We start from the raw sequence: 93,680 nt of genomic DNA, 5'->3' as shown, positions 1-93,680 counted from the left end.
GACTATCACTTATTTAAGTGATATTGGTTGTCTGGAGATTCAGGGGGCCAGTCTAATGGATAAACACGACGGTGAGGTGAAAAACAGATGAAAATAATACTTCTGTTTTTGGCGTTTTTTGCAAGCTTCACTACTCAGGCACAATCACCCTCGCTGACTGCTGAACAGACAGTTCGCCAGATTTATCAAAACTATAAATCTGATGCCAGCGCGCCTTATTTTGGTGAGACAGGAGAGCAGGCGATAACGTCTGCACGCATACAAAAAGCACTTACCCTGAATGATAATCTCACGCTGCCGGGCAATATCGGCTGGCTGGATTATGATCCGATTTGTGATTGTCAGGATTTTGGCGATCTGGTGTTAGAAAGCGTAGCAGTTACTCAAACGGATACCGATCATGCAGATGCCGTTGTGCGCTTTCGTACCTTTGACGACGATAAAGAAAAGACCACGCAAACGCTGAAAATGGTGGCAGAAAATGGTCGTTGGGTCATTGATGATGTCATCAGCAACCATGGCAGCGTCTGGCAGGCAGTTAATAGCGAGAATGAAAAAATCCTGGCAACACTAGCTTCATTACAAAAAGAAGAGCCTGAAGCCTTTGTCGCCGAATTGTTTAAACATATTGCAGATTATAGCTGGCCCTGGACATGGGTTGTTTCCGACACCTATCGTCAGGCAGTCAATGAATTTTATAAAACCACATTCAATAAAAACGGCAATTTCGATCAAGAGATGCAAATAGAACGGCAATTTATTTACGACAACCCGATCTGTTTTGGCGAAGAGTCGCTATTTTCTCGCGTTGATGAAATTCGTATCCTGAAAAAAACCGCCGATTCTGCCCGCATTCATGTTCGTATTGCGCTGACCAATGATAACAGTGAAGAGCAGGATTTAGTTTTACAGCGGCGCGAAGGAAAGTGGGAAATTGCCGATTTTATCCGTCCTGGCAGCGGGAGTTTGCTTAAACAGATTGAAGCGAAAACATCCGCCAGATTAAAGCAATAAGCTGAATAAAATAAAAATTAATCGGAACAATAAATAAAAGGGAGCACGATATGAAAAATATTTTCACCGTGGGAGCACTCATTCTGGTAACCGGCTTATTAAGTGGTTGCGTCAATGAGCAAAAGGTCAATCAACTGGCAGGTAATGTACAAACATTAAATACCAAAATCGCCAGGCTTGAGCAGGATATAAAAGCATTACGCCCGCAAATCTACGCCGCAAAATCCGAAGCTAACAGAGCCAATACACGCCTTGATGCGCAGGACTATTTCGATTGCCTGCGCTGCTTGCGTATGTATGCGGAATGATAAAAACATCCCCGGCAGCATTCAGTTACCGGGGATGTTTTTTTAACGTCCAGTCGCCGCTTTAGGGCGTTTCTTCGCACCGGCATTCACAGGGCGAGATTGCACAGGCGACGCTTTCTTTGTCGTAGCAGGCGTCTGACGCTGAGTCGCCATTGGCGTATGTTTGGTCAACGCCGGACGGGTGTTACGGTTCTGTCGGCGGGCTTCGCGCATCTCTTCAATGGTTGGCGCAGGCACTAAGCAATCGCGACGGCTGCCAATCAGATGCTTTTTACCCATCGCTTCCAGCGCCTGGCGGATTAACGGCCAGTTTGCCGGATCGTGGTAACGCAACAACGCTTTATGCAGACGACGCTGCTTGTCGCCCTTCGGCACGAAGACGTCTTCGCTCTTATAACCAATTTTCGCCAGCGGATTTTTGCCGGTGTAATACATGGTGGTTGAGTTAGCCAGCGGCGACGGATAGAAGTTCTGCACCTGGTCGAGACGGAAGCGATGTTTCTTCAGCCACAGCGCCAGATTCACCATATCTTCATCGCGCGTACCGGGGTGCGCGGAGATGAAATACGGGATCAGATACTGCTCTTTACCTGCCTGTTTCGAGTAGGTGTCGAACAGTTCTTTAAAGCGGTCATAGCTACCCATACCCGGCTTCATCATCTTCGACAACGGCCCTTCTTCGGTATGTTCCGGGGCAATCTTCAGATAACCGCCAACGTGATGGGTTGCCAGCTCTTTGATATAGCGCGGATCTTCCACGGCGATGTCATAACGCACACCGGAGGCGATCAGGATCTTTTTAATGCCTTTCAGATCGCGCGCGCGGCGATAGAGGTTGATCGTCGGTTCGTGGTTAGTGTCCATATGCGGGCAAATATCCGGGTAAACACACGACAAACGGCGACAAGTTTGCTCGGCGCGTGGTGACTTGCAGCGCAACATATACATGTTGGCAGTTGGCCCACCGAGATCGGAAATCACGCCCGTAAAGCCCGGAACGGTGTCACGGATCGCTTCAATCTCATTGATAATCGAATCTTCCGAACGGCTCTGAATAATGCGCCCTTCATGCTCGGTAATAGAGCAGAAAGAGCAGCCGCCAAAGCAGCCACGCATAATGTTGACCGAGAAACGGATCATTTCGTAAGCCGGAATACGGGCATTACCGTAAGCCGGATGCGGCACGCGCTTGTACGGCAGCGCAAAAACGCTGTCCATCTCTTCGGTAGAAAGCGGAATAGCAGGCGGGTTGATCCACACATAGCGGTCGCCATGTTTTTGCATCAGCGCGCGGGCACAGCCAGGGTTGGTTTCGTGGTGCAAAATACGCGAAGCATGAGCGTACAGCACTTTATCTGCCTTTACTTTCTCGAAAGAAGGTAACAAAACGTAGGTTTTTTCCCACGGTTTCGGGCGCGGCGGCTGCACGGTAACGGCTTTGGCTTCTTGTTTTTTCGGAGCCACCGGTTTGTTATCCGCACACGGCAAATCTTCGCCATACGGATGCGGAATAGGGTCGATTTTCCCTGGTGTATCAAGACGAGTAGAATCCACGCCGCTCCAGCCAGGCAGAGCCTCTTTCACGATAATCGCGGTATTACGTACATCGCGGATTTCGCTAATCGGCTCGCCCATCGCCAGACGATGCGCCACTTCCACCAGCGGACGCTCACCGTTACCGAACATCAGCATGTCGGCTTTGGAATCCACCAGCACGGAACGGCGCACGGTATCAGACCAGTAATCATAATGCGCGGTACGGCGCAGGCTGGCTTCAATACCACCGAGGATCACCGGAACATCTTTCCATGCCTCTTTACAACGTTGGGTATAAACCAGCGTGGCGCGATCCGGGCGCTTACCCGCGACGTTATCCGGCGTGTAAGCATCGTCATGACGCAAACGGCGATCGGCAGTGTAACGGTTGATCATCGAGTCCATATTGCCTGCGGTCACGCCGAAAAACAGATTCGGTTTACCCAGACGCATAAAGTCGTCTTTGCTGCTCCAGTCCGGCTGGGCGATGATCCCGACGCGAAAGCCCTGCGCCTCCAGCATACGACCGCAAATCGCCATCCCGAAGCTTGGGTGATCGACATACGCGTCGCCAGTAACCAAAATGATGTCGCAGCTATCCCAGCCAAGTTGATCCATCTCTTCACGAGACATCGGCAAAAACGGTGCCGGTCCAAAACAGGCGGCCCAGTACTGCGGCCAGGAGAACAGGTCGCGATCCGGTTGGATCAGGGAGATAGAGCTCATTTTGCTTCCAGAAATGATAAAAAAATAATCAAAGGCCGGGGATTATAAGCCGGAACGAAAGAGAAATCGAAAGGTATTCCATACTCGCCCTCCTCGGGCGAGTATGGCGATTAAGGCACTGGATTAACCAGCAACTGCCCAATAGAGCCGCGATCCGCCATTTCCAGTGTCTGGCTACCAAAGTAAAACGGGAAATGCGCCCAGGAAGGCTGACCGTAATAAACAAGCAGTTCCACTTGTCCATCAACCCAGACGGTATCTTTCCAGCCTCTGTCTTCCGGGAATGGCATTGCGCCATTCACGTTACGGATCTGGAACATCACACCTTCAATATGGAATGATTGCGGCTCGTCCGCGCGTACCGTCCAGCGTTCCCACGTTCCCTGCTGGGCAGCAACATCAATGCGATTAACGTCCCATAGCTGCCCGTTGATGCCGGGATCATCGCCCAGGCTAATATCACGGCTGCGAATCGGTGAACCGGCCATGATTTCAGTCGGTAACAAGCGCATCGGCAGGCTGTCAGTGACCAGCGGCAGAAGGCCGGTCGGGCGCAACGTTAGCACCAGCGTGGAAACCAGAATGCTGGACGGCTCAAAGAAGCCACGAATACGATCAACAATGCTCGCCGCTTCGCCACAGGTGATAGACACTTCATCACCGTTGCTCATATCCACCAGAATTTCACGGCGTTCGCCCGGCGCCAGCGAAAGCTGCTTCACCGACACGGGAGCAGGCAGGAATCCCTGATCGCCAGAAATCACGTGCAACGGACGACCATCGCTCATCTGCAGTTGATAGCGACGGGAGTTCGATGCGTTCAGCAGGCGCAGGCGCACCCAACCGCGCGAAACTTCAACGTACGGGCTTTGTACACCGTTGACCAGCAGCGTATCGCCAACAAAGCCGCCACTTCCCGGTTCGTTGTATTCTGGCGTACCAAAGTTATCCAGCCGTTTATCCTGGATAATGACAGGAAAATCATCCACACCATAATGGTTAGGAATGGGCAGCGACTTGCTGACTTCATCTTCCACCAGCCACATCCCGGCAAGGCCGTTATAGACCTGCTGCGCCGTGCGGTTGGGGGTATTAGCGTGATACCACAAAGTCGCAGCATTCTGGCGAATTGGCAGCACAGGCGCCCAGTCAGCGTTTGGCGACATCATGCGTGCCGGACCGCCCATCAGTGGACCTGGCACTTGTAATCCAGCCACTGTCATTGAGACATTTTCTGTCAGTCGGTTGCTGTAAATCAGCTTAACATCGTCGCCCTTCCAGACGCGAATAGTCGGCCCCAGGTAGCGACCATTGATACCCCAAACCGACGCGCGCGTTCCTGGCGTAAATGACCAGTGCGCACGTTGTACTGTCATAAATAGCGGTTGCCCACGGCGAGATTCAAGCAGCGGCGGAACGGGCAGTGGTTGCTGTTGACCGGCTGCGCTTGCCTTCAGGGGAACAGCACCTGCACACAGTGCGATCCCCGATGCCTGAATGAACTGACGCCGACTGAGTGACATATTTGCTCCATGTAAAACTGGCTAAAGTAATACCGTGCAGGAAAACATCCCCGCAAAAAACAGATTGCCGACTTAAACTTTTCCGGCGGCTTCGCGCTCTGCGACTTCTTTATCGAGCTCGGCGATTTTTTGTTCCATTATCGAACGACAATGAGCAGCCAGCTCGCGAACCTGATCTTTACCATATTGACTGATGTCAATTGGCGGCAGCATTTCTACGATCACTAAACCATTATTCAGTCGATTAAGATTAATCTTATTCGAAGTCGTGGAAACACACACGGGAATAATCGGGACGCCTGCCGCAATTGCCGCATGGAATGCCCCAGTTTTAAACGGCAACAGACCGCGACCACGGCTGCGCGTTCCTTCCGGGAACATCCAGATGGAAATACGGCGTTTTTTGAAGTGATTCACCACTTCCGCGATAGTGCCGTGCGCCTTAGTACGGTTGTTTCTGTCGATCAATAAGTTGCCGGTTAACCAGTACAACTGCCCAAAGAAGGGGATCCACAGCAAACTCTTTTTACCCACTGTAACCGTCGGCGGCTGCACGATGTTCGATGCTGTCACCATGTCATAATTGTTCTGGTGGTTAGCAATATAGATAGCATTACCATAGCTTTCAGCATCTGCAGGTTTGCGACACTCAACTTTCAGCCCGTACAGCGGCGCAAGGCGCCCAAACATATGCCCGAAGGTGGCTACATGCTTTGGATTTCGCGGGCTGAAAAGGCAGTAAATGGAGCCGAAAACACAGACTAAGATGCTGTAAATAACGGTAATAATAAGACGAAAGATATATAGCATAACACCCTCTGAAGATCTGAGAGACTGGCATTGTACGTCACCTGAAATCAGGTTAGGGCATTGTTAAAAGCCGCTCTCTGGAAAAGCGTATTGTTAATCGCAACGCATGAATAAACAACGGTTTCAAGGGAATTTTTATCGTTTCCTGGGGCTGATTACGCTGCCGGATGACGACTTAACGTGTCATCCGGCGTTCCTTACAAACGGGAGAAAGCCCCTCCGGCATGTTACTCTTCGCTATCGCTACTGCTGGCGCGGTGAGGTGAGTCAATCTCGACACGGTCGATACGCTGTAAACCGCGCATCAAGGTGCCACGGCGACCACGCTCACCGGTCACTTTCAGCAACTCTTCCGGGCGCAGTTTGATTTTGCGTTTCCCGACATGAATAGTCAGAGTGCTCTGCGGCGGCAGTACATACAGGTGTGCCAGACCATCCTCGCCCCGCGCAGCTTCTGCCGATGGGATGTTGATGATCTTGTTGCCTTTACCCTTCGACAGTTGCGGAAGCTCACTTACCGGGAACATCAACATACGTCCCGCCAGGGTGATAGCCAGTAGCATATCAGAGGCATCTTCAATCACTACTGGCGGCATAACATGCGCATTTTCAGGTAAGGTAATCAATGCTTTACCTGCACGGTTACGGGCAACAAGATCGTTAAAGGTGCAGACGAATCCATAGCCAGCATCGGAAGCCATCAACAGTTTCTTATCGTCGCTTTCCATTAGCATGTGATCAACAGTGGCACCTGGCGGTAACGTCAGTTTCCCGGTGAGTGGTTCGCCCTGACCACGCGCCGACGGCAGCGTAATCGGGTCGATGGCGTAGCTACGACCAGTGGAATCAACAAATACCACCGGTTGGTTGCTCTTGCCTTTCACCGCCGCTTTGAAGCTATCGCCCGCTTTATAGTTCAGGCCTGGTGCGTCGATGTCATGGCCTTTGGCGCTGCGTACCCAACCCATCTGTGACAGCACAATGGTAACGGGTTCGGACGGCAGCATATCGTGCTCGCTCATCGCTTTCGCTTCTTCGCGTTCCTGCAACGGCGAACGGCGATCGTCGCCATAAGCTTGTGCGTCGGCCTGTAGCTCTTTCTTCAGCAGGTTATTCATCTTGCGCTCGGAAGCCAGAATGCTCTGCAACTGGTCGCGCTCTTTTTCCAGTTCGTTCTGCTCACCGCGAATCTTCATCTCTTCCAGTTTGGCGAGATGACGCAGTTTCAGTTCGAGGATCGCTTCCGCCTGGGTTTCCGTAATGCCAAAACGCGACATCAGTGCCGGTTTCGGTTCATCTTCATTACGAATGATCTCAATCACTTCGTCGATATTGAGAAACGCCACCAGCAAACCTTCAAGAATATGCAGGCGCTTGAGGACTTTCTCCAGACGATAATTGAGACGGCGGCGCACGGTATCGCGACGGAACACCAGCCATTCGGAGAGGATTTCCAGCAGGTTTTTCACCGCCGGACGCCCATCCAGACCAATCATATTGAGGTTGATACGATAGCTCTTTTCCAGATCGGTCGTGGCAAACAGATGATTCATCACCTGATCCATATCCACACGATTAGAACGCGGCACAATCACCAGACGGGTCGGGTTCTCGTGGTCAGATTCATCGCGCAGATCGTCAACCATCGGCAGCTTTTTGTTGCGCATTTGCGCAGCAATTTGCTCCAGTACGCGCGCACCAGAAACCTGATGCGGTAAGGCGCTGATAACTACCGCGCCATCTTCTTTCTTCCACACCGCGCGCATACGCACAGAACCACGACCGTTCTCGTAGATTTTACGGATCTCGGCGCGGGAGGTGATAATTTCCGCTTCGGTCGGGTAGTCCGGGCCCTGAACAATATCCAGCAACTGGTCAAGCGTGGTTTTCGGCTGGTCGATTAAAGCGATTGCCGCCTGGGCGACTTCACGCAGGTTGTGTGGCGGAATGTCCGTCGCCATCCCGACAGCAATACCGGTGGTGCCGTTAAGCAAAATATTCGGCAAGCGAGCAGGCAACATTTTCGGCTCCTGCAACGTGCCGTCGAAGTTTGGCACCCAGTCCGCCGTCCCTTGCCCCAGCTCACTCAATAACAGCTCAGAATATTTCGACAGGCGGGATTCGGTATAACGCATTGCCGCGAACGATTTCGGATCGTCCGGTGCCCCCCAGTTTCCCTGCCCATCAACCAGCGGATAACGGTAAGAAAACGGCTGCGCCATCAGTACCATCGCTTCATAGCAGGCGCTGTCACCGTGCGGATGGTATTTACCCAGTACGTCACCCACAGTACGGGCCGATTTTTTAAATTTGGCGGTAGCATTCAGACCCAGTTCTGACATCGCATACACAATGCGGCGCTGAACAGGTTTCAGACCATCACCAATAAACGGCAACGCACGATCCATGATGACGTACATGGAGTAGTTTAAGTAGGCGTTTTCCGTAAATTCATGTAGCGCAAGGCGCTCTGCCATATCGCTCATTAATTCTGATTCCTCAACTTATTCGCCAGCCTTCAAAGGGGCAATATTGCCGGAGATACTACATTATCTGTCGCGTCGAGTCACAGGAGATCAGTGTGAATAGTGCCGCCGGACGTACTCCGACGGCGATAAAGGCATCAATGTGCCTTGATATACAACTCTTTGCTGTAGACATAATCCTGGGGATTATGCAGCGGGAAACCGCCAACGTAAGGTTTAAGCAGTTTGATCAGCGGCTGATAGTAGATGGGAATGAGCGGTGCCTGCTGGTTGATAATGGCCTCGGCCTGTTGATACAGCGCATTACGTTTTCCCGCGTCGGTGGTTTGCGCGGCCTGGTTCAATAACGCGTCATACTTTGCATTTTTCCAGTGACCGACGTTCTCTTCACTATCGCTTTTAAGCGTGTTCAGGAAGCTGGATGCATCATTATATGTCGCATCCCACGACTGCCGCGACAACATGAAATCACCGCTACGCCGGGCATCGAGATACGTTTTCCACTCCATTGTGCGCAGCGTCACCTGTGCGCCCAGCCATTTTTTCCATTCGGAAGACAAGGCTATCGCCGTTTTTTCATGCAGATCGTACTTGTTGTAGAACAGTTCAAAGCGTAGCGGATGAGAGGCGTCGTATCCCGCCTGTTTCAGTAAGGCTTTTGCTATCGCGACACGCTCACCCATTGGCTTTTGCAGTTCCTCAAACGTTGGCGCACGAAATCCTTCTACCTCTGGCGGCGTCAATGTTGTTGCGGGCGTTCGCAACCCAAGTATCTTTTGCGCGATTAACGGCCTGTCGACCGTAAGATACAACGCCCGCCGCACACGGGCGTCATCAAACGGCGGTTTCCGGGTGTTGAAGTTGTAATATTCGCTGTTCAGACGCGGGATAATTCGCAGCTCGCCAGGAAGTGATTTTTCGATTGCAGGAATTTGCTGCGCCGGAACCCAGGTGAGATCAACCTCTCCCGCACGATAGCGGTTATAGCCGGTGACCGAATTATCCAGCGCCAGATACTCAACCTGCTGCAAGACAGTATGCTCTGCATCGCGGTATTGAGGATTTTTTCGCGCTGTAATCTTTTCGTTAACTACCCATTTATCAAGCACAAAAGCACCGTTGTAAACCATATGTTCTGGCTTACTCCAGCTATCGCCATACTTCGCAATCACATGATGCGGAACCGGAAACAGCGTCGGCCAGGCGAGCATGGTCGTGAACCAGGGAACGGGTTGCTCAAGCGTGACTTCAAGAGTGCGATCATCGGTAGCCTTCACACCCAGCGATGCAATATCCGCTTTGCCTGCCACAATAGCCGCTGCATTTTTAATATGCGCCTGTGGCAGATAGCCGGCAAAAGGGCTTGCCGTTTTGGGGTCAACCGCGCGCTGCCAGCCGAGGACAAAATCCTGTGCCGTTAAGGGCTGGCCATCAGACCACTGTAAGCCGTTACGTAAATGGAAAACATAACGTTTGCCGCCATCTGACACCTCCCATGATTCGGCCTGAGCGGGTTGCACTTTGTCTTCACTGTCTATCCATACCAGACCTTCAAACAGATCCAGCACAATCTGCGCAGCAGTATTCTCCTCAACCTTTTGCGGGTCGAGCGTACCTGGGTCGCTATGATTGTTGTAACGAAAGACTTGTTGCGGGGCGAGCGGTGTGTTGGCGGGAACGTCAGCAGCATAGAGAGGAGCCGCACTTACCAGGCTGACCAGCCATAATAAATTTCGCGTATACATGGTATTCCTTACCGGAGAAATTATAAGCCCGACAACAATACGCCGGTGAGATTGTTAGCTCAAACTTATCGCGAGTGATTTGGCTCACACTCCGTTAAAATATTTCCCGTCACGCCAACGGCACATAGACATCTGTTTCCAGCCGTTGCTCTGACATCCCTTCAGCCAGATTAGTGTAGTGAAACAGTATCGGCGCTTTACGTATTCTCTCGCCGCTTTCAGGCAGCCACTGACTAATGATGCCCCATACCGTGCGCGAAATATCGTCCAGTTCGCCAACGTGACGAGCCACGGCATAACGTCCTCCATCAAGCTCACTATTACTCACGCCATAACGATTCTCCGGAATCGCTTCGCTAACGCTGCCGCAGATATCAAAGCGAAACGCTTCCGGCGCGGTGCTGGCAGGATCATCCCAGGCGACGCCAAATGTCTGGCTTTGGTTAACAGGGGAAAGTCCCGTCTCTTTGCGCCACATGATAAATTTCGCCACGCTATAGTTGAGCAACTCAGGGCTACAACGATGCGGCAACAAAGCCACGCGGGTTGAAGGGAAATTGATGATGTTCACGGCCAGTGCCTGGTTTTTCATGTTGCCTCCCTGCGAAATTATTCCCGGGAACGCGTCCCGGGAGCGGTAACAATTACGGATTCACTTTACGAATCTGTTTAACGTCGATCTCAACTGAGTTCCAGTCTTTATCGACCTCCCCCTGAATCTCAACCGTATCTTTCGGTGTCACCGTTACACCGTTCCAGCGTTTGTGGTCGATATCGACATTGATAGTACCGCTGGCATCTTTGAACACGTAGAGATCGTCAGAGATGCGTTCAACGATATTGCCGCGCAGGGTTACCCAGGTATCATCACGCAGGGATTTTGCGTTTTCTACGTTAGTTACACTGCCGTTCGGCCCCTGAAATCCTCCGGCCTGATTTTGCGTTGCTGATGGTCCAGAAAAACCACCCTGCTCTGCTGCCATAACTGGTGCGCTACACAGAGCCATTACTGCAATTACTGCTGCTAATTTTTTCATGTTTGTTACTCCCTTTAATGTCTGTTTTCGAGCATTAAACAAGATACTCCTTAACAACTTCTTAAGAAAAAAAAAGAAAATTTAGTACTGTACAGAGCGCGTTACAACACGGTTTACTGGCAACGAATACAGCTATCGCAGGGATGAAAAGATGCGAATTTTACTGATAGAAGATGACATGCTGATTGGCGACGGCATCAAAACAGGTCTTAGTAAGATGGGCTTTAGTGTTGACTGGTTTACGGAAGGTCGTCAGGGAAAAGAGGCGCTTTATAGCGCACCTTATGACGCAGTAATTCTGGATTTAACCTTACCGGGAATGGATGGTCGCGATATTTTGCGCGAATGGCGGGATAAAGGTCAGCGTGAGCCAGTATTAATCCTGACCGCGCGCGATGCCCTGGCGGAACGCGTGGAAGGTTTGCGTCTGGGAGCCGACGATTATCTTTGTAAACCTTTTGCATTGATAGAAGTCGCAGCCAGGCTGGAAGCTCTGATGCGCCGAAGCAACGGGCAAGCCAGCAATGAGCTACATCACGGTAACGTAATGCTCGACCCAGGCAAACGTATCGCCACCCAGGCCGGCGAACTCTTAACGCTGAAGCCAAAAGAATTTGCCCTGCTGGAATTACTGATGCGTAACGCCGGTCGGGTACTGCCGCGCAAACTGATTGAAGAAAAACTGTATACCTGGGACGAAGAGGTCACCAGCAATGCCATCGAAGTGCATGTGCATCATCTGCGACGTAAGCTCGGCAGCGACTTTATTCGCACCGTTCACGGTATTGGCTACACATTAGGTGAGAAATGAAATTTACCCAACGCCTTAGTCTGCGAGTCAGGTTGACGCTGATCTTTTTGATTCTGGCCTCGGTGACCTGGCTACTCTCCAGCTTTGTCGCCTGGAAACAAACAATTGATAATGTCGATGAGTTATTCGATACCCAGTTGATGCTGTTTGCCAAACGGTTAAGTACGCTCGATCTTAACGAAATCAATGCGGCAGATCGTATGGCGCAGACACCGAATAAATTAAAACACGGTCACGTAGATGATGATGCGCTGACCTTTGCAGTCTTTACTCACGACGGCAACATGGTTCTTAACGATGGCGATAATGGAGAAGATATTCCCTACAGCTATCAACGGGAAGGTTTTGCTAATGGGCAACTGGTAGGTGAAGACGATCCCTGGCGTTTTGTCTGGATGACATCCCCCGATGGTAAGTATCGCATCGTTGTTGGCCAGGAGTGGGAATACCGTGAAGACATGGCGCTGGCGATTGTCACCGGACAGCTCATTCCCTGGCTTATCGCGCTGCCTATCATGTTGATTATCATGATGGTACTACTGGGTCGTGAACTCTCGCCACTAAACAAACTGGCGCTGGCGCTACGTATGCGCGATCCTGACTCGGAAAAACCGCTCAACGCTGACGGTGTACCCAACGAAGTGCGTCCGCTGGTCGAGTCGCTGAATCAACTGTTCGACCGTACTCATACGATGATGGTTCGTGAACGACGCTTTACCTCCGATGCTGCTCACGAACTGCGTAGCCCGTTAACGGCGCTGAAAGTACAAACCGAAGTTGCGCAGCTCTCTGACGACGATCCACAGGCACGGAAAAAAGCACTGCTTCAATTACATTCCGGGATCGATCGCGCCACCCGCCTTGTTGATCAACTGCTCACTCTGTCGCGGCTCGACTCGCTGGATAACCTTCAGGATGTCGCGGAGATCCCACTTGAAGATCTCCTGCAATCGTCGGTAATGGATATTTACCACACGGCGCAGCAGGCGAAAATTGACGTGCGGCTGACGCTCAACGCACAGGGCATCAAACGCACCGGACAACCGCTATTGCTAAGTTTGCTGGTACGAAATCTGCTGGATAACGCCGTGCGCTACAGCCCACAAGGCAGCGTGGTGGACGTCACGCTGAATGCCGATAACTTCATCGTGAGGGATAACGGCCCCGGTGTGACGCCAGAGGCACTGGCGCGAATCGGCGAACGTTTCTATCGCCCACCGGGACAAACCGCCACCGGCAGTGGGCTTGGGCTGTCGATTGTCCAGCGGATCGCCAAATTGCATGGCATGAATGTTGTGTTTGGGAATGCAAAACAAGGTGGATTTGAGGCGAAGGTGAGCTGGTAGTGGTGATATTGTTGCAAAATTCGCAAAAGACTTTGCACATTTTGCTAATTTCACCGTACCGCTCTGTGACGTACTATAGTCGACAAACTTCTCACCTTGAGGATAAAAAATGAGCAATATCCTGATTATCAACGGCGCGAAGAAATTCGCCCACTCCAATGGTCAACTGAACGACACCCTGACCGAAGTCGCGGATGGCACGCTCCGCGACCTCGGGCATGATGTCCGCATCGTTCGCGCCGACAGCGACTACGATGTCAAAGCCGAAGTACAAAACTTTCTCTGGGCTGATGTGGTTATCTGGCAGATGCCTGGCTGGTGGATGGGCGCGCCGTGGACGGTGAAAAAATACATTGATGATGTGTTCACCGAAGGTCACGGTACGCTGTATGCCAGCGATGGTCGTACCCGCAAAGATCCGTCGAAAAAATACGGCTCTGGCGGCCTGGTGCAGGGCAAAAAATATATGCTTTCCCTGACCTGGAACGCACCAATGGAAGCCTTCACCGAAAAAGATCAGTTCTTCCACGGCGTCGGCGTTGACGGCGTGTATCTGCCGTTCCATAAAGCAAACCAATTCCTTGGCATGGAACCGCTGCCGACATTTATCGCTAATGACGTGATAAAAATGCCTGATGTTCCCCGCTATACTGAAGAATATCGCAAGCATCTTGTGGAAATTTTTGGTTAACTAGAGCTCTGGCTTTAGAAGGAGTTAACCATGCTTACAGTAATCGCTGAAATCCGTACTCGTCCTGGCCAACATCACCGTCAGGCGGTATTGGATCAGTTTGCTAAAATCGTTCCAATCGTACTGAAGGAAGAAGGTTGCCACGGCTATGCGCCGATGGTGGATTGCGCTGCTGGCGTGAGTTTCCAGTCTATGGCGCCGGACTCTATCGTGATGATTGAGCAGTGGGAAAGCATTGCCCATCTTGAAGCGCATCTGCAAACCCCGCACATGAAAGCATATAGTGAAGCCGTAAAAGGCGACGTGCTGGAGATGAATATTCGTATTCTGCAGCCGGGGCTTTGACATTTCTGAAAAGAGGCCGGTGCTGTTACCGGTCTCAGGTCAGATTAGCCAGTCTTTCTTCCCGTTTTCAAACCCCGATGGAAATCGTTAATTCGCTTAATGGTTTTAACCGCACGCTGCGGCACTGCGGAAGCCACCGACCAGACAATCATTTCCAGGCACAACAATACCGTACCATGTAGCGGCGTTTTCCCCTTTTCATCGCCGCGCGGAACATGAATCACGATACTGGCGTCTTTGCTAAAACGCGAATCCAGAGCGTTTGTCAGCAAAATAACAGGGATCCCCAGCCGTCTTGCTTCACGCAGCGTTGTCAGTCCTTCCCGGTGTGCGGATTTTTGCGCCATCATGATCAATACATCACCACGCTGAAGCGCGATCAGTTGCTCGGCAAGGCCAATACCAGTACGGTTTAGCGCCGTGGCGGGTAAGCCAATACGATTGAATAACCGTGCAGTATAGTCCGCCAGAATACCCGAAGCGCCAATGCCAAAAATAACAACTTGCCGCGCCTGCACCAGCATAGCTACCGCTTGTGCAAGCGCATGGCGGTTTTCAGGCTCTGACAGGACATTACAGGTATACAAATGCCCTTCAAGAACAAAATCGATTGCGGTGTTAACATCGCTCGTCAAGTTACTCACCGTCGTAGACATCTTTTCGCTGGAACTAAGAGCAGGACCAAGCCACTGTTCCAGAGTGCGTTTCAGATCTCGTAGCCCCGCAAACCCCAGGGCCTGTATAGCCCGAATCACTGTGGCATCAGAAGTATTCAATGTGGTCGCAATTTCCATCGCCGTTTGCTCGAGTACCACTTCACGATGTTCATTAATGTAGCTGGCGACGGCTCTTAACCCAGGCGTTAACTGACTCGCGCGAGTACGAAAACGCTCACCAAAAATATCAACTCGTGTTTTGTCTTTCTGAATCATTTGGCCTCCGGTAGAGGTCGCCCTGCAATTTGTGATTGTATCTGCGCGGCTATCAGCCCCAGCGATGCAAAGGAGTTAGAAATCGCCTCTTCACGAGAAATCAGCACATAGCGCCCGGAACGACAGGCCGTCAGAAATTGACACCATCCCGGCATGACTTTTTCCATTGCTGCCAGCTCATCCTGAGGTTTACCACCGGTGTCACCACGCCAGGTTGCAAAAACAAAATCGGCATCCAGTTCAGGCAAACGCTCCGCGCTCACATCCATTCGCCCACCTTCAGGAATGCTCTCAATCAGCGGCGGAAAGCGAAAACCAGCATCGCGTAATACACGCCCCAGCGAATGATAGCTATGCATCACATTAATTTTTCCCTGATTTGCCTGAATCACCGATACCGTTATTTTTTGGCTGTCCAGCGTCGCCTTCAGCGCATTGATTTGTGCCTGATAGCGGCGTTCAAGTATCGCCAGCCGCGCCTGCGTTCCTGTAAGTTCTGCCAGCTTGCGGTAGATTTCTGGCGCGCCCCCTTTGAGATGATCAATGCTCACCGTGGGCGCAATTTTTTCCAGTTGTTCAATGGGCGTATTACGGGTCGGTTCTGTGATGATCAGATCAGGCTTTGCCGCCACAATCGCTTCAATATCAATATCAGCAGTTCCAATAAAGGCTATCGATGAATTATCGAAGTCGACGCCTGTTAGTAACGCGCCTGATCGAATGAAATGGCTACCATCAGGCCGTGTTCGCCCGTGGCTGGCGACAGGAGGTACACCTAGTTCAATCAGAGGAATAGTGATATCAAGGTCGTGTAAAGAGACAATTCTCTTTGGATGTGCAGGAACAGTGACTTTGCGCCCTAAATCATCAGTAAAGACCTGAACCGGTTCTGTTGCACGGGCAAAAAATGACAACAGTATCAGCAGAGAAAAAAATAAACGCATATAACTCCCGTTAAAAACTGTTCCTGCGCTGCCAGAGCAGTAGTAAAAAGAATGGTCCACCAATCAGTGAAATAATGATTCCGGCTGGCAGTTGCAAAGGCAAAAAAGCCAAACGACCAATGCTATCCGCCAGGATAACTAATAACGCCCCCGATACTGCGCTCCCCAGCAGTAATGTCGTCTGCCCGCCACGCAGAATAAAACGTGATATATGCGGTGCTATCAATCCGACAAAACCGATGTTACCAACACACGAAACGCAGACGGCTGTCAGGATTATTGGTGCGGCGACACGTAACAACGCCAGACGAGAACTATTCACCCCTAACCCGGTTGCAACCTGATGACCAAGCAGAGCGATATCCGCCGTCCTGGCGGTGAACAGCAATAAAAGAGCGGCTGGCAACATCCAACAGGCTGAAATACCGACTAACATCCAGTTAGCTGCATGCAGGCTTCCCGATAACCACATCAATGCAGTTTGTACATCTCGAACATCTGCAGTGGTCATAAATACACCGATACCGGCGGCGAAAAACCAGGAAACACCAATACCAATCAGAACAAATCGCGGGCGGGAAATATCGCGCGCACAAAAAATCACGATTAAAGCCACCAACAAGCCACCAGCAAGACCAGCCACTGGACGCCAGAACATTCCCAGCATTGGAAACTGGAAAATCAGCCACAGCACCGCCACGCTACATCCTTCTTTGACGCCGATTAAACCAGGATCGGCAAGGCCGTTACGCGCAATGGATTGCATCGCGGCCCCCGCCATACCTAACATGGCTCCGCATAGCAATGCCATGATGACTCTCGGCAAGCGAATATCCTGCACAATATAACGTGCGTCTGTGCTTACGTTTTCTGGAGCAAACAACGCTCGTCCTACTTCCGATGCCGGGACAGAAAAAGAACCATGCATCAGACCGAATATCAGTATTCCAACCGCAAACAGAAACAGCCCACCAAGCAACACCAGATTTTTAGGGCGTACCAGTGTCGAAAACTTACCAACACGTAGTGGACGTAGCCCGACGTTCATTATCCGACTCATTTGAACATCCTCGTCGCCATAATGACAAAAACAGGCGCACCAACTAACGCCGTCATGACACCGGTCGCTAACTCATGGGGCGTGAAAAGCGTCCGGGCAATAATATCTGCCAGTAATAACAAAAGCGCGCCGACACAAGCTGAAAGAGGGAGCAGAACGCGCAGATCCGCTGATACCAGACGCCTGACAATCTGCGGTACTAGCAGACCGACAAAACCAATGGGGCCAGCAATCGATACGGCTGCGCCACAGAGCAACGCGATCGCAAGCAGAGTGAATGTTCGCGTGCGGAGTACCGAGACGCCCAACCCCTGCGCCATGCGATCACCCAGTGCCAACATGTTAAGAGAGGGCGCAAGGTAAATGGCTAACACAACCCCCCCCAGAGAAAACCAGGCGGACGTACCCAGCGTCGCCCAATCCTGCCCCGCTAAATCACCTGCTAGCCATGTCCGCATCGCCAGCAACGTTTGCTCGTCAAGAATCAGGATTGCAGCCGTTATTGAGGAAACAAACGCCGATAGCGCCACGCCGCATAAAGTAACTTTCATTGGCGTTAACCCTGAACGCCCTGCGGAGGAAAGCAGCAATATCAACAGGAACAATAACGCGCCTCCCGCAGATGCCAGCAGTGGGCGCCCAACAGGAAAGGCCAGTCCAAGCGCGCTGGCGGCAACGACAGCCAGGGCGGCGCCGGCATTTAGGCCTAAAATATGTGGCTCCCCCAATGGGTTACGAATGACAGCCTGCAACAAAGCACCAGCAACGCCAAGAGAAGCACCAGTCAGCAATGCTGCCGCTAAACGCGGCAAACGGAGTCTTACAATTACGTTGTGATCGAAGTTTTGCGGTTCAAAATGAAGAAATGCCTGCAACACCGTTTGTGGTGCAATAAATCGGGCACCAATCCCTGGATATACCACGCATCCCACCAGCAGTAAGGCGAGGAAAATTACAGTAACCAGCCCTGTGCGCATCATACTTTTTCTACACCACGAAACGGCATGAAAAACGATTTCCCCGTCAGAGGATTTATTGATGCGTGAACATCAACGTCAAAGACAGCTTTTACCAGCTCAGGTGTGCAATGCTCCCCCTCATTCAATACACGCACCACTTTCCCCTGGCGTAAAAATATCAGCGTATCACCATAATTCACGGCAAAATTCAGATCATGCAACACCACGACGACTGTACGCCCGTGATGACGCGTTAAATCATGTAATAACTCAAGAATTTCAACCTGATAACGTAAATCAAGCCAGGTTGTGGGTTCATCCAGCAGGATATAAGGCGTCTTTTGCGCCAACACCATCGCAATCCAGCATCGCTGGCGCTGCCCACCAGAGAGTTTTTCAACCGGTAAATGTGCAAACTCCTGCGTACCGGTTAATTTCAGTGCCTCTTCTACCGCCTGTTCGTCGGCGTCGCTCCATTGACGTATGAAATTTTGCCAGGGAAAGCGCCCACGCGACACCAGTTCATAAACGGTTAAGCCCTCTGGCAATAATGGCGACTGCGGCAAGATCCCAAGTCTGCGGGATAACTCTTTCGTTGGTTGCTCGTGAATCGCTTTACCATCCAGCAATATCGAGCCGCCCATGGGTTGCAAGATACGTGCAATGGTGCTGAGCAACGTCGACTTTCCACAACCGTTTGCCCCAACCAGAACGGTCATTTTTTCTGTGGGAACGGAGAAAGAAACACCATCAACAATGATTTTCTTGTGATACCCGGCAGAAACATTGTCGAGGATCAGCCCCTGCCCTTTTGCGTTATGTGCCACGTGTACGCCAACTTAATCAAAGACAAACAAAAATAAAACTCATTCTCCTTTGAGAGTTTGACGCCACAAAATGTAGTAGTCAAGAAGTTAAAAGCCACACAAAAACAAGGTAAATAACAGGTTAAATATTTTTAACTATAAAAATAAAATTATTATATATTAATAAGTTAATCACAATTAAATTGCATTAATCTCTCATAAAAACACATGTAGCACTTTTTTGTTATTTATCATTTACTACTACATCACCACATGATTGAATGATTCTCAATTACATATCCGATGGCGAAATAACAAACGGATAGTGCTTAGTGAGCAACAAGAAACAATTTTCACTCGCGACAATCCGCGAGTTTTTGGGATAACAGACTAAATGGCTAAGTTCACACCTTCATTCTCAGGAGTCAAAGGTCGGGCGCTCTTTTCACTGCTCTTTGCGGCACCGATGATTCATGCAACCGACACTGTAACGACCAAAGATGGCGAAACAATCACTGTTACAGCGGATGCAAATACCGCAACTGAGGCTACCGATGGTTATCAACCTCTGAGCACCTCCACGGCGACATTAACCGATATGCCAATGCTGGATATTCCGCAGGTGGTCAATACGGTTAGCGATCAAGTACTGGAAAATCAGAATGCGACGACGCTGGATGAGGCGCTTTATAACGTCAGTAACGTGGTACAGACCAATACATTAGGCGGGACTCAGGATGCTTTTGTACGCCGTGGGTTTGGCGCAAACCGGGATGGCTCGATCATGACCAACGGTCTGCGAACCGTACTTCCTCGCAGCTTCAACGCCGCAACAGAACGTGTGGAAGTGCTAAAAGGCCCGGCCTCCACGCTGTATGGCATTCTCGATCCTGGCGGACTGATTAACGTCGTGACAAAGCGCCCGGAAAAAACATTCCATGGTTCTGTCTCAGCCACGTCCTCCAGTTTCGGTGGTGGCACCGGGCAACTTGATATCACAGGCCCCATTGAAGGCACTCAGCTGGCATACCGCCTGACGGGGGAAGTGCAGGATGAAGATTACTGGCGGAATTTCGGTAAAGAGCGCAGTACATTTATTGCCCCATCACTCACCTGGTTTGGTGATAATGCAACAGTAACCATGCTCTATTCCCATCGGGACTATAAAACTCCGTTCGATCGTGGAACGATTTTCGACCTTACGACGAAACAGCCCGTAAACGTTGATCGAAAAATACGTTTCGACGAACCGTTTAATATTACAGATGGTCAGTCCGATCTGGCGCAACTCAACGCAGAATATCATCTCAATAGCCAGTGGACAGCGCGCTTTGATTACAGCTACAGCCAGGATAAATACAGCGATAATCAAGCTCGCGTTACCGCGTATGATGCAACGACAGGAACACTGACACGGCGTGTTGATGCAACTCAGGGATCTACCCAGCGTATGCATTCTACTCGTGCGGATCTGCAAGGGAATGTTGATATTGCTGGATTCTATAATGAAATTTTGGGTGGGGTGTCATATGAATATTATGATCTTCTGCGCACAGATATGATTCGCTGTAAAAACGCTAAAGATTTCAATATTTATAATCCTGTTTATGGCAATACCAGCAAATGCACAACGGTCTCGGCGTCGGACAGCGATCAGACGATCAAACAGGAGAGCTACTCAGCGTACGCACAGGACGCACTCTATCTGACCGATAACTGGATTGCCGTCGCCGGGATCCGCTATCAGTATTACACGCAGTATGCGGGTAAAGGCCGCCCTTTTAATGTCAATACTGACAGTCGCGATGAACAATGGACTCCCAAACTGGGGTTAGTCTACAAACTGACGCCATCGGTATCCTTATTTGCTAATTATTCGCAAACATTTATGCCGCAATCGTCAATTGCCAGCTACATTGGCGATCTTCCACCGGAATCATCTAATGCTTACGAAGTCGGGGCAAAATTCGAGCTGTTCGATGGTATAACCGCAGATATTGCGCTGTTTGATATCCATAAACGTAACGTCTTGTATACCGAAAGTATTGGTGACGAAACCATCGCCAAAACGGCAGGCCGCGTTCGTTCAAGAGGGGTAGAGGTCGACCTTGCGGGAGCATTAACTGAAAATATTAATATAATTGCCAGCTACGGCTATACCGATGCTAAGGTTCTGGATGATCCTGATTATGCAGGAAAACCATTGCCGAATGTTCCTCGTCATACCGGTTCGCTATTCCTGACCTATGACATTCACAACATGCCAGGCAATAACACACTGACGCTTGGCGGTGGCGGACATGGCGTAAGCCGTCGTTCGGCAACCAATGGGGCTGACTATTATCTGCCAGGCTATTTCGTTGCCGATGCCTTCGCCGCATACAAAATGAAATTGCAGTATCCGGTCACTCTGCAATTAAACGTCAAAAACCTGTTTGATAAAACGTATTACACCTCTTCCATCGCCACAAATAATCTGGGCAACCAGATTGGCGATCCTCGTGAAGTGCAATTCACGGTGAAAATGGAGTTTTGATAAAAAAGCCCGGTATACGCTTGTATACCGGGCTATGTTTTATTCTCCTGACGGGAGGATTATCAGACCTCAATCTCCGCCATGTCGCCTTTCTCTTGCAACCAGTTACGGCGGTCTTCCGAGCGTTTCTTCGCCAGCAGCATATCCATCATCGCGTCAGTACGCTGATCGTCTTCATCATCAATAGTCAACTGCACCAGACGGCGAGTATTCGGATCAAGCGTGGTTTCGCGCAATTGCATCGGGTTCATTTCCCCGAGACCTTTAAAACGCTGGACGTTCGGCTTGCCTTTCTTGCGTTTTAATTGCTCAAGTACGCCCTCTTTCTCTTCTTCTGTCAGCGCGTAATAAACCTCTTTACCCAGATCAATACGGTAGAGCGGTGGCAGAGCGACGTAAACGTGACCATGTTTCACCAGCGTGCGGAAGTGTTTTACAAACAAAGCGCAGAGCAGCGTGGCAATGTGCAGGCCATCGGAGTCCGCATCCGCGAGGATACAGATCTTGCCGTAACGTAGCTGGCTAAGATCATCGCTGTCAGGATCAATACCGATCGCTACCGAAATATCGTGCACTTCCTGCGAGGCCAGTACTTCATCGGAAGAGACTTCCCAGGTATTAAGGATCTTACCTTTCAGCGGCATGATCGCCTGATATTCACGATCGCGCGCCTGCTTAGCGGATCCGCCTGCGGAGTCCCCTTCCACGAGGAACAGTTCGGTACGATTGAGATCCTGCGCAGTACAGTCAGCCAGTTTGCCTGGCAATGCCGGTCCACTGGTCAGCTTTTTACGTACCACTTTTTTGGCGGCACGCATACGACGCTGGGCGCTGGAAATTGCCATCTCAGCAAGTAGTTCCGCTGCCTGGACGTTCTGGTTCAGCCACAGGGTGAAGGCATCTTTAACCACGCCAGAAACGAATGCCGCACATTGACGCGAAGAGAGGCGCTCTTTGGTCTGCCCGGCAAACTGCGGGTCCTGCATTTTTACTGACAGCACATATGCGCAGCGATCCCAGATATCTTCCGCCGACAGCTTCACGCCGCGCGGCAAAATGTTGCGGTACTCACAAAACTCACGCATCGCATCCAGCAAGCCCTGACGCAGACCGTTAACGTGCGTACCGCCCTGCATCGTTGGGATCAGGTTGACGTAGCTTTCGGTCAGCAGTTCACCGCCTTCCGGCAGCCACAGTAGCGCCCAGTCCACAGCTTCAGTATCGCCAGCGAAATTACCGATAAACGGTTTTTCTGGCAGCGTCGGTAAACCGTTTACCGCTTCCGCCAGGTAATCATTCAGACCGTCCTGATAGCACCAGCGCTGTTCGGTGTTGTTGATCTCATCTTTAAAGGTGATCTCAACACCGGGGCACAGTACCGCTTTGGCTTTCAACACATGTGTCAGGCGTGAAACAGAAAAACGCGGGCTGTCAAAGAAGGTTTCATCCGGCCAGAAGTGCACGCTGGTACCGGTATTGCGCTTACCGCAAGTGCCGACAACCTGTAAATCCTGCACCTTTTCGCCATTTTCAAAGGCGATGTTATAAACCTGACCATCGCGGCGCACGTTAACTTCTACGCGCTTCGACAGGGCGTTAACCACCGAAATCCCCACGCCATGCAGGCCGCCAGAGAACTGGTAGTTTTTGTTAGAAAATTTACCGCCTGCGTGCAGACGGCAAAGAATCAGTTCAACCGCCGGTACACCCTCTTCAGGGTGAATATCCACCGGCATCCCGCGACCATCGTCAATCACTTCTAACGACTGGTCAGCATGTAAAATTACATCCACGCGTTTTGCGTGACCCGCCAGTGCTTCATCGACACTGTTATCAATAACTTCTTGCCCCAAATGGTTAGGGCGAGTGGTATCGGTATACATCCCCGGACGGCGGCGAACCGGCTCAAGCCCGGTGAGTACCTCAATGGCATCAGCGTTATAAGTTTGCGTCATGGTTTAAGTTAGCAATTCGAGTTGATCGTCAGAGATGGTGCAGACCAAGAAAATCGACGATCGGGTTGAAATAATCTTCGAAGCCCGTAAATGCGTGGTTGCCGCCTTCTATTACAGTCTGGCGGCAGGAAGCGTAGTACGCCACCGCCTGGCGGTAATCCAGCACTTCATCTCCCGTCTGTTGCAGCAGCCAGATCAGATCCGGCGCTTCCAGCGGGTCAATCTGCATGACTTTGAGATCGTAAATATGGCGTGACTCTAGCACATATTGCTGCCCGGTGTAGGGGTTCTCGTTCTGACCGAGATAGTCTGTTAGCAGTTCAAACGGGCGCACCGCCGGGTTTACCACCACTGCGGGCAGCATAAAACATTGCGACAACCAAGTGGCGTAGTAACCCCCCAGTGACGAACCGACGATACCCAGCGAATCGCCGCCATGTTCCAGGACAATGGATTCCAGCAGTTCTGCCGCATCGGAAGGATACGGCGGCAACTGCGGAATAATCATCTCAACGTCAGGGTGATGTTCCGCCAGCCAGTTTTTCAACAAGCTCGCTTTTGCAGAACGCGGTGAGCTGTTGAAACCGTGTAAATAAAGAAGCGTAGACATCAGTAGCCTTCTGAAGCGGTATCAGGTTGGAAACGCGTGTCCGCCAGGCGGTGCACTTCGGTAGTCAGCGTGCCATCAGCATGTAACTCCAGCGTACGCCAGCCGGGGGCAATGGTGTCCAGCGTGAAGTTGGAACAGTGCGGTTTAAATTGCACACAGGTCGACGGCGTTGCCAGCAGGCGGCGCCCATTCCAGTCGAGATCGAGTTCCTGATGAATATGACCACACAGCAGATATTTGACGTGCGGAAACTTCGCCAGCACATTATCCAGTTCACCTGCGTTACGCAGACTGTGTTGGTCGAGCCAGCTACAGCCTGCAGGCAGCGGATGATGGTGCAGTAGCAGCAACGTATGGCGCTCTGGCGCATCAGCCAGCTTACGTTCCAGCCAATCAAGCTGAAACTCGCTCAATTCGCCGTGCGGTACACCAAACACCTGGCTATCCAGCAACAGGATTTGCCATTGCTCACCGATAAACACACGCTTCGCCGGGGAGATACCCGCATCCTGTAACGCGCTGTACATCGCAGGCTGGAAATCATGGTTTCCCGGCAGCCAGACGCAGGGCGCACGAAAGCTTGCGATGCCTTCTGCAAAGTGCAGATAGGCCGCAGCAGTTTGATCCTGCGCTAAATCACCTGTCGCGACAATCAGGTCGAATTCGTGCTGGTGTGGACGAATCGCCTCCAGCACAGCCTGGTAGCTCTCCCAGGTGTTAACCCCCAACAGGGCTTCGTGCTTTTGTGCAAACAGGTGAGTGTCGGTAATTTGTAAAATCCTCACTCTGGCCTCACCAGCCAGAGGAAGGGTTAACAGGCTTTCCAAATGGTGTCCTTAGGTTTCACGACGCTAATAAACCGGAATCGCCATCGCTCCATGTGCTAAACAGTATCGCAACCAATCCGCTAAAAACTGATTAATTTGATGCTTTTCGTCGCGTTGATGCAACTTTTTATTAGGATAATCATACCGCGCTTTGAAGCGAAAAATCTGCTGGCTTGAACACACTTCAGCCACCATCGCGTCATGATACAGACGCACCGTCATTGACGGAAGGCTCCAGTAGCTGATCGCGGGCGCAGTCTGTTCTATTGTCACCAGGGTAGTGTATCGGGTCGATTCCACTATCGTTAGCCGATAATGTGCGTTTGCCACCTGATAGCTTATAGTTTCGCCGGGTGCGTCATTGCGCGGTAACAAACGGCGCAATTGTGAAAAGTTCATCTCGCACAGGCGCATCATTTCAGGAAAGTCAGGTGTGTAACGCTTCATTTATGCCCACTCATTTTTTAACGCTTGATGATGCAGTTGCAGCCATTGCAAAGCGATGACCGACGCTGCGTTGTCGATTTTCCCCTCTTCTACCCACTGGTATGCCTGTTCCCGGCTTACCACATGAACGCGAATATCTTCGTTTTCATCAGCCAGACCGTGAATACCGCTTGCGGTCGTGGCGTCCACTTCGCCCACCATAATTGACGAACGCTCACTGGTGCCGCCTGGGCTTGCGAGGAAACTTAACACCGGTTTGGTTCGTTTGACTATCAGCCCCGCTTCTTCAATCGCTTCGCGACGGGCAACATCTTCCACACTTTCCCCCTCTTCAATCATCCCGGCAACCATCTCCAGTAGCCAGGGGGTTTCGCTGGTGTCATATGCGGCAATCCGTATCTGCTCAATCAGCACGACTTCATCACGCACTGGGTCAAAGGGTAGCAAGACTGCGGCGTGACCGCGCTCAAAAATTTCCCTGCGGACTTCATGACTCATTTGCCCGTTGAATAGACGATGACGAAACCTATAAAGATCTAATGAAAAAAAGCCGCGATAAAGTGTTTCTCGTGCAATAATTTCTACATCGTTTTTGCCAAATGAAACGGGCAGGTTGTCTGGCTTAAGCATGGTTAATGTCCTGGCACTAATAGTGAATAAAATGTGAATTTCAGCGACGTTTGACTGCCGTTTGAGCAGTCATGTGTTAAATTGAGGCACATTAATGCCCTATGGCACGTAACGCCAACCTTTTGCGGTAGCGGCTTCTGCTAGAATCCGCAATAATTTTACAGTTTGATCAGCGCTAAATACTGCTTCACCACAAGGAATGCAAATGAAGAAATTGCTCCCCATTCTTATCGGCCTGAGCCTTTCTGGGTTCAGTACGTTGAGCCAGGCCGAGAACCTGATGCAAGTTTATCAGCAAGCACGCCTTAGTAACCCGGAATTGCGTAAGTCTGCCGCCGATCGTGATGCTGCCTTTGAAAAAATTAATGAAGCGCGCAGTCCATTACTGCCACAGCTAGGTTTAGGTGCAGATTACACCTATAGCAACGGCTACCGCGACGCGAACGGCATCAACTCTAACGCAACCAGTGCATCCCTGCAGTTGACTCAGTCCATTTTCGATATGTCGAAATGGCGTGCGCTGACCTTGCAGGAAAAGGCTGCCGGTATTCAGGACGTCACCTATCAGACCGATCAACAAACCTTGATCCTCAACACCGCGACCGCTTATTTCAACGTGTTGAATGCCATTGACGTTCTTTCCTATACTCAGGCGCAAAAAGAAGCGATCTACCGTCAGTTGGATCAAACCACCCAACGTTTTAACGTGGGTCTGGTGGCGATCACCGACGTGCAGAACGCCCGCGCACAGTACGATACCGTGCTGGCAAACGAAGTGACCGCTCGTAACAACCTCGACAATGCTGTAGAGCAACTGCGCCAGATCACCGGTAATTACTATCCGGAACTGGCAGCACTGAATGTCGAAAACTTCAAAACCGACAAACCACAGCCGGTTAACGCGCTGCTGAAAGAAGCAGAAAAACGCAACCTGTCGCTGTTACAGGCACGTTTGAGCCAGGATCTGGCGCGCGAGCAAATTCGCCAGGCGCAGGACGGTCACTTACCGACGCTGGATTTAACAGCTTCTACCGGGATTTCTGATACCTCTTATAGTGGTTCGAAAACCCGTGGTGCGAACAGTGCCCAGTATGACGACAGCAATATGGGCCAGAACAAAGTTGGCCTGAGCTTCTCGCTGCCGATTTATCAGGGCGGGATGGTTAACTCGCAGGTGAAACAGGCACAGTACAACTTTGTCGGTGCCAGCGAACAACTGGAAAGCGCACACCGTAGCGTCGTGCAAACCGTGCGTTCCTCTTTCAACAACATTAATGCATCTATCAGTAGCATTAACGCCTACAAACAAGCCGTGGTTTCCGCCCAAAGCTCATTAGACGCGATGGAAGCGGGCTACTCGGTCGGTACGCGTACCATTGTTGATGTGTTGGACGCTACCACTACGCTGTACAACGCCAAACAAGAACTGGCAAATGCGCGTTATAACTACCTGATTAACCAGTTGAATATTAAATCAGCTCTGGGTACGTTGAACGAGCAGGATCTGCTGGCACTGAACAATGCGCTGAGCAAACCGGTTTCCACTAACCCGGAAAACGTTGCACCGCCAACGCCAGAACAGAATGCTATTGCTGATGGCTATGCGCCTGATAGCCCGGCACCAGTTGTTCAGCAAACATCCGCACGCACTACCACCAGTAACGGTCATAACCCTTTCCGTAACTGATGACGATGACGGGGCTTCGGCCCCGTCTGAACGTAAGGCAACGTAAAGATACGGGTTATCTGCCGCATTCTTCCCTCTTCTCGCTTCAATTTCGACCAGCCATCCTCTATTCTGATGGGTATTTACCACTGGTCCCGGAAGACAAAAATGAAACGGACAAAATCCATACGCCACGCATCGTTCCGTAAAAACTGGAGCGCACGCCATCTGACACCTGTCGCTCTCGCGGTTGCCACTGTTTTTATGCTGGCTGGCTGTGAAAAGAGTGATGAGACTGTGTCTCTGTATCAAAATGCTGATGATTGTTCAGCTGCAAACCCAGGTAAAAGCGCAGAATGCGCCACTGCGTACAATAATGCGCTGAAAGAAGCGGAACGTACTGCGCCGAAATACGCCACTCGGGAAGACTGTGTTGCTGAATTTGGCGAAGGTCAATGCCAGCAGGCGCCGGCTCAGGCTGGCATGGCGCCAGAAAACCAGGCACAGGCTCAGCAATCCAGCGGTAGCTTCTGGATGCCGCTGATGGCTGGTTACATGATGGGGCGTCTGATGGGCGGCGGCGCGGGCTTTGCACAGCAGCCGCTGTTCTCCTCGAAAAACCCGGCCAGCCCGGCTTACGGCAAATATACTGATGCCACCGGTAAAAACTATGGCGCTGCCCAGCCAGGCCGCACCATGACCGTACCGAAAACAGCTATGGCGCCGAAACCGGCGACCACCACCACCGTTACCCGTGGCGGCTTTGGTGAATCTGTTGCCAAACAAAGCACCATGCAGCGTAGCGCAAGCGGCACTTCTTCTCGTTCAATGGGCGGCTGATACCGATGGAAAGAGTCAGTATTACCGAGCGCCCGGACTGGCGTGAAAAAGCTCACGAGTACGGTTTCAATTTTCATACCATGTACGGTGAGCCGTACTGGTGTGAAGATGCTTACTACAAATTGACCCTCGCACAGGTCGAAAAGCTGGAAGAAGTCACCGCCGAACTACACCAGATGTGCCTGAAAGTGGTGGAAAGAGTGATCGCCAGCGACGAGCTGATGACCAAATTCCGCATTCCAAAACACACCTGGAGTTTTGTACGTCAGTCATGGCTGACTCACCAGCCGTCGCTTTATTCGCGTCTTGATCTGGCGTGGGATGGCACTGGCGAACCTAAACTTCTGGAAAATAACGCCGATACACCAACGTCACTGTATGAAGCTGCGTTCTTTCAGTGGATCTGGCTGGAAGATCAGCTTAACGCGGGGAACCTACCGGAAGGCAGCGACCAGTTTAACAGTCTGCAAGAAAAGCTGATCGATCGCTTTGTCGAGCTGCGTGAGCAGTACGGCTTTCAGTTGCTGCATCTCACCTGCTGTCGCGACACAGTGGAAGATCGCGGCACAATTCAGTATTTGCAGGACTGCGCGACCGAAGCTGAAATCGCCACCGAGTTTCTGTACATCGACGATATCGGTTTAGGCGAAAAAGGGCAGTTCACGGATTTGCAGGATCAGGTCATCGCTAATCTGTTCAAACTGTATCCGTGGGAATTTATGCTGCGCGAAATGTTCTCCACTAAGCTGGAAGATGCTGGCGTGCGTTGGCTGGAACCAGCATGGAAGAGCATTATTTCCAACAAGGCGCTTCTGCCACTACTGTGGGAGATGTTCCCGAATCACCCGAACCTGTTGCCCGCTTATTTTGCGGAAGATGATCATCCGCAAATGGAAAAATATGTGGTTAAGCCGATCTTCTCACGTGAAGGCGCAAACGTGTCAATCATCGAGAACGGCAAAACCATTGAAGCGGCGGAAGGTCCGTATGGCGAAGAAGGCATGATTGTTCAGCAATTCCATCCACTACCGAAATTTGGCGACAGTTATATGCTGATTGGTAGTTGGCTGGTGAATGATCAGCCTGCCGGAATTGGGATTCGTGAAGACCGCGCATTAATCACCCAGGATATGTCTCGGTTTTATCCGCATATTTTTGTAGAGTAATCAATGATACCGGATGGCATTCGCCATCCGGTATCGTAGCTCAGATAAGGCGTTTACGCCGCATCTGACAGCCGTTGCCGGATGTGGCATAAGCTAGCCGACAAAGGGTGATATTTTCTCCGTTAGCCTACCTGCACCGACAACATGCTTAAACTGCCCATCTCTATGCCATCAACCGGAACAGTCACCGGCTCCTGACCATCCCACGCACCTAACACATACAACAGTGGCAGAAAGTGTTCCGGTGTTGGGTTCGATAACGCCCCACCTTCATGGTCGAGGTAATTCACTAGTGGATGCTCCTCAACCGCCCCTTGCCACGTCAGATTCGCTTTCACATACTCATTAAATGACATCGCCCACGGATACGGTGAACTATCACCATGCCACTTCACCGTGCGCAGGTTATGCACCACGTTACCACTGGCAACTAACATTATCCCTTCATCGCGCAGCGCCGCCAGTTTACGTCCCATTTCGAAATGCCAGGCGGCGGGTTTAGTGCTGTCAATACTCAACTGTACCAGCGGGATGTCAGCGTCAGGATACATCTTAATCAGCACGCCCCAGGAACCGTGGTCAAAACCCCACGCTTCTTTATCCAGGGTAACGGGTACTGGCGCCAGCAATTCGACCAGTCGCTGTGCCAACGCTGGTGAACCCGGCGCCGGATAATGGGTTTCGTATAATTCCTGAGGAAAACCGCCAAAGTCATGAATTGTCGGCGGCGTTTCCATCGCCGTTACTCCCGTGCCACGAGTAAACCAGTGCGCAGAAATAGCGACTATCGCTTTCGGACGCGGTAATGTCTCGCCTAGCTGCTGCCAGGCCTGGGTATATAAATTATCTTCCAGCACATTCATCGGACTACCGTGACCTAAAAACAATGCTGGCATACGCGTTGAAGACATGATGATATCCTTAATTGAAGGTGTCATTTTGATATCCTCACAATACGCTTGTTCGGTGGGCGAAGAACCCAGATAACCATGATGATGATCATCAGTTATTTTGAAGCTCCACCTGAAGTTGAAGAATTATAAGGAGTTGTCGATGTCAGTACCTCTCATTCTGACCATACTGGCGGGGGCAGCCACGTTTATTGGCGCGTTTCTCGGCGTTCTTGGACAAAAACCCTCAAACCGACTGCTGGCGTTTTCGCTGGGATTTGCGGCGGGGATCATGTTGCTCATCTCATTAATGGAGATGCTTCCTGCCGCATTAGCCGCCGAAGGGATGTCGCCTGTGCTGGGCTACGGTATGTTTATCGTTGGTTTGCTGGGCTATTTTGGCCTGGACCGCATGTTGCCCCATGCCCACCCGCAGGATTTAATGCAAAAATCAGTGCAGCCGCTACCAAAATCAATCAAGCGCACTGCCATTTTGCTCACTCTGGGTATCAGCCTGCATAACTTCCCGGAAGGGATTGCCACCTTTGTCACAGCGAGCAGTAACCTGGAGCTGGGCTTTGGTATCGCTCTGGCAGTGGCGTTGCACAATATTCCTGAAGGTCTGGCAGTAGCAGGGCCGGTTTATGCTGCAACAGGCTCGAAACGCACCGCAATTCTGTGGGCCGGGATTTCTGGACTGGCAGAAATTCTCGGTGGTGTTCTGGCGTGGTTAATCCTCGGTAGCATGATTTCTCCAGTGGTAATGGCAGCAATCATGGCGGCGGTTGCGGGTATTATGGTCGCACTTTCCGTTGACGAATTAATGCCATTGGCCAAAGAAATTGATCCCAATAATAACCCCAGCTATGGCGTGCTATGTGGAATGTCAGTAATGGGGTTCAGTTTAGTGCTGCTACAAACGGCAGGAATTGGTTAAAAACGACTTCAGATGTTGTCCCGCGCATGGACAACATCTGCAGACATCACAAAAGCTCTATTCCAGCTTTTCTGCTACTTCTTCTCTCGCACTGCTTAAGTATTTGTTACGCGCTTCCAGCAGTGCGTCTCTGTCCTGGCGGAACGCCCGACAATAACGTTTCAGATGCAGAAAATAACCCACCACAACCAGCGCAATCAATACAATCCAGTACCAGGCGATAAACATCCTTTTTACCCTTAATATTTAACATTATTAAACATTTGGCGAATAAATTTCACACATCCATTTTCGGATATATTCATATGGTCGCATAATAGAGAAACAATTATATGATTTCGATCATATTTAATGAACAGAAACATATCATTTGTTGTTCAAAAAACACCCTTTACATTAAAAATACTTATACTTATTTCAACATAGGGTATCTATTCATTATATATATTTCATTGTTGCCATTTTATGTAACCCATATGTTTACAATATTTCATTAGCATTCAGAATATAAATGAAAAGCTATTACCGACAAGCACAAACCGCCTAACAACGGAGGTTAATTTCACCTATTTACTCAAAACAACATTCACCACATCAATTAATTTTATTTATTTTGATTGATGTAATAGCAAATTCATTTTCTTTATTTATTGTTTAAGTTTTTCTTAAAGTCAATTTAAAAAAACATAACAAGACTTGCATTTAGCCACGTGATAACATTTTACTGAAATTAATATTTCATTCAAAAAATATATTTTCTCTCATATTTCATACTTCCTATTTATAAAGGATTATACTCATGTTAAAGAAAACCCTTCTGTCTGCATTCGCGGCTACGTTAATTTCTGGTGTCGCTTTTAACGCTCTTGCTGATGATACAAATCAGGGGTCAGGTAAAATCACTTTTAAAGGTGAAGTTATCGATGCACCATGTTCTATCGCGCCTGGTGATGAAGATCAAACCATCAACCTTGGTGAAGTTGCCAGCACTGTATTGAACAGTGGACAAAAATCTCTGCCGGTAGATGTCACCATTCATCTGCAGGACTGCATTTTGTCTGATGGCACAAATACTGTCGATAAAGTCAAAATTACCTTCAGTTCTGCCAGCGTTGATACCACTGACTCCAGCCTGCTGAAAAACACCCTTGATGGCAACATCGGTAGTGCATCGGGTGTTGGTGTTCGCCTGATAAAATCTGACAACACTAATGTGACCCTAGGTACTCCAGTCACCATCAATTTCCCTACCACCAACTCATTCCAGGAGCTGAACTTCAAAGCTCGCATGGAATCCCTGGCTAAAAATGCAACACCAGGTAACGTCCAGGCGCAGACAAACTATGTCCTCGACTACAAATAATAATACTCATAGATAACGCCAGAAAATCAAGCCGATGAAGTTTCATCGGCTGTTTGGGACATTGTAAAAATGGATTTTTATGCAAACTAAAAACACGTTTAGTCGGGATAAATTATCTCTCTCAATAAAAAATGTCCTTTCTGGTGTTGTATGCTCACTGTTATTAGTTTTTCCGACACAAGCGGTAGAATTCAACGTTGATATGATTGACGTTGAAGATCGTGCAAATATCGATCTCTCCCGATTCGAGAAAAAAGGATATATCACCCCAGGCAAATATCTTGTTCGCGTGCAGATCAATAAAAATATATTACCGCAAGCGTCGACGCTGGACTGGGTAAAAGCAGATACAGAAAGCGGTTCGTTACTGTGCCTGACGAAAGAGCATTTAACTAACTTTGGCCTGAATGAAGAATTCATTGACACCTTACAAACAATACAAAGCACTGACTGCCTTGATTTAAGCCTAAAACCAGAATTAATAACGCGCCTCGATAAGTCAACAATGGTGTTATCACTCAGTGTTCCTCAGGCATGGCTCAAATATCAGGCCAAAAACTGGACTCCCCCCGAATTCTGGGATGACGGTATCGCAGGGTTTATTCTCGACTACAACCTGTACGCCAGCCAGTATGCGCCACATCACGGCGACAGCACCCAAAATATCAGTACCTACGGCACATTAGGTTTCAACCTCGGCGCATGGCGCTTACGCAGTGATTACCAATATAATCAGAACCTTACTGAAGGTCGTTCCGTTAGCCACGACGGCGACTTTGCGCGCACCTATTTGTTCCGTCCTATCCCCACATGGTCATCAAAATTTACCATAGGGCAATACGATCTGAGTTCCAATCTTTACGATACATTCCACTTTACTGGTGCATCCTTAGAAAGTGACGAAAGTATGTTGCCACCCGATTTACAGGGTTACGCCCCGCAAATTACCGGTATCGCGCAGACTAACGCCAAAGTCACCGTTGCACAAAATGGTCGAGTCCTTTATCAAACTACCGTTTCACCAGGGCCATTTACCATTTCTGATTTGGGGCAATCGCTCCAGGGGCAACTGGATGTCACTGTAGAAGAAGAAGATGGTCGCACCAACACCTTTCAAGTCGGCGCTGCTTCTATCCCTTATTTAACCCGTAAAGGGCAAGTGCGCTATAAAATGTCACTTGGGAAACCAACCTCCGTTGGGCATAACGATATCAATAACCCATTCTTCTGGACGACGGAAGCCTCATGGGGATGGCTGAATAACGTCTCTCTCTATGGCGGCGGCATGTTTACGGCTGATGATTATCAGGCGATTACTACCGGTGTAGGTTTTAACCTTAATCAGTTCGGCTCGCTTTCATTCGATGTCACCGGCGCAGAAGCCTCTCTGCAACAACAGAATAGCGATAAATTACGCGGCTATAGTTATCGGTTTAACTACGCAAAACATTTTGAATCAACTGGGAGCCAGATTACATTCGCGGGTTATCGTTTCTCTGATAAAGATTATGTGTCGATGAGTGAGTATCTCGCCTCGCGCAACGGCGATGAAAACGTCGATAATGAAAAAGAGAGCTATGTAATTTCGCTGAACCAGTACTTTGCTGCGCTGGAGCTGAACTCTTATCTCAATATTACACGTAATACCTACTGGGACCGTGAAAGTAATACCAATTACTCCCTGTCTTTGAGCAGAAATTTTGATATTGGTGATTTCAGAGGGATCTCCGCTTCGCTGGCAATAAGCCGGATTCGTTGGGATGACGACGAAGAGAATCAGTATTATTTCTCATTCTCTCTGCCTTTACAGCAAAATCGTAATATCTCATACAGTATGCAACGTACCGGTGACAGTAATACCTCGCAAATGATCTCCTGGTATGACACATCAGATCGTAACAATACCTGGAATATTTCAGCATCGGCAACAGACGACAATATCCGCGATGGAGAGCCAACACTGCGCGGAAGTTATCAGCACTATTCTCCGTGGGGACGCCTGAATATCAACGGTAGTATGCAACCAAATCAATACAACTCAATCACTGCTGGCTGGTACGGCTCTCTGACAGCCACGCGTCACGGTGTTGCGCTTCATGATTATAGCTACGGTGATAATGCCCGCATGATGGTGGATACAGACGGCATTGCTGGCGTTGAGATTAACTCTAACCGTACCGTGACCAACGGGATGGGCGTTGCTGTTGTTCCTTCTTTATCGAACTACACCACCGCCATGCTAAGAGTGAATAACAACGAATTGCCCGAAGGTGTGGATGTTGAAAACTCAGTCATTCGCACCACGCTCACTGAGGGCGCGATCGGTTACGCGAAACTGAATGCCAGCACCGGATACCAGATCGTCGGAGTGATCCGCATGGAAAATGGCCGTTTCCCGCCACTTGGAGTGAGCGTAACGGATAAAGCATCAGGTAAAGATGTGGGCCTGGTTGCAGAAGATGGCTTCGTTTATCTCAGCGGAATTCAGGAAAATAGTACATTGCGTTTAACATGGGGGGATAACATGTGCGAAATGACTCCGCCCAATAAAAGTAATATCAGCGAAAACGCTATTATTTTACCGTGTAAAAAAGTCAATTAATTCAGGATGAATGAAATGAAAATGCCAATAATCACAACGGGAATGATTTGTTTACTGGTGATAAGTTGTTTTGCCCAGGCCACGGTTTCACCGGACAGGACGCGCATTATTTTTAATGCTTCCAGTAAAAGTGCGACAGTTCGTCTGACCAATCAAAGCAAAACTGAACCTTATCTGGCGCAGTCATGGATTGAAGATGCCAGCGGCAAAAAAACACGCGACTATATTTCAACGCTGCCGCCAATGGAACGTATCGAAGCAGATGAACAGGTGCAAATTCGTCTGATGGCACTGGCATCGCTCAATAACTTACCACAAGACAGGGAAACCTTGTTCTACTATAACGTCCGGGAAATTCCGCCTCGCGCCAAAGAACAGAATGTAATGCAGATCGCGATGCAAAGCCGCCTGAAATTATTCTGGCGTCCAAAAGCCATTGAATTAAAAGAGGGGCAAATGGTGCCTCTGCAAAAAGTCACGGTAACCCGTACTGCGACAGGACTCACGCTCAATAATCCAACGCCTTATCATATTACTGTTGGTTATATAGGCACTAACGGAAAAACATTAATGCCTGGGGCAGACAGCATTATGGTAGCACCGTTTGCAACAGCGACTCAGCACCTGAACAACCTACCAGCCACATTCCTGCTCGGTTTTGTTGGCGACTATGGTGGTCTGGAAATGTTTAAAGTTGAGTGCAACTCCGTCCAGTCTCTGTGTCAAAGCACATCAGCCAGAAAGGGAAAATTATGATTACGCTTTTTAGGCTGTTAGCTATTCTGTGTTTGTTTTTTAACGTTTCTTCTTATGCTGTCGATTGCTATCAGAATAAAAACAAAGGACCTACGCTGATCGAAAAGGAGATGCCCTCCTTCAGAATTCCTCAAAATGCCATTCTGGGTCAGAAAATTTGGGAAAGTGACGATATCGCTGTCCACGTTTTTTGCAACAATGCAGGTAACTGGTCATCTGCTGCCCCCACAGAAAATATTCATGCCTGGATCAAATTGGCAGAGTTTAATGATCCCATCGTTCTGAACAACCCGTATTTAATATTTGGTGTGACTTATAACGGTCAGGACTATGAAGGAAATGGTCAGAGCATAGATACGGGAGTGTGTCTGGATCGAAAGAATTCAACGGGGGATCAATATACAACTAAAGCTTGTAATGGCAGCACATATCAGAAAAATAACGAATTCAATGCTCGTTTTCGCTTGTATGTAAAACTCGCTCAATTTCCCCCTTCTACAGAGGGCCTCAGTTGGGACTTTGGGGATGTAAACGTGTTGCAATTTGATGGTGGACAAGGTGCAAACACTAACCCCGGAGCAAAAAACCTTCATGTGAATATTACAGGTCTAGACAATATTTCATTTCTTGATTGCGGCGTAACTATGCGCATTTATCCAGAAAGCCAGATAGTCAACTTTGGTCAAATCGCTGCAAACTCTTTCTCGACATTTCCCCCCAAAGCAGCTTTTAGTGTTTCAACAATAAAAGATGCCACTGCTGATTGCAGCGAACAATTTGACGTTGCAACAAGTTTCTATACAAGTGACACACTCTACGACGATACCCATCTGGAAATGGGAAATGGTCTGTTGATGAACATCATCGACCAAAAAACGAAGGATTCCGTAATATTTAACCAGTATAAAATATTTACCACCTATGTACCGGGGCAATCTTCCACCACGGCGACCCATGACTACCTGGCGGAATTAACACAAAAACCTGGCGAATCGCTTAGATTCGGCCCCTTCCAGAAAGACTTGATCGTAAAAATAAACTATCACTAAATAGCAAAAAAGCCGGGGTCAGTCCAGATGCCCGGCTTTTCTATATTCAAAATATACAGGCTATTAACTGGCTTTACGCTCGTGCGCCTGACGATAAGCCACCAGATCTTCGATAGTAACCAGTGCCATATTGTGTTTATTCGCAAACTCAATGCACTCTGGCGCACGCGCCATGGTGCCATCGTCATTAGTCAGCTCACACAGTACACCTGCCGGTTTAAACCCTGCCAGCGTCATCAGATCAATGGTCGCTTCAGTATGACCACCGCGAGTCAGTACACCACCCGCCTGTGCGCGCAGTGGGAAAACGTGGCCCGGACGATTCAGATCTGACGGTTTCGCGCCATCGGCAATAGCAGCACGAACGGTTGTAATACGATCAGCGGCAGAAACACCGGTAGTCACACCTTCAGCAGCCTCAATGGTCACGGTAAAACCGGTGCCATAGGCGCTGGTGTTATTTTCTACCATCATTGGCAGCTCGAGTTGTTTACGGCGATCTTCAGTGATGCACAGGCAAACAATACCGCTACCGTGGCGAATGGTCAGCGCCATCTGCTCAACGGTCATCGTTTCTGCCGGGAAGATCATATCGCCTTCGTTTTCACGGTCTTCATCATCAAGCACCATTACACCGCGTCCTTCACGCAGCGCAGCCAGTGCATTTTCAACACGTTCGAAAGGCGTACCAAAAGAGGAAAGTAGCGTCTGATTCATGGTAAAAAAACCTCACTAAAATTATGGTTACCAGAATCAGGGCAGTCTTAGGAGTGGCGGCATATAGCCAAAATAACGTGAGCGGGTCCATGCCCGACAGAATCGTTACTCTCTCCCATCCGGACTCTAACCGTCGGCCCCGGAATTACACCGGATCTGCTGTCCTTTGAGTTTGCACCCAAAGCGCTCGCGGGCTTTCAACTAAGTTGATTTACCGCCGGTGGGGAATTTCGCCCCGCCCTGAGAATAAGCGGATTCACTATAACGCTAATGATTAGCGGCGGCAACGCACAGGTTCACATAATTCTGGTTTATGACTTACCCTTATCGCACTACAATGGCACTAAACACCTATCAGTACAGGGAAACTACAATGATTGACCCGAAAAAAATTGAGCAAATTGCTCGCCAGGTTCACGAATCAATGCCTAAAGAAATCAGGGAGTTCGGGGAAGATGTGGAGAAAAAAATCCGCCAAACCCTGCAGGCGCAGTTGACGCGTCTCGATCTTGTGAGCCGTGAAGAATTCGACGTTCAGACGCAGGTTCTGTTACGGACCCGTGAGAAACTGGCGTTACTGGAACAGCGCATCAGTGAATTGGAAGCACGCAATAATCCGGTAGCAGAAGTTCAGTCTCCTCCAGTCATCCCACCCGTTGATAAAGCAGAATAAAGCAACACAAAAACGGGCCAAATGGCCCGTAATATCAATGTTCTAATTCCAGTTCTTTTGACTGTGTCATCCGCTGGCAATACCAGGCATAGCGGGCGCAAAACCAGGTCCGATGTTCTTCATCCATATTACCGGTGACGGCCAGAATATCGACCGGGCGGCCTTCAGAATGCATTCTGGCAAAACTACGCGCCAGGAAATCGAAATTATTTAAAGAATTAAGACTATGATCCATAAGCACATCCTCCGGTTATCGCATACCTTTTAAGGCTATATGCTTTTTCTGATTTCAGTATTCCCTAATCAGTGTAGTGCCTTTAAACATAACGTGCGTAAATATATTGTTTAGGATCACACTTTTTCAAAAAATAAAAAATAACATTAAATGACTTCTCCTTTTAAGAACTCACTAACATGTGTTATTATTAGCCAAGATAAATGTAAGCAAGGAAACCATACCACAATAAACAATGCGTCACTGAATGGACGATGGAGTGACTGATGATTTTATTTGCCGACTATAACGCACCTTATCTTTTCGCTATTTCCTTTGTACTATTAATCGGTCTGTTGGAAATTATTGCCATTATCTGTGGCCATATGCTATCCGGCGCTCTCGATGCACATCTTGATCATTACGATTCCATAACCACAGGTAATATTAGTCAGGCGCTTCATTATCTCAATATCGGACGGCTACCAGCCCTCGTCATCCTCTGCCTGCTAGCCGGTTTCTTTGGGCTGCTTGGTGTTTTGCTACAACACGCCTGCATCTTGCTCTGGCAAGCCCCACTCTCGAATCTGTTCGTTGTTCCTGTCAGTTTACTGCTCTCAATTATCATGGTGCATTATACCGGTAAGATAATTGCCCCCTGGGTTCCACGTGACCATAGCTCTGCTATTACCGAAGAAGAATATATTGGCTGCATGGCATTAATTACCGGTCATCAGGCGACTTCAGGTAACCCCTGTGAAGGAAAACTCACCGATCAATTCGGTCAAACACACTATTTATTACTGGAACCCGAAGAAGGGAAATTTTTTAATAAAGGTGACGAGGTATTAATTATTTGCCGACTTTCTCCAACGCGGTATTTGGCTGAAAAAAATCCCTGGCCAAATATATTATAAGTATTTAATTAAAAGGAAATTTAATAATGGATGATATTGTTAACTTAGTGCCTTCCTGGATGTTTATGGCGATTGTTGCCGTATGCGTTCTATTTATTATCGGTATTATTTTCGCGCGGCTTTATCGTCGGGCATCTGCTGAGCAGGCATTTGTCCGTACCGGATTAGGCGGACAAAAAGTGGTTATGAGTGGCGGCGCAATTGTTATGCCGATCTTCCATGAAATAATCCCTATCAATATGAATACATTGAAACTAGAAGTTAGTCGCTCGACGATTGATAGTTTGATTACAAAAGATCGTATGCGTGTCGATGTCGTGGTCGCTTTCTTCGTGCGGGTAAAACCGTCGGTAGAAGGCATCGCCACCGCCGCTCAGACGTTGGGGCAACGAACCTTGTCACCGGAAGATTTGCGGATGCTGGTCGAAGATAAATTTGTCGATGCTCTGCGTGCCACCGCAGCACAAATGACCATGCATGAGTTACAGGATACCCGCGAGAACTTCGTGCAGGGAGTACAAAATACCGTAGCTGAAGATCTGTCGAAAAACGGTCTGGAACTGGAAAGCGTGTCACTTACCAACTTTAACCAGACGTCGAAAGAGCATTTCAATCCGAACAACGCCTTTGACGCCGAAGGTTTAACCAAGCTGACGCAGGAAACAGAACGCCGTCGCCGCGAGCGTAACGAAGTTGAACAGGATGTAGAAGTTGCGGTGCGTGAGAAAAACCGTGATGCGCTGTCGCGAAAGCTCGAGATTGAACAGCAAGAAGCGTTTATGACACTTGAGCAGGAGCAGCAGGTTAAAACCCGCACCGCAGAGCAGAATGCGAAAATTGCGGCTTTTGAAGCTGAACGTCGTCGTGAGGCAGAGCAAACGCGTATTCTGGCTGAACGGCAGATTCAGGAAACAGAAATCGACCGCGAACAGGCCGTGCGCTCAAGAAAAGTTGAGGCCGAACGCGAAGTTCGCATTAAAGAGATCGAACAGCAGCAGGTCACCGAAATCGCCAACCAGACGAAATCGATCGCTATTGCGGCCAAATCGGAACAGCAGTCACAAGCGGAAGCGCGTGCCAACCTCGCACTTGCAGAAGCGGTAAGCGCCCAGCAAAACGTAGAAACAACACGTCAGACCGCCGAAGCCGATCGTGCCAAGCAGGTCGCTCTGATTGCCGCAGCCCAAGACGCGGAAACCAAAGCGGTCGAACTGACCGTCCGCGCGAAAGCTGAAGCACAACGCGCACTGAACGACGCTATCAACGTACTTTCTGACGAACAAACCAGCCTTAAGTTCAAGCTGGCGCTGTTGCTGTCTCTTCCTGCAGTAATTGAGAAATCCGTTGAGCCAATGAAGTCTATTGACGGTATTAAGATCATTCAGGTCGATGGTCTGAATCGTGGTGGTACTTCGGGTGATGCGAGCACAGGTAGCGTTGGTGGAGGAAACCTTGCAGAGCAGGCATTGTCTGCCGCCCTTTCTTACCGCACACAAGCACCGCTTATTGACTCTCTCCTCAATGAAATCGGCGTTTCAGGTGGTTCGTTGGCGGCATTGACTTTACCATTGGCTTCATCGATTCCCGTCGCAGATAAAGTAGAGTAAATTTTCTTATATTCACATCCCTGGCCCAAAAAGCCGGGGATTTTTTATATCTGCGTTCAGCTAAAAAGTGCAAATGATCAGCTTGTTGCAGCGTTTTGCGAGTCGACTCGGGGAAGGTAAAACTGCATCAGAGAAAGCATTGCGCGGGGTCTGGCGCTCATCAACAATCGGGGGGTCAGTAAGGGGCTGAAACGGGAAAGCCCCTCCCGAGGAAGGGGCCTTATAGAAGGAAAGGGTTATGATGAAGTTCGTCATCATACTGGTTGTGTTGTTACTGTTAAGTTTCCCGACTTACTAACAACTCATCAGAGGGGGGAGAAATCCTCCCTTACCCTTGTTCCTTTACTTTAGGTTGAAAAAACAACAGCGTCAATAGGTCTACCTGGCACGAAACGAGATCTGTGAACCGCTTTCCGGTTAGCCTTTTTTATCCTGTTGGATCTTCTTGATGATGTTGGTCGTCGAGCAACCGTCTTCAAAGTTGAGCACCAGCACTTCACCGCCGTTGGCCCAGACTTCTTCACTCCCGGCGATCTCTTCCGGTTTATAGTCGCCGCCTTTCACCAGCAGATCTGGCAAGATGCCGGCGATCAGGCGCTGCGGCGTGTCTTCTTCAAACGACACCACCCAGTCGACAGCTTCCAGTGCGCCCAGCACAATCATACGCTGTTCGAGCGGGTTTACCGGACGAGAATCCCCTTTCAGGCGTTTGGTGGAAGCATCGCTGTTCACTGCGACAATCAGGCGGTCACCCAGTTTGCGGGCGTTTGCCAGATAGGATACGTGCCCGGCATGTAGGATGTCGAAGACACCGTTGGTCATCACCACTTTTTCGCCGCGTTTACGCGCCGCCGCTACAGCCAGCTTCAGTTCCTCTTCGGTCATCACACCAAAGCCGGTGTCCGCACGTCCACGCACCGCGTTTTCCAGCTCAATGGGAGAAACCGTGGAGGTTCCCAGTTTGCCAACCACCACGCCTGCCGCCGCATTGGCAAAGAAGCAGGCTTCTTCCAGCGAATTACCCGCTGCCAGCGTTGCCGCCAGGACGCCAATTACCGTGTCGCCCGCACCGGTAACATCATACACTTCCTGCGCCTGGGTTGGCATATGCAGCGGCGCTTTACCCGGTTGCAACAGGGTCATGCCTTGTTCGGAGCGGGTCACCAACAGAGCCGAGAGTTCGTAATCGGCAATCAGTTTCATGCCGCGCTCAACAATCTCTTCTTCGGTCTTACATTTACCGACAACAGCTTCAAATTCTGACAGATTCGGCGTTAGCAGCGTAGCGCCACGATAACGTTCAAAATCGGTGCCTTTTGGATCAATCAGCACCGGAACGCCCGCCTTACGCGCCAGTTGGATCATCTGCTGTACGCTTGCCAGCGCACCTTTCGCGTAGTCAGAAAGCACCAGTGCGCCAATCGAACTCAGCGCCTGATTAATCCGCTCATGCAGCGGCTGCGGATCAACACCTTCAAAACCTTCTTCGAAATCCAGGCGGATCAACTGTTGGTTGCGGGAAAGCACCCGCAGTTTGGTGATGGTTGGATGCGTCGGTACAGAAACGAAGTCGCATTTTACGTTGACGTCCGCCAGTGATTTACTCAGCGCGCGCGCCGCATCATCAATACCGGTCAGCCCGACCAGGCGAGCGTTAGCACCAAGAGAAGCGATGTTCATCGCCACGTTGGCTGCTCCACCGGGACGTTCTTCAATGGTATTGACTTTAACCACGGGCACCGGCGCTTCCGGCGAGATACGGCTGGTGGGACCGTACCAGTAACGATCCAGCATCACATCACCAACCACCATCACTCCTGCACGTTCAAACTCTGGCAGCGTTACTTTCATTCCTGTCTCCTGAGAGATTCAAAATTTGCGCGCGATAATATCACACTTCATTCCTCCACCAGCCACTTCTGCCAGCTTGCCCGCACCAGTTCACGCTCTGCGGTGAAGCACTCCTCCGACACATGACCCGGTAATTCCTGTAACGCCAGATGATGAAGTTCATCGCGCAGCGTAGTATAAGCCCGGGTCAGCGCCATCGCTTCCTGCTCTTCCATAATGTCGTTTTGTGCCAGCAGTTCCAGAATGCGTACGTTGTCTGACCAGCGCGTTAACTTCGGTTTTTCATGAGCGTAGCGCAACACCAGATATTGAGTAATAAATTCGATATCGGTAATTCCGCCTTCATCAGCTTTGATATCAAAGCGATCGCGATGTTTATTGCCGAGATGAGCGCGCATTTTCTCACGCATTTCCCGTACTTCCGTTTGCAGAGTTTTACTTTCACGCGGCAGCATCATAATTTCCCGACGCACCGCGTCAAAGTGCACAGTGAGCTGTGGATCGCCATACACTACCCGCGCACGCACCAGTGCCTGATGCTCCCACGTCCAGGCCTCGTTTTTCTGATAATCGGCAAACGCTTCTGCGGATGTCACCAGCATTCCCGCAGCCCCGGACGGACGCAGCCGCGCATCCACTTCATACAAAATGCCGGAAGAAGTACGCGTACTGAACAGATGCATAATGCGTTGCGCCAGACGCAGATAAAATTGCCGCCCGTCGATTTCCCGCTCGCCGTCGGTCATCACATCCATTGGGCAATCATGGAGGAAGATAAGGTCAAGATCGGAACTGTAACCTAACTCCCAGCCGCCCAGCTTACCGTAGCCGACCACCGCAAAACCACGGCCTTCGCGTTCGTTTAAGTGATTCGGTTTACCGTAGCGGGCGACCATTTGAACCCACGCCTGCTGAACGACAGCATCTATCATTGCTTCCGCCAGCCAGGTTAAGTGATCGCTCACTTTCATCACCGGTAGCGTACCGGCGATATCCGCTGCCGCAATGCGTAACAGTTGCGCCTGTTTAAACTGGCGTAGCGCCTCAAGCTGTTGTTCTTCGTCATCTTCCGGCACGCGCAGCAAATACTGGCGCAACTCATCACGGTAAGCATCGGTCGCCGTCGGTTGGTAGAGGGTATTTGGATCGAGCAGTTCATCCAGCAATAATGGATAACGCGCCAGTTGGCTGGCAATCATCGGCGATGCGGCACACAGAGAAATCAAATGCTTAAGTGCCGCCGGAAATTCACTAAGCAACTCAAGATAAGTGGTGCGAGTAACAATCCCCACCAACAAGGCGGTAATGCGCGACAGCGTGACAGCAGCGTCTTCACGCGCACAGACATCACTTAGCAGATACGGCATCAGATGGTCGAGCACCTGACGCCCGCGAGGCCCAATGGTGCGTTTATCCAACTCTTTGCGGAAATCGGCAATCAGCGTTAGCACATGTTTGCGATCATCTTCGCTAAGATGCGCCAGCACCGGCGTAGTGTCATCTTCCTGCAACGCATCCTGCCACAACTCACGCCACTGTTCCGACAGCGACTCTTCCTGAGTTTCACTTTCGTCGTCGCCAATCAGTTCATTAAACACCCGACGCACATTTGTCATATGTCCGGTCAGTGCCCCGGTCAGTTGCGGCCAGTCAGCGAAATCCATTGCCCACGCCAGCCGCGCACGGTTAAGCTCATCGGCGGGAAGCGTCTGGGTTTGTTCGTCGTTAATGCTTTGCAGCAGGTTTTCCAGACGCCGCAGGAACAGATATGCCACTCGCAATTGTTCGGCGTCATTTTCAGAAAGCAGATGCAATGCGGCAATGGCGCTGAGTGTCGGCAGTAAAGAGCGTGATTGCAGCGACGGTTCACGTCCGCCGCGAATTAGCTGGAACACCTGGACGATAAATTCAATTTCGCGAATGCCACCCGCGCCAAGTTTGATGTTGTCAGTGAGGCCGCGACGACGCACTTCACGGGCAATCATTCCCTTCATGTTGCGCAGTGACTGGATGACGCTGAAATCGATGTAACGGCGGAAAACAAACGGACGCAGCATCGAACGCAATTCGTTAGCATAGACGCCATCGCTATCGCCCATAATCCGCGCCTTGACCATCGCGTAACGCTCCCAGTCGCGCCCCTGTTCCTGGTAATAATCTTCCAGCGCCGCAAAGCTCAGCACCAGCGGGCCACTTTCACCAAACGGACGCAGACGCATATCCACGCGATAGACAAAGCCATCTTGCGTCGGTTGATCCAGCACTTTAATCAGCCGCTGGCCCATACGAGTAAAAAACTGAGCGTTATCCAGTTCGCGGCGTCCGCCCTGCGTACAGCCATGTTCCGGCCAGGCAAAAATCAGATCGATATCCGAGGAAAAATTCAGTTCCCCGCCCCCCAGCTTGCCCATGCCTAAAATCAGCAGCGGTTGCGCTTCGCCCTGCGTATTGCACGGCGTTCCCCACTCGCAACAGCAGGCTTCATATAGCCAGTCACGCGCCGCGACAATCAGCGTCTCCGCCAGATAGCTGAGCTGCTGCAATATGCTCTCTTCAGTAACCAGTGCCAGCGTTTGCGCCCAGGCGATGCGCACCATAATGCGCCGCCGGAATAGCCGCAGCTCGCGCATTAACCCGGCTTCGTCACTCACATTACAGAGCGCCTCCTGCAACCATGCCGCGTAATGCTGCCATTCGTCGGCCTGCGGCGGTTGGCTTTCCAGTTCCGTCAGCCACTCTGAATGCGCAATTACGCTGTCCTGCACAAAATCACTAAAAGTAAGTACTGACTTCGCCTGTGCGCTAAGTGATTCCTCGGCTAAAGGCTCTGGCAGCCGCTCAACAACGGTCTGCCAGTACTGCTGTAACGGTGAAGAGAGCGGCTTCATAAGCGATTTTATCCTTGCCTGATTAACGTTTTCCGCTGTGCAACCAGAACGGTTCCTGATTGTTTGCCTCATTGCGGAAATGTTCAATTTCAATGCGTTGCCCGGTCGCAATGGCGTGACGCAGTCCCTGCCAGTTCTCCAGCCAGGCTTGCGCAACGAGAGGATCGTAGTAACCCGCCAGCAACAGTATTGAGTCAATGTCACGCGTCAGACGTGGTAACTGGTCACGGTAGCGATCGCCCAACGGTTGGCAAAAAACGCTTTTCAGTTCAGCGGCATGGCGGGAAAGATGGATATCGGCAAAGCGTTTAAAGGAATCGCTCATTTTGTCCTGCGCTTTGGCATCTAAAAACGGCTGCCAGGCTTTGCTGACCAGCCACTCAGTCAACGCCAGTTTCGCCATTGCCGTTTCGGTAGAGTAGACCGCCGTCACGGCAGAAACTGCAGAAGCAATCGTCGCTTCACATTGGGTCAACAGGTCACGTAAGTGAGTGCTCGCTTTCCTTGGCACAATGCCACCGAACAGCATCAGCGTATGACGGACCAGGCTAATGGCTGCCAGCACCTGTTCTTTCGCCGCATCGTTGCCGCGTACCCACAGTTCTTCATGATACTGCCATTGCGCTAACGCCAGCTCGAGCGCCGCTTCCAGCCCCTGTTCCACATCGGCTTTTGCCGCAGCATGCAAAATGGTGGTCGGTTTGATTTCACGCGCCGGATTGCCCTGCGCCAGATGATAGCCACGCGCCGCTTTGCTCAGGCTGCCCTGGCGTAATCCGGTTTGCGATACCAGTTGGTTCGCCAGTTTCAGCACCGCGCGCGTTTCACCGCTAAGCAGCTCCAGTTCCAGCTCACAGATAGGTTCAGCAAATTCACCCGCTTTCACCTCGCCCTGATCGAGAGCGATTTCAATCTGGCTGCCATCGACCTCCACCAGCCATTTTTCGCGATAAAAATCGGTGCTGAACAGCGGCTGCACGCGGGACGCGAGATCGGCAGGTAACTCACCGTTTGGCCAGACTTCCGTCGGTAACTGCGCCAGATCGAGCGTCAGTTCACTCAATGCCACGTTATATTCCGGGCGCTGGTGCAATCCGCCTGTTACCCGTCCGGCAACTTTCATGGTCATCTCATAGCGACCGTTTTCGCCACGAATACGCAGCCCCATGTCGTGCCCACGCAGCCAGTTATCCGGCGTTTCGTAGTAAATGTTCAGTAACTGCACGGGATCATGGTGCTCGCCGCCCAGCGTATTGAGATGGTCACGCAACGCCTCAACGGCACTGTGATTAACAATAAACTTTAATTCGATTTCCTGAGCCATGGCCTTTACTTATCGGTTATGTCACATAAGTGACGATGAACGGCGAACTAAATGCGATCTTTTTTGTCAGTAGATAGTATTTTGCGCCAAATTGCCATGCAACGAGCATTTTGACGGGCGTAAAAGTTTGAGACAGTGGCAAAACCTGACACAGAGGATTCTGATTGATACCGAATGCTTTGCGCAGCAACACTGATGCCACTACTATCGTTCCACTTTCCATGACAATAACGACAGCCTGATGCCAAAATTACGCCTGATCGCACTAACTTTACTCGCGCTTAGCGCCACTGCCGTCTCTCACGCGGAAGAAAAACGCTATGTTTCTGACGAACTGAACACCTGGGTTCGCAGTGGTCCGGGAGATCATTATCGCCTCGTGGGCACCGTGAACGCCGGTGAAGAAGTGACATTATTACAAACTGACGCCAACACCAATTATGCCCAGGTGAAAGACAGCTCCGGCCGTACCGCCTGGATCCCGTTGAAACAACTGAGCACTGAGCCAAGCCTGCGCTCCCGCGTGCCAGATCTGGAAAATCAGGTCAGAACCCTGACCGATAAGCTCACCAATATCGATAACACCTGGAATCAGCGCACCGCAGAAATGCAGCAAAAAGTGGCGCAGAGCGACAGTGTGATCAACGGGTTAAAAGAAGAAAATCAGAAGCTGAAAAACGAACTGATTGTCGCGCAGAAAAAAGTCGATGCCGCCAGCGTTCAGCTGGATGACAAACAGCGCACCATCATCATGCAGTGGTTTATGTATGGCGGCGGTGTGCTGGGACTTGGCTTGCTGCTCGGTCTGGTATTACCGCACCTGATCCCAACGCGCAAACGTAAAGATCGCTGGATGAACTAAATCGCCTTCTTCGTTGCACTGTCTTATTATTAGGAATTGTGTATTTGACGAAGGGAAGATGGCGTGAAGATTTATCTGGTCGGTGGTGCGGTTCGGGATGCATTGTTAGGGCTACCGGTCAAAGACAGAGATTGGGTGGTGGTCGGCAGTACGCCACAGGAGATGCTCGACGCGGGCTACCAGCAGGTAGGCCGCGATTTTCCCGTTTTTCTGCATCCGCAAACCCATGAAGAGTATGCGCTGGCACGTACCGAACGGAAATCCGGCTCCGGTTATACCGGTTTTACCTGTTATGCCGCGCCAGATGTCACACTGGAAGATGATCTTAAGCGTCGCGATCTGACCATCAATGCACTGGCTCAGGATGATAACGGCAAGATTATCGACCCGTACAACGGCCTGAGCGATCTGCAAAATCGTCTGTTGCGCCATGTTTCCCCCGCGTTTGGCGAAGATCCGTTACGCGTTCTGCGCGTGGCGCGTTTTGCTGCGCGTTATGCCCACCTCGGTTTTCGTATTGCCGATGAAACTCTGACGCTGATGCGCGAGATGACCCATGCGGGTGAACTGGAACACCTGACGCCTGAACGGGTATGGAAAGAGACGGAAAGCGCCCTCACCACCCGCAATCCACAGGTGTTCTTCCAGGTACTGCGCGATTGCGGCGCACTACGCGTTTTATTCCCGGAGATCGACGCGTTGTTTGGTGTCCCCGCTCCGGCGAAATGGCACCCGGAAATCGACACGGGTATTCACACCTTAATGACGCTCTCAATGGCGGCGATGCTGAGTCCGCAGGTCGATGTCCGTTTCGCAACGTTATGCCACGATCTCGGTAAAGGGCTGACTCCACCAGAACTTTGGCCGCGTCATCACGGTCACGGTCCGGCGGGCGTGAAGTTAGTGGAACAACTATGTCAGCGTCTGCGGGTGCCAAATGAAATTCGCGATTTAGCCAAACTGGTGGCTGAGTTTCACGATCTCATCCACACCTTCCCAATGCTGAACCCAAAAACCATCGTCAAATTGTTTGATTCCATCGATGCCTGGCGTAAACCGCAGCGTGTCGAGCAACTGGCGCTGACCAGCGAGGCCGACGTGCGCGGCAGAACCGGCTTTGAAGCGGCTGATTACCCGCAAGGGCGCTGGTTACGTGAAGCGTGGGAAGTGGCGCAGTCAGTACCGACAAAAGCGGTCGTTGAAGCGGGATTTAAAGGCGTGGAGATTCGCGAAGAGTTGACCCGACGCCGGATTGCGGCGGTAGCCAGCTGGAAGGAACAACGTTGCCCAAAACCTGAGTAAGTGTTGGATATATAACTAAAAGTTAGCGCGAACTGTCCCCTCGCCCCTCTGGGGAGAGGGTTAGGGTGAGGGGAACAGGCCAGTACCAGAGCGAACAATTACCCTCACCCCGGCCCTCTCCCTAAAAGGGCGAGGGAGAAAACCGGGCCTGCTCCGAATCAAAAGAACACTACGTACACCGCAGCCGCCACAATAAAGCGATAAATGGCGAACGGGATAAACGAAATGCGCTTAATCAATTGCAGGAAGGTTTTAATCGCAATCAGCGCCACTACGAAGGCGGTGATAAACCCAACGGCAAACATCGGGATATCGCCGGTTGTCAGGAAGCCCCAGCTTTTGTAGAGATCGAGCGCCGTTGCGCCCATCATCATCGGCACCGCCAGCAGGAACGAGAACTCAGAAGCGGCGTAGCGGCTCACGCCCATCAGCATCCCGCCGGAAATAGTTGCCCCAGAGCGGGAGAAACCCGGCCACAGCGCCAGACACTGGAAACAGCCAATCATAAACGCCTGACGATAGGTCATATCATCCAGACCCGGCGCACGCGGCTCTTTCGGCTTCAGGCATTCGGCGGCAATCAGCAACAGACCGCCGACGACCAGCGCATACATCACATTTATCGGGTTAAACAACGACTTAATCGTATCGTGGAATAAAAGTCCCAACACCACCGCCGGGATCATCCCCAGCAAAATGTGGATCAGCGTTAACCGACCTTTGCTTTCTCCTTCGTGCTGCAACGGACGCCCAAAGTGAATGCCAATCAGGCCAAACAGACGCCGCCAGAACATCACTACCACAGCCAGAATTGATCCTAACTGGATCACGACTTCAAAGGTTTTCGCCGTGTCGCCCTCAAACCCCAACAAATGACCGACAATAATCATATGGCCCGTGCTGGATACCGGCAGAAATTCTGTCAATCCTTCGACCACACCCAATATTGCCGCTATCAGCAGCGAGTGCATATCGCTCATCAATAAACCCCTAAATTATAAAAATGTACCGCTTGTCCGAACTACTGCAGTATGACCAGGTTATAACCGTTTGGTTTAACAGCTGTAAAATTAATTATTTTCTTTCAGATTATTGCCACGCTCAATGATGACGCCAACATTCGCCGCCCGCGCCACTGCACCTGGCTTGCTGAGTTTGATACGCACCCACGGCGAGTTGAAGCGTGCTAACAGCAGCTCCGCCACCTCTTCAGCCACGCGCTCCACCAGCGCAAAACGCGCGCCCTCGACGTGGCTGACCACCGTTTCTGCAATGTCAGCGTAACTGAGGCAATCCGCCACATCATCACTTTTCGCCGCTTTACGGTTATCCCATGCCATTTCGATATCGAACACTAACTTCTGTTCGATGGTCTGTTCCCAGTCGTAAACACCAATAGTGGTGATTACCGAAAGTTGCTCTATAAATACAATATCCATCACGTCCTGCCTGCTTTTTGGCTAACCGGATACCACTTCCGGCGAAATGTGCGTATTATCCACAGATTCATCGTTGAACACGAATTTTCAAAACGGAACAGCTTATGAGTGCAATCGCGCCTGGAATGATCCTCATCGCGTACCTCTGCGGCTCCATTTCCAGTGCCATTCTGGTTTGCCGCTTGTGTGGGCTGCCCGATCCGCGAACCAGCGGCTCCGGCAATCCCGGCGCAACCAATGTGTTACGTATCGGTGGCAAGGGAGCAGCCGTAGCAGTGCTGATTTTCGACGTTCTGAAAGGAATGTTGCCCGTCTGGGGCGCGTATGAATTAGGCGTCAGCCCCTTCTGGCTAGGCTTAATTGCCATCGCCGCCTGTCTTGGACACATCTGGCCCGTTTTCTTCGGATTTAAAGGAGGAAAAGGCGTTGCTACCGCTTTTGGTGCCATCGCACCAATTGGCTGGGATCTCACCGGAGTAATGGCGGGAACCTGGTTACTGACCGTGCTATTGAGCGGATACTCGTCGCTGGGAGCGATTGTCAGCGCACTGATTGCTCCGTTTTACGTCTGGTGGTTTAAGCCACAATTTACCTTCCCGGTTTCTATGCTCTCTTGCCTGATCCTGCTGCGTCATCATGACAACATCCAGCGTCTGTGGCGTCGCCAGGAGACAAAAATCTGGACGAAATTCAAAAGAAAGCGCGAAAAAGATCCCGAGTAATTTCTGTCAGGTTTATAAAACCTGATAGCCTTCATCGGGCTTGCCCAGTCGTTGCTGGCACCATGCCGCCAGAAACTCTACGCAGACGCGCAACTTCATACTGCGATAGAGTGGCTCCCGATAGACAGCCCAGATATTGGCGCTTTGTGCATATTCCGGCAATACTCGCACCAGTTTGCCACTCTCCAGAAACGGCAGCACATCCCATTCGGAACGCAGCATAATCCCTTTCCCTTCCAGCGCCCATTGCAGCACTATCTCACCGCTGTTGGAGGAAAGATGCCCGCTAACCTTCACCGATTTTTTCTCCTGACCGTTCCCCAACTCCCATATTCCGTGGGTCATATCGCGCTCTTTGGTCACCAGACAGTCATGACGACTTAATTCCTGTAATGATTGTGGCTGCGGATATTTTTGCAGATACTCAGGTGCTGCGCATAATATTCTTTTATTTTTTGTCAAAAGATGCGCAATATAATAATCAGGAATTTCGTCATTAATACGAATATCCAGATCAATATTATCCTGCACTAAATCAATTTGCCGATCGAACAATTCAAAATGCACCTGTAATTCAGGGTAATTGCGCATCAGTTCAGTAATTGCTGGCGCAATATGGCTGCGACCAAAACCAAAACTACAACCAATACGAATCATCCCCTCCGGGCGCGTTTTGATTTGCGTGACGTCATCGACCAGTCGCTGATATTGGGTGAGGATTTCCAGCGCATGTTCGTAACAACGTTGGCCACTTTCAGTCAGCGCCACGCCGCGAGCGGAGCGGTTAAGCAGCGTCGTTGCCAGCGTGTTTTCAAGGATTTGGATTCGTTTGGTGACAAATGCGGGCGTCTGCCCAAGCGTCGCCGCTGCGGCACTAAAACTGCCGCTATGGACGATTTCCACCAGTACCTGCAAGTCTTTGGCTAAAGGCCAGCTATTCAGCATCGTTAATTATCCGCAATTTTGACTGGCTCAGTGTATTTCGCAAAACATTGCCATTCCCTGCTCTGGCGCAATATTCATTCTTATTTTCGTGTTGATTCACGAACTGTTAATTACATATTCACGGCGGTAAGAAATATAAAACCCTATTTTTAGTGTTAGTTTGTGGCGGTGAATTTTTCCAGACAAATAGAAAAACTGGAGTTGCCATGATGAGCGAATGTAATAAACAACAGGCAGTGAATAAGTTGACGGATATTGTCGCTAACTTTACCGCCATGATTTCTACCCGGATGCCCGATGACGTGGTGGATAAACTAAAACAGCTTCGGGACGCCGAAACGTCGTCGATGGGGAAAATCATCTACCACACGATGTTCGATAACATGCAAAAAGCGATCGACCTGAATCGCCCGACCTGTCAGGACACCGGCGAAATCATGTTTTTTGTTAAGGTCGGTTCCCGTTTCCCGCTGCTTGGCGAGCTGCAAAGCATTCTTCAGCAAGCCGTGGAAGAGGCGACCGTCAAAGCGCCACTGCGCCACAACGCGGTGGAAATTTTTGACGAAGTGAACACCGGCAAAAATACCGGTAGCGGCGTACCGTGGGTTACCTGGGATATCGTCCCCGACGGTGACGACGCGGAAATCGAAGTTTACATGGCTGGCGGCGGCTGCACGCTACCTGGCCGCTCGAAAGTGTTAATGCCATCGGAAGGCTACGAAGGCGTGGTGAAATTCGTCTTCGAAAATATCTCCACCCTCGCCGTAAACGCCTGTCCACCGGTACTGGTAGGTGTAGGCATCGCCACCTCGGTGGAAACCGCCGCTGTACTCTCGCGTAAAGCCATTTTGCGCCCAATTGGCAGCCGCCATCCCAATCCCAAAGCGGCAGAACTGGAGCTACGCCTGGAGGAAGGACTCAACCGTCTGGGGATTGGTCCACAGGGGCTGACTGGCAACAGTTCAGTGATGGGCGTGCATATCGAATCTGCCGCTCGCCATCCGTCAACCATCGGCGTTGCTGTTTCTACAGGCTGCTGGGCGCATCGTCGCGGCACACTGCTGGTTCATGCCGATCTCTCCTTTGAAAATCTGTCTCACACCCGGAGCGCGTTATGAAAAAGATCCTGACAACCCCGATCAAAGCTGAAGATCTGCAAGATATTCGCGTCGGCGATGTGATCTACCTGACCGGTACGCTGGTGACTTGCCGCGACGTTTGTCACCGCCGCTTGATCGAACTGAAACGGCCGATCCCTTACGATCTCAACGGCAAAGCGATTTTCCACGCAGGCCCCATCGTGCGCAAAAACGGCGACAAATGGGAGATGGTCTCCGTCGGCCCGACAACCAGTATGCGTATGGAAAGTTTTGAACGTGAATTTATTGAACAGACCGGCGTGAAACTGGTGGTCGGCAAAGGCGGAATGGGGCCGCTGACCGAAGAAGGTTGCCAGAAATTCAAGGCGCTGCATGTAATTTTTCCGGCAGGCTGCGCGGTACTGGCGGCGACCCAGGTGGAAGAGATTGAAGAGGTGCACTGGACAGAACTCGGAATGCCGGAGTCGCTGTGGGTCTGCCGGGTCAAAGAGTTCGGTCCGCTGATTGTCTCTATTGATACCCACGGCAACAACCTGATAGCCGAAAACAAAAAGCTGTTCGCCGAACGCCGCGATCCCATCGTGGAAGAGATTTGCGAGCACGTCCACTACATCAAATAACCCTCCCGGAGAGGCTCACCCCCTCTCCTTCTTCGCAGGCATAACACGATGAAACCTTCCACTGAATGGTGGCGATATCTCGCACCGCTGGCGGTCATCGCCATTATTGCTCTACTTCCGGTTCCCGCAGGGCTGGAGAGTCATACCTGGCTCTACTTTGCGGTTTTTACCGGCGTGATCGTTGGGCTGATCCTCGAACCCGTGCCGGGTGCCGTGGTGGCGATGGTGGGTATCTCCATCATCGCCATTCTCTCGCCCTGGCTGCTGTTTAGCCCCGAGCAGCTCGCCCAGCCAGGCTTTAAATTCACCGCAAAATCCCTCTCCTGGGCGGTTTCCGGTTTTTCTAATTCGGTTATCTGGCTGATTTTCGCCGCCTTTATGTTTGGCACTGGCTATGAAAAAACCGGTCTTGGACGCCGTATCGCGCTGATTCTGGTGAAAAAGATGGGGCATCGCACACTGTTTCTCGGCTATGCGGTGATGTTCTCCGAGCTGATCCTGGCACCTGTAACACCGTCCAACTCAGCGCGCGGTGCGGGGATTATCTATCCCATCATCCGTAACCTGCCGCCGCTCTATCAATCACAGCCGAACGACAGCAGTTCGCGCAGCATTGGCTCATACATCATGTGGATGGGGATTGTTGCCGACTGCGTGACCAGCGCCATTTTCCTGACGGCGATGGCACCTAACCTGCTGTTAATTGGACTGATGAAAAGCGCATCTCACGCCACGCTGAGTTGGGGCGACTGGTTCCTCGGTATGTTGCCGCTCAGTATCTTACTGGTTCTGCTGGTTCCCTGGCTGGCTTATGTGCTGTATCCACCGGTGCTGAAGTCTGGCGATCAGGTGCCGCGCTGGGCAGAGACGGAACTACAAGAGATGGGGCCACTCTGTTCGCGTGAAAAACGGATGCTGGCGCTGATGGTGGGCGCGCTGGTGCTGTGGATTTTCGGCGGTGATTATATCGATGCTGCGATGGTCGGTTACAGCGTGGTGGCACTGATGCTACTTCTGCGCATTATCAGCTGGGACGATATTGTCAGTAATAAAGCGGCGTGGAACGTTTTCTTCTGGCTGGCCTCGCTAATAACCCTCGCCACCGGACTCAACAACACCGGTTTTATTAGCTGGTTTGGCAAACTGTTAGCAGGCAGCTTAAGTGGTTATTCGCCGACGATGGTGATGGTAGCGTTGATTGTGGTGTTTTATCTGCTGCGCTACTTCTTTGCCAGCGCCACGGCGTATACCTCCGCTCTCGCGCCGATGATGATTGCCGCCGCGCTGGCGATGCCGGAAATCCCGCTGCCGGTGTTCTGCCTGATGGTTGGCGCGGCAATTGGTCTGGGGAGCATTCTTACGCCATACGCCACCGGGCCCAGTCCGATTTACTACGGCAGTGGTTATCTGCCAACGGTGGATTACTGGCGACTGGGGGCGATTTTTGGGCTGATATTCCTCGTGTTGCTGGTGATTACCGGCTTACTGTGGATGCCCGTGGTTTTGCTTTAAGTGAGGGCGGTGCCGGAAATTGCTCTCCGGCACCTGAGAGTTTTACGCAGCCGGTAACTCTGCCAGCGGCCAGCGCGGACGCACGCTAACGCCGAGATCCGCCGTCGCGCCTGCTTTAAACCGCACCATTCCGGCATAGGCGATCATCGCACCGTTATCGGTACAAAATTCCGGGCGCGCGTAGAACACTTCGCCGCGACGCTTTTTCATCATTTCCGCCAGTTTCGCCCGCAACGTGCGGTTAGCACTCACGCCGCCAGCCATGACCAGCCGCTTGAAGCCAGTCTGATCCAGCGCACGCTTACATTTAATCATCAGCGTATCGACCACCGCATCTTCAAAAGCGCGGGCAATATCGGCACGCGTCTGGTCGTCGGTGCCGTTGTCACGAATCGTGTTCGCGGCGAAGGTTTTCAGGCCGGAGAAGCTGAAATCCAGCCCCGGACGGTCGGTCATCGGACGCGGGAAGACAAAGCGCCCGGCTGTACCCTGCGCCGCCATTTTCGACAGCAGCGGCCCGCCTGGATAATCCAGCCCCAGCAGCTTCGCGGTTTTATCAAACGCTTCACCAGCGGCATCATCAATGGACTCGCCGAGCAGCTCATACTGACCAATGCCGGTAACGCTGATTAACTGCGTATGACCGCCAGAAACCAGCAATGCAACAAACGGAAATTCCGGCGGGTTATCTTCCAGCATCGGTGCTAACAGATGCCCTTCCATATGGTGCACCGGGATCGCCGGAACGTTCCAGGCAAATGCCAGAGAACGTCCCACGGTCGCACCAACCAGCAGCGCGCCGACTAATCCTGGGCCTGCGGTATAGGCCACGGCATCAATATCTTTTGCCGTCAAACCAGACTCTTTCAGCGCCGCCTGGATCAACGGTACGGTTTTACGCACGTGATCGCGGGAGGCCAGTTCAGGCACCACGCCGCCGTAGTCAGCGTGTAATTTCACCTGACTATACAATTGGTTGGCTAACAAACCTTTTTCATCGTCGTAAATGGCGATGCCGGTTTCATCGCAGGAAGTTTCAATACCCAGTACACGCATGACTTGTTTTACCTCGCTTTATTACCGCGCAGTGTAGGACCAATGCGGGTTGATGTAAAACTTTGTTCGCCCCTGGAGAAAGCCTCGTGTATACTCCTCACCCTTATAAAAGTCCCTTTCAAAAGAGGTCGCGGTGCTTTACAAAGCAGCAGCAATTGCAGTAAAATTCCGCACCATTTTGAAATAAGCTGGCGTTGATGCCAGCGGCAAACCGAATTAATCAAAGGTGAGAGGCACATGCCGGTAATTAAAGTACGTGAAAACGAGCCGTTCGACGTAGCTCTGCGTCGCTTCAAGCGTTCCTGCGAAAAAGCAGGTGTTCTGGCGGAAGTTCGTCGTCGTGAGTTCTATGAAAAACCGACTACCGAACGTAAGCGCGCTAAAGCTTCTGCAGTGAAACGTCACGCGAAGAAACTGGCTCGCGAAAACGCACGCCGCACTCGTCTGTACTAATTCCCTGAGAGCGTTGCTCTCCGATCAGACCGAGTTGTAGTTGTAAGGCCGTGCTTCCGAAAGGAATGCGCGGCTTATTTTCGTTTATGAATTGCTAAAAATCGGGGCCTATGGCTGGACGAATCCCACGCGTATTCATTAATGATCTGCTGGCGCGCACTGACATCGTCGATCTGATCGATGCCCGTGTGAAGCTGAAAAAGCAGGGCAAGAATTTTCACGCGTGTTGTCCCTTCCACAACGAGAAAACCCCGTCATTCACCGTTAACGGTGAGAAACAGTTTTACCACTGCTTTGGATGTGGCGCGCACGGCAACGCGATCGACTTCCTGATGAACTACGACAAGCTCGAGTTCGTCGAAACGGTCGAAGAGCTGGCGGCAATGCACAATCTTGAAGTGCCATTTGAAGCAGGCAGCGGCCCCAGCCAGATAGAGCGCCATCAACGGCAAACGCTTTATCAGTTGATGGACGGTCTGAATACGTTTTACCAACAATCTTTACAACAACCTGTTGCCACATCTGCGCGCCAGTATCTGGAAAAACGCGGATTAAGCCACGAGGTCATCGCCCGCTTTGCGATTGGTTTTGCGCCCCCCGGCTGGGACAACGTCCTGAAACGGTTTGGCGGCAATCCAGAAAATCGTCAGTCATTGATTGATGCGGGCATGTTGGTCACCAACGATCAGGGTCGCAGTTACGATCGTTTCCGCGAGCGGGTGATGTTCCCTATTCGCGATAAACGCGGTCGGGTGATTGGTTTTGGCGGGCGCGTGCTGGGCAACGATACCCCCAAATACCTGAACTCGCCGGAAACCGATATTTTCCATAAAGGCCGCCAGCTTTACGGTCTTTATGAAGCGCAGCAGGATAACGCTGAACCCCAGCGTCTGTTGGTGGTCGAAGGCTATATGGACGTGGTGGCGCTGGCGCAATACGGTATTAATTACGCCGTTGCATCGCTGGGTACGTCAACCACTGCCGATCACATTCAGTTGTTGTTCCGTGCGACCAACAATGTCATTTGCTGTTATGACGGCGACCGTGCAGGTCGCGATGCCGCCTGGCGGGCGCTGGAAACTGCGCTGCCTTATATGACAGACGGCCGTCAGTTACGCTTTATGTTTTTACCGGATGGCGAAGACCCAGACACACTGGTGCGCAAAGAGGGTAAAGAGGCGTTTGAAGCGCGAATGGAGCAGGCAATGCCGCTCTCCGCGTTTCTGTTTAACAGCCTGATGCCGCAGGTTGATCTGAGTACTCCTGACGGGCGCGCACGTTTAAGTACGCTGGCGCTGCCGCTGATTTCTCAGGTGCCAGGAGAAACGCTGCGCATCTATCTTCGTCAGGAATTAGGCAACAAGTTAGGCATCCTTGATGACAGCCAGCTTGAACGATTAATGCCGAAAGCAGCAGAGAACGGCGTTTCTCGTCCTGTTCCGCAGCTAAAACGCACGACCATGCGTATACTTATAGGGTTGCTGGTGCAAAATCCAGAATTAGCGACGTTAGTCCCGCCGCTTGAGAATCTGGATGAAAATAAGCTCCCCGGACTTGGCTTATTCAGAGAACTGGTCAACACTTGTCTCTCTCAGCCAGGTCTGACCACCGGGCAACTTTTAGAGCACTATCGTGGTACAAATAATGCTGCCACCCTTGAAAAACTGTCGATGTGGGACGATATAGCAGATAGGAATATTGCTGAGCAAACCTTCACCGACTCACTCAACCATATGTTTGATTCGTTGCTTGAACTGCGCCAGGAAGAGTTAATTGCTCGCGAGCGCACGCATGGTTTAAGCAATGAAGAACGCCTGGAACTCTGGACATTAAACCAGGAACTGGCGAAAAAGTGATTTAACGGCTTAAGTGCCGAATAGCGATCGGGAAGCCCCCGACAGCCGCACTGAGAGGCAGCGGCAATGATATAAGTACGCCCTCGTAATTATCGTTGGCGGTAAACAACCGTTGGATTTCAGTATTAACGTCTGAATGATATCCGGTCAATCGCCCAACACCAACCTCATGAAATAAGTGTGGATACCGTCTTATGGAGCAAAACCCGCAGTCACAGCTGAAACTTCTTGTCACCCGTGGTAAGGAGCAAGGCTATCTGACCTATGCCGAGGTCAATGACCATCTGCCGGAAGATATCGTCGATTCCGATCAGATCGAAGACATCATCCAAATGATCAATGACATGGGCATTCAGGTGATGGAAGAAGCGCCGGATGCCGATGACCTGATGCTGGCTGAAAACACAGCAGACGAAGATGCTGCCGAAGCCGCCGCGCAGGTGCTTTCCAGCGTGGAATCTGAAATCGGGCGTACGACTGACCCGGTACGCATGTACATGCGTGAAATGGGCACCGTTGAACTGTTGACCCGCGAAGGCGAAATTGACATCGCTAAACGCATCGAAGACGGGATCAACCAGGTTCAATGCTCCGTTGCTGAATATCCGGAAGCGATCACCTATCTGCTGGAACAGTACGATCGTGTTGAAGCAGAAGAAGCGCGTCTGTCCGATCTGATCACTGGCTTTGTTGACCCGAACGCAGAAGAAGATCTGGCGCCAACCGCCACTCACGTCGGTTCAGAGCTTTCTCAAGAAGATCTGGACGATGACGAAGATGAAGACGAAGAAGATGCCGACGACGACAGTGCCGACGATGACAACAGCATCGACCCGGAACTGGCTCGTGAAAAATTTGCTGAACTGCGCGCTCAGTACGTTGTAACGCGTGACACCATCAAAGCGAAAGGCCGCAGCCACGCTGCTGCTCAGGAAGAGATCCTGAAACTGTCTGAAGTATTCAAACAGTTCCGCCTGGTGCCGAAGCAGTTTGACTACCTGGTCAACAGTATGCGCGTCATGATGGATCGCGTTCGTACACAAGAACGTCTGATCATGAAGCTCTGCGTTGAGCAGTGCAAAATGCCGAAGAAAAACTTCATCACCCTGTTTACCGGCAACGAAACCAGCGATACCTGGTTCAACGCGGCAATTGCGATGAATAAGCCGTGGTCGGAAAAACTGCACGATGTCTCTGAAGAAGTGCATCGCGCCCTGCAGAAACTGCAGCAGATTGAAGAAGAAACCGGCCTGACCATTGAGCAGGTTAAAGACATTAACCGTCGAATGTCCATCGGTGAAGCGAAAGCCCGCCGTGCGAAGAAAGAGATGGTTGAAGCGAACTTACGTCTGGTTATTTCTATCGCTAAGAAATACACCAACCGTGGCTTGCAGTTCCTCGATCTGATTCAGGAAGGCAACATCGGTCTGATGAAAGCGGTTGATAAATTCGAATACCGTCGTGGTTACAAGTTCTCCACCTACGCAACCTGGTGGATCCGTCAGGCGATCACCCGCTCTATCGCGGATCAGGCGCGCACCATCCGTATTCCGGTGCATATGATTGAGACCATCAACAAGCTCAACCGTATTTCTCGCCAGATGCTGCAAGAAATGGGTCGTGAACCGACGCCGGAAGAACTGGCTGAACGTATGCTGATGCCGGAAGACAAAATCCGCAAAGTGCTGAAGATCGCCAAAGAGCCAATCTCCATGGAAACGCCGATCGGTGATGATGAAGATTCGCATCTGGGAGATTTCATCGAGGATACCACCCTCGAACTGCCGCTGGATTCTGCGACCACTGAAAGCCTGCGTGCGGCAACGCACGACGTGCTTGCTGGCCTGACCGCGCGTGAAGCGAAAGTTCTGCGTATGCGTTTCGGTATCGACATGAACACCGACCACACGCTGGAAGAAGTGGGTAAACAGTTCGACGTTACCCGTGAACGTATCCGTCAGATCGAAGCGAAGGCGCTGCGTAAACTGCGTCACCCGAGCCGTTCTGAAGTGCTGCGTAGCTTCCTGGACGATTAATCGGTAGGCCGGATAGGCGTTACGCCGCACCCGGCACTAGTCCCTCTGCACAAACGCCACCTTTTCGGTGGCGTTTTTATCGCCCACGCACCACCAGCGCCTGATCCAGTTCCCGATACGCCTCAACCAGTTTCTCCAGTGAAACGCGACTTAAACCGCTGGGATTCGGCAACACCCAAATCTGCGTCGAACCAATAGTGAGCGTTTGTTTCCCCCACTGTACGCCGCGCTGGCTGAATCCCTGTTCATATGCTTGTTTGCCCAGAATCGCCAATGCTTGTGGTTGGTAATCTTCAATTTTTTCAATCAGCTTACGCCCGCCTGCGTGCAGCTCCTGCTTTGAAACTTCATTGGCTTGCACCGCTGGACGGTCTACCAGTTTGGTAACACCGCAACGATAATCCAGCAGATGCTGCGCTTCCTGCGGCTTCAACTGACGGTCAGTAAATCCGGCCTGATAAATCACCTTCCAGAAGCGATTTGCCGGATGGGCAAACGGAAAGCCAGACTCTGCGGAAGAAAGACCCGGATTGATGCCACAAAACACCACACGCAATCCTGGCGCAAGAATATCGTCAACCATATTAACTCCTGAACAACACAACTCGCAGGAAGTATAACGAATTGAAAACACATTGTTTATAAAAACAGCAGCCGCGCGCTAATGGCTGGATTGCAGCACGGAGTTACTTTATAATCCGCTACCATGGCCCCTTAGCTCAGTGGTTAGAGCAGGCGACTCATAATCGCTTGGTCGCTGGTTCAAGTCCAGCAGGGGCCACCAGATACAGCAAAGGCTGACGAGAAATCGTCAGCCTTTTTTCATATATCAATTACTTTGCGTGCCAGTAAGCCGCTGCGCGTACCCGCTGTGGGTCATATTGTTCCGCTTCAAAGCGGCGGCTTAAATTCTTAACCACCTTGCCTTCGCCGGTTATCCAGATGAAATAATCATCGGCAGGAATTTCCAGCTGTGCCAGACGCGCGTCCACCGCCTGCTCATCATGCGCCAGCCACTCGATGTTAAAACCGTCAAGGTGCGCGAGATAATCCTGACAGGCGTTATCCCGCACGCTGACCAGCGCGGTAACTTGCGGTTTAACGGCAAGTTTGCTCAACGTTTCCAGGCGTCGACGCAGTGCGGGCATTCCGGACTCATCGCAGACATATACCTGATACGCGTAATCTTCCGGCACCACCAGCGAACCACGCGGTCCGGCTACTGTGAGTTTATCGCCCGGTTGCGCCTGCATCGCCCAGCCGCTGGCGACACCACCGTCATGAATAAAGAAATCGATCGCCAGTTCATGGCGCTGCTCATCATACAGTGGCGTATAGTCGCGCGACGGTGGACGTGGCCCTTCCGGCCAGACGATACCCTCTTCAGTTACCGTTGGCGGTACAAAGTGAGCGCCAGGTTGAGGAAAGAAGAGTTTGCTGTGATCGTCAAAACCGCGCGACGTAAAACCGTCCAGCGCCTCGCCGCCGAGGACAATGCGCTGAAAACCGGCGCTGATGCGCTCAACACGTAACACGGTCAGTTCACGGAAGCGCAGATCATTGCGAACGCGCTGTGGGTAGCGGGGAGAGTTATTCATTGTTATCGCCTTCGTGATGGTAATCAGATATATCTAAATAAAATTCGCAAATGATAATGATTGTTAATCATGATAAATGCAAGCAATTTGTAGTACTGATATATCTGAAGTATGTGAAGTCATTCAGCACCGTAGCAAGGCTGCCGGATGCGGCGTGAACGCCTTATCCGGCCTACATGTTGAGTACATTTGCGTTTATAAATCATTTTTGTACTTGCAGCAATGCTCATATCAGATATAAATTAGATATATCTAATTAAGCAAAAGGAGGCTGATATGAGCCATCATCACGAAGGGTGTTGTAAACATGAAGGCCAGCCACGCCATGAAGGCTGCTGCAAAGGTGAGAAGTCAGAACTCGAGCACTGCGGGCACGGTCACCAGCATGAACACGGTCAATGCTGCGGTGGTCGCCACGGTCGCGGCGGCGGTCGTCGGCAGCGTTTCTTTGGTCACGGTGAATTGCGACTGGTAATTCTGGATATTCTCTCGCGCGATGACAGCCACGGTTATGAGTTGATTAAAGCGATTGAGAATCTGACCCAGGGGAATTACACCCCAAGCCCTGGCGTCATCTACCCGACGCTGGATTTTCTCCAGGAGCAGTCGCTAATTACCATTCGCGAAGAGGAAGGCGGCAAGAAGCAGATTGCGCTGACCGAACAGGGCGCGCAGTGGCTGGAAGAAAACCGCGAACAAGTAGAGATGATTGAGGAACGCATCAAAGCGCGTTGTGTTGGTGCGGCGCTGCGCCAGAACCCGCAAATGAAGCGGGCGCTGGATAATTTTAAAGCGGTGCTGGACTTACGCGTCAACCAGAGCGATATCACCGACGCGCAGATAAAAAAGATCATTGCGGTGATCGACCGCGCCGCTTTTGATATTACGCAACTGGATTAATCACCAACTGCCGGATGCGGTGTAAACACCTTATCCGCCTACCCACCCGTAGGCCTGATAAGATGCGTCAGCATCGCATCAGGCATTGTGCTCCAACTGCCGGATACAGCGTAAACACCTTATCCGCCTACACCCACCCGTAGGCCTGATAAGATGCGCCAGCATCGCATCAGGCATTGTGTACCAACCGCCGAATGCGGCACACCGATTAATGCAGCACCGTCACCGCGTCTTCCAGTCGGCTGGCGCGGTGTTTCACCATTGCCGACACCTGCGCACTCTCTTCCACCAGTTCGGCGTTTTTCTGGGTGATCAGGTTAAGCTCATCTACCGCACGGGTCAGGCAGGAAAGCCCATCGGCCTGTTCCAGCGTTGAATGGCTGATCTGGGCGATCAACTGCGTGACGTTTTTTACCTGCACCACAATATCGTCCATCGTCCGTCCGGCGGCGTGTACCTGTTGCGAACCGGATTGCACCTTATCAGCACTGGCATCAATCAGCTTGCGAATATCGTTGGCAGCATTGGCGCTGCGGCTGGCTAAATGACGCACCTCACCCGCAACCACCGCGAAACCTTTGCCTTGTTCTCCGGCGCGCGCCGCTTCCACCGCCGCATTCAGGGCGAGGATATTGGTCTGAAACGCAATATCGTTAATCAGAGAAGTAATGGTGCCAATGCGCTGGGTACTATCAGCAATATCATCCATCGTCTTGATCACCGTGGTCATCGCTTCCCCGCCCTGCACCGCCGCATTACTGGCGGTAATAGAAAGTTTATCGGCAGCCGACGCCGTGGCAGAGTTCTGTTTTACCGACGCTGCCATCTGGTTCATGGTCGCCACCGTTTGCTGAACGTTATCTACCGTCTGCTGAGTATGCTCATTCAGTTCATCTGTGCCTTTCGCCAGCGTCTCGCTGCCGTTTCTGACGCTGGACACCTGGCTTGAGACATCATTAATCAACCAGCGGCACATCAGGCCAAGCTGCCCTACCGCGCGTAATGTCAGCCCCAGCTCATCGCTGCGATTCAAATGCTCAACACTATTACGTTCTCCGGTCGCCACCTTCAGTGCCTGACGGGCAACATTTTCTATCGGGCGCACTATCTGCCATTCAAAACAGACAGTTGCCAGCAACATCACTAACGCGCAGAGGAAATACGTCACCACCGGGGCAGCAACAAACCAAAGCATGGCCGCCAGCACGATAAACATCAGCGCCATCACTCCACGCGCCCGCCAGCGAAGCGGCAATGAAGGCAGTTTTCCCAGCCAGCCTTTACGCACCACCAGACCTTTATGAATACGCTTATTTGTGCGTCCGGCATTCAGCGCCTTGTACAGCGGCTCTACCGCTGCGATCTCGTCATCCGTCGCCCGCGTGCGAATCGACATATACCCACTAATTTTGCCCTCGCGCACCATCGGCACCACATTCGCTCGCACCCAGTAATGATCGCCATTTTTGTGCCGATTTTTCACAATACCACTCCAGGGTTCTCCCTGTTTCAGGGTGTACCACATATCAGCAAAGGCCGCTTTTGGCATATCCGGATGGCGCACCATGTTATGCGGCTGCCCCTGTAGCTCTTGCAAGGTATAGCCGCTAACCTGCACAAAAGTGTCATTAGCATGTGTGATATAGCTTTGTAGATTGGTAGTAGACATCAGAGTGGTATCGTCAGCCAGCGGGATATTTTGCTGGGTGACATACGGATGAGAAGACATAATCGCGTCCTGTGCAGGTTATATTGTTGTTAACTTCTTGTCAGAAGTTATGTCGGCTCCGGTGCGGTTATCTTTAGTGGTTTAATTTGATTTAGATCGCAATTTTCGATTAAAGCACAAAACCTAATTCATTGATTTAAAATACTTTCATTTGGGTACTATCCCGGCACGTTTATTATATTGCTCAACAATCAGGCAATTATTGCCCTGGCATGGTGCATTTCCTCCTGGATAACAGGAGGTGCGCCCGATAAAAATCGTGCAAAATAACAACAATGGTTAACAATTGGAATTAAATGTTGCACAAATGATAACGTAATTTGTGTTTATCCCGATTTTCGCGATCGCAACCGGAGTGGCGCAATCCCTGCAATACTTAAATCGGTATCATGTGATACGCGAGCCTCTGGAGCATATTTTGAACAGGTTACCTTCGAGCGCATCGGCTTTAGCGTGCAGCGCCCACGCCCTGAATCTCATAGAGAAGCGAACGCTGGATCATGAGGAGATGAAAGCACTTAACCGCGAGGTGATTGAATACTTCAAAGAGCATGTCAACCCGGGGTTTTTAGAGTATCGCAAATCTGTTACCGCCGGCGGGGATTACGGAGCCGTAGAGTGGCAAGCGGGAGGTTTAAATACGCTTGTCGACCCCCAGGGACAGGAGTTTATCGACTGCCTGGGAGGTTTTGGCATTTTCAACGTGGGGCACCGTAATCCAGTTGTGGTTTCCGCCGTACAGAATCAACTTGCGAAACAACCGCTGCACAGCCAGGAGCTGCTCGACCCATTACGGGCGATGCTGGCGAAAACCCTTGCTGCGCTAACGCCCGGTAAACTGAAATACAGCTTCTTCTGTAATAGCGGCACCGAGTCCGTTGAAGCGGCGCTGAAACTGGCGAAGGCTTATCAGTCACCGCGCGGCAAGTTTACTTTTATCGCCACCAGCGGCGCGTTCCACGGTAAATCGCTTGGCGCGCTGTCAGCCACGGCGAAATCGACCTTCCGCAAACCGTTTATGCCGCTGCTACCGGGCTTCCGTCATGTACCATTTGGCAATATCGAAGCCATGCGCACGGCTCTTAGCGAGTGCAAAAAAACCGGTGATGATGTGGCTGCGGTGATCCTTGAGCCGATTCAGGGCGAAGGTGGCGTCATTCTGCCGCCGCCGGGCTATCTCACCGCCGTGCGTAAGCTGTGCGATGAGTTCGGCGCACTGATGATCCTCGATGAAGTGCAAACGGGCATGGGGCGCACGGGCAAGATGTTCGCCTGCGAGCATGAGAACGTTCAGCCGGACATCCTGTGTCTGGCGAAAGCCCTCGGCGGCGGCGTGATGCCAATTGGCGCAACTATTGCTACCGAAGAGGTGTTCTCAGTCCTGTTCGACAACCCGTTCCTGCATACCACCACCTTTGGTGGCAACCCGCTGGCCTGTGCGGCGGCGCTGGCGACCATCAATGTGTTGCTGGAGCAGAACTTACCGGCTCAGGCTGAACAAAAAGGCGATATGTTGCTGGACGGTTTCCGTCAACTGGCGCGGGAATATCCCGATCTGGTACAGGAAGCGCGTGGTAAAGGGATGTTGATGGCGATTGAGTTTGTTGATAACGAAATCGGCTACAACTTTGCCAGCGAGATGTTCCGCCAGCGTGTGCTGGTCGCCGGAACGCTCAACAATGCCAAAACGATCCGCATTGAACCGCCACTGACGCTGACCATTGAACAGTGTGAACTGGTGATCAAAGCGGCGCGTAAGGCGCTGGCGGCCATGCGAGTAAGTGTCGAAGAAGCGTAATATCAAATCGGATGGCGATGCAACGTCGCCATCCGATCTCTTTATACGATTCGCACGCCCGCAGGCATCATCCGTTCCGGCGTTAACAGTACGCTTTCACTGCCGTCATCGGTTTCCGCACACAACAGCATGCATTCCGAGGTTTCACCGCGCATTTTCGCTTTTTGCAGATTGCACAAGACCACCACCGTTTTCCCCATCAGCTCTTCTTCGCTGTAGTACGGCACCAGGCTGGTCACGGTTTGCAGCGTTTTTTCCCCCACATCAACCTGTACGATGTACAGCTTGTCGGCGTTTTCATGGCGTTTCACATCCACAATTTTCCCGACGCGCATTTCCAGACGTGCAAAATCAGCGTAAGCCACGGTTTCCATTGTTCCCTCCTTCAAGTAAAATTTTACTAAACTATAGCAAAGGTTTTTCTCAATCCTGTAGGCTAAAAATGGAGAATGCAGGCGTGATCACATTCGTGAGCCGCTGTGTTACCGTTACAGCGTCAAAGAAACGCGCTTTATTTACTGAAAACAGGTGACCCGATAAGCACTTCCTCTACAATGGAGACGCACATCAGGGAAAGTAAAAAAGGTAAACATGGCAACACTAAAAGACATCGCAATCGAAGCTGGCGTATCCCTGGCGACAGTATCCAGGGTCTTAAATGACGATCCGACGTTGAATGTGAAAGAAGAGACGAAACATCGCATTCTCGAGATCGCCGAAAAGCTGGAGTACAAGACCAGTAGCGCCCGTAAACTACAGACAGGCGCAGTCAACCAACACCATATTCTGGCTATCTACAGCTACCAACAGGAGCTGGAGATCAACGATCCTTACTATCTGGCGATCCGCCACGGCATTGAAACCCAGTGCGAAAAGCTGGCGATCGAACTGACCAACTGTTATGAACACAACGGCTTGCCGGACATTAAAAACGTCACCGGCATTTTGATTGTCGGCAAACCCACGCCTGCCCTGCGCGCCGCCGCCAGCGCATTGACCGACAATATCTGTTTTATCGACTTTCACGAACCCGGCAGCGGTTACGATGCGGTGGATATCGATCTGGCACGCATCAGTAAGGAAATCATCGACTTCTACATAGATCAGGGCGTTAATCGTATTGGTTTTATTGGCGGCGAAGATGAGCCTGGCAAGGCGGATATTCGTGAGGTCGCCTTTGCGGAATATGGCCGACTGAAGCAAGTGGTACGCGAAGAGGACATCTGGCGCGGCGGTTTTTCCAGTTCGTCGGGCTATGAACTGGCAAAGCAAATGCTGGCGCGGGAAGACTACCCGAAGGCGTTGTTTGTTGCTTCCGACTCCATTGCCATTGGCGTACTGCGGGCAATTCATGAACGCGGCCTGAACATCCCGCAGGATATTTCGCTTATCAGCGTCAACGACATCCCCACCGCGCGATTTACCTTTCCGCCGCTCTCAACCGTGCGCATCCATTCCGAAATGATGGGAAGCCAGGGCGTTAACCTGTTGTATGAAAAGGCTCGCGATGGTCGCGCGCTGCCGCTGTTAGTGTTCGTTCCCAGCAAATTAAAACTGCGCGGCACCACCCGCTAAATCCCCTTACACACTGTCCGGCAATCGTTTTTGCCGGACAGTGCTGCCGTTTATTTTCGTGATCCAGTTAAAGTAAATGCATTTACCCGCTACTTTTTAGTAAAAATTTTACTAAACTCCCCAGCAATTACACAAACTACCATCACCACGAATGGTTCCGATTTCTCTCTACCGGGAGGCCCTATGAATCGCTGGGAAAACATTCAGCTCACCCACGAAAACCGACTTGCGCCGCGTGCGTACTTTTTTTCATATGATTCTGTTACGCAGGCGCGTACCTTTGCCCGCGAAACCAGCAGCCTGTTTCTGCCCTTAAGCGGTCAGTGGAATTTCCATTTTTTTGACCATCCGTTGCAAGTGCCAGAAGCCTTCACTTCCGAGTTAATGGCTGACTGGGGGGACATTACCGTCCCCGCCATGTGGCAAATGGAAGGCCACGGCAAACTGCAATATACCGACGAAGGTTTTCCGTTCCCCATCGATGTGCCGTTTGTCCCCAGCGATAACCCAACCGGTGCCTATCAACGTATTTTCACCCTCAGCGACGGCTGGCAGGGCAAGCAGACGCTGATTAAATTTGACGGCGTCGAAACCTATTTTGAAGTTTACGTTAACGGTCAGTATGTGGGTTTCAGCAAGGGCAGTCGCCTGACCGCAGAGTTTGACATCAGTGCGATGGTTAAAACCGGCGACAACCTGTTATGTGTGCGCGTGATGCAGTGGGCGGATTCCACCTATGTGGAAGACCAGGATATGTGGTGGTCGGCAGGGATCTTCCGCGATGTTTATCTGATCGGTAAACAACCGACGCATATTAACGATTTCACCGTGCGCACCGACTTTGACGAAGCCTATTGCGATGCCACTCTCTCCTGCGAAGTGGTGCTGGAAAACCTCGCCGCCTCCCCTGTCGTAACGACGCTGGAATATACCCTGTTTGATGGCGAACGCGTGGTGCACAGCAGCGCCATTCCTCATCTGGCAATTGAAAAAATAACCAGCGCCAGCTTTGCTTTTACTGTCGAACAGCCGCAGCAATGGTCGGCAGAATCTCCTTATCTTTACCATCTGGTCATGACGCTGAAAGACGTCGACGGCAACGTTCTGGAAGTGGTGCCACAACGCGTCGGCTTCCGTGATATCAAAGTGCGCGACGGTCTGTTCTGGATCAATAACCGTTATGTGATGCTGCACGGCGTCAATCGTCACGACAACGATCATCGCAAAGGCCGCGCCGTTGGGATGGATCGCGTCGAGAAAGATCTTCAGTTGATGAAACAGCACAACATCAACTCCGTGCGTACCGCTCACTACCCGAACGATCCGCGTTTCTACGAACTGTGTGATATCTACGGCCTGTTTGTGATGGCGGAAACTGACGTCGAATCGCACGGCTTTGCTAACGTCGGCGATATCAGCCGCATAACCGACGATCCGCAGTGGGAAAAGGTCTACGTCGAGCGCATCGTTCGCCATATTCACGCGCAGAAAAACCATCCGTCGATCATCATCTGGTCGCTGGGCAACGAATCCGGCTATGGCTGTAACATCCGCGCGATGTACCACGCGGCGAAGGCGCTCGATGACACGCGTCTGGTGCATTACGAAGAAGATCGCGATGCTGAAGTGGTCGATATTATTTCCACCATGTACACCCGCGTGCCGCTGATGAATGAGTTTGGTGAATACCCGCATCCGAAGCCGCGCATCATCTGTGAATATGCTCATGCGATGGGGAACGGACCGGGCGGGTTGACGGAGTACCAGAACGTCTTCTATAAGCACGATTGTATTCAGGGACATTATGTTTGGGAGTGGTGCGACCACGGGATCCAGGCGCAGGATGACAACGGCAATGTCTGGTATAAATTCGGCGGCGACTACGGCGACTATCCCAACAACTATAACTTCTGTCTTGATGGTTTGATCTATTCCGATCAGACGCCGGGACCGGGCCTGAAAGAGTACAAACAGGTTATCGCGCCGGTAAAAATCCACGCGCTGGATCTGACTCGCGGCGAGCTGAAAGTCGAAAATAAACTGTGGTTTACCACGCTTGATGACTACACCCTGCACGCAGAAGTGCGCGCCGAAGGTGAAACACTCGCGACGCATCAGATTAAACTGCGCGACGTTGCGCCGAACAGCGAAGCCCCCTTGCAGATCACGCTGCCGCAGCTGGACGCCCGCGAAGCGTTCCTCAACATTACGGTGACCAAAGATTCCCGCACCCGCTACAGCGAAGCCGGACATCCTATCGCCACTTATCAGTTCCCGCTGAAGGAAAACACCGCGCAGCCAGTGCCTTTCACACCAAATAATGCGCGTCCGCTGACGCTGGAAGACGATCGTTTGAGCTGCACCGTTCGCGGCTACAACTTCGCGATCACCTTCTCAAAAATGAGTGGCAAACCGACATCCTGGCAGGTGAATGGCGAATCGCTGCTGACTCGCGAGCCAAAGATCAACTTCTTCAAACCAATGATCGACAACCACAAGCAGGAGTACGAAGGGCTGTGGCAGCCGAATCATTTGCAGATCATGCAGGAACATCTGCGCGACTTTGCCGTAGAACAGAGCGATGGTGAAGTGTTGATCATCAGCCGCACGGTTATAGCCCCGCCGGTGTTTGACTTCGGGATGCGCTGCACCTACATCTGGCGCATCGCTGCCGATGGCCAGGTTAACGTGGCGCTTTCCGGCGAGCGTTACGGCGACTATCCGCACATCATTCCATGCATCGGTTTCACCATGGGGATTAACGGCGAATACGACCAGGTGGCGTATTACGGACGCGGACCGGGCGAAAACTACGCCGACAGCCAGCAGGCTAACATCATCGATATCTGGCGCAGTAACGTCGATGCCATGTTCGAGAACTATCCCTTCCCGCAGAACAACGGCAACCGTCAGCATGTCCGCTGGACGGCACTGACTAACCGCCACGGCAACGGCCTGCTGGTGGTTCCGCAGCGCCCAATTAACTTCAGCGCCTGGCACTACACCCAGGAGAACATCCACGCCGCGCAACACTGCAACGAACTTCAGCGCAGTGATGACATCACCCTGAATCTTGACCACCAGCTGCTTGGCCTCGGCTCCAACTCCTGGGGCAGCGAGGTGCTGGACTCCTGGCGCGTCTGGTTCCGTGACTTCAGTTACGGCTTTACGTTGCTGCCGGTTTCTGGCGGAGAAGCTACCGCGCAAAGCCTGGCGTCGTATGAGTTCGGCGCAGGGTTCTTTTCCACGAATTTGCACAGCGAGAATAAGCAATGAGGATCATCGATAACTTAGAACAGTTCCGCCAGATTTACGCCTCTGGCAAGAAGTGGCAACGCTGCGTTGAAGCGATTGAAAATATCGACAACATTCAGCCTGGCGTCGCCCACTCCATCGGTGATTCATTGACCTACCGTGTGGAAAATGACTCCGCGACCGATGCGCTATTTACCGGGCATCGACGCTATTTTGAAGTGCATTACTACCTGCAAGGGCAGCAAAAAATTGAATATGCGCCGAAAGAGACATTACAGGTCGTGGAATATTATCGTGATGAAACTGACCGTGAATATTTAAAAGGCTGCGGAGAAACCGTCGAGGTCCACGAAGGGCAAATCGTTATTTGCGATATCCATGAAGCATATCGGTTTATCTGCAATAACGCGGTCAAAAAAGTCGTTCTCAAAGTCACCATCGAAGATGGTTATTTCCATAACAAATAACAACTACGGCGGCAAAAGGAGTTTGCCGCCACCGCTACCCTACTCATTTTCGGAGATGTGTTATGTCTGATACCAAACGTAATACAATCGGCAAATTCGGCTTGCTCTCGCTGACTTTTGCCGCCGTTTACAGCTTTAACAACGTTATCAATAATAATATTGAGCTTGGACTGGCCTCGGCGCCGATGTTTTTCCTCGCAACGATTTTTTATTTTATCCCCTTCTGTCTGATTATCGCAGAATTTGTCTCGTTAAATAAAAACTCGGAAGCCGGTGTCTACGCGTGGGTAAAAAGCTCGCTGGGCGGACGTTGGGCATTTATTACTGCCTATACCTACTGGTTCGTAAACCTGTTCTTTTTCACCTCGCTGTTGCCGCGCGTTATTGCTTACGCTTCATATGCCTTCCTCGGCTACGAATATATTATGACGCCGGTTGCTACCACCATTATCAGTATGGTGCTGTTCGCCTTCTCCACCTGGGTTTCTACCAACGGGGCGAAAATGCTGGGGCCAATCACCTCCGTGTCCTCAACGCTAATGCTGCTGTTAACGCTCTCCTACATTTTACTGGCAGGTACGGCGCTGGTTGGCGGCGTACAGCCTGCCGATCCGATCACCGTTGACGCGATGATCCCGAACTTCAACTGGGCGTTCCTCGGCGTTACCACCTGGATCTTTATGGCCGCAGGCGGCGCGGAGTCCGTCGCGGTGTACGTTAACGACGTCAAAGGCGGTTCGAAATCGTTCGTTAAAGTGATCATCCTCGCCGGGATTTTTATCGGCGTACTATATTCCGTCTCCTCGGTGCTGATTAACGTCTTCGTCAGCAGCAAAGAGTTGAAATTTACTGGCGGATCGGTGCAGGTATTCCACGGCATGGCGGCGTATTTTGGTCTACCGGAAGCGTTGATGAATCGCTTTGTCGGTCTGGTGTCCTTTACCGCGATGTTCGGTTCCCTGCTGATGTGGACCGCAACGCCGGTGAAAATTTTCTTCTCCGAAATCCCGGAAGGCATCTTTGGTAAGAAAACCGTTGAACTGAACGAAAACGGCGTTCCGGCGCGCGCAGCGTGGATCCAGTTCCTGATCGTCATCCCGCTGATGATTATCCCGATGCTCGGCTCCAATACCGTGCAGGATCTGATGAATACCATTATTAATATGACTGCCGCAGCGTCCATGCTTCCGCCGTTATTCATCATGCTGGCGTATCTGAATTTACGCGCCAAATTAGATCACCTGCCACGCGATTTCCGTATGGGTTCCCGCCGCACCGGTATTATCGTTGTTTCAATGCTGATTGCGATATTTGCCGTAGGATTTGTCGCTTCGACATTCCCGACTGGTGCGAATATTCTGACCATCATTTTTTATAACGTCGGCGGTATTGTTATCTTCCTCGGCTTTGCGTGGTGGAAATACAGTAAATATATAAAGGGACTCACGGCTGAAGAGCGCCATATTGAAGCGACGCCAGCCAACAATGTTGATTAAGCAGACTAATAAAAAATGAGCAGGCATTTTCTCTCTTCCTGGATGGGGAGAGGGAAAATAGTTTCTGCCTTAATATTTTTATAATTACAACGATAAAAGGCTGTATTTTTTCTTTAGCTCATGGATTAACACAATGAAATTAATCACTGCACCATGCAGAGCATTACTTGCTCTGCCGTTTTGCTACGCGTTTTCTGCGGCCGCTGAAGAAGTGCGTCCGGCAGAACATGACGACACAAAAACACCCGCCATTACCTCAACATCTTCTCCTTCATTTCGTTTTTATGGTGAATTAGGGGTTGGTGGGTATATGGATTTAGAGGGTGAGAATAAACATAAATACAGCGACGGAACTTATATCGAAGGCGGTCTGGAGATGAAATATGGCTCCTGGTTCGGCCTGATTTACGGCGAAGGCTGGACCGTGCAGGCCGACCACGACGGTAATGCCTGGGTGCCTGACCATAGCTGGGGTGGTTTCGAAGGTGGGATTAACCGTTTCTATGGCGGTTATCGTACCAATGATGGCACCGAAATCATGCTCAGTCTGCGTCAGGATTCCTCGCTGGATGACCTGCAATGGTGGGGCGATTTCACGCCCGATCTGGGCTACGTCATTCCCAATACCCGCGACATTATGACCGCGCTGAAGGTGCAGAACTTAACCGGCAACTTTCGTTATAGCGTCACCGCCACACCTGCCGGACATCATGACGAAAGCAAAGCCTGGCTGCATTTTGGCAAATACGATCGCTACGACGACAAATACACCTATCCGGCAATGATGAACGGTTACATCCAGTATGACCTTGCCGAAGGCGTCACCTGGATGAACGGTCTGGAAATCACCGACGGTACAGGACAACTCTATCTCACGGGTCTGCTTACCCCTAACTTCGCTGCCCGCGCCTGGCACCATACCGGACGCGCCGACGGGCTGGACGTACCGGGAAGCGAAAGTGGGATGATGGTGAGCGCCATGTATGAAGCGTTAAAGGGCGTTTATCTCTCCACCGCTTACACCTACGCCAAACATCGCCCTGACCACGCTGACGATGAAACCACCTCCTTTATGCAGTTTGGTATCTGGTACGAATACGGCGGCGGACGTTTCGCAACGGCTTTTGATAGCCGCTTCTACATGAAAAATGCCTCTAACGATCCCAGCGACCAAATCTTCCTGATGCAATATTTCTACTGGTAATAAGGACTGTAATTTCATGAAAATCAAAACTATTTTAACGCCAGTAACCTGCGCTCTGCTGATAAGTTTTTCCGCCCATGCCGCTAACGCCGACAATTATAAAAACGTGATTAACCGTACCGGCGCGCCGCAGTACATGAAGGATTACGATTACGACGACCACCAGCGTTTTAATCCGTTTTTCGATCTCGGCGCCTGGCATGGTCACTTGTTGCCAGACGGCCCGAACACGATGGGCGGTTTTCCGGGCGTTGCGCTGCTGACGGAAGAGTACATCAACTTTATGGCGACCAATTTCGACCGCCTGACCGTCTGGCAGGACGGCAAGAAAGTCAACTTCACGCTGGAGGCATACAGTATTCCCGGCGCGCTGGTGCAAAAACTGACAGCAAAAGATGTGCAGGTTGAAATGACCCTGCGCTTCGCCACGCCGCGCACCTCACTACTGGAAACCAAAATCACCAGCGATAAACCGCTGGATCTGGTGTGGGATGGCGAGCTGCTGGAAAAACTGGAAGCGAAGGAAGGGAAACCGCTTTCCGATAAAACCATTGCTGGCGAGTACCCTGATTATCAACGCAAAATCAGCGCCACCCGTGATGGCCTGAAAGTCACCTTTGGCAAAGTGCGCGCCACCTGGGATCTACTGACCTCCGGCGAATCGGAATATCAGGTGCATAAATCCCTGCCGGTGCAGACTGAAATCAACGGCAATCGCTTTACCAGTAAGGCACATATCAACGGTTCGACGACGCTCTATACAACCTATTCCCATCTGCTTACCGCTCAGGAAGTTAGCAAAGAGCAGATGCAGATCCGCGATATTCTGGCGCGTCCGGCGTTTTATCTCGCCGCCTCACAGCAACGCTGGGAAGAGTATCTGAAGAAAGGGTTAACCAATCCGGATGCGACGCCGGAACAGACGCGCGTCGCGGTGAAAGCAATCGAGACGCTTAACGGTAACTGGCGCTCGCCTGGAGGTGCTGTGAAATATAACACCGTCACGCCGTCGGTGACCGGGCGCTGGTTCTCCGGCAATCAGACCTGGCCGTGGGATACCTGGAAGCAGGCGTTTGCGATGGCGCATTTCAATCCGGACATCGCCAAAGAGAATATCCGCGCGGTCTTCTCCTGGCAGATCCAGCCCGGCGATGCCGTGCGTCCACAGGATGTGGGCTTTGTCCCCGACCTGATTGCGTGGAACCTTAGCCCCGAGCGCGGTGGCGATGGCGGCAACTGGAACGAACGTAACACCAAACCCAGCCTTGCCGCCTGGTCGGTAATGGAAGTGTACAACGTCACCCAGGATAAAGCCTGGCTGGCAGAGATGTACCCGAAACTGGTGGCCTATCACGACTGGTGGTTACGTAACCGCGATCACAACGGCAACGGCGTGCCGGAATATGGCGCGACCCGCGATAAAGCCCACAATACCGAGAGCGGCGAGATGCTGTTTACGGTGAAAAAAGGCGACAAAGAAGAGACGCAGTCTGGGCTGAACAACTACGCCCGCGTGGTGGAGAAAGGCCAGTACGACAGTCTGGAAATTCCGGCACAGGTTGCTGCGTCGTGGGAATCGGGGCGTGATGACGCCGCCGTCTTTGGTTTTATCGACAAAGAACAATTGGATAAATATGTCGCTAACGGCGGCAAACGTAGCGACTGGACGGTGAAATTCGCCGAGAACCGCAGTCAGGACGGAACATTGCTGGGCTACTCGTTGTTGCAGGAGTCGGTGGATCAGGCCAGCTATATGTACAGCGATAACCATTATCTGGCGGAGATGGCAACCATCCTCGGTAAGCCGGAAGAGGCCAAACGCTATCGCCAGTTGGCGCAGCAGCTCGCGGACTACATCAACACCTGTATGTTCGACCCGACTACGCAGTTCTACTATGACGTGCGCATTGAAGATAAACCGCTGGCAAACGGCTGCGCAGGTAAACCGATTGTCGAGCGCGGTAAAGGGCCGGAAGGCTGGTCGCCGCTGTTTAACGGTGCGGCAACGCAGGCCAATGCCGACGCGGTGGTGAAGGTGATGCTGGACACCAAAGAGTTCAACACCTTTGTCCCGCTGGGAACGGCGGCGTTAACCAATCCGGCTTTTGGCGCGGATATTTACTGGCGCGGGCGCGTATGGGTGGATCAGTTCTGGTTTGGACTGAAAGGGATGGAGCGTTACGGTTATCGCGATGATGCCCTGAAACTGGCGGATACGTTCTTCCAGCACGCCAAAGGATTAACCGCCGATGGTCCGATTCAGGAGAATTACAACCCGCTGACCGGCGCGCAGCAAGGAGCACCAAATTTCTCCTGGAGTGCCGCGCATTTGTATATGTTGTATAACGATTTTTTCCGTAAGCAGTAATTTGCAACGGCTGGCGGATGCGGCGTAAACGTCGCATCCAGCCTTTGAGCATAGATCTTTACATTGTGAGAAATTAGTAATATTTCAACGTTAACTCAGCAGTACCGCTAAATGACAGACGACTGGTTACATTCAATTCTGACATCGCGTTCAGTGCCACGCTGACCTTTAAAGGTACTGTCAGTTGAGTAATCGTTTCTGGCAGATTGTGCCCAAACGCATAAACAGTACTGTTATTCGGCGTCATCACCTGCCAGTTGCTCTTAGCGGGTTGCCATACCGGCGTGTCGCTATTTTCTGCGACCAGCACCGGAACACTTTTCCCATCAGCCAGAACGTTGGCTGAATCAATTGAAATAGCCCAGGCGCCTATGGCAGTGCCGTTATACGTTCCAAGTCCCATGAGATCTTGTTGACTCCACGATAAACCGGGGTTCCCTGCGATGCTCATCGCAGTTCCAGCACTCAGGTCACGCACAATAATACCCGGTCCGGCGCTCTCCGGGCAGGTAATGACAACCTGAATCAACTGATCGCCAAGACGTGTGGGAGCGTTCTGATCAAGCCTTGAAGCAACTATCGTTCCTAACTCTATCGTCGCGACAGAAAGTGAGACAGAACACGAAGGCGGATCCATCAATGCACTGATATGAATATCAAGTTGTTCTGCGGGCATCACACCAAATGATACACCTGAACATAAAGCAACCGTCGCCAGACTCGTTGTCTTACGCATCATGGAAGACTCCGCTTTTCAAGGGTGACATGCAGGTCGCTCACCAGCGTCGTCTGCTGTTTAGGATTAAGATCGGCTCCCGCAATAACGGGTTGCATCACTAACTGAACGGTCGCATTCTCAATCGGCTTCTCCCCTCCCTGATGGACAAAAGCTATCCCCGCTTCTGGTCTTAATGTTTGCTGGTTCGACCCTGCTCCCAGCGCACTACTCGCACCAGATGTTACCAGGGCAAGATTGACGGCATTTGTATCCGCAGTCGCCTCTTTCGCCACAATACGTACACCGCTGGTATTACCAAACGCGAAATAGTTTTGTCCGTTTAGTGATTTTGTCGCCCCATGAAAAAACAGACGGATATACTGTGGCTCAGAACAATGGATTGAAATGATGCTAATCTTTTCCGCTAATATGATGCCGTTTGCCGCTACCCCATTGCCGGTAAGGTCACTGCGAAACTGGCGATTAACCTTGCCAAAGGCGGCTGTGGGTTGTGTGGTGGTGATCTGACACTCCTCTGCCAGTGCCCCGCCTCCCCAGAACAAGCACAACATCAGGAGGCTCACTCTCACGTTAATCATGTTATTTCCTTATAAACAGGTTGCCGTTACGGTTTCATACACTGTGTCGGCTGGCGAAGATTCTGGCAGTTCATATCGCACTACACACTGCTGGGCATCTGCTAATGTCACCTGCAACCTTCCGTCGCTGTCGCTTACTAAATTGACAAAGAAAAGCCCTGGTTCGACTACCGATGTCAGATAATTACCATGACTGTCCATTACTGCGCTGCCTGGGGGTAAATCCTGACCACGATACTGTACGTTCTGGAACATCACACGCCGTGACGAGAACGCATTGAAGTTAATTGTCCCTACAGAGTAACGACCCTGCTTCATACTCTGCACCCCGTTCCCGACATCGGTATCTTTCGCCACCGTGCGGTTATCCACTTCCACAAAGGCTTCACGATAAGCCGGTAATGAGGGGATCACCGCCATTCCACGCCAGTCTGTCCAGACACTTCCCTGCGGCGTCTGGATTTTTACTCCGCTTTTTTTCTGACCTAACTGCGCGATAGCGAAGGTGTCGGAAACTCGCTCCGGTGAAAACGTTACGCCACTGGCATGAGCAACAACCCCTCCATCGAGGCTCATTGATGAATAGTGACCATCAGAACCATATGTTCCTGCGCTTACGCCCAGGCGGGTGTAGTGCAAGTTGGCATTAATACCACCGCTGGTCAGGTTTTCATCTGTCTCTTGATTACGTTCGTAATTGGCGTAATAGCTGGTATCCCCAAGAATAGTACCGTTCACGCCGGTGCCCAGGCGCATCTCACCATCATCCCTGCGCATCCAGCTATTCAATGAATGCTTGCCCAATGGAATGTAAAAGTTAATCCAGAGAGAATCCTCTCCTCCCGTACCTGTTTCACGTTGGAAGTTCACGTTGGTGGAAAAATGCTTAAAGGATTTGCTCCAGCTCAGCATCGTGATATCAGAGTCACCGTCGCTAATGTAACTTTTGCTACCAGAATAGCTGAACATAAATGCGCCAAGAGTCTCATTGCTCCATGAAAGGGATGCCGTCAGTTCATTTTTGTTGTAGCTGTTAAAGTTGGAAGGATCATCGTCGTCAGCGTAATGCTGGTCACGGCTAATATCGACGTTACGCACAGAATCCAACAGATCCCGATACCCTCTGCTGCTCCAGGTATCTGCAACGGAAAAACTCAATCCCAGCGGCAATTGGCCATTTACAGAGATCCCGGCCTGAGATCCTTTCTCATTGTGGTTATTATCCTGCGCGCCACGTAGTTGCAGACTGGTGATCATTGAACCAAATGGCGGCAACTCCAGCCCGCCGCCGATGGCCTGATAATCTTCACTCAGGATGGAGCTCACCGTACCGTTGTAGTAACGAAACAACGGCTGGCTCCACGCGCCACTTGCCACCATTGGCTGATCATCGGCATCAGCCACATCACGTATTCTCCCCACGGCAAAAAGCCAGGAAGGCATAGCGGTAACAGGTAAGCGGAACGCGCTTGAAAAGACGGTAAAATGACTCTCCTGCCCGTCACTTTCTACTACCGTAACATGAAGATCGCTGCTACGGTTCTGTACCGGAACGCTACGTAATGTGAACGGGCCTGCAGGAACCAGCGATGTATAAATTAATTGCCCGTTCTGTTTGATTTCGATCCGCGCCTGGGCTGAGCGAGCCACGCCGGAAACATCGACGCCGCCCGCACCGGACTGCGTTAAAGCAGGATCGGGCATAAACTGAACGCCATAGATGGGCGCGCCGGAGAGCATTGGCGTGGCAAGGTTTATTCCCCCAGCCTGCAGATTGGTCGCCGATGCCGCAAAGGTATGCTCGACGTAGGTATAGATATTATCCAGATTGTTTTTGCCGTTGTCAGAGGTAGAGTACATCGTGCTATTACTCAACCGCCAGTCGGCAATACTAAGGCTGCTTTCTAATCCAGCACTGGTATAAGTATCTTTGTTGTCAGAATATTCGCTATCACTGCGCAGAAGGGAGTAGTTAACTTTCAGTGCCGTACCACCGGTCGCATAACCCGTGGGCTTGGTTCCCGTCGGATCAAGCAGCGCCTCGGCGGGAACAATCAATTCTACGTTTTGGCTATCAGGAGAATAATTTACAACCGCGTTAGCATATACTTTTTTTATGGGCTGACAATTTTCGGTTGACTGATTATCAGCGTCAAACTCCGGTACTTTTACCCCCAATTGCTGCATCCATTGCTCACCAACACACAACTCTCCATCGCGATTAAAGTTGACTTTAACATTACCACTTGTCATGCCATTAATTGTTAATTTAACCCGGTGTTCGCCCGGCGTAAAACGCATACCTTTGGCAAAATAAGCGGCCACGCTGTCATCAATACCAAACCCTCGCAAAGCATCCCGGTTAAAACGAACTGAGGCTGTATCCAGAGGCATACTCCCGCTATTAGTGTTATTAGCACAGGCAATAACGGGAAATGAACAGATCAATATGCTCATCAACTTGTTGGTTGGAAAACGCATGATCCTTTGTCCTGTCAATGAGATACATTAAGCGGTTGGGGTTTAAGCTTAAATCCATAACTGGATAAGGGTTGTAATACCAATTGTTCAACAGTGTTGCTGTTGGTTAATTTTCCGGACACACTTGTCTGCGGCAGAATATAGGCTTGCGGGAGTACTGTTACCACATTTCCTGATGGCAGTTTCAATTCTGGAGAAAGGCGGACAACATATGAACTGGGATTATGAATCGTCAGCAATGCACCCTGTTGTTTCGCTTCAAGAAATTTCCATGTTTCTTGATTTTCAACCTGGCCTTTTGGTTGAATCAGTACGGGAATATCCTGGGTAAAAATAAGATCTACTTTAACTTGTGATTTTGTTGTATCAACCGGCGCTTCTGTTGGAACGCCACTAAACTTCGCCCGCATCATATGTTCTTTGGTTAGCGGTACTTTTGTCTGCAGAATGAATCTTACTTTTTGCGTTTTTCCTGCTTCAACACGCGTGACCGGTTGAGTTGGAATGAGCTTAATTCCACTGTCACGATCCTCAGCAATATTTTCTGTCCTGACATATAACAACGCTGCTTTATCATCCGTATTGGTGATAGTAATACTGGCTTCACCATCGCTTTCACTTACCAGTAATAATGGCGTTTCCGGCTGCATTCCAGCACCGTGCACACGAAACACCCCCAGAAAGAGAAAAAACAATATATACGTTATGTTCTTCATGATTTCATATCCCTGAACAATAAAATATGCATACAGCGATAGCCGTATGCATATATCCATTAACTATGAAAGCGATTACTTATAATGCAGAGTAACTTCGAAACCGCCTGAATATCTCTGTTTTGAAGTCACGCTGACAAAAGAGGCCTGGTCCAGTAAGGTTACCCGCGTATCCAACTGATAAGTAAGCGTTTTAATGGCCATTGGGGTAGCTGTACCTGCCACACCCGCACTGACCATACGGACACCATCCTGCAGTGAAATGTAACTACTACTTTCAGTCCATGGCTTACTAAAATCGCTACCCTGAACATACATCAAGGTTTGTGCTGTCGGAGTCGGGTTCGCCTTCGTCGTTACCATCGGACTACTGAACTGGCTACGGAATACACCCGCGCCGTCACCGTTTGGTAAAAGCAGAGGGTTAATCTGGGTAGAAGGTGCACTAGCGATCGGCCAAACATCGCCTGAAGGACCAGTGGCTTGTAAGGATGAACCATCAGAAAGCTTTTGGACTTTAGGTTCAGAACCACCGTTCAGGTGCTTGGTTGAAATGCCCACGAACATATCATCCGGACACTCAATTTTCAGCGAGGAACTAAGTGTATCCAGAGGGTTAGACGCAGTTGTCAGTCTGTCAACGGCCTGAGTACCAAAGTCCAGGTCGTTACCATTCACAACCCCCAAAGAACAGCCTGAGGGGACTAAATCACCATGAACAGTAATGGTGGCATCCGCCGCAATGGCGCTTGCAGAGAGCGAGCCCATTGCCAGTGCAATGAGAACGCTGCACATCGTAGTGTTTTTTTTCATGATAATCCTTTAATAGATAGAGCCCATTTATAAAATTATAAATGGGTAATGGAACACTCTTTTCGAAAAAAAAATTTTCGGCGACATTTAATCACCAAACTTAAATTAAATATATTTATTTTTAATTAGAAAATAATTAAGTTTTATTAAAATAGATTAATCATATGGTTTTGCGATATTTATAAACGCCATGAATATAATATATGTTTAATATTTAATTCATCGTTAATATGAGATTTTTCTCATTAGACGGTATATGTCTTTTTATTTGTAATTACCTTATAGTTAATTAATATTATATGAAATGATAATTTGAACCTCATCACAAACCCCGCATTCCCCTTTTCCCTTTTCTCCGGCGACGGCTAAATTAGAACTCATCCGACCACATAACAATTATTTTACATACTGGACAATTTTATGAGCTACCCGTCGCTGTTCGCCCCGCTGGATTTAGGCTTCACCACGTTAAAAAACCGCGTGTTAATGGGCTCAATGCACACCGGACTGGAGGAATACCCGGACGGTGCTGAGCGGCTGGCGGCATTTTATGCTGAACGCGCCCGTCACGGCGTGGCGCTGATTGTCAGCGGCGGCATTGCGCCAGATTTCACAGGCGTTGGCATGGAAGGCGGCGCAATGCTCAACGACGTCAGCCAGATCCCGCACCATCGCACCATTACTGAAGCGGTGCATCAGGAAGGCGGCAAAATTGCCCTACAAATTTTGCATACCGGGCGCTACAGCTACCAGCCACATCTGGTGGCGCCTTCCGCATTGCAGGCTCCCATCAACCGTTTCGTTCCCCATGAGTTAAGCCATGAAGAGATCCTGCAACTGATCGACAATTTCGCCCGCTGCGCGCAACTGGCGCGGGAGGCCGGATACGATGGCGTAGAGGTGATGGGTTCCGAAGGGTATTTGATCAACGAATTTCTGACACTGCGCACCAATCAGCGTAGCGACCAGTGGGGCGGTGATTACCCTAATCGGATGCGGTTTTCCGTAGAAGTAGTGCGTGCGGTGCGCGAACGCGTTGGCAACGACTTCATTATTATCTACCGGCTGTCGATGCTCGACCTGGTCGAAGGCGGCGGTACTTTTGCCGAAACGGTAGAGCTGGCGCAGGCCATCGAAGCGGCTGGCGCGACCCTTATTAATACTGGCATTGGCTGGCATGAAGCGCGTATTCCGACCATCGCCACGCCCGTGCCGCGCGGCGCATTTAGCTGGGTCACGCGCAAACTGAAAGGTCACGTCTCGCTGCCGCTGGTGACCACCAACCGGATTAACGATCCGCAGGTTGCCGACGATATTCTCTCGCGCGGCGATGCCGATATGGTGTCGATGGCGCGACCGTTTCTTGCTGATGCGGAACTGCTGTCAAAAGCGCAATCAGGGCGAGCTGATGAGATCAACACTTGTATCGGCTGCAATCAGGCCTGTCTGGATCAGATCTTCGTTGGCAAAGTCACCTCGTGCCTGGTGAATCCTCGCGCCTGCCATGAAACCAAAATGCCAATCCTTCCCGCCGCGCAGAAAAAAAATCTGGCGGTGGTCGGTGCCGGTCCGGCGGGGCTGGCGTTTGCCATTAACGCGGCGGCGCGTGGTCATCAGGTAACGTTGTTTGATGCACATAGCGAGATTGGCGGGCAGTTTAATATCGCCAAACAGATCCCTGGCAAAGAGGAGTTTTACGAAACGCTGCGCTACTACCGGCGGATGATCGAAGTGACGGGCGTGACGCTGAAACTCAATCACACCGTGACGGCGGATCAGTTACAGGCGTTCGACGAAACGATCCTCGCCAGTGGGATCGTGCCGCGCATTCCGCCCATCGACGGGATCGATCATCCGAAGGTGTTGAGTTATCTCGATGTATTGCGCGACAAAGCGCCGGTGGGCAACAAAGTCGCCATTATCGGTTGTGGCGGGATTGGTTTTGATACGGCGATGTATCTCAGCCAGCCTGGTGAATCTACCAGCCAGAATATTGCCGAGTTCTGCACAGAATGGGGCATCGACAGCAGCCTGCAACAAGCCGGTGGCTTAAGTTCGCAAGGTATGCAGATCCCCCGTAGCCCACGACAGATTGTGATGCTCCAGCGCAAAGCCAGTAAACCGGGTCAGGGGCTGGGTAAAACCACAGGCTGGATCCATCGCACCACCCTGCTCTCGCGAGGCGTGAAAATGATCCCTGGCGTAAGTTATCAGAAGATCGACGATGACGGACTACATGTGGTGATCAACGGTGAACCGCAAATTTTGGCGGTAGATCATGTGGTGATCTGCGCGGGGCAGGAGCCAAACCGCGCGCTGGCACACCCCTTAATCGATGCAGGAACAACTGTGCATTTGATCGGTGGCTGCGACGTGGCTATGGAGCTGGACGCACGCCGAGCGATTGCCCAGGGAACACGGCTTGCGCTGGAGATTTAAACCGTTATTTGACGTGCCGGATGCTGCGTTCATGCCGCATCCGGCAGTTGCATTAATCAATAAACAAGGCGGGAGAAATACCGAATCGCGCTGCCAGTTTTTTAGCGTGTTCCAGCGTTAATTTCCTCTTCCCGTTCAAAACGCGTGACACCATCGATTTGCTACCAATTTCCGGCAGATCGGAAAGGGTTAAACCGTATTGATCCATCAGGGTACGAATCACAGCAACACCACCTGGCATGGCTTGAGCCATGGCATTAAATTCAGCAAATTCGGGCGCTGATTCTTCCCACGCGGTTATTTTGGCACACACCAGATCCAGCAAGGGATTTTCAGGATCGTTAAGCAGCAGATGATCGACCAGTTCCAGCGCCTGGGCGTATTGTTCTTCGTTCTGGATACCCGCCAGAAAAGGTGCCACAGCAGTTAGCTTTTCTCCCGCCTGCAAGATGTCGGCAATCGCAATCATTTTTTCCCCTTAGTACGATGAATGGCGGTAAAGAAATCGTATTCTTTGTGCGTCATAACTTCGCGTATGTAGCACTTTTGCGATTCAAAAAAGACCATTGCGACAACACGTAATTCATTGCCCCCGACATTGAAAACATAATGCTTATCCAGATATTTGAAGTTATCCAGAGATGGGAACACTGCTTTTAATGACTCAGGTTTTTTGAAATATCCCTTAGCAATCGTGTTCCCCAAAGCCACCAGCTCCGTTTTGTGTTGCGGGTATTTTTCCGCAGCATCTTTCAGTGCTTTTTGAGTGATCAGGTGCATTCTTCATCATGTCCGTTGACAAATTGGCAATATGATAACATTCGTTGACAGATTGGCAACGAATGAATTTATCTGTATGACGGAAAAATAAACGTTGAGAAATGCCAAACAAGAGAATGCAGAGGGCGGTGACAGGGATTTTTGTTTTATGGAAGCGAGATTCCAGAAATGAGCAGCATTGCCGGATGCGCCGCATCCGGCAGGTAACTCCCAATCTTAACAACGACGCCCCAATTTCACCGCTTTCAGCACCACAAATTTATTATTCGTGGCAATAGTGGTGCAGTTGCCGAAAATTTTCTTCAGTTTATGGAAGTAATCTAGGTGACGGTTGGCAACGATATACAGCTCACCGTTGATTTTCAGGCAGCGGCGGGCGTGGTGGAACATCTCCCAGGCGACGTTATCGGTCAGCGCATGTTGCTGGTGAAACGGCGGGTTGCAGAGCACAGCATTAAAGCGAAAAGGCTCCACGCCGGAGAGCGCGTTGTTGATCATAAACTCGCAGCGATCCAGCGCCTCAGGCATGTTGGTTTCAACGTTCAAACGGCTGGAAGCAACCGCCATTGGCGATTCATCGACAAACACCACTTTCGCCTGCGGGTTTTTATCGAGCAATGTCAGGCCAATAACGCCGTTACCACAGCCGAGATCGACAATCTCACCTTCGAGATTCTCCGGCAGATGCTGCATAAAGAAGCGCGCGCCAATATCCAGCCCGGTGCGGGAGAAGACATTCGCGTGATTGTGGATAGTCCAGTCAGTGCCTTCCAGCTTCCAGCTAACAGTCTGCGGCGCATCGGCCAGCGGCGGCTCGTTGAATGTACAGTTAATCAGTCGCGCTTTTTTCCATGCCAGCGTGGTGGTGGTCGGGCCGAGCACTTTTTCAAACAGTTCCAGCGTGGATGTATGGATGTCACGGGCTTTGGCACCGGCAATAATACGTGTATCCGGCGTGACCACTTTGCGCAACGCACGCAGTTGTTGTTCCAGCAATGCCAGCGTTTTCGGTACTTTGATCAGCACCACGCCCGGCTGTTGCGGATAGTCAGCGGTGCTGTCGAGAAACTTCACGCTCGACTCATCAATTCCGTTGAGACGTAAATTCTCGCGCGTAGCCAGTTCGCTGATATATGAGTCGCCAATGCTGTACGGCTTATGTTCTGCCAACGCACAGCTTAACGCGCCGAAGGCATCATTCAGGATCAACACCGGGCCGCAGATTTCTGTATCGTCCAACTGTTGCAGCAGATACTCATCCGCCGCTTCCCACGCCTGCAGCGGGTTAACGTCATCCGTCGCCGGGAAACGTTGTAGTGTCAGTGAACGGAAACCGTTGTCTAAGTGGCTCATCGGCCCTCCTGAATGATAAAATTTCGACGTTGCCCCTGAAAAGGGTGCGTGAGTATACCCTTTTTCTCTTTTTCGTGGGCGGTTATGAGCAATCTTACTTATCTTCAGGGTTATCCCGAGCAGCTACTTTCCCAGGTGCGCACGCTGATTAATGAACAACGTCTGGGCGATGTGCTGGCAAAACGCTATCCGGGAACGCATGACTACGCCACCGATAAAGCACTCTGGCAATATACCCAGGATCTGAAAAATCAGTTTCTGCGTAACGCCCCGCCGATCAATAAAGTGATGTATGACAACAAGATCCACGTGCTGAAAAACGCGCTCGGGTTACATACCGCTGTTTCGCGTGTGCAGGGCGGCAAGCTGAAAGCAAAGGCAGAGATCCGCGTCGCTACCGTGTTTCGCAACGCGCCGGAACCGTTTTTGCGCATGATAGTGGTGCACGAACTGGCGCACCTGAAGGAGAAAGAGCATAACAAAGCGTTCTACCAGTTGTGCTGCCATATGGAGCCACAGTACCACCAGCTTGAGTTCGACACCCGGCTGTGGCTAACGCAGTTGTCGCTTGGGCAAGACAAAATCTGAAAATGATGTCAGGCGTTATATTTTCAATCATTAACGCCTAAAATCGACGCCCCTCTTTTCGTTAAGGATAACGACCATGCTGCGCGCATTTGCTCGCCTTCTTCGCCGCGTTTGTTTTTCTCGCCGGACTCTTAAAATTGCCTGTTTATTGTTGCTTGTGGCAGGAGCGACCATTTTTATCGCCGATCGCGCAATGGTCACCGCCAGCAAGCAGCTGACCTGGAGCGATATCAACGCCGTTCCAGCGCGTAACGTGGGTTTATTGCTGGGAGCGAGGCCGGGTAATCGCTACTTTACCCGACGCATTGATACCGCCGCAGAGTTGTACCATGCCGGAAAAGTGAAATGGCTGTTAGTCAGTGGCGATAACGGACGTAAAAATTACGATGAAGCGTCCGGAATGCAACAGGCTTTAATCGCTAAGGGCGTTCCGGCAAAAGCCATCTTCTGCGACTATGCCGGATTCTCGACACTTGATTCGGTGGTACGCGCCAAAAAGGTGTTTGGGGAAAACCATATCACCATTATTTCGCAAGAATTTCATAACCAACGCGCCATCTGGCTGGCAAAACAGTACGGCATCGATGCTATCGGTTTTAACGCGCCAGACCTGAATATGAAGCATGGCTTTTATACTCAGCTGCGGGAAAAACTCGCCAGAGTTAGCGCGGTGATAGACGCGAAAATTCTCCATCGCCAGCCGAAATATCTCGGGCCATCGGTCATAATTGGTCCGTTTAGCGAGCATGGCTGTCCGGCGAAAGAATAATGCGTATCCACGCACGTCGAAGATGAAAAAGGCGTGCTACATTGACGCCATAACCCCTTTATGGAGTATCCACGCGTTATGATACGTTTCGCCGTGATTGGCACGAACTGGATCACTCGCCAGTTCGTCGAGGCCGCCCATGAGAGCGGCAAATACAAGTTAACCGCAGTCTATTCCCGCAGCCTTGAACAGGCTCAGCACTTCGCCAATGATTTTTCTGTCGAGCATCTGTTTACGTCGCTGGAAGCGATGGCGGAAAGCGATGCCATTGACGCGGTGTATATTGCCAGCCCGAATGCTCTGCATTTTGCCCAGACGCAACTTTTTCTTAGCCACAAAATTCATGTGATTTGCGAGAAGCCGCTGGCATCGAATGTGACGGAAGTGGATGCTGCCATTGCCTGTGCGCGGGAAAATCAGGTGGTGCTGTTTGAGGCATTTAAAACCGCCAGCCTGCCGAACTTTCATTTGTTACGCCAGGCGCTGCCGAAAGTCGGCAAACTGCGTAAAGTCTTTTTCAACTATTGCCAGTATTCCTCGCGGTATCAGCGTTATCTGGATGGTGAGAATCCCAACACCTTTAATCCGGCATTCTCTAACGGTTCAATTATGGATATCGGCTTTTACTGCCTGGCGTCGGCGGTAGCGTTATTTGGTGAGCCGAAAAGCGTGCAGGCAACCGCCAGTTTACTGGCAAGTGGTGTAGATGCCCACGGCGTGGTGGTGATGGATTACGGTGATTTCAGCGTCACCTTGCAGCACTCAAAAGTGAGCGATTCTGTCCTGGCAAACGAGATTCAGGGCGAAGCGGGATCGTTGGTGATTGAAAAACTCTCCGAATGCCAGAAAGTGTGTTTTGTGCCGCGTGGCAGCCAGATGCAGGATCTCACCCAGCCGCAGCATATTAATACCATGCTCTACGAAGCAGAGCTGTTCGCTACCCTGGTGGATGAGCATCTGGTGGATCATCCAGGGCTGGCGGTCAGTCGCATCACCGCCAAACTGCTGACCGAGATCCGCCGCCAGACTGGGGTGATTTTTCCGGCAGATAGCGTAAAACTATAATTGCCAAAGTAAAACAGTGTAAAAGGTATGTAACAGACCATTGACTGGCTGAATGGTCTGTCATACTTTGTTACCTGCAAAGGGGAGTAACTTCATTGCCGGTCGATCGTCATTACGATGTGTGAAAAACCACATCCGGTCACCGGGCAACCCGAAAGGAATACGCAGACGTATTCCTTTTTTGTTGTAAGTGAGACCTTGCCGGAAGGCGAGGTCTATGCATAAAAAGCAGCGGCTGACGTCTTCCGACGTTGGCCGTTTTTTTATGTGTAAGGAACTTCTATGAATACTGTCGGCACGCCGTTGCTATGGGGCGGATTCGCTGTTGTTGTCGCTATTATGCTGGCTATCGACCTGTTATTACAGGGGCGTCGTGGCGCACATGCCATGACCATGAAACAGGCTGCGGCATGGTCGCTGGTCTGGGTGACGCTGTCGTTACTGTTTAACGCCGCTTTCTGGTGGTATCTGGCGCAGACACAGGGACGCGAAGTCGCTGACCCGCAGGCGCTGGCCTTCCTCACAGGTTATCTGATTGAGAAATCGCTGGCGGTCGATAACGTCTTCGTCTGGTTAATGTTGTTCAGCTATTTCTCTGTTCCGGCAGCATTACAACGTCGCGTACTGGTGTATGGCGTGCTTGGGGCGATTGTTCTGCGTACCATCATGATCTTCACCGGTAGCTGGCTGATTTCGCAGTTCGACTGGATCCTGTATATCTTCGGTGCATTCCTGCTGTTTACTGGCGTGAAGATGGCGCTGGCTCATGAAGATGAATCAGGAATCGGTGACAAGCCGCTGGTGCGCTGGCTGCGCGGTCATTTGCGCATGACCGACACCATCGACAACGAGCATTTCTTTGTGCGTAAGAATGGTTTGTTGTACGCCACGCCACTGATGCTGGTGTTGATTCTGGTGGAGTTAAGCGACGTGATCTTCGCCGTGGATAGCATTCCGGCTATCTTCGCTGTTACCACCGATCCGTTCATTGTGCTGACCTCAAACCTGTTTGCGATCCTCGGCCTGCGCGCGATGTATTTCCTGCTGGCGGGCGTAGCGGAGCGTTTCTCGATGCTCAAGTATGGCCTGGCGGTGATTCTGGTGTTTATCGGTATCAAGATGCTGATTGTCGACTTCTACCATATTCCGATCGCCGTCTCGCTGGGCGTGGTGTTTGGCATTCTGGTGATGACGTTTATTATCAACGCCTGGGTGAATTATCGGCATGATAAGCAGCGGGTAGAATGATTTTTAATCTGCCTAAGCCATGTACCCTGTCATCAACATGAGTACCGTTTTCTCCCTCTCCCTTCCAGGGAGAGAGTAATTTTTCGCACCGATGCTGGCCTGTTCCCCTCACCCTAACCCTCTCCCCAAAAGGGGCGAGGGGACTGACCGAGTACTTTTTTGACGTTGTTATCAGTCTGGAAGCCGCACGTTGGGCTTTATTTTTATGTCAAACAAATGTAACCATTAAGTTGCAAAATATGACCTCTCTTTAAAATCCAGCATTTTTCGCTTCCCGAAGCTGTAACTTTCCTTATACTCGACCTTGCAAACACTTTGTTACATCCTGAAAGATGCGTCGATAGAACGCACCAGGGATGTGCGACAACACAATGAAAGGATCGAAAAATGACTACGCAACGTTCACCGGGGCTATTCCGGCGTCTGGCTCATGGCAGCCTGGTAAAACAAATCCTGGTCGGCCTTATTCTGGGGATTCTCCTGGCATGGATCTCAAAACCGGCGGCTGAAGCTGTTGGTCTGTTAGGCACTTTATTTGTTGGCGCCCTGAAAGCCGTAGCACCAATCCTGGTGCTGATGCTGGTGATGGCTTCCATCGCTAACCACCAACACGGGCAAAAAACCAATATCCGCCCTATTCTGTTCCTCTATCTGCTGGGTACTTTCTCCGCCGCACTGGCCGCAGTCGTTTTCAGCTTTGCCTTCCCATCGACCCTGCATTTGTCCAGTAGCGCAGGCGATATTTCCCCGCCGTCAGGTATTGTGGAAGTGATGCGCGGACTGGTAATGAGCATGGTTTCCAACCCCATCGACGCCCTGTTGAAAGGTAATTACATCGGGATTCTGGTGTGGGCTATTGGCCTCGGTTTCGCGTTGCGTCACGGTAACGAAACCACCAAAAACCTGGTCAATGATATGTCGAATGCCGTCACCTTTATGGTGAAACTGGTGATTCGCTTCGCGCCAATTGGTATTTTTGGTCTGGTTTCTTCGACGCTGGCAACCACCGGTTTCTCCACACTGTGGGGCTACGCGCAACTGCTGGTCGTGCTGGTTGGCTGTATGTTGCTGGTGGCGCTGGTGGTTAACCCACTGCTGGTGTGGTGGAAAATTCGTCGTAACCCGTTCCCGCTGGTACTGCTGTGCCTGCGCGAAAGCGGTGTGTACGCCTTCTTCACCCGCAGCTCTGCGGCGAACATTCCGGTGAATATGGCGCTGTGTGAAAAGCTGAATCTGGATCGCGATACCTATTCCGTTTCTATTCCGCTGGGAGCCACCATCAATATGGCGGGCGCAGCAATCACCATTACGGTGTTGACGCTGGCTGCGGTTAATACGCTGGGTATTCCGGTCGATCTGCCTACGGCGCTGCTGCTGAGCGTGGTTGCTTCTCTGTGCGCCTGTGGTGCCTCCGGCGTGGCGGGGGGTTCTCTGCTGCTGATCCCACTGGCCTGTAATATGTTCGGTATTTCGAACGATATCGCCATGCAGGTGGTTGCCGTCGGCTTTATTATCGGCGTATTGCAGGACTCCTGCGAAACCGCACTGAACTCTTCAACTGACGTGCTGTTCACTGCGGCAGCTTGCCAGGCAGAAGACGATCGTCTGGCAAATAGCGCCCTGCGTAATTAATGTTTAACCCCTTTCGTCAACGGCGGAAGGGGTTTTCTCTACTTTAAACGGATCAATTCCCCTTTTCTGCATCCGCCAGAAACGAATGATATTCAGGCCATTCATCAGTAGAAAACTGCCTTCAATCATCGTGCCGCCAATCGACCCCGCCCAAAAGTTGTGAATTACCCAGCAACACGTTGAAAACCACATTACGCAGCGCATGGTCAGACCTTTACAGCGAAACAGCGCCCAGGTACTGACAATCGTGCCAATAACCGGCAATAGTTCAACAGGATGGTGGAACTTCGCCAGGCCAATTCCGCCAGTCAGCACAATAAAGATCGCCATTACCCATAAGCTGCGCGTGCGTAAGGTAATCAGCGTACGAATGGCATTAAGGATGGCACTGGCACCGGCGGGATAGGTGCCCAGGAGGAAAAAATGCACGCCAATAACGGCGCTATAGACCGAAAGCTGCTTTTTGAAGCGACGTTCGTCACGGTTAAAAAATGTTGTGATACCAATCAGAAAGGCGATGACACCCACGCCCTGGGCCAGCCAATACGCGGTCATGATAAATCCTTAGCAGGTATGGAAAAGCAAACGGCGCTTCACATTATGAAACGCCGTTTTTTATTAACAACTCATTTCGACTTTATA

84 protein-coding genes, 1 tRNA gene and 1 riboswitch (1 of these 86 only partly in view) are annotated in these 93,680 nt (G+C 51.0%); of the genes, 43 read left to right on the top strand and 42 right to left on the bottom strand.

Going from position 1 to position 93,680, the window contains the following annotated elements:
* Positions 1–87 precede the first annotated feature (87 nt).
* Both BEG40_RS11215 and yqhH read left to right on the top strand, forming a co-directional pair.
* The gene (locus BEG40_RS11215) at positions 88–1,014 is read left to right on the top strand and encodes a YqhG/Tai3 family protein (RefSeq protein WP_105285419.1); all 927 of its coding nucleotides are present in this window, start codon (positions 88–90) and stop codon (positions 1,012–1,014) included.
* A gap of 50 nt (positions 1,015–1,064) precedes the next feature.
* Positions 1,065–1,322 carry a lipoprotein YqhH gene (gene yqhH / locus BEG40_RS11210; protein WP_105285418.1) on the top strand — a complete coding sequence of 86 codons (258 nt, stop codon included), beginning with the start codon at positions 1,065–1,067 and terminating at the stop codon, positions 1,320–1,322.
* 42 nt (positions 1,323–1,364) lie between these two features.
* Here the strand turns inward: yqhH and BEG40_RS11205 are convergent, their stop codons facing one another.
* The 7 genes from BEG40_RS11205 to ygiW all read right to left on the bottom strand — a co-directional run bounded on the left by BEG40_RS11205 (position 1,365) and on the right by ygiW (position 11,185).
* A complete protein-coding gene (locus tag BEG40_RS11205; protein ID WP_016159780.1) occupies positions 1,365–3,584 on the bottom strand; it encodes a YgiQ family radical SAM protein in 2,220 nt (739 codons plus the stop codon).
* 110 nt (positions 3,585–3,694) lie between these two features.
* Positions 3,695–5,107, bottom strand: coding sequence for a cell division protein FtsP (ftsP, locus tag BEG40_RS11200; protein WP_000059392.1), 1,413 nt, complete (start codon positions 5,105–5,107; stop codon positions 3,695–3,697).
* 72 nt (positions 5,108–5,179) lie between these two features.
* Positions 5,180–5,917, bottom strand: coding sequence for a 1-acylglycerol-3-phosphate O-acyltransferase (gene plsC / locus BEG40_RS11195; RefSeq protein WP_000965724.1), 738 nt, complete (start codon positions 5,915–5,917; stop codon positions 5,180–5,182).
* 227 nt (positions 5,918–6,144) lie between these two features.
* On the bottom strand, positions 6,145–8,403 hold the full coding sequence (gene parC, locus BEG40_RS11190) for a DNA topoisomerase IV subunit A (protein WP_001281916.1): 2,259 nt from the start codon (positions 8,401–8,403) through the stop codon (positions 6,145–6,147).
* 137 nt (positions 8,404–8,540) lie between these two features.
* The gene (locus tag BEG40_RS11185) at positions 8,541–10,148 is read right to left on the bottom strand and encodes an ABC transporter substrate-binding protein (protein WP_105285417.1); all 1,608 of its coding nucleotides are present in this window, start codon (positions 10,146–10,148) and stop codon (positions 8,541–8,543) included.
* A 109-nt stretch (positions 10,149–10,257) separates the two neighbouring features.
* Positions 10,258–10,740: an AraC family transcriptional regulator gene (locus BEG40_RS11180; RefSeq protein WP_105285416.1), complete on the bottom strand. Its 483-nt coding sequence runs from the start codon at positions 10,738–10,740 to the stop codon at positions 10,258–10,260.
* A 52-nt stretch (positions 10,741–10,792) separates the two neighbouring features.
* Positions 10,793–11,185 (bottom strand): OB fold stress tolerance protein YgiW, encoded by a 393-nt coding sequence (gene ygiW / locus BEG40_RS11175; RefSeq protein ID WP_000731637.1) that lies wholly within the window; start codon positions 11,183–11,185, stop codon positions 10,793–10,795.
* Between the two features lie 151 nt (positions 11,186–11,336).
* On the opposite strand from ygiW, the gene qseB reads away from it, so the two are divergent.
* The 4 genes from qseB to BEG40_RS11155 all read left to right on the top strand — a co-directional run bounded on the left by qseB (position 11,337) and on the right by BEG40_RS11155 (position 14,378).
* Complete coding sequence (qseB, locus tag BEG40_RS11170; RefSeq protein WP_001221480.1) at positions 11,337–11,996, top strand: quorum sensing response regulator transcription factor QseB; 660 nt, start codon at positions 11,337–11,339, stop codon at positions 11,994–11,996.
* Positions 11,993–13,342, top strand: coding sequence for a quorum sensing histidine kinase QseC (qseC, locus tag BEG40_RS11165; RefSeq protein WP_016159777.1), 1,350 nt, complete (start codon positions 11,993–11,995; stop codon positions 13,340–13,342). Before qseB ends, qseC begins: the two co-directional genes overlap by 4 nt.
* Positions 13,343–13,451: 109 nt before the next feature.
* Entirely contained in the window at positions 13,452–14,033 is a 582-nt protein-coding gene (gene mdaB / locus BEG40_RS11160) for an NADPH:quinone oxidoreductase MdaB (RefSeq protein WP_000065430.1), read from the top strand.
* 30 nt (positions 14,034–14,063) lie between these two features.
* Positions 14,064–14,378: a putative quinol monooxygenase gene (locus BEG40_RS11155; protein ID WP_000958592.1), complete on the top strand. Its 315-nt coding sequence runs from the start codon at positions 14,064–14,066 to the stop codon at positions 14,376–14,378.
* A gap of 44 nt (positions 14,379–14,422) precedes the next feature.
* Here BEG40_RS11155 and BEG40_RS11150 read toward each other — a convergent pair whose 3' ends face one another.
* Genes BEG40_RS11150 through BEG40_RS11130 form a run of 5 tightly spaced genes read right to left on the bottom strand, consistent with a single transcriptional unit; the run spans position 14,423 to position 19,100 of the window.
* On the bottom strand, positions 14,423–15,310 hold the full coding sequence (locus tag BEG40_RS11150; RefSeq protein WP_000614947.1) for a MurR/RpiR family transcriptional regulator: 888 nt from the start codon (positions 15,308–15,310) through the stop codon (positions 14,423–14,425).
* Positions 15,307–16,254, bottom strand: a complete 948-nt coding sequence (locus tag BEG40_RS11145; protein WP_010356901.1) for an iron-siderophore ABC transporter substrate-binding protein — start codon at positions 16,252–16,254, stop codon at positions 15,307–15,309. The genes BEG40_RS11150 and BEG40_RS11145 overlap by 4 nt, the downstream gene beginning before the upstream one ends.
* 10 nt (positions 16,255–16,264) lie before the next feature.
* The gene (locus BEG40_RS11140) at positions 16,265–17,302 is read right to left on the bottom strand and encodes a FecCD family ABC transporter permease (RefSeq protein ID WP_001490512.1); all 1,038 of its coding nucleotides are present in this window, start codon (positions 17,300–17,302) and stop codon (positions 16,265–16,267) included.
* Between the two features lie 8 nt (positions 17,303–17,310).
* The gene (locus tag BEG40_RS11135; protein ID WP_105285415.1) at positions 17,311–18,294 is read right to left on the bottom strand and encodes a FecCD family ABC transporter permease; all 984 of its coding nucleotides are present in this window, start codon (positions 18,292–18,294) and stop codon (positions 17,311–17,313) included.
* Positions 18,291–19,100 (bottom strand): ABC transporter ATP-binding protein, encoded by an 810-nt coding sequence (locus tag BEG40_RS11130; RefSeq protein WP_105285414.1) that lies wholly within the window; start codon positions 19,098–19,100, stop codon positions 18,291–18,293. Before BEG40_RS11130 ends, BEG40_RS11135 begins: the two co-directional genes overlap by 4 nt.
* A 373-nt stretch (positions 19,101–19,473) precedes the next feature.
* Here BEG40_RS11130 and BEG40_RS11125 point away from each other — a divergent pair, with 373 nt between their 5' ends.
* Positions 19,474–21,615: a TonB-dependent siderophore receptor gene (locus tag BEG40_RS11125; protein ID WP_001051714.1), complete on the top strand. Its 2,142-nt coding sequence runs from the start codon at positions 19,474–19,476 to the stop codon at positions 21,613–21,615.
* 62 nt (positions 21,616–21,677) lie between these two features.
* Here the strand turns inward: BEG40_RS11125 and parE are convergent, their stop codons facing one another.
* The 5 genes from parE to nudF are packed head-to-tail and all read right to left on the bottom strand — an operon-like array spanning position 21,678 to position 26,084.
* Entirely contained in the window at positions 21,678–23,570 is a 1,893-nt protein-coding gene (gene parE / locus BEG40_RS11120) for a DNA topoisomerase IV subunit B (RefSeq protein ID WP_105285413.1), read from the bottom strand.
* Between the two features lie 28 nt (positions 23,571–23,598).
* Positions 23,599–24,180 carry an esterase YqiA gene (gene yqiA / locus BEG40_RS11115; protein WP_000105733.1) on the bottom strand — a complete coding sequence of 194 codons (582 nt, stop codon included), beginning with the start codon at positions 24,178–24,180 and terminating at the stop codon, positions 23,599–23,601.
* Positions 24,180–25,007, bottom strand: coding sequence for a 3',5'-cyclic-AMP phosphodiesterase (gene cpdA, locus BEG40_RS11110; protein WP_000444757.1), 828 nt, complete (start codon positions 25,005–25,007; stop codon positions 24,180–24,182). Before cpdA ends, yqiA begins: the two co-directional genes overlap by 1 nt.
* A 24-nt stretch (positions 25,008–25,031) precedes the next feature.
* Positions 25,032–25,454, bottom strand: coding sequence for a DUF1249 family protein (locus BEG40_RS11105; protein WP_000833387.1), 423 nt, complete (start codon positions 25,452–25,454; stop codon positions 25,032–25,034).
* Positions 25,455–26,084, bottom strand: a complete 630-nt coding sequence (gene nudF / locus BEG40_RS11100; RefSeq protein ID WP_000917108.1) for an ADP-ribose diphosphatase — start codon at positions 26,082–26,084, stop codon at positions 25,455–25,457.
* Between the two features lie 205 nt (positions 26,085–26,289).
* Between nudF and tolC the strand changes: the two genes are divergently transcribed.
* The 3 genes from tolC to BEG40_RS11080 all read left to right on the top strand — a co-directional run bounded on the left by tolC (position 26,290) and on the right by BEG40_RS11080 (position 29,756).
* Positions 26,290–27,771, top strand: a complete 1,482-nt coding sequence (gene tolC, locus BEG40_RS11095; protein WP_000735301.1) for an outer membrane channel protein TolC — start codon at positions 26,290–26,292, stop codon at positions 27,769–27,771.
* Positions 27,772–27,918: 147 nt separating this feature from the next.
* Entirely contained in the window at positions 27,919–28,590 is a 672-nt protein-coding gene (locus BEG40_RS11085) for a DUF1190 family protein (RefSeq protein WP_105285412.1), read from the top strand.
* A 5-nt stretch (positions 28,591–28,595) separates the two neighbouring features.
* On the top strand, positions 28,596–29,756 hold the full coding sequence (locus BEG40_RS11080; RefSeq protein WP_016159767.1) for a glutathionylspermidine synthase family protein: 1,161 nt from the start codon (positions 28,596–28,598) through the stop codon (positions 29,754–29,756).
* A 122-nt stretch (positions 29,757–29,878) separates the two neighbouring features.
* Here BEG40_RS11080 and ygiD read toward each other — a convergent pair whose 3' ends face one another.
* Positions 29,879–30,667 carry a 4,5-DOPA-extradiol-dioxygenase gene (gene ygiD / locus BEG40_RS11075; RefSeq protein ID WP_010358743.1) on the bottom strand — a complete coding sequence of 263 codons (789 nt, stop codon included), beginning with the start codon at positions 30,665–30,667 and terminating at the stop codon, positions 29,879–29,881.
* A 142-nt stretch (positions 30,668–30,809) separates the two neighbouring features.
* Between ygiD and zupT the strand changes: the two genes are divergently transcribed.
* Positions 30,810–31,583 (top strand): zinc transporter ZupT, encoded by a 774-nt coding sequence (gene zupT, locus BEG40_RS11070; RefSeq protein WP_000115866.1) that lies wholly within the window; start codon positions 30,810–30,812, stop codon positions 31,581–31,583.
* 57 nt (positions 31,584–31,640) lie between these two features.
* Here zupT and yqiD read toward each other — a convergent pair whose 3' ends face one another.
* Positions 31,641–31,811: a protein YqiD gene (gene yqiD, locus BEG40_RS21855; RefSeq protein WP_000469267.1), complete on the bottom strand. Its 171-nt coding sequence runs from the start codon at positions 31,809–31,811 to the stop codon at positions 31,641–31,643.
* Positions 31,812–32,382: 571 nt separating this feature from the next.
* On the opposite strand from yqiD, the gene BEG40_RS11060 reads away from it, so the two are divergent.
* From BEG40_RS11060 to BEG40_RS11045, 4 genes are all read left to right on the top strand, one after another.
* On the top strand, positions 32,383–32,946 hold the full coding sequence (locus BEG40_RS11060) for a fimbrial-like protein (protein ID WP_000915004.1): 564 nt from the start codon (positions 32,383–32,385) through the stop codon (positions 32,944–32,946).
* Positions 32,947–33,025: 79 nt separating this feature from the next.
* The gene (locus BEG40_RS11055; protein WP_105285411.1) at positions 33,026–35,548 is read left to right on the top strand and encodes a fimbria/pilus outer membrane usher protein; all 2,523 of its coding nucleotides are present in this window, start codon (positions 33,026–33,028) and stop codon (positions 35,546–35,548) included.
* 15 nt (positions 35,549–35,563) lie between these two features.
* Positions 35,564–36,304 carry a fimbrial biogenesis chaperone gene (locus tag BEG40_RS11050; RefSeq protein WP_010348750.1) on the top strand — a complete coding sequence of 247 codons (741 nt, stop codon included), beginning with the start codon at positions 35,564–35,566 and terminating at the stop codon, positions 36,302–36,304.
* Complete coding sequence (locus BEG40_RS11045; protein WP_105285410.1) at positions 36,301–37,353, top strand: pilus assembly protein; 1,053 nt, start codon at positions 36,301–36,303, stop codon at positions 37,351–37,353. The genes BEG40_RS11050 and BEG40_RS11045 overlap by 4 nt, the downstream gene beginning before the upstream one ends.
* Positions 37,354–37,416: 63 nt before the next feature.
* Here the strand turns inward: BEG40_RS11045 and ribB are convergent, their stop codons facing one another.
* Positions 37,417–38,070, bottom strand: coding sequence for a 3,4-dihydroxy-2-butanone-4-phosphate synthase (gene ribB, locus BEG40_RS11040; protein ID WP_001077004.1), 654 nt, complete (start codon positions 38,068–38,070; stop codon positions 37,417–37,419).
* Between the two features lie 103 nt (positions 38,071–38,173).
* Positions 38,174–38,322, bottom strand: a riboswitch (FMN riboswitch).
* Positions 38,323–38,443: 121 nt separating this feature from the next.
* Here ribB and ubiK point away from each other — a divergent pair.
* Positions 38,444–38,743 carry a ubiquinone biosynthesis accessory factor UbiK gene (gene ubiK, locus BEG40_RS11035; RefSeq protein WP_123058465.1) on the top strand — a complete coding sequence of 100 codons (300 nt, stop codon included), beginning with the start codon at positions 38,444–38,446 and terminating at the stop codon, positions 38,741–38,743.
* 34 nt (positions 38,744–38,777) lie between these two features.
* Here the strand turns inward: ubiK and glgS are convergent, their stop codons facing one another.
* Complete coding sequence (glgS, locus tag BEG40_RS11030) at positions 38,778–38,978, bottom strand: cell surface composition regulator GlgS (protein WP_010348753.1); 201 nt, start codon at positions 38,976–38,978, stop codon at positions 38,778–38,780.
* Between the two features lie 266 nt (positions 38,979–39,244).
* Between glgS and BEG40_RS11025 the strand changes: the two genes are divergently transcribed.
* The 3 genes from BEG40_RS11025 (at position 39,245) to ibsE (ending at position 41,779) form a co-directional block, all read left to right on the top strand.
* A complete protein-coding gene (locus BEG40_RS11025; RefSeq protein ID WP_000599921.1) occupies positions 39,245–39,874 on the top strand; it encodes an OB-fold-containig protein in 630 nt (209 codons plus the stop codon).
* 26 nt (positions 39,875–39,900) lie between these two features.
* Positions 39,901–41,481 carry a flotillin family protein gene (locus tag BEG40_RS11020; RefSeq protein WP_105285408.1) on the top strand — a complete coding sequence of 527 codons (1,581 nt, stop codon included), beginning with the start codon at positions 39,901–39,903 and terminating at the stop codon, positions 41,479–41,481.
* A gap of 238 nt (positions 41,482–41,719) precedes the next feature.
* Positions 41,720–41,779 (top strand): type I toxin-antitoxin system Ibs family toxin, encoded by a 60-nt coding sequence (gene ibsE / locus BEG40_RS11010; protein WP_001387082.1) that lies wholly within the window; start codon positions 41,720–41,722, stop codon positions 41,777–41,779.
* Positions 41,780–41,898: 119 nt separating this feature from the next.
* On the opposite strand, the gene hldE is transcribed toward ibsE, so the two are convergent.
* The 3 genes from hldE to ygiF are packed head-to-tail and all read right to left on the bottom strand — an operon-like array spanning position 41,899 to position 47,544.
* Positions 41,899–43,332, bottom strand: a complete 1,434-nt coding sequence (gene hldE / locus BEG40_RS11005; RefSeq protein WP_000869188.1) for a bifunctional D-glycero-beta-D-manno-heptose-7-phosphate kinase/D-glycero-beta-D-manno-heptose 1-phosphate adenylyltransferase HldE — start codon at positions 43,330–43,332, stop codon at positions 41,899–41,901.
* Positions 43,333–43,379: 47 nt separating this feature from the next.
* The gene (gene glnE / locus BEG40_RS11000) at positions 43,380–46,220 is read right to left on the bottom strand and encodes a bifunctional [glutamate--ammonia ligase]-adenylyl-L-tyrosine phosphorylase/[glutamate--ammonia-ligase] adenylyltransferase (RefSeq protein WP_105285406.1); all 2,841 of its coding nucleotides are present in this window, start codon (positions 46,218–46,220) and stop codon (positions 43,380–43,382) included.
* A gap of 22 nt (positions 46,221–46,242) precedes the next feature.
* On the bottom strand, positions 46,243–47,544 hold the full coding sequence (ygiF, locus tag BEG40_RS10995) for an inorganic triphosphatase (protein WP_105285405.1): 1,302 nt from the start codon (positions 47,542–47,544) through the stop codon (positions 46,243–46,245).
* A gap of 241 nt (positions 47,545–47,785) precedes the next feature.
* Here ygiF and BEG40_RS10985 point away from each other — a divergent pair, with 241 nt between their 5' ends.
* Both BEG40_RS10985 and cca read left to right on the top strand, forming a co-directional pair.
* Entirely contained in the window at positions 47,786–48,406 is a 621-nt protein-coding gene (locus tag BEG40_RS10985; protein WP_001125317.1) for a TIGR04211 family SH3 domain-containing protein, read from the top strand.
* A 63-nt stretch (positions 48,407–48,469) separates the two neighbouring features.
* Complete coding sequence (gene cca, locus BEG40_RS10980) at positions 48,470–49,708, top strand: fused tRNA nucleotidyltransferase/2',3'-cyclic phosphodiesterase/2' nucleotidase/phosphatase Cca (protein ID WP_105285403.1); 1,239 nt, start codon at positions 48,470–48,472, stop codon at positions 49,706–49,708.
* A 158-nt stretch (positions 49,709–49,866) separates the two neighbouring features.
* On the opposite strand, the gene bacA is transcribed toward cca, so the two are convergent.
* Both bacA and folB read right to left on the bottom strand, forming a co-directional pair.
* Complete coding sequence (gene bacA, locus BEG40_RS10975; protein ID WP_001305111.1) at positions 49,867–50,688, bottom strand: undecaprenyl-diphosphate phosphatase; 822 nt, start codon at positions 50,686–50,688, stop codon at positions 49,867–49,869.
* Positions 50,689–50,778: 90 nt separating this feature from the next.
* Complete coding sequence (folB, locus tag BEG40_RS10970; RefSeq protein WP_001295541.1) at positions 50,779–51,147, bottom strand: bifunctional dihydroneopterin aldolase/7,8-dihydroneopterin epimerase; 369 nt, start codon at positions 51,145–51,147, stop codon at positions 50,779–50,781.
* A 104-nt stretch (positions 51,148–51,251) separates the two neighbouring features.
* Here folB and plsY point away from each other — a divergent pair, with 104 nt between their 5' ends.
* Positions 51,252–51,869, top strand: a complete 618-nt coding sequence (plsY, locus tag BEG40_RS10965; protein ID WP_001272796.1) for a glycerol-3-phosphate 1-O-acyltransferase PlsY — start codon at positions 51,252–51,254, stop codon at positions 51,867–51,869.
* Between the two features lie 12 nt (positions 51,870–51,881).
* Here the strand turns inward: plsY and ttdR are convergent, their stop codons facing one another.
* Complete coding sequence (gene ttdR, locus BEG40_RS10960; protein WP_000935208.1) at positions 51,882–52,814, bottom strand: L-tartrate utilization transcriptional activator TtdR; 933 nt, start codon at positions 52,812–52,814, stop codon at positions 51,882–51,884.
* Positions 52,815–53,020: 206 nt separating this feature from the next.
* Here ttdR and ttdA point away from each other — a divergent pair, with 206 nt between their 5' ends.
* From ttdA to ttdT, 3 genes are read left to right on the top strand one after another with little or no spacing between them, the layout of a single operon-like run.
* The gene (gene ttdA / locus BEG40_RS10950; RefSeq protein ID WP_105285402.1) at positions 53,021–53,932 is read left to right on the top strand and encodes a L(+)-tartrate dehydratase subunit alpha; all 912 of its coding nucleotides are present in this window, start codon (positions 53,021–53,023) and stop codon (positions 53,930–53,932) included.
* On the top strand, positions 53,929–54,534 hold the full coding sequence (gene ttdB, locus BEG40_RS10945) for a L(+)-tartrate dehydratase subunit beta (protein WP_000722957.1): 606 nt from the start codon (positions 53,929–53,931) through the stop codon (positions 54,532–54,534). Before ttdA ends, ttdB begins: the two co-directional genes overlap by 4 nt.
* 48 nt (positions 54,535–54,582) lie before the next feature.
* Positions 54,583–56,046: an L-tartrate/succinate antiporter gene (gene ttdT / locus BEG40_RS10940; RefSeq protein ID WP_000804985.1), complete on the top strand. Its 1,464-nt coding sequence runs from the start codon at positions 54,583–54,585 to the stop codon at positions 56,044–56,046.
* Between the two features lie 42 nt (positions 56,047–56,088).
* On the opposite strand, the gene tsaD is transcribed toward ttdT, so the two are convergent.
* Complete coding sequence (gene tsaD, locus BEG40_RS10935; protein WP_001264365.1) at positions 56,089–57,102, bottom strand: tRNA (adenosine(37)-N6)-threonylcarbamoyltransferase complex transferase subunit TsaD; 1,014 nt, start codon at positions 57,100–57,102, stop codon at positions 56,089–56,091.
* Between the two features lie 237 nt (positions 57,103–57,339).
* Here tsaD and rpsU point away from each other — a divergent pair, with 237 nt between their 5' ends.
* The 3 genes from rpsU (at position 57,340) to rpoD (ending at position 61,447) form a co-directional block, all read left to right on the top strand.
* A complete protein-coding gene (rpsU, locus tag BEG40_RS10925; RefSeq protein WP_001144069.1) occupies positions 57,340–57,555 on the top strand; it encodes a 30S ribosomal protein S21 in 216 nt (71 codons plus the stop codon).
* A gap of 110 nt (positions 57,556–57,665) precedes the next feature.
* Positions 57,666–59,411: a DNA primase gene (gene dnaG, locus BEG40_RS10920; RefSeq protein ID WP_000918842.1), complete on the top strand. Its 1,746-nt coding sequence runs from the start codon at positions 57,666–57,668 to the stop codon at positions 59,409–59,411.
* Positions 59,412–59,605: 194 nt separating this feature from the next.
* Complete coding sequence (gene rpoD, locus BEG40_RS10910; RefSeq protein WP_000437367.1) at positions 59,606–61,447, top strand: RNA polymerase sigma factor RpoD; 1,842 nt, start codon at positions 59,606–59,608, stop codon at positions 61,445–61,447.
* Positions 61,448–61,523: 76 nt separating this feature from the next.
* Here rpoD and mug read toward each other — a convergent pair whose 3' ends face one another.
* A complete protein-coding gene (gene mug / locus BEG40_RS10905; protein WP_105285401.1) occupies positions 61,524–62,030 on the bottom strand; it encodes a G/U mismatch-specific DNA glycosylase in 507 nt (168 codons plus the stop codon).
* Positions 62,031–62,155: 125 nt separating this feature from the next.
* Here mug and BEG40_RS10900 point away from each other — a divergent pair.
* Positions 62,156–62,231 (top strand) — tRNA-Ile (locus BEG40_RS10900).
* A gap of 49 nt (positions 62,232–62,280) precedes the next feature.
* Here the strand turns inward: BEG40_RS10900 and nfeF are convergent.
* A complete protein-coding gene (gene nfeF / locus BEG40_RS10895) occupies positions 62,281–63,045 on the bottom strand; it encodes an NADPH-dependent ferric chelate reductase NfeF (RefSeq protein WP_105285400.1) in 765 nt (254 codons plus the stop codon).
* Positions 63,046–63,321: 276 nt separating this feature from the next.
* On the opposite strand from nfeF, the gene nfeR reads away from it, so the two are divergent.
* Positions 63,322–63,945: a DNA-binding transcriptional regulator NfeR gene (nfeR, locus tag BEG40_RS10885; RefSeq protein WP_105285399.1), complete on the top strand. Its 624-nt coding sequence runs from the start codon at positions 63,322–63,324 to the stop codon at positions 63,943–63,945.
* A 208-nt stretch (positions 63,946–64,153) separates the two neighbouring features.
* Here nfeR and aer read toward each other — a convergent pair whose 3' ends face one another.
* Positions 64,154–65,674, bottom strand: a complete 1,521-nt coding sequence (gene aer, locus BEG40_RS10880; RefSeq protein WP_016159749.1) for an aerotaxis sensor receptor Aer — start codon at positions 65,672–65,674, stop codon at positions 64,154–64,156.
* Positions 65,675–66,092: 418 nt separating this feature from the next.
* Here aer and ygjG point away from each other — a divergent pair, with 418 nt between their 5' ends.
* Positions 66,093–67,472, top strand: coding sequence for a putrescine aminotransferase (gene ygjG / locus BEG40_RS10870; RefSeq protein WP_105285398.1), 1,380 nt, complete (start codon positions 66,093–66,095; stop codon positions 67,470–67,472).
* A gap of 41 nt (positions 67,473–67,513) precedes the next feature.
* Here ygjG and BEG40_RS10865 read toward each other — a convergent pair whose 3' ends face one another.
* The gene (locus tag BEG40_RS10865; protein ID WP_000450586.1) at positions 67,514–67,846 is read right to left on the bottom strand and encodes a tRNA-binding protein; all 333 of its coding nucleotides are present in this window, start codon (positions 67,844–67,846) and stop codon (positions 67,514–67,516) included.
* A gap of 217 nt (positions 67,847–68,063) precedes the next feature.
* On the opposite strand from BEG40_RS10865, the gene ebgR reads away from it, so the two are divergent.
* The 6 genes from ebgR to ygjK all read left to right on the top strand — a co-directional run bounded on the left by ebgR (position 68,064) and on the right by ygjK (position 77,837).
* Positions 68,064–69,047 carry a transcriptional regulator EbgR gene (ebgR, locus tag BEG40_RS10855; RefSeq protein WP_000212439.1) on the top strand — a complete coding sequence of 328 codons (984 nt, stop codon included), beginning with the start codon at positions 68,064–68,066 and terminating at the stop codon, positions 69,045–69,047.
* Positions 69,048–69,230: 183 nt separating this feature from the next.
* Positions 69,231–72,323 carry a beta-galactosidase subunit alpha gene (ebgA, locus tag BEG40_RS10850; RefSeq protein ID WP_105285397.1) on the top strand — a complete coding sequence of 1,031 codons (3,093 nt, stop codon included), beginning with the start codon at positions 69,231–69,233 and terminating at the stop codon, positions 72,321–72,323.
* Positions 72,320–72,769 (top strand): beta-galactosidase subunit beta, encoded by a 450-nt coding sequence (locus tag BEG40_RS10845; protein WP_001219943.1) that lies wholly within the window; start codon positions 72,320–72,322, stop codon positions 72,767–72,769. Before ebgA ends, BEG40_RS10845 begins: the two co-directional genes overlap by 4 nt.
* 62 nt (positions 72,770–72,831) lie before the next feature.
* Positions 72,832–74,265: an amino acid permease gene (locus BEG40_RS10840; RefSeq protein WP_105285396.1), complete on the top strand. Its 1,434-nt coding sequence runs from the start codon at positions 72,832–72,834 to the stop codon at positions 74,263–74,265.
* Positions 74,266–74,398: 133 nt separating this feature from the next.
* A complete protein-coding gene (gene ygjJ / locus BEG40_RS10835) occupies positions 74,399–75,469 on the top strand; it encodes a protein YgjJ (protein WP_105285395.1) in 1,071 nt (356 codons plus the stop codon).
* Between the two features lie 16 nt (positions 75,470–75,485).
* A complete protein-coding gene (gene ygjK / locus BEG40_RS10830) occupies positions 75,486–77,837 on the top strand; it encodes an alpha-glucosidase (RefSeq protein ID WP_105285394.1) in 2,352 nt (783 codons plus the stop codon).
* A gap of 73 nt (positions 77,838–77,910) precedes the next feature.
* Here ygjK and BEG40_RS10825 read toward each other — a convergent pair whose 3' ends face one another.
* From BEG40_RS10825 to BEG40_RS10805, 5 genes are all read right to left on the bottom strand, one after another.
* Positions 77,911–78,576, bottom strand: coding sequence for a DUF1120 domain-containing protein (locus BEG40_RS10825; RefSeq protein WP_105285393.1), 666 nt, complete (start codon positions 78,574–78,576; stop codon positions 77,911–77,913).
* Complete coding sequence (locus BEG40_RS10820; RefSeq protein WP_105285392.1) at positions 78,573–79,154, bottom strand: DUF1120 domain-containing protein; 582 nt, start codon at positions 79,152–79,154, stop codon at positions 78,573–78,575. Before BEG40_RS10820 ends, BEG40_RS10825 begins: the two co-directional genes overlap by 4 nt.
* 9 nt (positions 79,155–79,163) lie before the next feature.
* Positions 79,164–81,635, bottom strand: a complete 2,472-nt coding sequence (locus BEG40_RS10815; protein ID WP_105285391.1) for a fimbrial biogenesis usher protein — start codon at positions 81,633–81,635, stop codon at positions 79,164–79,166.
* A 14-nt stretch (positions 81,636–81,649) separates the two neighbouring features.
* Positions 81,650–82,351: a fimbria/pilus chaperone family protein gene (locus tag BEG40_RS10810; RefSeq protein WP_105285390.1), complete on the bottom strand. Its 702-nt coding sequence runs from the start codon at positions 82,349–82,351 to the stop codon at positions 81,650–81,652.
* A 75-nt stretch (positions 82,352–82,426) separates the two neighbouring features.
* A complete protein-coding gene (locus BEG40_RS10805; RefSeq protein WP_157945272.1) occupies positions 82,427–83,146 on the bottom strand; it encodes a DUF1120 domain-containing protein in 720 nt (239 codons plus the stop codon).
* Positions 83,147–83,584: 438 nt separating this feature from the next.
* Here BEG40_RS10805 and fadH point away from each other — a divergent pair, with 438 nt between their 5' ends.
* Positions 83,585–85,603, top strand: a complete 2,019-nt coding sequence (gene fadH, locus BEG40_RS10800; RefSeq protein WP_105285388.1) for an NADPH-dependent 2,4-dienoyl-CoA reductase — start codon at positions 83,585–83,587, stop codon at positions 85,601–85,603.
* 52 nt (positions 85,604–85,655) lie between these two features.
* Here fadH and higA read toward each other — a convergent pair whose 3' ends face one another.
* The 3 genes from higA to rlmG form a co-directional block, all read right to left on the bottom strand.
* Positions 85,656–86,072, bottom strand: a complete 417-nt coding sequence (gene higA, locus BEG40_RS10795) for a type II toxin-antitoxin system antitoxin HigA (RefSeq protein WP_000560254.1) — start codon at positions 86,070–86,072, stop codon at positions 85,656–85,658.
* A complete protein-coding gene (gene higB, locus BEG40_RS10790; protein WP_000550188.1) occupies positions 86,069–86,383 on the bottom strand; it encodes a type II toxin-antitoxin system toxin HigB in 315 nt (104 codons plus the stop codon). The genes higA and higB overlap by 4 nt, the downstream gene beginning before the upstream one ends.
* A gap of 216 nt (positions 86,384–86,599) precedes the next feature.
* Positions 86,600–87,736, bottom strand: a complete 1,137-nt coding sequence (gene rlmG / locus BEG40_RS10780) for a 23S rRNA (guanine(1835)-N(2))-methyltransferase RlmG (protein ID WP_105285387.1) — start codon at positions 87,734–87,736, stop codon at positions 86,600–86,602.
* Between the two features lie 84 nt (positions 87,737–87,820).
* On the opposite strand from rlmG, the gene BEG40_RS10775 reads away from it, so the two are divergent.
* The 5 genes from BEG40_RS10775 (at position 87,821) to sstT (ending at position 93,038) form a co-directional block, all read left to right on the top strand.
* A complete protein-coding gene (locus BEG40_RS10775; RefSeq protein ID WP_001295542.1) occupies positions 87,821–88,324 on the top strand; it encodes a M48 metallopeptidase family protein in 504 nt (167 codons plus the stop codon).
* A 76-nt stretch (positions 88,325–88,400) separates the two neighbouring features.
* Positions 88,401–89,093, top strand: coding sequence for a SanA/YdcF family protein (locus tag BEG40_RS10770; RefSeq protein WP_105285386.1), 693 nt, complete (start codon positions 88,401–88,403; stop codon positions 89,091–89,093).
* A gap of 78 nt (positions 89,094–89,171) precedes the next feature.
* Positions 89,172–90,158, top strand: coding sequence for a Gfo/Idh/MocA family protein (locus BEG40_RS10765; protein WP_105285420.1), 987 nt, complete (start codon positions 89,172–89,174; stop codon positions 90,156–90,158).
* A 282-nt stretch (positions 90,159–90,440) separates the two neighbouring features.
* The gene (gene alx / locus BEG40_RS10760; RefSeq protein WP_001098791.1) at positions 90,441–91,406 is read left to right on the top strand and encodes a TerC family membrane protein Alx; all 966 of its coding nucleotides are present in this window, start codon (positions 90,441–90,443) and stop codon (positions 91,404–91,406) included.
* 387 nt (positions 91,407–91,793) lie between these two features.
* Complete coding sequence (sstT, locus tag BEG40_RS10750; protein WP_000211637.1) at positions 91,794–93,038, top strand: serine/threonine transporter SstT; 1,245 nt, start codon at positions 91,794–91,796, stop codon at positions 93,036–93,038.
* A gap of 3 nt (positions 93,039–93,041) precedes the next feature.
* Here the strand turns inward: sstT and BEG40_RS10745 are convergent, their stop codons facing one another.
* Complete coding sequence (locus BEG40_RS10745; protein ID WP_000128138.1) at positions 93,042–93,593, bottom strand: YgjV family protein; 552 nt, start codon at positions 93,591–93,593, stop codon at positions 93,042–93,044.
* An 82-nt stretch (positions 93,594–93,675) separates the two neighbouring features.
* Positions 93,676–93,680, bottom strand: the 3' end of a protein-coding gene (uxaA, locus tag BEG40_RS10740; RefSeq protein ID WP_001199401.1) for an altronate dehydratase. 1,483 nt of this gene lie beyond the right edge of the window; only the last 5 of its 1,488 coding nucleotides appear in the window; its start codon lies beyond the right edge, outside the window; it ends in the stop codon at positions 93,676–93,678.

The organism is Escherichia sp. MOD1-EC5495, from assembly GCF_002965965.1.
Lineage (GTDB): Bacteria > Pseudomonadota > Gammaproteobacteria > Enterobacterales > Enterobacteriaceae > Escherichia > Escherichia ruysiae.
The sequence above is the reverse complement of the archived record's forward strand: the minus strand, read 5'-3'. Positions and strand labels throughout refer to the sequence as shown.

Excerpts from the sequence above, each read along its gene's own strand:
- BEG40_RS11215 (WP_105285419.1), top strand. The coding sequence starts at position 88 with ATGAAAATAATACTTCTGTTTTTGGCGTTTTTTGCAAGCTTCACTACT.
- yqhH (WP_105285418.1), top strand. The coding sequence starts at position 1,065 with ATGAAAAATATTTTCACCGTGGGAGCACTCATTCTGGTAACCGGCTTA.
- BEG40_RS11205 (WP_016159780.1), bottom strand. The coding sequence starts at position 3,584 with ATGAGCTCTATCTCCCTGATCCAACCGGATCGCGACCTGTTCTCCTGG.
- ftsP (WP_000059392.1), bottom strand. The coding sequence starts at position 5,107 with ATGTCACTCAGTCGGCGTCAGTTCATTCAGGCATCGGGGATCGCACTG.
- plsC (WP_000965724.1), bottom strand. The coding sequence starts at position 5,917 with ATGCTATATATCTTTCGTCTTATTATTACCGTTATTTACAGCATCTTA.
- parC (WP_001281916.1), bottom strand. The coding sequence starts at position 8,403 with ATGAGCGATATGGCAGAGCGCCTTGCGCTACATGAATTTACGGAAAAC.
- BEG40_RS11185 (WP_105285417.1), bottom strand. The coding sequence starts at position 10,148 with ATGTATACGCGAAATTTATTATGGCTGGTCAGCCTGGTAAGTGCGGCT.
- BEG40_RS11180 (WP_105285416.1), bottom strand. The coding sequence starts at position 10,740 with ATGAAAAACCAGGCACTGGCCGTGAACATCATCAATTTCCCTTCAACC.
- ygiW (WP_000731637.1), bottom strand. The coding sequence starts at position 11,185 with ATGAAAAAATTAGCAGCAGTAATTGCAGTAATGGCTCTGTGTAGCGCA.
- qseB (WP_001221480.1), top strand. The coding sequence starts at position 11,337 with ATGCGAATTTTACTGATAGAAGATGACATGCTGATTGGCGACGGCATC.
- qseC (WP_016159777.1), top strand. The coding sequence starts at position 11,993 with ATGAAATTTACCCAACGCCTTAGTCTGCGAGTCAGGTTGACGCTGATC.
- mdaB (WP_000065430.1), top strand. The coding sequence starts at position 13,452 with ATGAGCAATATCCTGATTATCAACGGCGCGAAGAAATTCGCCCACTCC.
- BEG40_RS11155 (WP_000958592.1), top strand. The coding sequence starts at position 14,064 with ATGCTTACAGTAATCGCTGAAATCCGTACTCGTCCTGGCCAACATCAC.
- BEG40_RS11150 (WP_000614947.1), bottom strand. The coding sequence starts at position 15,310 with ATGATTCAGAAAGACAAAACACGAGTTGATATTTTTGGTGAGCGTTTT.
- BEG40_RS11145 (WP_010356901.1), bottom strand. The coding sequence starts at position 16,254 with ATGCGTTTATTTTTTTCTCTGCTGATACTGTTGTCATTTTTTGCCCGT.
- BEG40_RS11140 (WP_001490512.1), bottom strand. The coding sequence starts at position 17,302 with ATGAACGTCGGGCTACGTCCACTACGTGTTGGTAAGTTTTCGACACTG.
- BEG40_RS11135 (WP_105285415.1), bottom strand. The coding sequence starts at position 18,294 with ATGATGCGCACAGGGCTGGTTACTGTAATTTTCCTCGCCTTACTGCTG.
- BEG40_RS11125 (WP_001051714.1), top strand. The coding sequence starts at position 19,474 with ATGGCTAAGTTCACACCTTCATTCTCAGGAGTCAAAGGTCGGGCGCTC.
- parE (WP_105285413.1), bottom strand. The coding sequence starts at position 23,570 with ATGACGCAAACTTATAACGCTGATGCCATTGAGGTACTCACCGGGCTT.
- yqiA (WP_000105733.1), bottom strand. The coding sequence starts at position 24,180 with ATGTCTACGCTTCTTTATTTACACGGTTTCAACAGCTCACCGCGTTCT.
- BEG40_RS11105 (WP_000833387.1), bottom strand. The coding sequence starts at position 25,454 with ATGAAGCGTTACACACCTGACTTTCCTGAAATGATGCGCCTGTGCGAG.
- nudF (WP_000917108.1), bottom strand. The coding sequence starts at position 26,084 with ATGCTTAAGCCAGACAACCTGCCCGTTTCATTTGGCAAAAACGATGTA.
- tolC (WP_000735301.1), top strand. The coding sequence starts at position 26,290 with ATGAAGAAATTGCTCCCCATTCTTATCGGCCTGAGCCTTTCTGGGTTC.
- BEG40_RS11085 (WP_105285412.1), top strand. The coding sequence starts at position 27,919 with ATGAAACGGACAAAATCCATACGCCACGCATCGTTCCGTAAAAACTGG.
- BEG40_RS11080 (WP_016159767.1), top strand. The coding sequence starts at position 28,596 with ATGGAAAGAGTCAGTATTACCGAGCGCCCGGACTGGCGTGAAAAAGCT.
- ygiD (WP_010358743.1), bottom strand. The coding sequence starts at position 30,667 with ATGTCTTCAACGCGTATGCCAGCATTGTTTTTAGGTCACGGTAGTCCG.
- zupT (WP_000115866.1), top strand. The coding sequence starts at position 30,810 with ATGTCAGTACCTCTCATTCTGACCATACTGGCGGGGGCAGCCACGTTT.
- yqiD (WP_000469267.1), bottom strand. The coding sequence starts at position 31,811 with ATGTTTATCGCCTGGTACTGGATTGTATTGATTGCGCTGGTTGTGGTG.
- BEG40_RS11060 (WP_000915004.1), top strand. The coding sequence starts at position 32,383 with ATGTTAAAGAAAACCCTTCTGTCTGCATTCGCGGCTACGTTAATTTCT.
- BEG40_RS11055 (WP_105285411.1), top strand. The coding sequence starts at position 33,026 with ATGCAAACTAAAAACACGTTTAGTCGGGATAAATTATCTCTCTCAATA.
- BEG40_RS11050 (WP_010348750.1), top strand. The coding sequence starts at position 35,564 with ATGAAAATGCCAATAATCACAACGGGAATGATTTGTTTACTGGTGATA.
- BEG40_RS11045 (WP_105285410.1), top strand. The coding sequence starts at position 36,301 with ATGATTACGCTTTTTAGGCTGTTAGCTATTCTGTGTTTGTTTTTTAAC.
- ribB (WP_001077004.1), bottom strand. The coding sequence starts at position 38,070 with ATGAATCAGACGCTACTTTCCTCTTTTGGTACGCCTTTCGAACGTGTT.
- ubiK (WP_123058465.1), top strand. The coding sequence starts at position 38,444 with ATGATTGACCCGAAAAAAATTGAGCAAATTGCTCGCCAGGTTCACGAA.
- glgS (WP_010348753.1), bottom strand. The coding sequence starts at position 38,978 with ATGGATCATAGTCTTAATTCTTTAAATAATTTCGATTTCCTGGCGCGT.
- BEG40_RS11025 (WP_000599921.1), top strand. The coding sequence starts at position 39,245 with ATGATTTTATTTGCCGACTATAACGCACCTTATCTTTTCGCTATTTCC.
- BEG40_RS11020 (WP_105285408.1), top strand. The coding sequence starts at position 39,901 with ATGGATGATATTGTTAACTTAGTGCCTTCCTGGATGTTTATGGCGATT.
- hldE (WP_000869188.1), bottom strand. The coding sequence starts at position 43,332 with ATGAAAGTAACGCTGCCAGAGTTTGAACGTGCAGGAGTGATGGTGGTT.
- glnE (WP_105285406.1), bottom strand. The coding sequence starts at position 46,220 with ATGAAGCCGCTCTCTTCACCGTTACAGCAGTACTGGCAGACCGTTGTT.
- ygiF (WP_105285405.1), bottom strand. The coding sequence starts at position 47,544 with ATGGCTCAGGAAATCGAATTAAAGTTTATTGTTAATCACAGTGCCGTT.
- BEG40_RS10985 (WP_001125317.1), top strand. The coding sequence starts at position 47,786 with ATGCCAAAATTACGCCTGATCGCACTAACTTTACTCGCGCTTAGCGCC.
- bacA (WP_001305111.1), bottom strand. The coding sequence starts at position 50,688 with ATGAGCGATATGCACTCGCTGCTGATAGCGGCAATATTGGGTGTGGTC.
- folB (WP_001295541.1), bottom strand. The coding sequence starts at position 51,147 with ATGGATATTGTATTTATAGAGCAACTTTCGGTAATCACCACTATTGGT.
- plsY (WP_001272796.1), top strand. The coding sequence starts at position 51,252 with ATGAGTGCAATCGCGCCTGGAATGATCCTCATCGCGTACCTCTGCGGC.
- ttdR (WP_000935208.1), bottom strand. The coding sequence starts at position 52,814 with ATGCTGAATAGCTGGCCTTTAGCCAAAGACTTGCAGGTACTGGTGGAA.
- ttdA (WP_105285402.1), top strand. The coding sequence starts at position 53,021 with ATGATGAGCGAATGTAATAAACAACAGGCAGTGAATAAGTTGACGGAT.
- ttdB (WP_000722957.1), top strand. The coding sequence starts at position 53,929 with ATGAAAAAGATCCTGACAACCCCGATCAAAGCTGAAGATCTGCAAGAT.
- ttdT (WP_000804985.1), top strand. The coding sequence starts at position 54,583 with ATGAAACCTTCCACTGAATGGTGGCGATATCTCGCACCGCTGGCGGTC.
- tsaD (WP_001264365.1), bottom strand. The coding sequence starts at position 57,102 with ATGCGTGTACTGGGTATTGAAACTTCCTGCGATGAAACCGGCATCGCC.
- rpsU (WP_001144069.1), top strand. The coding sequence starts at position 57,340 with ATGCCGGTAATTAAAGTACGTGAAAACGAGCCGTTCGACGTAGCTCTG.
- dnaG (WP_000918842.1), top strand. The coding sequence starts at position 57,666 with ATGGCTGGACGAATCCCACGCGTATTCATTAATGATCTGCTGGCGCGC.
- rpoD (WP_000437367.1), top strand. The coding sequence starts at position 59,606 with ATGGAGCAAAACCCGCAGTCACAGCTGAAACTTCTTGTCACCCGTGGT.
- mug (WP_105285401.1), bottom strand. The coding sequence starts at position 62,030 with ATGGTTGACGATATTCTTGCGCCAGGATTGCGTGTGGTGTTTTGTGGC.
- nfeF (WP_105285400.1), bottom strand. The coding sequence starts at position 63,045 with ATGAATAACTCTCCCCGCTACCCACAGCGCGTTCGCAATGATCTGCGC.
- nfeR (WP_105285399.1), top strand. The coding sequence starts at position 63,322 with ATGAGCCATCATCACGAAGGGTGTTGTAAACATGAAGGCCAGCCACGC.
- aer (WP_016159749.1), bottom strand. The coding sequence starts at position 65,674 with ATGTCTTCTCATCCGTATGTCACCCAGCAAAATATCCCGCTGGCTGAC.
- BEG40_RS10865 (WP_000450586.1), bottom strand. The coding sequence starts at position 67,846 with ATGGAAACCGTGGCTTACGCTGATTTTGCACGTCTGGAAATGCGCGTC.
- ebgR (WP_000212439.1), top strand. The coding sequence starts at position 68,064 with ATGGCAACACTAAAAGACATCGCAATCGAAGCTGGCGTATCCCTGGCG.
- ebgA (WP_105285397.1), top strand. The coding sequence starts at position 69,231 with ATGAATCGCTGGGAAAACATTCAGCTCACCCACGAAAACCGACTTGCG.
- BEG40_RS10845 (WP_001219943.1), top strand. The coding sequence starts at position 72,320 with ATGAGGATCATCGATAACTTAGAACAGTTCCGCCAGATTTACGCCTCT.
- BEG40_RS10840 (WP_105285396.1), top strand. The coding sequence starts at position 72,832 with ATGTCTGATACCAAACGTAATACAATCGGCAAATTCGGCTTGCTCTCG.
- ygjJ (WP_105285395.1), top strand. The coding sequence starts at position 74,399 with ATGAAATTAATCACTGCACCATGCAGAGCATTACTTGCTCTGCCGTTT.
- ygjK (WP_105285394.1), top strand. The coding sequence starts at position 75,486 with ATGAAAATCAAAACTATTTTAACGCCAGTAACCTGCGCTCTGCTGATA.
- BEG40_RS10825 (WP_105285393.1), bottom strand. The coding sequence starts at position 78,576 with ATGATGCGTAAGACAACGAGTCTGGCGACGGTTGCTTTATGTTCAGGT.
- BEG40_RS10820 (WP_105285392.1), bottom strand. The coding sequence starts at position 79,154 with ATGATTAACGTGAGAGTGAGCCTCCTGATGTTGTGCTTGTTCTGGGGA.
- BEG40_RS10815 (WP_105285391.1), bottom strand. The coding sequence starts at position 81,635 with ATGCGTTTTCCAACCAACAAGTTGATGAGCATATTGATCTGTTCATTT.
- BEG40_RS10810 (WP_105285390.1), bottom strand. The coding sequence starts at position 82,351 with ATGAAGAACATAACGTATATATTGTTTTTTCTCTTTCTGGGGGTGTTT.
- BEG40_RS10805 (WP_157945272.1), bottom strand. The coding sequence starts at position 83,146 with ATGTGCAGCGTTCTCATTGCACTGGCAATGGGCTCGCTCTCTGCAAGC.
- fadH (WP_105285388.1), top strand. The coding sequence starts at position 83,585 with ATGAGCTACCCGTCGCTGTTCGCCCCGCTGGATTTAGGCTTCACCACG.
- higA (WP_000560254.1), bottom strand. The coding sequence starts at position 86,072 with ATGATTGCGATTGCCGACATCTTGCAGGCGGGAGAAAAGCTAACTGCT.
- higB (WP_000550188.1), bottom strand. The coding sequence starts at position 86,383 with ATGCACCTGATCACTCAAAAAGCACTGAAAGATGCTGCGGAAAAATAC.
- rlmG (WP_105285387.1), bottom strand. The coding sequence starts at position 87,736 with ATGAGCCACTTAGACAACGGTTTCCGTTCACTGACACTACAACGTTTC.
- BEG40_RS10775 (WP_001295542.1), top strand. The coding sequence starts at position 87,821 with ATGAGCAATCTTACTTATCTTCAGGGTTATCCCGAGCAGCTACTTTCC.
- BEG40_RS10770 (WP_105285386.1), top strand. The coding sequence starts at position 88,401 with ATGCTGCGCGCATTTGCTCGCCTTCTTCGCCGCGTTTGTTTTTCTCGC.
- BEG40_RS10765 (WP_105285420.1), top strand. The coding sequence starts at position 89,172 with ATGATACGTTTCGCCGTGATTGGCACGAACTGGATCACTCGCCAGTTC.
- alx (WP_001098791.1), top strand. The coding sequence starts at position 90,441 with ATGAATACTGTCGGCACGCCGTTGCTATGGGGCGGATTCGCTGTTGTT.
- sstT (WP_000211637.1), top strand. The coding sequence starts at position 91,794 with ATGACTACGCAACGTTCACCGGGGCTATTCCGGCGTCTGGCTCATGGC.
- BEG40_RS10745 (WP_000128138.1), bottom strand. The coding sequence starts at position 93,593 with ATGACCGCGTATTGGCTGGCCCAGGGCGTGGGTGTCATCGCCTTTCTG.